Source organism: Calothrix sp. CBUCES-K 9914 (assembly GCF_059640475.1).
In genome coordinates this window covers 1-115,343 of record NZ_JBXXZH010000001.1, presented here as the reverse complement: position 1 = coordinate 115,343, position 115,343 = coordinate 1, and the positions used below count along the sequence as shown (strand labels likewise).

Annotated in this window: 83 protein-coding genes and 5 pseudogenes (1 of these 88 running past the window's edge); 45 read left to right on the top strand and 43 right to left on the bottom strand. The window is 38.6% G+C overall.

Annotation, left to right across the window (positions count from 1 at the left end; all coding sequences use genetic code 11):
• Positions 1-2,837, bottom strand: part of the annotated coding region (locus tag AC2JBO_RS00440; protein WP_496951639.1) for a beta strand repeat-containing protein (this coding region is incomplete at its 3' end). The annotated region extends 1,696 nt beyond the left edge of the window; 2,837 of its 4,533 annotated nt are in view.
• A gap of 261 nt (positions 2,838-3,098) precedes the next feature.
• On the opposite strand from AC2JBO_RS00440, the gene AC2JBO_RS00435 reads away from it, so the two are divergent.
• Positions 3,099-5,804, top strand: coding sequence for a CHAT domain-containing protein (locus AC2JBO_RS00435; protein ID WP_496951638.1), 2,706 nt, complete (start codon positions 3,099-3,101; stop codon positions 5,802-5,804).
• 75 nt (positions 5,805-5,879) lie between these two features.
• On the opposite strand, the gene AC2JBO_RS00430 is transcribed toward AC2JBO_RS00435, so the two are convergent.
• The 13 genes and pseudogenes from AC2JBO_RS00430 to AC2JBO_RS00370 all read right to left on the bottom strand — a co-directional run.
• Positions 5,880-6,743 carry a DUF928 domain-containing protein gene (locus tag AC2JBO_RS00430; protein WP_496951637.1) on the bottom strand — a complete coding sequence of 288 codons (864 nt, stop codon included), beginning with the start codon at positions 6,741-6,743 and terminating at the stop codon, positions 5,880-5,882.
• Between the two features lie 285 nt (positions 6,744-7,028).
• On the bottom strand, positions 7,029-7,355 hold the full coding sequence (locus AC2JBO_RS00425; RefSeq protein WP_496951636.1) for a hypothetical protein: 327 nt from the start codon (positions 7,353-7,355) through the stop codon (positions 7,029-7,031).
• Complete coding sequence (locus AC2JBO_RS00420) at positions 7,339-9,195, bottom strand: CHASE2 domain-containing protein (RefSeq protein WP_496951635.1); 1,857 nt, start codon at positions 9,193-9,195, stop codon at positions 7,339-7,341. Before AC2JBO_RS00420 ends, AC2JBO_RS00425 begins: the two co-directional genes overlap by 17 nt.
• A 67-nt stretch (positions 9,196-9,262) precedes the next feature.
• Positions 9,263-9,940: a DNA-binding response regulator gene (locus tag AC2JBO_RS00415; protein WP_496951634.1), complete on the bottom strand. Its 678-nt coding sequence runs from the start codon at positions 9,938-9,940 to the stop codon at positions 9,263-9,265.
• Between the two features lie 27 nt (positions 9,941-9,967).
• Positions 9,968-10,732, bottom strand: coding sequence for a hypothetical protein (locus AC2JBO_RS00410; RefSeq protein WP_496951633.1), 765 nt, complete (start codon positions 10,730-10,732; stop codon positions 9,968-9,970).
• A 250-nt stretch (positions 10,733-10,982) separates the two neighbouring features.
• Positions 10,983-11,636: a hypothetical protein gene (locus AC2JBO_RS00405; protein ID WP_496951632.1), complete on the bottom strand. Its 654-nt coding sequence runs from the start codon at positions 11,634-11,636 to the stop codon at positions 10,983-10,985.
• Between the two features lie 41 nt (positions 11,637-11,677).
• The gene (locus AC2JBO_RS00400) at positions 11,678-11,854 is read right to left on the bottom strand and encodes a hypothetical protein (protein ID WP_496951631.1); all 177 of its coding nucleotides are present in this window, start codon (positions 11,852-11,854) and stop codon (positions 11,678-11,680) included.
• Between the two features lie 235 nt (positions 11,855-12,089).
• A complete protein-coding gene (locus AC2JBO_RS00395; protein ID WP_496951630.1) occupies positions 12,090-13,553 on the bottom strand; it encodes a cellulase family glycosylhydrolase in 1,464 nt (487 codons plus the stop codon).
• Positions 13,554-13,611: 58 nt separating this feature from the next.
• Positions 13,612-14,487 carry a calcium-binding protein gene (locus tag AC2JBO_RS00390; RefSeq protein ID WP_496951629.1) on the bottom strand — a complete coding sequence of 292 codons (876 nt, stop codon included), beginning with the start codon at positions 14,485-14,487 and terminating at the stop codon, positions 13,612-13,614.
• Between the two features lie 135 nt (positions 14,488-14,622).
• On the bottom strand, positions 14,623-15,111 hold the full coding sequence (locus AC2JBO_RS00385) for a hypothetical protein (RefSeq protein ID WP_496951628.1): 489 nt from the start codon (positions 15,109-15,111) through the stop codon (positions 14,623-14,625).
• A gap of 315 nt (positions 15,112-15,426) precedes the next feature.
• On the bottom strand, positions 15,427-15,957 hold the full coding sequence (locus AC2JBO_RS00380) for a hypothetical protein (RefSeq protein WP_496951627.1): 531 nt from the start codon (positions 15,955-15,957) through the stop codon (positions 15,427-15,429).
• Complete coding sequence (locus tag AC2JBO_RS00375) at positions 15,954-16,457, bottom strand: DUF4365 domain-containing protein (RefSeq protein WP_496951626.1); 504 nt, start codon at positions 16,455-16,457, stop codon at positions 15,954-15,956. Before AC2JBO_RS00375 ends, AC2JBO_RS00380 begins: the two co-directional genes overlap by 4 nt.
• Positions 16,458-16,505: 48 nt before the next feature.
• A pseudogene (locus AC2JBO_RS00370) lies at positions 16,506-16,628 on the bottom strand (thioredoxin domain-containing protein); the annotation flags it as partial.
• Between the two features lie 114 nt (positions 16,629-16,742).
• On the opposite strand from AC2JBO_RS00370, the gene AC2JBO_RS00365 reads away from it, so the two are divergent.
• Entirely contained in the window at positions 16,743-16,865 is a 123-nt protein-coding gene (locus AC2JBO_RS00365; protein WP_496951625.1) for a hypothetical protein, read from the top strand.
• A 153-nt stretch (positions 16,866-17,018) separates the two neighbouring features.
• Positions 17,019-19,067 carry a S9 family peptidase gene (locus AC2JBO_RS00360; RefSeq protein ID WP_496951624.1) on the top strand — a complete coding sequence of 683 codons (2,049 nt, stop codon included), beginning with the start codon at positions 17,019-17,021 and terminating at the stop codon, positions 19,065-19,067.
• Between the two features lie 153 nt (positions 19,068-19,220).
• Here the strand turns inward: AC2JBO_RS00360 and AC2JBO_RS00355 are convergent, their stop codons facing one another.
• Positions 19,221-19,925: a hypothetical protein gene (locus tag AC2JBO_RS00355; protein WP_496951623.1), complete on the bottom strand. Its 705-nt coding sequence runs from the start codon at positions 19,923-19,925 to the stop codon at positions 19,221-19,223.
• Between the two features lie 313 nt (positions 19,926-20,238).
• On the opposite strand from AC2JBO_RS00355, the gene AC2JBO_RS00350 reads away from it, so the two are divergent.
• Entirely contained in the window at positions 20,239-21,690 is a 1,452-nt protein-coding gene (locus AC2JBO_RS00350; protein WP_496951622.1) for a RecQ family ATP-dependent DNA helicase, read from the top strand.
• Positions 21,691-22,407: 717 nt separating this feature from the next.
• Here the strand turns inward: AC2JBO_RS00350 and pheS are convergent.
• Positions 22,408-23,409, bottom strand: coding sequence for a phenylalanine--tRNA ligase subunit alpha (gene pheS, locus AC2JBO_RS00345; protein ID WP_496951642.1), 1,002 nt, complete (start codon positions 23,407-23,409; stop codon positions 22,408-22,410).
• A 388-nt stretch (positions 23,410-23,797) separates the two neighbouring features.
• On the opposite strand from pheS, the gene surE reads away from it, so the two are divergent.
• The 7 genes from surE to AC2JBO_RS00310 all read left to right on the top strand — a co-directional run bounded on the left by surE (position 23,798) and on the right by AC2JBO_RS00310 (position 32,667).
• Positions 23,798-24,613: a 5'/3'-nucleotidase SurE gene (gene surE / locus AC2JBO_RS00340; protein WP_496951621.1), complete on the top strand. Its 816-nt coding sequence runs from the start codon at positions 23,798-23,800 to the stop codon at positions 24,611-24,613.
• A gap of 277 nt (positions 24,614-24,890) precedes the next feature.
• The gene (locus AC2JBO_RS00335) at positions 24,891-25,781 is read left to right on the top strand and encodes an MBL fold metallo-hydrolase (RefSeq protein ID WP_496951620.1); all 891 of its coding nucleotides are present in this window, start codon (positions 24,891-24,893) and stop codon (positions 25,779-25,781) included.
• Positions 25,782-25,930: 149 nt separating this feature from the next.
• Positions 25,931-27,007 (top strand): bifunctional riboflavin kinase/FAD synthetase, encoded by a 1,077-nt coding sequence (locus AC2JBO_RS00330; RefSeq protein ID WP_496951619.1) that lies wholly within the window; start codon positions 25,931-25,933, stop codon positions 27,005-27,007.
• Between the two features lie 112 nt (positions 27,008-27,119).
• Positions 27,120-28,028, top strand: a complete 909-nt coding sequence (locus AC2JBO_RS00325) for an AAA family ATPase (protein WP_496951618.1) — start codon at positions 27,120-27,122, stop codon at positions 28,026-28,028.
• Between the two features lie 576 nt (positions 28,029-28,604).
• The gene (locus AC2JBO_RS00320) at positions 28,605-29,147 is read left to right on the top strand and encodes a cytochrome C (protein WP_496951617.1); all 543 of its coding nucleotides are present in this window, start codon (positions 28,605-28,607) and stop codon (positions 29,145-29,147) included.
• A 237-nt stretch (positions 29,148-29,384) separates the two neighbouring features.
• Complete coding sequence (secA, locus tag AC2JBO_RS00315; RefSeq protein WP_496951616.1) at positions 29,385-32,174, top strand: preprotein translocase subunit SecA; 2,790 nt, start codon at positions 29,385-29,387, stop codon at positions 32,172-32,174.
• A gap of 163 nt (positions 32,175-32,337) precedes the next feature.
• Positions 32,338-32,667, top strand: a complete 330-nt coding sequence (locus AC2JBO_RS00310; RefSeq protein ID WP_496951615.1) for a low molecular weight protein tyrosine phosphatase family protein — start codon at positions 32,338-32,340, stop codon at positions 32,665-32,667.
• A 278-nt stretch (positions 32,668-32,945) separates the two neighbouring features.
• Here the strand turns inward: AC2JBO_RS00310 and AC2JBO_RS00305 are convergent, their stop codons facing one another.
• A complete protein-coding gene (locus AC2JBO_RS00305; protein WP_496951614.1) occupies positions 32,946-33,263 on the bottom strand; it encodes a hypothetical protein in 318 nt (105 codons plus the stop codon).
• A gap of 482 nt (positions 33,264-33,745) precedes the next feature.
• On the opposite strand from AC2JBO_RS00305, the gene AC2JBO_RS00300 reads away from it, so the two are divergent.
• On the top strand, positions 33,746-34,537 hold the full coding sequence (locus tag AC2JBO_RS00300; RefSeq protein WP_496951613.1) for a PEP-CTERM sorting domain-containing protein: 792 nt from the start codon (positions 33,746-33,748) through the stop codon (positions 34,535-34,537).
• A 299-nt stretch (positions 34,538-34,836) separates the two neighbouring features.
• Here AC2JBO_RS00300 and AC2JBO_RS00295 read toward each other — a convergent pair whose 3' ends face one another.
• Positions 34,837-35,007: a hypothetical protein gene (locus AC2JBO_RS00295; RefSeq protein WP_496951612.1), complete on the bottom strand. Its 171-nt coding sequence runs from the start codon at positions 35,005-35,007 to the stop codon at positions 34,837-34,839.
• A 136-nt stretch (positions 35,008-35,143) separates the two neighbouring features.
• On the opposite strand from AC2JBO_RS00295, the gene AC2JBO_RS00290 reads away from it, so the two are divergent.
• The 3 genes from AC2JBO_RS00290 (at position 35,144) to AC2JBO_RS00280 (ending at position 41,165) form a co-directional block, all read left to right on the top strand.
• Positions 35,144-37,195: an HsdM family class I SAM-dependent methyltransferase gene (locus AC2JBO_RS00290; RefSeq protein ID WP_496951611.1), complete on the top strand. Its 2,052-nt coding sequence runs from the start codon at positions 35,144-35,146 to the stop codon at positions 37,193-37,195.
• Positions 37,196-37,540: 345 nt separating this feature from the next.
• Complete coding sequence (locus AC2JBO_RS00285; RefSeq protein ID WP_496951610.1) at positions 37,541-38,542, top strand: ATP-binding protein; 1,002 nt, start codon at positions 37,541-37,543, stop codon at positions 38,540-38,542.
• 28 nt (positions 38,543-38,570) lie between these two features.
• Positions 38,571-41,165: a S8 family peptidase gene (locus AC2JBO_RS00280; protein ID WP_496951609.1), complete on the top strand. Its 2,595-nt coding sequence runs from the start codon at positions 38,571-38,573 to the stop codon at positions 41,163-41,165.
• Positions 41,166-41,564: 399 nt separating this feature from the next.
• Here AC2JBO_RS00280 and AC2JBO_RS00275 read toward each other — a convergent pair whose 3' ends face one another.
• A complete protein-coding gene (locus AC2JBO_RS00275; protein ID WP_496951608.1) occupies positions 41,565-42,590 on the bottom strand; it encodes a tRNA-dihydrouridine synthase family protein in 1,026 nt (341 codons plus the stop codon).
• 115 nt (positions 42,591-42,705) lie between these two features.
• Positions 42,706-42,921 (bottom strand): hypothetical protein, encoded by a 216-nt coding sequence (locus AC2JBO_RS00270; RefSeq protein ID WP_496951607.1) that lies wholly within the window; start codon positions 42,919-42,921, stop codon positions 42,706-42,708.
• A gap of 198 nt (positions 42,922-43,119) precedes the next feature.
• Here AC2JBO_RS00270 and AC2JBO_RS00265 point away from each other — a divergent pair, with 198 nt between their 5' ends.
• On the top strand, positions 43,120-43,365 hold the full coding sequence (locus tag AC2JBO_RS00265; RefSeq protein ID WP_496951606.1) for a hypothetical protein: 246 nt from the start codon (positions 43,120-43,122) through the stop codon (positions 43,363-43,365).
• Between the two features lie 48 nt (positions 43,366-43,413).
• Entirely contained in the window at positions 43,414-45,690 is a 2,277-nt protein-coding gene (locus AC2JBO_RS00260) for an FdhF/YdeP family oxidoreductase (RefSeq protein ID WP_496951605.1), read from the top strand.
• A gap of 124 nt (positions 45,691-45,814) precedes the next feature.
• On the opposite strand, the gene AC2JBO_RS00255 is transcribed toward AC2JBO_RS00260, so the two are convergent.
• Together AC2JBO_RS00255 and AC2JBO_RS00250 are read right to left on the bottom strand one after the other, a co-directional pair.
• Entirely contained in the window at positions 45,815-46,213 is a 399-nt protein-coding gene (locus tag AC2JBO_RS00255) for a helix-turn-helix domain-containing protein (RefSeq protein ID WP_496951604.1), read from the bottom strand.
• Complete coding sequence (locus tag AC2JBO_RS00250) at positions 46,185-46,457, bottom strand: BrnT family toxin (protein ID WP_496951603.1); 273 nt, start codon at positions 46,455-46,457, stop codon at positions 46,185-46,187. Before AC2JBO_RS00250 ends, AC2JBO_RS00255 begins: the two co-directional genes overlap by 29 nt.
• A 538-nt stretch (positions 46,458-46,995) precedes the next feature.
• On the opposite strand from AC2JBO_RS00250, the gene AC2JBO_RS00245 reads away from it, so the two are divergent.
• Complete coding sequence (locus AC2JBO_RS00245) at positions 46,996-47,385, top strand: phosphotransferase family protein (RefSeq protein ID WP_496951602.1); 390 nt, start codon at positions 46,996-46,998, stop codon at positions 47,383-47,385.
• Positions 47,386-47,668: 283 nt separating this feature from the next.
• Here AC2JBO_RS00245 and AC2JBO_RS00240 read toward each other — a convergent pair whose 3' ends face one another.
• Positions 47,669-49,654: a hypothetical protein gene (locus AC2JBO_RS00240; RefSeq protein ID WP_496951601.1), complete on the bottom strand. Its 1,986-nt coding sequence runs from the start codon at positions 49,652-49,654 to the stop codon at positions 47,669-47,671.
• A gap of 260 nt (positions 49,655-49,914) precedes the next feature.
• Positions 49,915-51,843, bottom strand: coding sequence for a DUF3858 domain-containing protein (locus tag AC2JBO_RS00235; protein WP_496951600.1), 1,929 nt, complete (start codon positions 51,841-51,843; stop codon positions 49,915-49,917).
• A gap of 159 nt (positions 51,844-52,002) precedes the next feature.
• On the opposite strand from AC2JBO_RS00235, the gene AC2JBO_RS00230 reads away from it, so the two are divergent.
• The 8 genes from AC2JBO_RS00230 to AC2JBO_RS00195 all read left to right on the top strand — a co-directional run bounded on the left by AC2JBO_RS00230 (position 52,003) and on the right by AC2JBO_RS00195 (position 69,506).
• Positions 52,003-52,761 (top strand): RNA methyltransferase, encoded by a 759-nt coding sequence (locus AC2JBO_RS00230; protein WP_496951599.1) that lies wholly within the window; start codon positions 52,003-52,005, stop codon positions 52,759-52,761.
• A gap of 289 nt (positions 52,762-53,050) precedes the next feature.
• On the top strand, positions 53,051-54,706 hold the full coding sequence (locus AC2JBO_RS00225; RefSeq protein ID WP_496951598.1) for a serine hydrolase: 1,656 nt from the start codon (positions 53,051-53,053) through the stop codon (positions 54,704-54,706).
• A 1,016-nt stretch (positions 54,707-55,722) separates the two neighbouring features.
• Positions 55,723-56,826 (top strand): response regulator, encoded by a 1,104-nt coding sequence (locus AC2JBO_RS00220; protein WP_496951597.1) that lies wholly within the window; start codon positions 55,723-55,725, stop codon positions 56,824-56,826.
• Positions 56,813-59,287 (top strand): ATP-binding protein, encoded by a 2,475-nt coding sequence (locus AC2JBO_RS00215; RefSeq protein ID WP_496951596.1) that lies wholly within the window; start codon positions 56,813-56,815, stop codon positions 59,285-59,287. Before AC2JBO_RS00220 ends, AC2JBO_RS00215 begins: the two co-directional genes overlap by 14 nt.
• Before the next feature lie 2 nt (positions 59,288-59,289).
• The gene (locus tag AC2JBO_RS00210; RefSeq protein WP_496951595.1) at positions 59,290-59,676 is read left to right on the top strand and encodes a response regulator; all 387 of its coding nucleotides are present in this window, start codon (positions 59,290-59,292) and stop codon (positions 59,674-59,676) included.
• Between the two features lie 1,124 nt (positions 59,677-60,800).
• Positions 60,801-60,938 (top strand): hypothetical protein, encoded by a 138-nt coding sequence (locus tag AC2JBO_RS00205; protein ID WP_496951594.1) that lies wholly within the window; start codon positions 60,801-60,803, stop codon positions 60,936-60,938.
• 193 nt (positions 60,939-61,131) lie between these two features.
• Positions 61,132-62,922 (top strand): ABC transporter ATP-binding protein, encoded by a 1,791-nt coding sequence (locus AC2JBO_RS00200; RefSeq protein ID WP_496951593.1) that lies wholly within the window; start codon positions 61,132-61,134, stop codon positions 62,920-62,922.
• A gap of 53 nt (positions 62,923-62,975) precedes the next feature.
• Positions 62,976-69,506 (top strand): amino acid adenylation domain-containing protein, encoded by a 6,531-nt coding sequence (locus AC2JBO_RS00195; RefSeq protein ID WP_496951641.1) that lies wholly within the window; start codon positions 62,976-62,978, stop codon positions 69,504-69,506.
• Between the two features lie 278 nt (positions 69,507-69,784).
• On the opposite strand, the gene AC2JBO_RS00190 is transcribed toward AC2JBO_RS00195, so the two are convergent.
• From AC2JBO_RS00190 to AC2JBO_RS00180, 3 genes are all read right to left on the bottom strand, one after another.
• Positions 69,785-70,540 (bottom strand): transposase, encoded by a 756-nt coding sequence (locus tag AC2JBO_RS00190; protein ID WP_496951592.1) that lies wholly within the window; start codon positions 70,538-70,540, stop codon positions 69,785-69,787.
• A gap of 901 nt (positions 70,541-71,441) precedes the next feature.
• Positions 71,442-72,596, bottom strand: coding sequence for an iron-containing alcohol dehydrogenase (locus AC2JBO_RS00185; protein ID WP_496951591.1), 1,155 nt, complete (start codon positions 72,594-72,596; stop codon positions 71,442-71,444).
• Positions 72,597-72,663: 67 nt separating this feature from the next.
• Entirely contained in the window at positions 72,664-73,941 is a 1,278-nt protein-coding gene (locus AC2JBO_RS00180) for a diaminopimelate decarboxylase (RefSeq protein ID WP_496951590.1), read from the bottom strand.
• A gap of 383 nt (positions 73,942-74,324) precedes the next feature.
• Here AC2JBO_RS00180 and AC2JBO_RS00175 point away from each other — a divergent pair, with 383 nt between their 5' ends.
• Positions 74,325-74,423: a SpvB/TcaC N-terminal domain-containing protein gene (locus tag AC2JBO_RS00175; RefSeq protein ID WP_496951640.1), complete on the top strand. Its 99-nt coding sequence runs from the start codon at positions 74,325-74,327 to the stop codon at positions 74,421-74,423.
• Positions 74,424-75,010: 587 nt separating this feature from the next.
• Positions 75,011-75,421 (top strand): annotated as a pseudogene (locus AC2JBO_RS00170) (ISLre2-like element ISCst1 family transposase); the annotation flags it as partial.
• Positions 75,422-75,666: 245 nt separating this feature from the next.
• On the opposite strand, the gene AC2JBO_RS00165 reads toward AC2JBO_RS00170, so the two are convergent.
• Together AC2JBO_RS00165 and AC2JBO_RS00160 are read right to left on the bottom strand one after the other, a co-directional pair.
• A complete protein-coding gene (locus tag AC2JBO_RS00165; protein ID WP_496951589.1) occupies positions 75,667-77,139 on the bottom strand; it encodes a DUF6765 family protein in 1,473 nt (490 codons plus the stop codon).
• A gap of 706 nt (positions 77,140-77,845) precedes the next feature.
• Complete coding sequence (locus AC2JBO_RS00160) at positions 77,846-78,739, bottom strand: phosphatidylinositol-specific phospholipase C (protein ID WP_496951588.1); 894 nt, start codon at positions 78,737-78,739, stop codon at positions 77,846-77,848.
• 858 nt (positions 78,740-79,597) lie between these two features.
• Between AC2JBO_RS00160 and AC2JBO_RS00155 the strand changes: the two genes are divergently transcribed.
• The 6 genes from AC2JBO_RS00155 (at position 79,598) to AC2JBO_RS00130 (ending at position 84,959) form a co-directional block, all read left to right on the top strand.
• Complete coding sequence (locus AC2JBO_RS00155; protein WP_496951587.1) at positions 79,598-79,828, top strand: hypothetical protein; 231 nt, start codon at positions 79,598-79,600, stop codon at positions 79,826-79,828.
• Positions 79,829-80,404: 576 nt separating this feature from the next.
• Entirely contained in the window at positions 80,405-81,211 is an 807-nt protein-coding gene (locus AC2JBO_RS00150; protein WP_496951586.1) for an RNA polymerase sigma factor, read from the top strand.
• Complete coding sequence (locus AC2JBO_RS00145) at positions 81,151-82,749, top strand: tetratricopeptide repeat protein (RefSeq protein ID WP_496951585.1); 1,599 nt, start codon at positions 81,151-81,153, stop codon at positions 82,747-82,749. The genes AC2JBO_RS00150 and AC2JBO_RS00145 overlap by 61 nt, the downstream gene beginning before the upstream one ends.
• Positions 82,750-83,068: 319 nt before the next feature.
• Positions 83,069-83,998, top strand: coding sequence for a lipase family protein (locus AC2JBO_RS00140; protein WP_496951584.1), 930 nt, complete (start codon positions 83,069-83,071; stop codon positions 83,996-83,998).
• Positions 83,999-84,366: 368 nt separating this feature from the next.
• The gene (locus tag AC2JBO_RS00135) at positions 84,367-84,690 is read left to right on the top strand and encodes a hypothetical protein (protein ID WP_496951583.1); all 324 of its coding nucleotides are present in this window, start codon (positions 84,367-84,369) and stop codon (positions 84,688-84,690) included.
• A gap of 47 nt (positions 84,691-84,737) precedes the next feature.
• On the top strand, positions 84,738-84,959 hold the full coding sequence (locus tag AC2JBO_RS00130) for a hypothetical protein (RefSeq protein WP_496951582.1): 222 nt from the start codon (positions 84,738-84,740) through the stop codon (positions 84,957-84,959).
• Between the two features lie 1,284 nt (positions 84,960-86,243).
• Here the strand turns inward: AC2JBO_RS00130 and AC2JBO_RS00125 are convergent.
• A complete protein-coding gene (locus AC2JBO_RS00125; protein WP_496951581.1) occupies positions 86,244-87,089 on the bottom strand; it encodes an RNA polymerase sigma factor in 846 nt (281 codons plus the stop codon).
• Between the two features lie 374 nt (positions 87,090-87,463).
• Here AC2JBO_RS00125 and AC2JBO_RS00120 point away from each other — a divergent pair, with 374 nt between their 5' ends.
• Positions 87,464-88,654, top strand: coding sequence for a response regulator (locus tag AC2JBO_RS00120; protein WP_496951580.1), 1,191 nt, complete (start codon positions 87,464-87,466; stop codon positions 88,652-88,654).
• Positions 88,655-88,691: 37 nt separating this feature from the next.
• On the opposite strand, the gene AC2JBO_RS00115 is transcribed toward AC2JBO_RS00120, so the two are convergent.
• From AC2JBO_RS00115 to AC2JBO_RS00105, 3 genes are all read right to left on the bottom strand, one after another.
• A complete protein-coding gene (locus tag AC2JBO_RS00115; protein WP_496951579.1) occupies positions 88,692-94,766 on the bottom strand; it encodes a hybrid sensor histidine kinase/response regulator in 6,075 nt (2,024 codons plus the stop codon).
• Between the two features lie 289 nt (positions 94,767-95,055).
• Positions 95,056-95,391: a XisI protein gene (locus AC2JBO_RS00110; RefSeq protein WP_496951578.1), complete on the bottom strand. Its 336-nt coding sequence runs from the start codon at positions 95,389-95,391 to the stop codon at positions 95,056-95,058.
• A complete protein-coding gene (locus AC2JBO_RS00105) occupies positions 95,379-95,792 on the bottom strand; it encodes a XisH family protein (protein WP_496951577.1) in 414 nt (137 codons plus the stop codon). The genes AC2JBO_RS00110 and AC2JBO_RS00105 overlap by 13 nt, the downstream gene beginning before the upstream one ends.
• A 154-nt stretch (positions 95,793-95,946) precedes the next feature.
• Between AC2JBO_RS00105 and AC2JBO_RS00100 the strand changes: the two are divergent.
• A pseudogene (locus tag AC2JBO_RS00100) lies at positions 95,947-96,556 on the top strand (Uma2 family endonuclease).
• Between the two features lie 72 nt (positions 96,557-96,628).
• Here the strand turns inward: AC2JBO_RS00100 and dprA are convergent.
• Entirely contained in the window at positions 96,629-97,750 is a 1,122-nt protein-coding gene (gene dprA / locus AC2JBO_RS00095; RefSeq protein ID WP_496951576.1) for a DNA-processing protein DprA, read from the bottom strand.
• 141 nt (positions 97,751-97,891) lie between these two features.
• Between dprA and AC2JBO_RS00090 the strand changes: the two genes are divergently transcribed.
• The 3 genes from AC2JBO_RS00090 (at position 97,892) to AC2JBO_RS00080 (ending at position 99,381) form a co-directional block, all read left to right on the top strand.
• The gene (locus AC2JBO_RS00090; protein ID WP_496951575.1) at positions 97,892-98,230 is read left to right on the top strand and encodes a PIN domain-containing protein; all 339 of its coding nucleotides are present in this window, start codon (positions 97,892-97,894) and stop codon (positions 98,228-98,230) included.
• A gap of 364 nt (positions 98,231-98,594) precedes the next feature.
• Complete coding sequence (locus AC2JBO_RS00085; protein ID WP_496951574.1) at positions 98,595-98,927, top strand: hypothetical protein; 333 nt, start codon at positions 98,595-98,597, stop codon at positions 98,925-98,927.
• Entirely contained in the window at positions 98,890-99,381 is a 492-nt protein-coding gene (locus AC2JBO_RS00080) for an AAA family ATPase (RefSeq protein ID WP_496951573.1), read from the top strand. The genes AC2JBO_RS00085 and AC2JBO_RS00080 overlap by 38 nt, the downstream gene beginning before the upstream one ends.
• 37 nt (positions 99,382-99,418) lie before the next feature.
• Here AC2JBO_RS00080 and AC2JBO_RS00075 read toward each other — a convergent pair whose 3' ends face one another.
• Positions 99,419-100,192 (bottom strand): anti-sigma factor, encoded by a 774-nt coding sequence (locus AC2JBO_RS00075; RefSeq protein ID WP_496951572.1) that lies wholly within the window; start codon positions 100,190-100,192, stop codon positions 99,419-99,421.
• A 6-nt stretch (positions 100,193-100,198) separates the two neighbouring features.
• Positions 100,199-100,768 (bottom strand): sigma-70 family RNA polymerase sigma factor, encoded by a 570-nt coding sequence (locus tag AC2JBO_RS00070; RefSeq protein WP_496951571.1) that lies wholly within the window; start codon positions 100,766-100,768, stop codon positions 100,199-100,201.
• Between the two features lie 468 nt (positions 100,769-101,236).
• Between AC2JBO_RS00070 and AC2JBO_RS00065 the strand changes: the two genes are divergently transcribed.
• The 5 genes from AC2JBO_RS00065 (at position 101,237) to AC2JBO_RS00045 (ending at position 103,971) form a co-directional block, all read left to right on the top strand.
• Positions 101,237-101,584: a hypothetical protein gene (locus tag AC2JBO_RS00065; protein WP_496951570.1), complete on the top strand. Its 348-nt coding sequence runs from the start codon at positions 101,237-101,239 to the stop codon at positions 101,582-101,584.
• A gap of 10 nt (positions 101,585-101,594) precedes the next feature.
• The gene (locus tag AC2JBO_RS00060) at positions 101,595-101,879 is read left to right on the top strand and encodes a peptidase (protein ID WP_496951569.1); all 285 of its coding nucleotides are present in this window, start codon (positions 101,595-101,597) and stop codon (positions 101,877-101,879) included.
• Between the two features lie 36 nt (positions 101,880-101,915).
• Positions 101,916-102,311: a cupredoxin domain-containing protein gene (locus AC2JBO_RS00055; protein ID WP_496951568.1), complete on the top strand. Its 396-nt coding sequence runs from the start codon at positions 101,916-101,918 to the stop codon at positions 102,309-102,311.
• A gap of 43 nt (positions 102,312-102,354) precedes the next feature.
• The gene (locus AC2JBO_RS00050; RefSeq protein WP_496951567.1) at positions 102,355-103,266 is read left to right on the top strand and encodes a metallophosphoesterase family protein; all 912 of its coding nucleotides are present in this window, start codon (positions 102,355-102,357) and stop codon (positions 103,264-103,266) included.
• 429 nt (positions 103,267-103,695) lie between these two features.
• Positions 103,696-103,971, top strand: coding sequence for a hypothetical protein (locus tag AC2JBO_RS00045; RefSeq protein ID WP_496951566.1), 276 nt, complete (start codon positions 103,696-103,698; stop codon positions 103,969-103,971).
• 265 nt (positions 103,972-104,236) lie between these two features.
• Here the strand turns inward: AC2JBO_RS00045 and AC2JBO_RS00040 are convergent.
• Positions 104,237-104,419: pseudogene (locus AC2JBO_RS00040) on the bottom strand (Uma2 family endonuclease); the annotation flags it as partial.
• 164 nt (positions 104,420-104,583) lie between these two features.
• Here AC2JBO_RS00040 and AC2JBO_RS00035 point away from each other — a divergent pair.
• A complete protein-coding gene (locus tag AC2JBO_RS00035; RefSeq protein WP_496951565.1) occupies positions 104,584-105,693 on the top strand; it encodes a C1 family peptidase in 1,110 nt (369 codons plus the stop codon).
• Positions 105,694-105,825: 132 nt separating this feature from the next.
• On the opposite strand, the pseudogene AC2JBO_RS00030 reads toward AC2JBO_RS00035, so the two are convergent.
• The 6 genes and pseudogenes from AC2JBO_RS00030 to AC2JBO_RS00005 form a co-directional block, all read right to left on the bottom strand.
• Positions 105,826-106,017 (bottom strand): annotated as a pseudogene (locus tag AC2JBO_RS00030) (TetR/AcrR family transcriptional regulator); the annotation flags it as partial.
• Between the two features lie 239 nt (positions 106,018-106,256).
• On the bottom strand, positions 106,257-106,556 hold the full coding sequence (locus AC2JBO_RS00025; RefSeq protein ID WP_496951564.1) for a hypothetical protein: 300 nt from the start codon (positions 106,554-106,556) through the stop codon (positions 106,257-106,259).
• Entirely contained in the window at positions 106,510-106,965 is a 456-nt protein-coding gene (locus AC2JBO_RS00020) for a cyclic-phosphate processing receiver domain-containing protein (protein WP_496951563.1), read from the bottom strand. The genes AC2JBO_RS00025 and AC2JBO_RS00020 overlap by 47 nt, the downstream gene beginning before the upstream one ends.
• Positions 106,922-107,524 carry a hypothetical protein gene (locus AC2JBO_RS00015; RefSeq protein WP_496951562.1) on the bottom strand — a complete coding sequence of 201 codons (603 nt, stop codon included), beginning with the start codon at positions 107,522-107,524 and terminating at the stop codon, positions 106,922-106,924. The genes AC2JBO_RS00020 and AC2JBO_RS00015 overlap by 44 nt, the downstream gene beginning before the upstream one ends.
• A 1-nt stretch (position 107,525) precedes the next feature.
• On the bottom strand, positions 107,526-108,290 hold the full coding sequence (locus AC2JBO_RS00010; protein WP_496951561.1) for a hypothetical protein: 765 nt from the start codon (positions 108,288-108,290) through the stop codon (positions 107,526-107,528).
• 624 nt (positions 108,291-108,914) lie between these two features.
• Positions 108,915-114,812: an AAA family ATPase gene (locus tag AC2JBO_RS00005; protein WP_496951560.1), complete on the bottom strand. Its 5,898-nt coding sequence runs from the start codon at positions 114,810-114,812 to the stop codon at positions 108,915-108,917.
• Between the last annotated feature and the right edge of the window lie 531 nt (positions 114,813-115,343).

Below are 115,343 nucleotides of genomic sequence, written 5' to 3'. Positions count from 1 at the left end.
ATATTCAAAGAACCAGTAGTAATATTAATGCTCCCAGCATTGCCTCTTGCTCCAGCTTGAACAGCATTAACAATACGACTAGGATTTCCATTATTATTCTTGCTACTATCAAAGCTAATAAAATCGCGAGCATTAATAGTTATATTTCCTGAATTTCCTATTCCATTTGTAATAGACTGAATCTCTGAACCATCACTAACTTCAAGCGAACCAGTATTAATAGTAACATTACCTGCATTGCCTTCGGCACCAGATTCTACTCCAGTAACAATCCCGTTTCTACCAGATAGTGGTCTCGCAAAAATAATTTTATCCCTAACGTTGATATCTACATTACCACCATTACCCTGACCAGCAGGTAAATCTGTTTTTGCATTTACACCTGTTGATAATAAAGCGCTGTTAGTTAAAGAAAGAGAACCAGCTTCAATTTTAATATTGCCACCATTACCAACTCCACCAGCTTCAACATTACTGAAAATATCACCATTGTTAAAATTGACTAAATCTTTTGCTTGTATAAATAAGTTACCAGCATTTCCTATTCCTTGTGTAGCTGTATCTATTTTTGCAGTATCTAATAACGAGAATGAACCCGCATTAATAGTAATATTTCCGCTACGTCCTTCTGCCCCTGTACCTAACTTAGTAAAAATTGCGCTAGGAAATGTATCTCTAGCTCCTGATATATTAACAGCATCACGAACGTTAATATTGACATCACCTCCATTCCCTTTACCACCAGGTAAGTCAGCAGTTTTTCCATCTATTCCCGTCAATATCTGAGAACTATTAGTTAAAGAAAGAGAACCTGATGTAATATTAATATGACCACCATTACCAACAGACCCTTCTGCTACACTACTAAATATATTACTATTATCTAAAAAAGCAAAATCTTTAACTAGAATAGAAATATTACCAGCATTTCCTTGACCAAATGTACCAGAATTAATTTGTGCTTCATCTGTTAAAGACAAAGAGCTAGAAGTGATTGTAATATTGCCTCCACGTCCTTCTGCCCCACGACCTAATACACTACGAATACCGCTAGGTATGCCATCTTTGGCACCAGAAATATTAATTGCTCCACGGACGTTTACATTAACATTTCCAGCGTTACCTTTTCCTGCTGCATTTTCATCATTTTGGCGCCGAACTAATGTTTGAATTTGCGTACCATCAGTAATTGATAGTGAACCAGCCTCAATATTTATATTACCGCCATTTCCTACGGCGCCTGCTTCCACGTTGCCAAATATTCTGCTTGTATCTGCTAAAGAAATAGTAGAACCAGCTTTAAAATTAATACTACCACCATTTCCTACAGCATCAGCTTCTACACTACTAAGAATGCTTGCACCTAATATAGAGATATTATTACCAGCTTCAAGACTGATATTACCACCATTTCCTACGGCGCCTGCTTCTACATTACTATCTAAACTAGAACTACCAGTCAGAGAGATAGCATCATTAATTTTGAGTAATATATTGCCAGCATTACCATTCCCAAAAGTGCTGACATCTAAGAGACTTCCATCAGTTATGGAAAGCGAATTAGCAATAATGCTTATGTTACCTCCATTTCCTCTTGCCCTCGATTGTACACTACTACCAATCAAGCCATCATTTACAAGCACTTTATCTGCTGCAAGTATAGATATATTTCCCGCATTCCCAGTACCAAATGTATCAACGCTCAATGTTGCATCCTTACTTACAATCAATGAACCTGTAATGATATTTATATTACCACTTTTACCAATAGCTTCCTCATTCAAAACATTACTAATACGAGAATTCTCATCAGTTAAAGTAACTGTTCCCGTCGCATTTATTTGTATATCACCCGACTTACTCGTGGGACTACCCAATTTCTTATCAATACCCGCTCTAACAAAACTTCCTCCACTAACATTCACATTCTTTGCAGTAAAAGCAATATCTCCACCACCGGAACCACGAACATTAATTTCTGCTCCATTAGTGACGGATATATTACCCCGTTCCATACCTTCAGGAATGTTAAAACTCAAACTATCACCAGCTACATTAAACCCTACAGTACCAGGCGCCGCTAAACTCCCAAGCTCTATTCTTCCGTTATACGCGCGCAGTCCACCACCTTCTATATTGATATCACCACCCAAAAACAACAAACTCTTACCATCCGGCACACGCAACCCGGTGATATTATCACCAACTAGATTTTTTTCCGCAGGTGCAACAGAACGATTGGTAATATTACCTCTAGATATTTGATTAAATAAAAAAGCGGAAGGATTGATTGTCAGCACATCAGCAGGTTGACCACCACTCGCATTGTATACTCCGCGTTCGCCAAACTGAATTCCGTTTGCCGTCGTCGCTAAAAACGAACCACCAACATCTAACCTCGCATTTTGCCCGAACAGAACTCCATTCGGATTCATTAAATATAGATTTGCTGTGGAAGGTGTGAAGTTATTTGCTTGATGTACACCCAGAGTTCCAAAGATTTGTGAAGGGTTAGTTCCTGTTACTCGTGCAAAAATATTTTGGATATTGGCATTGGGAGTCAGAAAATAAGCTCCTCGGTTTTCGCTGATGTTAAACTCTCTGAGACTATGAAACAAATTCTGCCCACGTTCGGCGCCACCTATTATTGCATCGTTCGTGGCGCCGTTGAAGTTGAAAATAACTCTCGAAGACTCAGTTGCTCCTAGTGTTTCGTCGGGTACAATGTTACTTTGGGCAAAACTAGAACTGATAGACGTAGTGAAAGCACTTACGCATCCAAGTAAAAGAGATGTAGTCAAACGCCAAATAATACTGCCCAAACCAACATTTTTCACTTCGAGTCTCCCCTGGTGTTGAAAAGTTCAATGTTTCGGAACAATTGATTTACTAATGGGCGCCTGTCTACACTTATCCAAGCAAGACAAACCGAGAGTAATAATCAATATGTCTTTAAAAATACCATGAGAATGTTTCCACACAAAAGTAATCTATACTACATTCATATATCACCCTAATAGTGGTATGGTTTTGTCTATATATAAATTTAAAATCCTCCCTTAGTCTGGTTTTCGTTTAAAAACCTTTAGAATCAGCCAATGAAACACCTATCTCGCAAGCATCAATTACTGATATCCCTTTGCTGCATTAGCCTTACGGTATGTTTGTGGTTAGGTAATGTTACATCTAGTACTATTCAAATTCAAATCGGTAAAGCTACAAATGCACAAAACAGTACATCAAGTCAATGGGTACAAGAAGGTGTCAAAAAATATCAAGCAAACCAATACCTTGATGCAATTGAAGATTGGAACAAAGCTCTAGATATTGAAAAAAATAATAGTAATCCTCAAAATAAAGCAATCATTTTAGAAAACTTAGCCAGAGCATACCAGCAAGTAGGGCAAACAGAAAACGCAATAAAACACTGGGAAAATGTAGTACAAACGCAGCAACAGTTGAGAGATGTAACAAAACTTGGACGCGCGCTTACCGAACTAGCACAGGTATACACTAGTTACGGGCAACCCAAAAAAGCGATAGAGCTTTTGTGTAATCCCGATAAGAGCAATAACTGTCAAACTGGTTCAGCGGTGCAAATTGCTAAACATAATACAGATATTGAGGGAGAAGTCGCTGCATTGGGAAGTTTAGGAGATGCTTATCAGTTATTGGAAGGTTGCGAAGAAAAAAGAAAATGTCGGGCAATACAAAGTCTTAAAGACAGCCTTAATAAAATTAAGCAAAACAACAAAAATAATAATAATCAAAATTATGAAATTTATGTATTGAATAGCTTAGGTAATATTTATACTAATCGTGCATCATTGAGTTACCGTCGTGCTTTTTTTATTGAAAAGCAGGAGTTTAATAATTTTCCTAATAGAAAACCTGATTTACAAAACAATGAACTTGATTCACAAAAAAAGAGGACAGAAGCAAAAGAAGATGATACAATTGCATTAAATAATTTTCAAGACAGCTATAATATTGCTCAAAAATTAGACGAAAAAGCCGCAAAAGTCAAAATTTTACTCAATGAAATTCCTATTTATTACCGTACAAATCAAGGAGACAAAGCGAAGCAAGCATGGAAAAAAGTTAGAGAATTATCAAATTCTTTACCCAAAAATAGTCAAATAGTTTATACATATATTGACTTAGCGGATAAATTGCAGTCAACAGTAGATAATAAAGGTGTACCATTAAATCTTAATAAATGTTTGCAAACATTAAACAACTCTCCTGAAGATTTTAATGAAGCTCAAATACTACTCAAGGAAGCTGTAAAAATTGCTCATAAAATTAAAGATAGTCGTGCAGAGTCTTTTGCACTTGGCAAATTGGGTAAATTATTTGAGTGCAGTAATAAATATGATGCAGCGTTAGCATATACTCAAGAAGCTAGAAAAGTAATAGAACAAAACTTAGCAGCGAAAGATAGCTTATTTATTTGGGAATGGCAAGCAGCACGAATTTTAAAACAGCAAAATAAGATGAATGAAGCGATTATTGCTTATCAAAATTCTATACACACTTTAGAAAAAGTTCGCCAAAACACACTGAATGAGAATCGAAACTTTCAATTTGACTTTCAAAACGAAGTTGAACCAATTTATCGCGAATTAATTGCACTACAGTTAAATATAGAAGTTGGAGAAAAAGAAAATAAATTAAATAATCAAAATTTAGTAGATGCGTTAGAGACAATCGACTCGTTTAAAATAGCAGAATTACAAAATTATTTTGGTAGCGATTGTATAATTACTGTTTCTAATGAAAACAAAAAAGACAAAAAAAATAGGTTTAAAAATAAAATATTGTCTTTAACCAATGATAAAAAAACGGCTATTATTAGTTCGATTATCTTAGAAGATAAAATCGCGATTATTCTAACTTTACCTAATGGAGAATTAAAAATTAAATTGGGAGATAGAGAAACTATTCAGAAACAAGTAATTGAGTATAGTAACGGGTTAAAAGAAGATGCTGAAGATAAATATCGTATACCAGCACAGCTTCTTTATAATCAGATTATCCGCGAATTTGAGCAAAGCTTAACACCTTCTATAAATACGCTTGTATTTGTGCAAGATGGAATTTTTCAGAGTGTCCCAATGGCAGCTTTGCATGATGGCAAGAATTTTTTAGTTCAAAAATATGCAGTAGTAAACACACCTACTCTCTTACTGACAGATGATAAGGACTTTGAACGAAAAAACTTGCAAGTATTAGCATTAGGTTTAACTGTTAAAAAGAAACCATTTCCACAGTTAAAAAGTGTAGAAACAGAATTACAAGCTATTCCAAATCGTATAGAACTTAAAAATGAAAAATTTACACGTGAAAATATTGAAAAAGAATTAAGTAGGCAGATATATTCTGTAATTCATATTGCTACTCATGGAAAGTTTGGTATAGAGCCAAAAGATACATTTTTAGTTACATGGGATAATGACAATTTTACTATTAACGAACTAGATAGAATAATTCGCAAGACTACAACAAAACAGAATAGAATTGATTTACTTACTCTTACTGCTTGCAACACTGCTGTAGGAGAATCATTAGGATTGGCAGGAGTTGCCATACAAGCAGGAGCAAAAAGTATCCTAGCATCATTATGGTCAATTAATGATCAAAGCACATCAAAGTTAGTTCAAGCTTTTTATACAGGTTGGAAAGACCCTGAACTAACTAAAGCAATAGCATTACAAAAAGCTCAAATTGCACTAATTAAAAATTCTATATATCAACATCCTTATTTTTGGGCGCCATTTGTACTAGTAGGCAATTGGCAATAAAGGTTAATCCTAAGAAACCGAATTTCTAATAAGAAGCTCGGTTTCTGTTCGAGATGCAAGATAAAATATTACTTACTAATACTTTTCTAACTCATTAATTATTCCTTTTAATCGCTGCTGTAATTCTTTATTGGCATTTTCATTGTCATTTTCATTGGCATCTTCATAAACATCTTCTTCTATTAATGTACTAAGTAACAATCGTTGATAATCTCGTGTTGATTTATCTTGTGACGCGCGCAAAGTTTGCATAAATGCATCATACCATATACCATCACTTGCATAAATTTTTGCTTTGTCTAATGGATTACTACGCGATTTAATTGTGTTTTTTAATTCAGGTGATAGCTCATCTAATGTAAATTGAGATTCGTCTTGATATGAGTCTGAAATATCAGACGAATTACAGTAAATTTTTACTCGCCAAGTATACTGTTCGTTGTAGAATAGTTTAGAAGTTTTAGGTAGTGTATACTCATTAATTCCCTTTTTGCTCAGTATTTCACCCATACTTGTTGAGTAAAAGGGTTCTTGTTCTTCATTTCGATATACAAAAATTCTTATTAGGTAAGTTCCTGAGTCAGGTACATACCAAGCTAAAGTAGGATTTTCTGATGTCATTAGACCCAAATGCTTCTTAGTCCCTAAAGTTGTCAACTGTATTTGTGAATTCGTTTCCTCACAAGAACCAGAACCACGTTTTGCAGTAATTGTTGTTTGACTTGTAATTTTTTTAGCATTTGTACGTTTTTTGTAACCCTCTGTTACATTTAGTTTTTTCGGTTGTTTAGTAGTGTTATTTTGACTAATCAAAGATTGATTATTAGTTATATAGTAAGCGCTTACTGGATTCAAAATACTAAAAAACAGTATTAACGAATAAAACAAAGAGATGTATTTATTTTTTAGATTCCCATAGGAAATTTTCTGCTTGTTCATAGTTTTAACCCAAATATTATCTTATTTATAGAATACGAGGTTTTACTTAGAAAAACTACAAACATAAATGTCTGTTTATATGCAGAAAAATGCACTAGTACATTATGTCTAAATATTTTATACTCTGTATCGTAAGCAAAAAAAAATCATGTAGAGACTTTACATGTAAGGTCTCTACATTATAGGTTCTAATTATTTTCCATATTACCAGATAAGTTCACAAATGGTGCCACTGATAATTGGTAATGATAAAAAACAGGAATTTTTAATTAAATTATTTTAAATTTATCTTTTGAGTATAAGCGTTACTCCTGTATAACTTTTAATAGCTTTGCTTGCTTGCGGTAATTTTTTATATTTCTGCCTAATTCTTCTAACACTTGGTCTTTTTGGTTGTTTACTAGTGTTATTTTGACTCATGAAAAATTGATTATTAGGTACAGAATGAGCGCTTACTGGGGCTACAAAGCTAAAAAATAGTATAAATGAATATAGTAAAGGTATGTATTTGTTTTTCCAACTTTTATAAAAAGTTTTCTGATTATTCATAGTTTTCGTATGTGGTAATATTATAAGTCCTAATTGTTTTATATATTTACCAGATAAATTCACAAACAGTACCTTTTGGACTATGGGAGTATCTACGGAAGTCTCCCCGAAGGTTGTTTGCTAATTTATGAGTTAATTTTGTTCCCAAAGACTGAGATGGAGATGTCTCGTGCATTCCTATTCCATTATCTATAACTCGAATTACTTGCTTCCCATTTTCTTGTTTACAAACAATATGCAAGCGTGTGGCGCCTTTGGCATGTTTACCAACGTTAAGTAATGCTTCCTCAAAAAATCTACATAACCCCCGCTTATCTTCTGTATTCAGCTTAGAATCATCAAGTGGGTCGAAGTTAATAATTTTAACTTGAATACTTTTAAAATAGGGAAAATCTTTTTCTAAAGTATGTATATAAACATTTTGTAACAATTCCCGTAGTGGTTGACGTAAATTGATTTTCATATCATTTCCCAATACCAAAACATTCTCTTCATCTAGTACATGTGATTTATCGTCATCACAAATATCTCGTATTTCTTTATTTAAATATTCTAATTTTAATAATAAAGACTCAGATATATTATCTTTCTCTCTAAGAAGTAACTGTAGAGTTTGTAGTGGTTCGTTATGAATTCTCGTAAAAATACGTTGTTTAACTAATTCTTTTTCTTTAAGTCTTGACTCGCGTTCTTTAATATCTTGGTAGTAACGGTAAAATAATGTAGCTGTTAATCCTCCGCCATTTAGCCACAAAATTATTAAACTTGGAACAACAGGAACCCACCAACCAAGAATAATTAATCCATAGCAAAATAAAAGTAAGAAACCGCTACTAGTCAGTAAAACAACCATTATTTTCCAGGGTGAACGTAAAAATCTTCCAAGACTTATTCCTACTATCCCCCAACTAAAAATCCATATATACTCCCAACCATCAGACCAAACGTTGAGTAATGGCCTTCTATCTAATACCGCACTAATAATTTGACTTATAGCATGGGCTTGGGCTTCTACACCATATAATAGTGCTGGATTTATCCCTCCAACTGCGGATGAGTTGACAATATCTTTAGCACTTAAAGCAGTGATACCCACTAATACAATACGATTTTTAAAAAATCCAGGTTTCACTTTTCCACTTTCAACTTCACCAGCGGAGATAAAACGAAAGGGTTGATTTCCACTGCGATAGTTCAATAATATTTGATTTTCGCCTTCATCTGCATTAATATATCCTCCAAAATTACGTTGAAAGCGCGTTAGTTCTAGGGAACCAAAACGAGCAGCAAGTGGGTCTTTGTTTCCTGGTTCTAGTCTAATATTTTGGTCATGAATTTGTAAATAATGTGCTGCTAATAATAAAGAAAGAGATAAGCGAGGTTCTGCTGACCCATAAGAAATATCTAAAATACTGCGTCGTAAGTAACCATCGTCATCAAGTATCGCATCTGCGAAACCAACCATTTCTGGAGCTATTTTTGGTGGTGGTGCTATCGTATAGCCATCACGGTCTTTTAAGACTTTTTCAACTGCGAATACATCTTGATTGTTTTTATCACTAAAAATCGCATTTAATTGCTTATCTCCGGGTTTAACAGGAACATTCCGAATGATATCAAGACCAATTAAAGCCGGTTCATAGGAACGAATCTTTTTTAATAAATTAGCAATGTTACCATCTGGAATTGGGTAAGTTTTGGCTTTTTCAATATCCTTCTCAGTAATGCCAACAATTACGATTCTTTCATCTACTGGTTCTGGAGGACGTAACCGTAAGAAATTGTCTAACATTACTAATTCAAAAAATTGTAATGAACCTGTTAGACGTGCGATGATAACAGCAAGAAATATTAGTAAACCTGGCAGTAAACCAACTTGCCAAACAGCTAATTCTGATTTCACTTTATTCCAAAATGGATGCATAATTATTAACTTAAAAATATTTTATTTTTAATGAAGAATTCATTTATTAATCAATTAATCCTTCTTCTCTAGCTCGTATACCTGTTTGAATCCGGAGATTTATTCTTTTTTCTGGACAATCATAAATACTCAATGCATCCTGAATATTTGACCAATGGCGCCGTACTGTTCTCTCACTTATATTCATCTCCTCGGCTATTGCTTTGTCTTGCAATCCATGATTAAAAGCAAAATTCAATACTCTTAACCAGTCTTCTTTAATTTCCAACCCTGAACGCATTTCTTTAGGTGTATAAGTGACATCATTAAGTGCCCAGTCTACCCTAGTTAACATTTCTTGTGTTGTGAGCTTTTTTTCTGCGACTATAAACCCGGCACCATGTTCATGAATTGCGAATTTTAATTTCACCAAAGGACGGAAATCAGCACTTTGTACGACAATAGGTAACTTGGGATAGCGCTCCATCACCGTCTTAATTAAATTAATTCCTACCTCTGAACGTGCGTTTCCTCCATCTTTATCTGGTATAGAAATATCAACTACAAATAAATTGGGCTTAACATTATCTAACTTTTCTAAAGCTTCCCATGCGTTTTTAGCTGTATGCATATCCACTTTTGGGTAGTGCTGCTCTAAAACCTGGACAGTTGAGCCTAAAATTAACTCATGGTCATCAACTACTAAAATCTTTAATATTTCTTGGTTAGATAAAGTTTGACTCATGGTAAATACTCCAAGTGAAAAGTAGGTTTATGACTTATGACAATTTACATCGCTTCTCCAATTGAAACGACATATTAATATTGCATCTTTTTGATGATAATAAAATTTTCCAGAAATTAAAATAGCAAAAACTCTATTGATATAATTTAACTCTCTTATTCGTCTGAATTTGTTGACAACAAGAGTATCTTGATAATTAAATTTGACTGTTACTTCATTTAAATCTCCTTGCTTGGCTAAACAAACTTGTATTTGCTGCGGTATTTTATCTTGCAATAAAATAACTTGGAACAATCGATTTAGTACCGATAACAAGACTCGACTGTGTATAGGAGACTCGTTATCCCAGTCAACAGGTAGTTTCATCATCCAACTTGCTGCTGTCACTTTTATCTTCCAAGTAGAAACCAAGTACTGAATCGCCAATGGTAGACTATCGTTGACATAAGCAGGGGATAGGTGATTAATCAACTCCGTAACTGCATCATATATCTTTTCGATGCTATTTAAGTATTTTTCCTTAACTTTGCCAGAATTTGACGTGAGATTTCCATTTGATAGTTCTATACTCCGGCGAAGGAAAAAAGACTCTTGTAACAAGCCATTTTTAGCAAACTCCGCTTCTTCGTTGAATTCTATAGATTGCCTCTCATACCACCACTGCAATGCATTTTTTGTACGATAACGTGAACCCAGAAGCATTGCTATTGGTATAAAAGTAGTTAAGATTACAATCTGCTCAACAGAAATCATTGTTTGAATGTAAATAATAAATAAATTGTCATAGACCACACAACTATATACGTTGATGATTCAATATAGAGTAATACTTTTAACAATGTAAGAGTTCTCTGTGTCAAAGTATAGGCAGAAAGTACTTAAAAGTGTGGCACTTTTATGCCATCAGCCAAAATCTGATAATATTATTGTATTACTGACAATCCTGACCCTGATATAATCGCTAGCATTAGTACAGATTTACGCTGGTAAGTGGCGCCGGATTTAAATTTAAGTTTAGATTATGGAATTCCCCGATAAAATATCATCTTAGCGGAAGACGTAGCATATGAATTAATGCAACACCTGTAATTCCCCCATATGTGATTCCCATTATCACCCCAGTCAGAACTAAATTAAAAAAAGTTCCTGTACCCAAACTTATATATCCCAATAATACACCTATAGCAGAAGCAAAAGCGTTTGCATTAACCCACAAAGTTATTTGCTTGATACTTGCTTGCAATCTTTCTATCATTGCCAAACCCTGAGCAAAACCCATCAAAATCCCCATACAAATTCCCAGCCAAAATAATTTTATAAATATAAATAAAGTCCCTACCCCTTCAGTATTTAACAACAATTCTAAAATAATTACCGTACTTAGCAGCAATAACAATATCCACCCTAAAAATGCTGCAATTGTTGTTCCGGCTAACCAGAATATGAAATTACGAATATACCGACGCAAAACCCAATATCGTGCAATTCCTAATATAACCCCTCTAATTAATCCAACTAAAATCAATATATGATTAGAATTTCCATTCTCACCAAATTTAACCGAATGAATCATAATTGAAATTATCGTAAAACTCAGAATCTCTGCCACTACATTCACAATTATCCATTTTTCCCATAAAATTAATGTATGTCTGCAGATCAAATTTCGAGGTGTGGGTTTCAGAGCTTGCATCATAATCTCCATCACAAAGCTAATAATTCATGTTATGCAGTATTTCAATCGATACGTACTGTTGCAAATAAAGCGGTGCCACTTCCATCAGCACTAACACCTACACAACTTCCGCACATACCTTCATCACCACTAGCAGATTTAGTATTTAACAAAAATGGAACAAATGTGATAGCAAAAACAGCAGTCATTGTCGCCACAGACTTAAAAAAGTGTTGCATAATAGCCTCTATTCAACTCAGTTGTAAATTTTTTCAGATGTTTAAGCCGTCAGTGTTTTTACTGACACTTTCAGATTAAAATAACAGCCAAGTAAATAAAATAACCAAAGCGACCACTTTACTGGCACGAAAAGTTGCCAACAATGGCACAAAAGTGTAATAGACCCTAAATAAGTCGGCGCCAAACACAAATACAGTAGAGACGCGATTAAATCGCGTCTCTACAATGTGCTGATTATTTCACGATAAATGTCGCGCCATCACTAAGTTGAGAACTACCGTCACTGAAATTTGCAGTTATCCACCATTCTGCACTGGCTCGTGCAAAACGCACCCCAGGACTGACTGTACAAGTACTGTTGCTAGTACAATTAGCTTGTGTAGGAGTAAAATCGCGATTAATTTTACCTGCTACATTAGGGTTGCTATACTCGTTAACCCAAAGTTTGTAACTGGTAGCTCCAGGTACTGCTTGCCAAGAAAAACTTGGCGTATTTGTTGTAATTTCACCTTTAGGCGAGATAAGTACTGGCTTTGTCACACTCACAAGCTGCTTAAAAGTTTGACCAGAAGGTTTAATTTGACCGTTAATGTCAAAAAGTCCAAACCTACCCTCACGGTCATCTTTTGCATATCGGTCAACAAGTTGATACCAACAAGCAACAGGAACAAAATTCCAAGTGTTAATTAAGGCGATAGAAGAGCGCAGATGGTCAGCTTGGTCGTTTGGAAATTTAGAGCCATTCCATCCAGTTGTGCTACTGAAACCAAATTCAGTAAACCAAATTGGCTTATCATCGCTTTTGGCTAACATAGCTTGTCTAACTCGCTCAACACCAATTTTGAAGCACCACAATTTAGAATTTTCAACTCCTGCTGGACATTCATTTGGTCCATAACTCCTACCACTAGAATCACCAGGATAAACACCAGTGTAAGGATGCATTGACAGCGCATCAAAGTAACCCTTAATGCCAGCCTTATACATTTCGTTTACATAATCAACATCCCCAGCAGCAATGGCGCCTGCTAATACTGTAGCCTTGGGGTCAACACTTTTGATTTTAGTGTAAGATGCTTTTACTAAATTTGTGTATTGCGATGCACCTTGAAGATCAATAAACAAATTGCTCAAATCATTGATTGTAAAAGGACGAGAGCCAAGTGGTTTCCAATTAGCTTTAAGATTAGGCTCATTCCAAATTTCCCAAGCATAAACCCGACCACGATAACGCTGTACAAGTTTAGCAATAGCGTTTGCATAATCATTGTAATTGATTGGTGGGTATAGCAAGTAATCGGTGTAATTTGAGTCGTTGCATCTTTTATTTGGTGCAGATGAAGCCCAACACGGTGTCTGTCCTAATTCAATAATCAGCTTAATTCCCGCATTTTCGGCAGCAGACACATCTGCGTCTAATTCATCCCAGAACCATTGCGGAGTTATTCCTGCTTGTTGCGGTTCCATTAAATGCCAAGTTACTGGTAAACGAACAACTTTTGCTTCTACTTGTTGCACTTGACTAATTCGCTCTGGCAAATTACGTCCTACCTGTCTGGCAATATTAAACTCATGTACTCCATATAGCTTACTACTACTTTGTTGTGCGCTAATCGGTCGAAAAAATATAATTTGAGAGAAAAATAATATCAATTGCAAAACAACCACTAACATTAAAATTGATATGAATTTTCGCATGAGCAATCTCCTTATTTTTCTTGAAGTTCATACTCTTACTTTTCCACACTACCAAAATTTAGGCGCCTAAAAATATACCCAAACTCTGACCAGAAGCTAGCTTAAAAGTACCAGTGGGTAAACCTGCGGTAAAAGTAGTGCGAACATCTGCAACCAAATCAAAACCAGACCCCCTCGCAACAAACAAATCAAACCCAGCAGCATCTCGTCTAGCAAAATAAGTTTCACCAACCCCCAACCGAATCACATCTCCACCAGATAAATCCGAGATTTGAGCATAATCACCATTACCAAAACCATAGTAAGACCCACTGCCGTCGCCTAGAACAAATGCATCATTATTATCTCCACCAACCAAAACATCAAACTCACCCTTACCGCGCGAAAATTGATTAGTCCCCAACAAAATATCATCACCAGCATCACCAACCACCAAATCATTGCCAGCAGAACCAATCAATAAATCATTGCCACCACCACCAAAAAGAGAATCATTGCCAGCAAAACCATCAATCGTATTATTAAAATTATTGCCTACAACCTTATCACTATTACCAGTAGCCAAAACGTTAGTAAAATTTACCACTTGAAAATTCAGCGAACCAATTCCTGGAACATTGTTAACAGTCAACCGATTTTGGCTTAAATCAATATTTAAAGAAGCTCCTTCCGCACCACTCGAAGCATTGATTGTATTTCCTAAAACATTAGGAGCAATAATTCTTTCAACATCCAATAATTGGTCAGTTCCGAAACTACTTTTACCAATACCACCACGAGGAAAAAGTGAGATAGCTTGCCCAAAATTACTGTAATCAACAGTATCAAAACCGCTACCACCATTAATTAAATCATTTCCAGCAGAAGAAACAAAAGTATCATTACCTACAGAACCAAATAATCTGTCATTATTTTTAGTACCAAAAATCGTCATTGATTTTTCTCCAATTTAATTACTTTTCAAAAACAAATATCTTTGTGCAGTAGGTTGGGTAGAGGAACGGAACCCAACAGCCAACTCCTCATTAATGTTGGGTTACGCAAAGCCTGCACCCAACCTACAATTTGCTTAAAACCTATAACCAACACCAACTTTCCAAAGTGTTCCACCCCCATTAGTGAAATAAGTTCCATCACCATAGAGGACAACATTTTGGTTAATAGCTCCCTCGGCGCCTGCTTGCACCACAGCGCCAGTGCCCAAAGAAACCGAAGAATTGCTATCACTTATCGAAACCGCAGAACCACCAATACCTGCATAAATATTTGCGTTTTTACCAATACCAAAATCATAAGTAACAGTCGGTACAACCAAAGTTGCACATAAACCACTATCACAAGCACCCGTAACAGTAGTTCGTATCGAAACAGGATTTAAATCAATACGTCCTGTTACAGATGCTGCGGCGCCACTTCCATCAGCACTAACACCAACACCTATATAACTTCCGCGCATTCCTTCATCCGCACTAGCAGACTCAGTATTTAATAAAACTGGTACAGATGTAGCAGCACAAACAGCAGCCATCGTCACCACAGACTTCAAAAAGTGTTGCATAATAACCTCTATTAACGCGCGTTCTTAATTTTTTTCAGATGAGTGTAAATAGGAAATCAAACATCTGTATAATTACTTTTCAGCTTTAGAACTTGATGTTTGAGCCGTCAGTGTTTTTACCGACACTTTGAGAATAAAACAGCAAGCAAGTAGATAAAAGAACCAAAGTGACCACTTTACTGGCATGAAGAGTTACCAGTAAATGGCACAAAACTGTAATAGACCCATCCGAAAATAAAATTTGCGGTTTCCAGTGGGATTCCTTAATTCCAGCTACATATCCTTCAATAGTTTTAGGCGATAGGAAAGGAATTGTCATTCCCCAAGATCATCAAGAATAAATTGACGGGGATTTTTCAGAATAAAAGTACCATTTTCTTTAATTAACTCACCTGTGCAGTAAACAGGAAGACGTTCTTGATAAGCTTTAAGTGCAAGAATATAGTCGTGATCTGCTAACTCAGTATGAATAGGGCGTAACTTATCAACAACGACACCAAGTAGCGTAACTTCTCCACCAAGGTATCCAGCATGTGGAGTTGCAATATGAGTAATAACTCCCTGAATAGTAGTATTAGGCAAGTTTGTAACTAAGGCGCCTAATATTTCAAACTGTGAACGGTTTTCTGCAAGAGCAAGAGTTTCTACAACTTCTGCCATGCGTCTATTAAAATCTACAACTTCTGGTTTGAGGGGAAGTAAAATTTCAAAATCGTCTAAAGTCCATATACTAGCTTTGTCACCACGGAGTTGCTGTTGCTGCCAACCATGTGCAGCTAAGTACATTTTTACTTGTTGAGGGTCAAGATATTGAAATTTTCCTATATCCGGGAATATTGCTGTCATAATACTTCTTGGGCAGCTATACGTTCCATTATAGTTCTGAGTGCATTGGGACTAAATATATTTTGGCGTGGAATTTCGATAGTAATGGTTGCTTGGTCGTCAAGCAGTGGTTGTCCTCGTAGTGATAACCAATACGCACAACGTTTGATACATAAAGATTCTTCGGTTTGAGACAACCAGTCATCTACATCTGTTGGTAGCAAGACAACTATCAACAGTTGTGGCACAAAAGGGTCTTGTTCACGAAGTTCGTTATAATTCTTAGCTTTTAACCTATATTTAATAAGCTCATCTTTAAGACTATCTTGAGATGTCGATTTAATTTGTACATCGAATCTAGGTAAACGTTTTGAATTAATTTTTCCCGGTACGGTTATCGTAGCGTCTATACCACTATCATCTAACCTACGTGTAGCAGTTTGGAGAGAGTAACCCACACTACTTGTAACAGCATTAATATAAGCAAGACTAAAGTCTTCTTTTTGAGTGTTAAGAGTCATTCTCAAAAAATTAAATTGTATTAATATAGTAGTTCCAATATTACTCAATTAGAATATTAACTTAAAATCGATCATATCAACTCTCTGACCGCTCTTAAATATCATCAGCGTTGGAATGCTGCGTACACCATACTGAGAGGCAACATTGGGATTTTCATCTGTATTTATTTTAATGGCTCTTGCGTACTTAACTCCCAAAAAATCAATAAACAGTAACAATAAGTTAAAATTGAGCAAACATTGACAACAACGAAAGTCATAGTATAATATTTTTTATATTTTATTATGGCTTCACGACGTGTTGCAGAGAAGTTAGGAGAGAAGCTAGAAGGTACTGCTGAGGTTTTGGGAAAAGAAACTGTTATTTATGCAATTAGTCGCGAGGAGTGGGAAAATAAATGCTCATAATTATTTTGATCCCCCCTAACCCCCCTTAATAAGGGGGGAATAAGAGAAAATGTTAAATTGTGCTTATTTTTGTAAAAATATTCTATCAAATCTTAGCCCCCCCTTATTAAGGGGGGGTTGGGGGGGATCAATATCACCAAGCTCAAAAACAAAATGTCAGAATACCTTAAAATCGAAGAATTAATTGCACATCCAAAGCTGTTTAATCCAAATATTAACTTTGATGGCACAAAAATTGCTTACGTCAAGCGTCAAGTTGACTGGGATAGTAACGCTTATCAATGGCATGTTTGGATTTATGAAAATGGTAAACATTATCCATTAACGCGCGGTAAAAACGAAAGTTATCAACCTAAATGGGCGCCAAGTGGAGGTAAGGATTCTAACTTACATTCTAACACTCTGGCTTATTTAGCAAAGCCAAATGAAAGGGATAGGAAAAGACAAATTTTTATTAAGTCTGAAGGTGATGTTACGGGTGTTCAAGTTTCTTATGCTGCTGAGGATATCACCGCTTTTCAATGGGCGCCATCTGGATCAGGATTTTTCTTTGTCGCACGTGATGTTGAAGCAAAACCTATTAAAAAACGTCGTGAGCTTTATGGTGATATTGAATATGTAAATCGTGAATACCGCTATAATTGTCTTTATTATTTAGATTTAAATACAGGTTTACAAAAAACAACTGCCATTAATACATTACCAAAGGATTTACGCGAAGGCAATAACAACGAAGAAGCGAACGGTAAAAAGACTGAGGAAAAAGATGAACTGTCTATACAGTTTACTGCCTTGAAAAATCTCCATGTTTATGAATTTGATGTTGCGCCTTGTGGTAATAAAGTGGCCGTACTTGCTGCACCCTCTCCAATTTTAGCAGAACAAGACAAAACCGAAGTTTATATTTTACATATTCAGTCTAAGGAAGTTAAAAAACTTGACGTTCCTTTTGTTGGTATTAAACGGAATATTTTATTTTCTCCGGATAGTACTTGTGTTTGCTTCACATATTTACGTACAGGTAAATGGTTTGATGATAAGCGTATAGCGGTTTATAATTTAAATTCTGGTGAAATAACTCAACTGTCTCAAGAAACTACAGGTATTGCTGAATGTATTTACCCTCTGCGCTGGACAACTAAAGGAATTTTGATTTGGTGGCAAGAAAAAACCAGCAGTACAATTGGTTTTCTCCAACTTAATGGCGAAGTAACTCCACTTGTAGCAGATACAAATTCAGATATCACTTCCTTTATACAAATTGCAACAATTTCTTTGGATGGTACACACTTCGCTGATATTAGAGGTGATGCAAAACATTGTTTCGAGCTTTACTATAATAACTCGCGCGTCACAAATCAATCCAATGTACTACTACAAAACAGACCGTTTGCTCAAAAAGAAGTTATTTGCTGGACAAGTTTAGATGGAACAAAAATCGAAGGAGTTCTTTGTAAACCTGTTGATTTTGACCCAAACAAAAAGTATCCTTTATTGCTAAGAGTACATGGTGGACCAAAAGCAACATCGCTGGCAATTGCTTTAGATGATAATACTTATCCAATTGAAAGTTTTGTAGAGAAAGGTTTTCTTGTGCTGTTACCAAACTACCGAGGTAGTAATGGTTATGGGGAAAAATTCCGAAGCTTGAATTACCAAGATTTAGGAACTGGTGATTATGCGGATGTTATATCTGGTGTTGATTATTTAATTGCTCAAGGTTTTGTTGATGGTGATAAAGTCGGAGTCATGGGTTGGAGTCAAGGTGGATATATTTCAGCATTTTGTGCCACCTATAGCAACCGTTTTAAAGCTACTTCTGTAGGCGCCGGAATTAGTAATTGGGTTACGTATTATGTTAGTACAGATATTCACCCATTTACACACTATTATTTAGGTGATACTCCTTGGAATGATATGGAAGTTTACCGAAAAGCTTCCCCAATGACTTATATACAACAAGCATGTACACCAACCTTAATTCAACATGGTGATGCTGATAAACGTGTACCAGTTTCCAATGCTTATGAATTATATCGAGGTTTGTGCGATGTCGGTATTGAAACCGAACTTGTGATTTTTAAGGGTATGGGACACGGTGTGAATAAACCAGGTATCGCGCGCGCGCTGATGAAACAAAATTTAATTTGGTTTAGTCATCACATTTTAGGAGAGAGTATAAACGATTTTTACTGTTTGTAGGTTGGGTGGTGGCAACGGATTATAACGGATGTAACGGATGGTTGATTTGTAGGGTGCGTGACGCTACCAGTTACTGCGCTTCGTTTCAAAATGTTAGTAGCGTCACGCACCCTACTCTTGTATGTAACGAGTAACTCATCCGTTACATCCGTTTTATCCGTTGCGAGTTTTAGAATTATTTGCGACTGCAAGACGAACATCATAATCAGCACTTTGAGCTAATTTTTCTAATAAAACTTCTGAAGCATTGGAGTTTTGTGCAACAGCAAGCTCGAATAACCAGTAATGATTCTCCGGATTTTGGATAGCGCAGATTTTTTCTAAAATATGAGTAGGAGTATTAGAATTCATCGAAATTCCTCGAATTACCGCAGCATCTGTACTTGATAGAGTTTTAGATTCTGCTAGTTCGAGCATTTTATTAATAGTCCTCTCTAAGACACGAGTAGGAGTATTAGAGTTTTCTGCAAGTTGACGTTGTGTCTCTATATATATGTCTTGTGCTAGCTGTTCAAGGATATTTATTGGTGTGTTGGAATTACCCGCAACTTGTGAACGAACATCACCAGATTGATCGAAAGCTAGTTGACTAAGGGTTTCAACTGGAGTATTTGGATTTGCCGCTAGATAAAAGCGTATCTGTTCTTGTGCATCGCTAGCTAAAGAAGCTAACGCTGTTTTTGGGGTCTTGTAATGTGTTGCTACCGCGCGACGCACGTAAAAGTCTTCATGAGTTGCCAAATTCAAGAGCGTTTCCGAATCTGTATCCGAGTTGTTGGCTTTTTCACGACTTGTAAATTTATCCTGGGTCGATGCGCTGATGACGGAAAATTCATTTATATTTGCAGCAGTTTTCATATGCAATTGTGAATAATTACCTCTAGTTATAGAGTTCCCGCAAAATGCTGCAAAATTAACGCCAATTTTGTTTTCTGTAAAAAATTATCGTATGTCTTCTACCTAAAGTAGTAAATTATACGATAAGGATAATCATCAAGTATGATTTTTGCTTATTTAACAATGTATATAGCTATTTAAGCTTGAATGATAAAGACAACATTTTATACAAGTTACGCATAAATACTGATGAAACGATGATATAGGCACATATATATTTATGATTACGTTGAAAATAAGTGTGCAAGGAGACGGGAGCATCTACTCCCAAAATATGAATCGACTTTCTACTCCATCTTGGCATGAAGTCCGTGCAGCATTTCAGAATATCTGGGGTTATGAAGATTTTAGACAACCACAGGGAGAAATAATTCGTTGTTTACTCGCGCGAAATGATGCAATAATAATTATGCCAACAGGTGGCGGAAAGTCGATTTGTTTCCAATTGCCTGCATTACTTCAAGCTGGTTTAACCTTAGTTGTTTCTCCATTAGTTGCGCTGATGGAAAACCAGGTACAAGAATTACACTCGAAGAAATTATCTGCTGCCTTATTACACAGCGAGTTGTCACCAGTTCAACGGCGCCAAACGTTAAAAGCTTTGGAGCAACAAAAATTAAGGTTATTATACTTATCTCCAGAAACTTTACTAAGTCCACCCGTTTGGGAAATATTAATTAAACCAGAAATTGATATAACGGCAATTATACTCGATGAAGCTCACTGTCTAACACAATGGGGAGATACATTCCGTCCAGCGTACAGAAGATTGGGTGCAGTTCGTCAAGCTTTAATCAAATCGAAAGCAGTAGGAACTCAAATAAGTATAGCCGCATTTACTGCCACCGCTGATCCCCTGGCTCAAGAGACAATACAAAAAGCTTTAGGATTACAACAGCCAGAAATATTTCGACTCAATCAATATCGTTCTAACCTTAATCCGAATGTTCGCATTGCATGGACACCAAGAGGTCGTAAGCAACAATTATTAAAATTTATCAAGAATAGACCAAACCAGGCAGGATTAATTTATGTTCGTAAACGTCGTGATAGCGAAGAGTTAGCAGCTTGGCTTGAAGAATTGGGTTACAATACAGCAGCTTATCATGCCGGGTTAAATGCCGAAGAACGTCGCGCGATTGAAAGTAGTTGGTTAAATGATAAAATACCATTCGTAATTTGCACCTCAGCTTTTGGGATGGGAGTAAATAAGTCAAACGTGCGCTGGGTAGTTCATTTTCATGCACCATTAATGCTGTCAGAGTATGTACAAGAAATTGGTCGCGCGGGAAGGGATGGAAAACCATCTGAAGTATTAACGTTAGTTAGCGAACCGACTGGGTGGTTAGACCCAGAAGACAAACAAAGACAGAATTTTTTCGAGAAAATGATGTTTGAACAGCAACAAAACGCACAACAGCTAATCAAAAAGCTACCAAAACAAGGCGAAATTACTGCAGTAATGAAACAATTTCCTAATAGTGCCGTTGCATTATCGCTTCTTCACTCTAATGGTCAACTCGAATGGCTTGACCCTTTTAATTATAAAATTATTTCTGGATTCAAGCATCAAGCAAATACGCACCTTAATGCTTCTAAACAAATGTACCAATATTTGTATAGTAGGCAATGCCGCTGGCAGTCTTTACTAAAAGCATTTGGTTTTAGTAAAGAATTTGAAAATTGGCGTTGTGGACACTGTGATAATTGTGGAAGAAACTCGTAGTAAGCACGAAGAGTGCTTATATCCAGTAACAAATCACTCACTAAAAACCCATCAAAACTTTTGATATATGTCATGAAATTTAGGGAGTTGGCGCCTCTTTTTAACTCTCTTAACTCTTGTTTATTTCAATTACTGGGGCTGTTTTTACTGGTGGTTATGATTTGCATCTTCTTTTTTACTGGGGCAAAGTTTACTATATCCCCCAGTAAAAATTACCGCAATCGCGCGCTGCTGACTCGCGGCTAAATATTTATTACCTTCCAATTACAAGGTTCGAGATTTATAAACGTCATCAAAGGACAATACCAAAGCCATATCTTACGGGATAAGATTAATGTAAATATTACTACTCGTTTTTTTATTTATTACGTGTTAATTCTCCTCCGGAGACACTCCGTGAACGCAAAAATAACACTATTTTATAGAATTAATGTATATAGTTAGCATAATTTTTATACAGCTTTAGCACATACTATAAGCATAATGCTACGTCAAGCTACCAAAATTAATTCTGGGGAGTTGGCGCCGTGTAGAGACGCTCCTGAACCGGAGCGTCTCTACTCTGTAACGGGCGTGGTAAAAATAAAAACTACTTAAATTATTGTAGTTAGGTGCGTGACGCTACTAGATTGTTTGCTTCGTTTAAGAATTGTTATAGCATCACGCACCCTACTAATTAAAATCAATCATCCGTTACATCCGTTCATCATCAGTTGCCTAGAATTGTTGTAAGAAGCGGAGGTCACTGGAGTATAGGCGCCGAATGTCATCCATTTGGTGGAGTACCATTGCGAAGCGTTCAACGCCAAAACCTGCTGCAAAGCCAGAATAGACTTCAGAGTTGTAACCAACAGCAGCGAGAACGTTGGGGTCAACCATTCCACAACCCATTACTTCTAACCAGCGTCCGTTCCACTGTAAGTCTACTTCTGCACTCGGTTCGGTAAATGGAAAGTAGCTGGCACGAAAACGGATGGGCAAGTCACCAAATATTTGTTGCAAAAATTCTTTTATTGTGCCTTTCAGGTCGGTAAAAGTTAATCCTTCGTCAATTGCCAAAAGTTCAATTTGATGGAAAACTGCTGAGTGAGTAGCATCTACATCATCTTTTCGATACACTCGCCCTGGAGCAACAATCCGAATTGGTGGTTCTTCAGCTTCCATGTACCGTATTTGTACGCATGATGTTTGTGTCCTTAGCAAATTCCCATCTGGCAAGTAAAATGTATCTTGCATGTCCCGCGCGGGATGGTCGGGAGGTGTGTTAAGTGCCTCAAAGTTATAATAGTCGGTTTCCATTTCTGGACCTTGTGCGACGGTATACCCCATACCCACAAATATATCTAGTGCCCGGTCGATTATACCGTTGAGAGGATGAACGCGGCCTTGGGGACGATAAACACCAGGCATTGTTACATCCAAAGTTTCAGCTTGCAGTTGTGCCTGTATTTTAGCTGTTTCTAATGTAGTACGCTGTTTTTCGAGACTGGAAAGCAAAGCTTCTTTGACGGTATTTGCTACGGCGCCAATTTTGGGACGTTCTTCAGCACTAAGTTTGCCCATACTACCTAATAGTATCGACAATTCTCCCTTTTTCCCTAAATAGCCTACGCGCAACTCCTCTAGACGCTCAAGGGTGTCAGCTTGTGCGACTGCATTTTCGCCATCAGTACGCAGCGCATTAAGTTGAGCTTCTAAATCGCTCTCAAAGTTGCTCATCCTGTTACTATATAATACTAATTTACTGAACACAGAGGCAGTCAGCATTTAAGAGCATTTTGCTATAAATGGTGGTGCCATTGCAATACTGAGTTTACAACATCTGCCCGCATAAACAAGTTAAATCAGGGCGCCAATACAAGAGCAAAAATGGCTTTAGGGTATGACTTTAGGACGCAGTGTGTTAAAGAGCGCGTATTTATAAATTTTTTTATACATTTAAAAAATATTTGTAACAGTATATATTGGTGAAAAGAAACTATAATTTCAAGTTAAATCAAATTAAATTAGACTAATATGCATTTCTGACTCGGCAAGAACAGTTAAAAACTGATATCATTCTTAATGATATTTTGTGTCAATTATTAATCGCAAGATTACTGATTAAATGAAACTGCTAATTAGCAATGACGATGGGGTTTCAGCTTTAGGTATTCGGACTCTGGCTAACACTTTAGCTTTATCTGGTCACGAAGTAACTGTAGTTTGTCCAGACCGGGAGCGTTCGGCAACCGGACACGGACTAACTTTGCACCAACCCATTCGTGCTTCCATAGTGGAATCTTTGTTTCATCCTGAAGTTAAAGCTTGGGCTTGTGATGGAACTCCTTCAGATTGCGTCAAATTAGCGCTGTGGGCTTTGCTGGATGCACCACCTGATTTAGTTCTCTCTGGAATTAATCAAGGCGCCAACGTTGGGACGGAAATTTTGTATTCTGGGACGGTGAGTGCGGCTATGGAAGGTTTGATTGAGGGTATTCCTAGTATTGCTTTAAGCTTGACTAGCCACACAAACAGAGAATTTCAACCCGCAGCAGATTTTGCGTGCATGTTGGTAGGGCAACTGGCAAAAAATCCTTTACCTGACTTAATGCTTTTAAACGTAAATGTCCCTGCGGTTGCATGGTCTGAAATTGCTGGCGCCGTAGTTACACGTCAAGGTGTGCGGCGTTATATTGATGTTTTCGATAAGCGTACTGACCCGCGTGGTAAAACTTATTACTGGTTAACAGGGGAAGTTCAAGAAGATATTGAGCCTCCGATTGGTTTAAATTTGCCTCAAAATATACCAATCGATGTACATGTTATACGTGAAAACTACATCAGTATAACCCCTTTACAATATAACCTTACGTACTCTCAAGCATTAACTCATCTATCGAAACGGGAATGGGGGCTTGAGAGTAAAAAGCAAACAGACTAGTAATCTATGTCAATGCATGATGACAAAATATAGGCTATAAAGTAGAAGCAGTTACAAAAATCACGCTATGACGCGGGCATTACCTAAAACACTAAAAGCTTAAATAGGACTTTAGAATCTTACAAAATGACACGAAAGTCTTGTGAAATCAGGTGTGTAGCATGTATAGAGTGAATTACCCATACTGCCATTTGCTTTTTTATAGCGTATAAACTAAACAAAACCAAACCGATAAGGTTTTTAATCGCCCACTCAGTATTAAGCTTTGACCTTACTCATGTCTAGGATAGAAAAACAATTTAAAGTAATTTTTTGGGGCGTTCGCGGCAGTATCCCCTGTCCGGGACTAAACACCGTGCGTTATGGCGGTAACACTCCTTGTGTTGAAATGCAAGTAGGCGGTAAGCGTTTAGTTTTTGATGGCGGTACGGGGTTGCATGTTTTGGGGCAGTCATTATTGCGCCAAATGCCAACGAGCGCGCATATCTTTTTTACTCACTCCCATTGGGATCACATGCAGGGGTTTCCATTTTTCACCCCAGGATTTGTCAGGGGTAATCATTTTCGTATCTATGGCGCCATTGCACCCGACGGTTCTACTGTTGAGCAACGTCTGAACGACCAAATGCTGCATCCTAATTTCCCTGTACCCTTACAAATTATGCAGGCGGATTTGGATTTTTATGATGTGGCGCCAGGGGAGCCGATTAAAATTGATGATATCGAAATCGAAACTGCACCATTGAACCATCCTGGTGAAGCTGTTGGCTATCGCGTCAACTGGTGTGGAGGCGCCGCAGCTTATATTACCGACACCGAACATTTTTCTGACCACCTTGACGAAAATGTTTTGTGGTTATCACGAAATGCTGATATTTTAATTTACGATTCAACATATACAGACGAAGAATATCACTCTCCAAAATCCCCAAAAATTGGCTGGGGTCACTCAACATGGCAAGAAGCAGTAAAAATTGCTGAAGCCGCCAACGTCAAAACTTTGGTGATTTTCCACCATGACCCAGCACACGACGATGATTTCCTTGACTTAGTTGGTAGACAAGCAGCACAGAAGTTTAATGGCGCCATTATGGCAAAAGAAGGAATGGTGCTGGATGTACCCATAAGAGTCCCATTGTCAGAAACTTTTCCTGTTAGCCATATTTAATAGGAATATCAACAACCGGAGAAATTCTAGATTTTAGATTAGATTGGTGAAAGAGAGAGAGCTGTCTTAAGTCAATGGTCAATTAGTGGTTAGACACTCAGACTTTTGACTTTTCAAAGCGAGTAAACCGTTCATCCCAGTACCAAAAAGTGCTAAATCTGTCTCCAAATGGGTGTTCTGTGTGGGTTACTAATCGAGTTGAACAAGCTCTAACGCCTACTGCTGTCGCACTTGGCAAGTTTGATGGTGTACATCGCGGACATCAGCAGGTGATTAAACCCATCTCCGGAACTAGGGAGATGGAACTAAACTTGAGCGAAGCTTCTGTAGAGGGAGAAAAAGCAATTCTCACTACCCATGAACACCTGAAAAATCCCAAAAAGCATATTCACTCCACTGTTGTCACCTTTAACCCACATCCTGATGAGTTTTTTAGTGGAAAACCTCGTGCATTGCTGACACCTCTTGATGAAAAAGTTCACTCTTTACTTCATCTGGGTGTCGAACAGTTAGTACTGTTACCTTTTGACCGCGAGTTGTGTTCGTTGAGTCCGGACGAGTTCGTTGAGAAAATCTTGGTGCAACAACTTCAAGCAACTCAAATTAGTGTTGGGCAAGATTTTCGTTTTGGCTCTAAGCGTAGTGGGACCGCATATGATTTACAAATTATTGCCGCTAGATACAATATTCCCGTGACGATTGTTTCCTTGGAAACAGATACTATAAAACAAAATTTGGCGCCAAATATACCCGTGGACATGACCCGCATTTCAACCTCATTAATTCGCTCCATTCTTTCCGAGGGAGATGCACAGAGAGCTTCCCAACTACTTGGAAGACCATATACGCTGTATGGTAATGTTATCAAAGGTCAACAACTCGGTCGTACCATCGGTTTTCCCACCGCAAACCTTGAACTGCCAAAAGATAAATTTTTACCTAGTAATGGTGTCTACGCTGTTCGTGTATTCGAGGTAACTGGTACACCTGCAAAGAACGAATTTCTTGCTTTTGGCGTAATGAATATTGGCAACCGTCCTACAATCAATGGTACAAATACGACAATAGAAGTACACTTGTTTGATTGGTCAGGGAATTTGTATAGCAAAAAATTAGCAGTTGAGCTAGAGAAATTTTTGCGACCTGAAACTAAATTTGCTTCCCTTGAAGAATTAAAAAACCAAATTCAACTTGACTGCTCTGCGGCTAAAGTTTTTTTTGAGTGATGAGTTAATAAGCGTTAATTTATGGGAACACTCTATATAGGACTCAAGAAGTAAAGTCAGGGTGCGGGTATATATATCCGTGCCCTTTTATCTATTGCGCGAAAGGTAGGGCATGAGAGAAAAAATTGACGCATTAACACAAAACTTAGCAAAAACTGTCGTTGGCAAAGCTGAATCTATCCGTTTGGTTTTAGTTGCTTTGCTTTCTGGAGGTCACGCGCTACTCGAAGATGTCCCAGGTGTAGGTAAAACATTGCTCGCAAAATCACTTGCTCGTTCTATTGACGGTAAGTTTCAGAGACTGCAATGCACTCCAGACCTTTTACCAACCGATATAACAGGAACTAATATTTGGAACCCAAAAAGCGGCGAATTTAGTTTTTTATCTGGGCCTGTTTTTGCGAATGTCTTACTAGCAGACGAAATAAATAGAGCGACACCTCGAACTCAGTCTGCATTGCTCGAAGTAATGGAAGAACAGCAAGTAACTGTTGATGGTGTATCGCGTCCAGTCCCCTCACCTTTTTTTGTTATTGCTACACAAAACCCTATTGAGTACCAAGGCACTTTTCCGCTTCCTGAAGCTCAAATGGACAGATTTATGTTGTCATTAAGTTTGGGTTATCCCTCAGAAAACGAGGAGCTTGAGATGTTGCAACGTGCGTCTAATGGTGTAATAGTTGACACATTAGAACCTTGTATTACTTTGGAAGAGGTTGCACAACTACGTCGTCTTTGTACAAACGTTAAAGTTGATACTTCTTTGCGACAGTATATTCTCGACTTAGCGCGAGCAACACGTATTGATGAAGAAATTACTCTTGGTGTCAGTCCTCGTGGAACTGTGGCTTTACAACGGGCTACTCAGGCTCTCGCTTTTTTACTTGGGCGCGACTATGCTATTCCAGATGACATTAAATTATTGGCGCCTAATGTTCTATGTCATCGGATAATTCCAGTTGGTGGGCGCCGAGCTAAAAGTGTTATGGAACGTATATTACGCTCAGTACCAATACCTTAATTTTTGCAACGGATGTAACAGATGTAACGGATGATTTACTGGTTACAAACGCTCATCTATTTGTTCAAAGTTAACCATCCGTTATATCCGTTCATCATGGGTTGCTAATGTTCTTAACCCAGTAAATTGAATGAGATGAAGCACTGGCGCCATTTGAGTACTACTTGTTGACTTGAAAAAACTGCTTTAAATTACAACATGACTTCAAATTACCAAATTTGGTACTACTGGTTAACGTCAACCAGTAGTACTGCTGGCTAGATACGGAGCATCCGTTACATCCGTCTATCATCCGTTGCCAAAAGATGTTAGTAGTAGTTCGTGTCATTAATTTTGGGGTGTTGTAGCATAGGCGTGCCGCCTGTGCGCGCGGTCAGGCGAGACGCCGTGAGCCGACCAAATTAATTGACACAGGCCAGTAGTTATCTTAAAAACTATGTGATGGCAACAAAACAGTTAACATAAGACTCTGAATGTATAGTGCGTGTATGCAAGTTATATTTTTAGTGAGTTTAAAATTTATTCGCTTTTGTTCATTAAAACTATATAGTACAAAAATATAGTCAATAATATAAAATGTCTAATCTAGTTAAACGCAAAAATAAAGAAAAGAAGCTAAAACGTAACCCTCTTGGTTTACTTTTAATTGTTTTGGCTTGGAGTCTCGCAATGGGATGGTTACTTGCTTTAGCCACAAATGTACAAGGCGCCACTCCAAAAGATGCAACAACGTCATCAATTGGTACTATAGATGTAGTACCAGCGCAATTTAAACTTGGGCAAGAACTTTACCTTGAAAACTGCTCAACTTGTCACATTGCTCTACCTCCAGGTGTTTTTCCAACCCAAACTTGGAAAAACCTTCTCGAAGACAATGAGCATTACGGTTCACAACTTCAACCACTAGTTGACCCACCCAGGATGCTAGTGTGGCGATATCTTTCTACTTTTTCGCGTCCTATACTCCAAGACGAGCAAATACCCTATCGTTTAACTAGTTCACGCTATTTCAAAGCTTTACATCCTCAAGTTAAACTTCCAACCCCTGTGCAAGCTAGTGGTTGTGTAACATGTCATCCAGGAGCGAATAATTATAACTTTCGTACCTTGACGCCATAGTGGGAGTAAGGAGGGATATCGCTACTTGTCCATATCGGAGTTCCTGACAAGCTTTGGAGACAACCTAAGTTAATATTAAAACAGTAGCTATATAATTGGCCTGCCAAAACCGTCTATATAATGAAGAACGTTACTTATGTAACCGATGATAATCATTAAATTCGGTTATGTGAAATGTCTATAATCAATAAGCCTTTCATTAATTATTCCCATTCCTTGTTTAGTTAGATAACCGCCATGCTAAAAACCTTGTTGGGCGACCCCAACGCTCGTAAACTTAAAAAATATCAACCTTACATTACTGATATTAATCTGTTTGAGGAAGAAATCAAGTCCCTTTCGGATGAGCAATTGAGGGAGAAAACTACAGAATTTAGACAGCGCTTGGCAAAAGGCGAAAATCTTGATGATATTCTGCCAGAAGCTTTTGCAACTGTACGAGAAGCTGGACGACGTGTGTTGGGGTTGCGCCACTTTGATGTACAGATGTTAGGTGGTATCATTTTACATACAGGGCAAATCGCTGAAATGAAGACTGGTGAGGGTAAAACCCTTGTCGCGACATTGCCCAGTTATTTAAATGCACTAACTGGTAAAGGCGTACACGTTATTACAGTTAACGACTACCTAGCTCGTCGAGATGCTGAGTGGATGGGTCAGGTACATCGTTTCTTGGGTTTGAGCGTTGGTCTTATTCAACAAAGTATGACTCCGCAGGAACGTAAGAAGAATTACGACTGCGATATTACTTATGTAACAAATAGTGAAATTGGTTTTGACTATCTGCGCGATAATATGGCGACAGATATCAAAGATGTTGTGCAGCGTCCCTTCAATTACTGTGTTATTGACGAAGTTGACTCAATTTTAGTTGACGAAGCGCGTACACCGCTAATTATATCAGGACAAGTCGAACGACCAACCGAAAAATACCTCAGAGCCGCATCTATTGCCAATGCACTCAGAAAAGATGACCATTATGAGGTTGATGAGAAAGCACGTAACGTGTTGCTGACAGATGAAGGGTTTGCGGAAGCTGAAAAATTACTCGAAGTTACTGACTTATTTGACCCAGAAGACCCTTGGGCACATTTTGTATTTAATGCAATTAAAGCTAAAGAATTATTTTTAATAGATGTTAACTATATTACCCGTGGTGGTGAAGTAGTTATCGTTGATGAATTTACTGGTCGGGTTATGCCTGGGCGCCGCTGGAGTGATGGTTTACACCAAGCGATTGAGGCAAAAGAACACTTAGAAATTCAGCCAGAAACTCAAACTCTTGCAACAATTACCTATCAAAACCTGTTTCTTTTATACCCTAAATTAGGTGGAATGACGGGTACAGCGAAAACAGAAGAAGCTGAGTTTGAGAAAATCTACAAGCTTGAGGTTACGATAATTCCCACCAACCGCACGAGAATGCGGAAAGATTTATCAGATATGGTCTTTAAGACCGAAAATGGTAAGTGGAACGCAATAGCTTCCGAGTGTGCGGAAATGCACCAGCTTGGTAGACCTGTATTGGTAGGTACTACGAGTGTAGAAAAATCTGAGTATCTTAGCCAACTGTTGCGGCAAAGGGAAATACCTCACGAGTTATTGAACGCGCGTCCAGAGAACGTGGAGCGTGAAGCGGAAATTGTCGCGCAAGCAGGACGCAGTGGGGCAGTTACTATTGCGACCAACATGGCAGGACGTGGGACTGACATTATCTTGGGTGGTAATGCTGAGTATATGGCGCGTCTAAAAGTGCGTGAGTATTTTATGCCACGTCTTGTTCAACCAGAAGATGAAGATAGTTTTGGTATTCAACGCGCGTCAGGTTTGCCTAGCGGTCATGGTGGTGGTGGTCAGGGTTTTGTACCTGGTAAAAAGGTTAAAACTTGGCGTGCTTCTCCAGAAATTTTCCCCACTCAAATTGGAAAAGAGACTGAGAATTTATTAAAACAAGCGGTAGAGTTTGCCGCACGCGAGTATGGTGAGCGCTCTTTACCCGAACTTGAGGCTGAAGAAAGAATTGCTGTTGCCGCAGAAAAGGCGCCTACAGATGACCCAGTTATTCAAAAACTGCGTGATGCTTATAACCGTATTCGACACGAGTATGAAGAGTTTACCAAAACTGAGCATGATCAAGTTGTTGAATTAGGTGGGTTACACGTAATTGGTACAGAACGTCACGAATCGCGACGTATCGATAATCAATTACGGGGACGCGCGGGACGACAAGGAGACCCTGGAAGCGCAAGATTTTTCCTCAGCTTAGAGGATAACTTAATGCGGATTTTCGGCGGCGAGAAAGTTGCTTCTTTGATGAACATGTTCAACGTCGAAGAAGACATGCCTATCGAGTCGGGGATGTTAACTCGCAGTTTGGAAGGCGCCCAAAAGAAAGTCGAAACATATTATTACGACATTCGGAAACAAGTATTTGAGTACGACGAGGTGATGAACAACCAACGTCGTGCTATTTACGCTGAACGGCGCCGTGTATTAGAAGGGCAAGATTTGAAGGAACAAGTAATTAAGTATGCTGAGAAAACGATGGATGACATCGTTGACTACTACATTAATATTGACTTGCCTTCGGAAGAGTGGGAACTTGATAAATTGGTTGAGAAAGTCAAAGAGTTTGTTTACCTGCTGGCTGATTTACAATCTGAACAGTTGTTTGATATGTCAATGGGTGAAATTAAAGCTTTCCTCCATGAACAAGTTCGTATTGCCTACGATATGAAAGAAGCGCAAGTTGATCAAATTCAAGCTGGTTTGATGCGTCAAGCCGAACGCTTCTTTATTTTGCAGCGTATTGATACCCTATGGCGCGAACACCTTCAAGCAATGGATGCTTTACGCGAGTCAGTAGGTTTACGAGGTTATGGACAGAAAGACCCATTAATCGAATACAAGAGTGAGGGTTACGAGTTATTCTTGGATATGATGACAAATATCCGTAGAGACGTTGTGTACTCGCTGTTTATGTTCCAACCACAACCTCAACCTGCTATGCAATCTGAAATGGTATAAGTAAGTTCGTCACTGACGACCATACGACTAATTTTTAGCAATAACAAATTAACAATTTATAGGGGTGCAACAAGTATGTTGTACCCTTTTGTAGCATAAGTGTCTTGGCTGGGCATGACGTGTATTTTTTAACCACAGAGACTTCTAGCGCACAGAGGAAATCTTGAAAAAACTTTTATTTATATGTAGTCAAAATAAATTGCGAAGCCCAACCGCAGAAGCAATATTCTCTGAATACGAGGAACTAGATGTAGAATCTGCTGGCTTAAACAATGGCGCCGAAGTTCCTGTATCAATTGAAGCTATAGAACATGCTGATATTATATTCGTAATGGAAAAAGCGCACCGAAACAAGCTCTCAAAAAAATTCAAGCCATATTTAAAAGGCAAGCGAATTATTTGTCTGGATATACCAGATGAATATGATTACATGGATGATGATTTGATTAATTTACTCAAAATCAAGGTTCTTCCTTTACTTGGAACATTTTAAGGCGCCGGATGCTAATAAGTTGTTGTGCTAGGGCGTACTGAGACTGATATTTTGAATTATTTTAATTATGTGGTAGTATTTTCACTTAGTTTTTGAAAAAAATTTTACTTACATGAAGGTACGCTACTGGGCACCTTCAAGTGAAACTGCACTTCGGAAACTTCTTATGTGGGCACCTGCAAACTTGGTTGTAGTAGTAAATACAGGCGCCTTTAACAATTCAAAATGCATTCATGTGCGTAGCAAATATGAGCTTTATGGAGTGGCGCCAATGAAAATTAAGGTTTGGGTTGGGTTGGTGGTTTGGGATTTCCATTAATATAATCGCGGCAGGCTTTGGTATCAACAGGTTGCCCTTTTTTCGGATTGCAGGGATTTGGTTTTTTATCTGCTCCCGTACCACTACCATGAGGACTGGTTTTAATGGGTTTTTTCCAAGGGCACGGAATAATTTTGCCTTTATGATCACGGCATGGAACATGTTGAGATACACCATCAACTTGTGTGGTTAGCGATTGTTGTTGTGCCATTGCAGCAGGGGAAAATAGCACAGTTGCCAAAAGTGTCATGTTCATTAATTTCTGAATAGTATGCATTGCAGCAAATTCCTTGTTTTAGTTGTGTACTCCTAAATATGATGGACTTCCCTGGTTTATGCACATCGGTAATTAAACACTTAATTTTTTAGTTAGGAATGGCGCCAACAAACGTTCTAAGGGCGCCGCTTATCATTAAGAACAAATATACTGATTATTTTTTAAGTAGCAGAGGCATCTTGACTAGAAAAATTTTTAAATCACCTAACTAATGATTCGCGACGTATCGAAAAAATAATGAATAAAGACGCCGTTATACAAAGTTAGGTTATGAAGGTTAATAACTCGCACGGTATTTTGAGATTTTCCTTGAGTTCCCGTAATTTGACGGCGGCGCCTATATAAAACAATAGTTATAAAGGGTTGGAATCGCGATAAGAAGCATAGATATAAAGTAATAGTAAAAATAGTTAATTCTAATGATGGGTGATTTAAAGTATCAATAAAATAAGCGGATGTATATATCTTGAACCGTTGTTTATATGAAAAAATCAATACTAACTTCTGGTCTAAGTTTGTTTTTTGGCTTGCTGGCAAGTGAGCAGGTTTTAGCTGCTGATTTTATATTTAATCCAACAGTTACTTTTGAAGTCATAGATGGCGGTTTTTCAGGAAATTTCGACGGATTGGGTGATGAGGTTTTTCCTGGTAATTTTGATACTGTAGTTTTAGGTTCCACAGGAGAAGCAGCAGAATTTGCTGAATTTAATATTAGTGGGTTTTCCATTCCAGCATCAGAATCTATTACAAGTGCGGCTTTTCAAGCAACTGGTCTACCAAATCAAGTATTTGGCTTGGGTGCTACAGGTACTAGACCAACTAGTTTAGTAGCCCGTGGATATGTTGGAAATGGATTAGTTGATGCATCTGATTTTCAGGCTGGAACTATCTTAGATAGTGCTAATGTTTCACCCGACTTTGTACAAGAAACCTACAATTTTGATGCGACTGCATTTATTCAAAATTTAGTTAGCAATAAAGATTCCTTTGCAGGTTTCGGTATCCGCGCGCAAAACACTATTGGAGGATTACTACTAGACCGTGGTACTAATTCTTTTAATAGTCCACGACTAGTAATCAAAACTGCATCGATTTCAACTAGTATCCCTGAACCATCTACAACTTTGGGCTTCTTAGCTTTTAGTGCTTTAGGTGTAGGCTCATTGCTAAAGCGGCAAAAAACGTACAAAGAGGCTATATCTAGGGGCATCAAAAGCGATGCTAAAATCAATCACGCGCATTTCAATTCGATTCAGAAGAAAACTGGAAATTGACATTTGGGTTAAGTTAACGTCGGGTTAAGGGACGGGGCACTTTTGGCGCCAAAGTAAGTCAAATCTTAAATTAGTGGTATATTATTTAACGCAAAAATGCAATTTTCGTATTTATACTGAGAAAAATACGGCTTTTTATCTTGCCATAAAGTATATAACTTTACTAATTGAATAATTATGTCTGGCGCCGTCATAATGTGAAAAATGTATATAAAACCCAAAACGCAGTAGAGACATTACACTGTAACGTCTCTACGTGTATTTAATCAAAACTCAAAGCGCAATTCACGCTATGCTTATTATTCCAAAGCTTCTTCAGATGGGGGAATTTCATTAAGCCGAAGCTGAAATTCCTCTACAGAAGCTATAGTTACTGATTGTTCGTGAAGTTTTTTTAACACATTTATATCCTCTATTGCTTCGAGACGCTCACTAACCTCTGCTGGTATATCACCAAAGCGTATTCTCAAAACCCTGTTATAATAATCACGCTAAAACACATTTAACAAGTTAGGTGTAATGATGTTACATATCTTGTGTATTTTCGCGCTTCCCCTGTCAAAATGAGTAATAGTGAATTTTTACCTTTGAGCTAAAGACTGCTGCATGACCGTTGACAACATCCTCCAATACGAATCAAATATCTGGGCAACTGCCGATTTACTGCGGGGTTGTGGCATTAAGGAGTCGGAGTGGCCATCCTATATGATGCCGTTTTTTGCACTGGTGATGATTGAAAGTCGCTTGGTGAGGATGTTTGATGAGTTAAAAGCGGAAATTGGCGCCCAGGCATTGGCAGATATTGCACCATCCGATTTAATTGAGCTAATTAAGGATAAGGGACAGGGGTATAACGTTTATATTTTCGAGAGGAACCAAACCCTAAAGGATATCTGTAAAAATGATAAATCCTTTGACGTGGACTTTGAAGCATACCTGCGGGGTTTTGATGGAGAAACAAGAGACCTGTTGGGGGTCGATGCGACGGAGGGGGAGAAGTTTCTCGATATTAAAGGGGTAATTACAAAGCTCAAGGCAAAAAAAGCGCTGTTGGGTTATACGAAAGAATGGAGCAGTATTAATCTGAAACCGTTTGATAACTCAGCAATTACGACGCTGGAAGAACATATTAAGCGACGTTGGGCTGATATTTCGGCGGAGACAGCAGGGGAACAGTACACACCAGATGATGTAATTGGGCTGATTGCGGAGATTATTGCTTCTAAGATTGAAGAGTCGGATAAGCTATTAAAAATTTATGACTGCACCTGTGGCGGTGGTAACTTATTGTTTGGTGTGGAAGATAGAATTAATGAAAGGTCTAAGCGACTAACCCAAACTTTTGGGCAAGACTGGAATGATGCACTGTATGCATTGGCAAAAATTGAAAGTCGGTTTCGTGTGGATTCTAAAATAGAGCATGGAAATACACTTACGGATGATAAGTTTTATAACGATGAATTTGATGTAGTAATCGCGAATCCCCCCTATGGGGTGAGTTGGAAGGGTTATCAAAAGGACATTGATAACGACAAAACTCAACGATTTAAGTATCTGCCATCTATTTCTGATGGTCAGTTGTTGTTTATGCAACACCTGATATCGAAGCTGAATGCAAATGCGATGGGTGTTGTGGTTCACAATGGTTCGACGTTATTTAGTGGAGATGCGGGTTCGGCAGAGAGTAATATTCGCAAATGGATGCTGGATATGGATTTTGTAGAAGCCATAATTCAGTTACCGACCGATGAGTTTTTTAACACGGGCATTTACACATATCTTTGGGTATTGAATAAGCATAAATCGCCAAAATGTCAAGATAAGGTAATGTTGATTAATGCGAGTGAGAAGTTTAAACCACTGAAGAAAAATAAAGGCTCGAAGCGCAAAGAAGTAGATGAAATTAGCCGTTTGGAGATTGTAGAAACCTTAACAAAGTTTGTGGACAATGATTATGCGCGCGTATTTGATAAAGAATTTTTCTATTTTAATAAGCAGGCAATTATGCTCACGAATGTAGATGAGCAGGGTAAAACTTTTGCAAGTCGCTTAAAAGAGGGCAAAACTAGTTTGAAACTGGCGCCGTTGAAACTCGACAATGGAGAAAGAACATTAACAGAATTTACCCTTATAAATTACGACTCGCAACGTTTTAGTTCGTTATTAGAGGCATTTGAGCAAGATATTAAGCCGTTTATTAGTGGGTTGGACTATAAGGAGCAACCGTTAAAGGTGTTGACAGATAAGGGTTTGTATTGGTTTGATGCTGACAGGGAAACGCTTGTTAAAGAGACATTGGATAAACAGGAAGCTTTGGGGTGCGGCAAAATAGTGGTGAAAGCAGCGTTTAAGAAGGGGACGAAAAGCCAAGCAGAAAGGATTGAAATTACGGTGGAGTTGGCGCCGGATTATCAGAAAGATTATGAGATTATTCCTTTCCATCGGGATGAGGTGGAAAATAAGACTGCTATTGAGGCGTTTATAGCAAAGTATATTACCAAGCCGTTTGAGTATTTGGAAAATGTAGTAGGAGTGGAGATTAATTTTAATAAGGTGTTTTATAAGCCAGAAAAGTTGAGGAGTGTAGAGGAGATTTTGGGGGAAATTGCAACGCTTGACAATCAATTGAAAGAGCTTGAGGAAGGGTTAGCATTATGAAGTAGGGTGCGTGACGCCATGAAAAAACTTCAACGTAGCGACGATACTTGTAGCGTCACGCACCAACTGACACAATTTGTGGACAATAGCAAAAGAACATTAACAGAATTACAATTACAGATTACAATTCGCAACGTTTTGGCTCGCTAATTGAGGCATTTGAGCAAGACATGAGCCGTACTACTGGCACCTGTTACTTTAGGCTTTTTTTCAAGCTATATTTGGAATAGTGAATTTAATTTTACGTAAAATTGCTTTTAGATGTATGATTGCACTATATTCTTTTTCGCAAAAGTCATTTAATGATACAATGATACTATAAAATTATTTAGGATGAGAGGCGTTATGAAGGCAGAGCTTCTCAAAAGACTGTTTAGAGCGATTGCTAGCTCAGACCAAGACGCGATTGATAAACTCACAAACTTGGTAATAGAGGAAGAGCGTAGCAAAGGACATACACTCTTGGCAGATCAATTAGAGAATATTACCAAAAAGAGCCAAAAAGAAAAATCATCTTCAAATGGCAAGCAAACATTATCTCCACCAGAGAACTTAAAAGCTTTAGACGAGCTACCTACCAGCAAAAGGCTTAATATACCCTTAGTAAGTGCCGTACCGAGAGAGAAACTACGGCATTATATGATATTGCCGCAAAATATTGAGAAACGTTTCCGTCGTATTGAACGTGAGTATGCAGCTAGAGATAGGTTAGCTCATTATGGATTACATTATCGGCAAAAAATTCTATTATACGGTTCTCCTGGCTGTGGCAAGACATTGGGGGCTGAACGTTTAGCTTGGAATACGGGTTTACCCCTCATCAAGGTTAGATTTGATGCAATGGTATCATCTTTTTTAGGTGAGACAGCCAGTAATCTAAGGCTTGTGTTTGAAGAAGCATCGAAAAAACCATGCCTATTGTTTCTTGATGAGTGTGATTCAATTGCTAAATCAAGAGAGGATTTTCAAGAAGTAGGTGAAATTAAGCGGGTCGTTAACACATTTTTACAAATTTTAGATGAGTATGAACCTTCATCTGGGCTTTTAGTCGCCGCAACTAATCTGAATAAAACTCTTGATATAGCTCTTTGGAGACGATTTGATGACTTGATAGAGGTTCCCAAACCAGGAGAAAAAGAGCTAGAATTTATACTAAAAGAAACATTATCAGCTCTTGAAGTCGGCGCCGTAAACTGGTCTAATATTATTAAATTAATGGATGGTTTCTCTGCTGCTCAAGTTGTTAGGGTTGCACAAGATGCTGCGAAACGAGCAATCCTAGAGCGAGAGGAGCTTGTAATTCAGGAACACTTAGAAGAAGCTATTGCAGAAATCAAAGTTACCTGAAGATAATTTGGTTTTTTTGGAGAGCTAAATGGTTAAACGCCCCGAACGATTACCACATATTCAACTTAAGTTGATAACAGAAGGAAGTGCTAAACCTTTTACATCGGTAGGCAGAAAACAAAATCCCCAAACGGCTGCAAATCTAGGTAATCGCCAGGGACATGGAAAACGGTTGAAGAGTTCTCTAGACTCTTTAATCATTGATTGGCAGTACACCCAAGAACAACGAGAGAGAGAAAAAAAACCTTCGCTTTCCGAAAAATCGAAGCCAATTATATTACAGATTGACCCTACAGCTTTTGATTCGGATGATTTAAGAAAGTATAGTATTGAAGTGATTGCCGAATTAGAAAATGGGTATATTATTGGTGCTTCAGCTAATGACCCAGAGTTTAGCGAGTTACAAAAAAAGATAGAACTATTTATTCAGGAACAAAAAGGTGGCAACAAAATCTCAGAAATTTGGGATATTATTGACGGTAGCCGACGACCTGAGTATATCCTCTCACCAGAATTGCTAAATGAATGGGAGCAAATTATAGATGAACAGATATATACTATTGATTTAGGCATTTCCTGCATTGGTACTAAGTCACGGTTTCCTGATTTTCCAGAGCAGAAGCCTGATGAAAATAATGAAAAATACTCTAACAGAGTTAATAAATGGATAAATAAACGTGATGCCACATATGATGAATGGGACGATTTAGCTTTTGAGAGGCAGCAAGAATTAACAACTTTTGTTGAAGTATATAATGGAAGAATTACAAGTTCTTTTGTAGAGGCAGAGATTCCGAATGGAGCTAAACTACCCGACAGCTTTTCATGTAGAATTCAAATTTCTGGTAAAGGCTTAAAAGATTTAGTTTTTAACTTTCCCTATATATTTGACGTTAGTGAACCCGATGAGTTTGCTGAAATAATTATAGAAAAAACTTCATCTGATGAGAATATTCCGACATTTAGTCTAGAAGAGCCAGATTATAATGCTCCTAAAGTATGTGTTATAGATAGTGGTATTCAAGAACGGCATTCTCTTTTAAAAGCAGCTGTTGACTCAACAAATTCAAGGTCTTGGATACCGGGAGAAACCAATGTAACAGCTGATTACGTTAGTAATGGGGGACATGGTACTAGAGTCGCTGGCGCCATAATTTACCCTAACAGTATACCTCGAACTGGCAGTGAAAAAGCTATTTGCTGGATTCAGAACGCAAGAATTCTTGATGCTAACTGCAAACTTCCTCAACAGCTATTCCCCCCCAATTTGCTTGGCGAAATTGTAGAAGTTTATCACAAACAAACAGGAACAAGAATTTTTAACCATTCTGTAACTGGTGCAGTTCCTTGCCAAACTCAATACATGAGTGCTTGGGCATCGACTATTGATAATCTTACATGGGAACAAGACATTCTTTTTATTGTAGCAGCAGGTAATTTACCATTAAGTGGGAAAATAGGCTCTACCAGATTATCGATTAAAGATCATTTTGCAGCAAATCGGCAATATCCAGATTATCTTCTAGAAAAATCTTGTAGAATCGCTAACCCAGCACAAAGTTTTCAAGCATTAACCGTTGGCTCAGTTTCCTCAATTTCTTACAAAGTATCACCGTATTCTTCCATATCGCAGAAAGATCAACCCTCAGCTTTTTCATGTTCAGGCTTAGGAATTTGGTCTACGATTAAGCCTGAAGTTGTTGAGTATGGTGGCGATTTTGTCAAAAATCAAGGTACACCACCGGACATTACTTGCCCTAAAGAAGTTTGCCCCGAATTAGTACGCTCAACTTTGAAGGGTGGTCCAGCGATTGCTTCTGATAATGTTGGAACATCCTTTGCTACACCAAAGGTTAGCCATATTGCTGCGTGTCTTGCTGCTGAGTTAAGGGATGAAAGTTGTCTTTTATATCGTGCATTAATAGTACAATCAGCCCAATGGCCAGAATGGGCTATGTCTTCTAATGTAAACAAACTGCAAGTTCTGCGCCAAATAGGTTATGGCATTCCCAACGTAAACCGTGCTTTAGGTAACTTTCCTAATCGCGTTACATTAATTACAAGAGGAGAACGGCGCCTTAAAGCTAGGCAAGCTCATGTTTACCAAGTTAAATTGCCAGAAGAATTACGTTCTCCAGGTGAGGAACTTGAGATTTTAATAGAAGTTACTTTATCTTACAAAGCACAACCACGCCGAACACGGAGAAATCGCAGAAAGTACCTTTCAACTTGGCTCGATTGGGATTGTAGCGGTAAGGGAGAAGACCCAGAACGTTTTCTAGCAAGGATTTTGAAGGAGTATGATGCACCTGATGACGCAGATAAGGGAGATGGTATTTTTAAATGGATGCTTGGTAAACAAAATAATCATGGAATAGTTAGGGATGTGTCTAGAAGCGCTGGAACTATTCAAAAAGATTGGACTTATGTAAAGTCATTTGAACTGACAGAAGCGTTTTGTATTGCAGTGGTAGGACATGAAGGTTGGAATAATGATCCTGATGCAACAGTTCCATATTCTTTGGCTATTAGCTTTGAAAGTACCCAAGCAAATATTCCTATTTACACCTCTTTTGTCGAAGCTCAAGTGAAACTAGAAATTCCAACACGGGTAGAAATATAGATTGGTTTGATTAATGCTTTCTGCTTGACACTGGAACATGGTGGAGAAACTAAGCGCAGAACGGGAGATGGGTGGAGTAAATGTACTATTTGGAAAGGGATAAAGGAATTGGAGAGCGTTCAAGCAACCTTCAACAAGGATGTTAGATAGAAAAATTTTATATAACGCTAAAGGCATAGACTGAAAAATTCTATATAATCATTCGGTGAAGAGCGATTATACGGAAAGTTTTTGTATAATATTTTGAGTATAGGTATCGTAAAGCAAAGATTTCTTAATCCTATAGTACATCTTATTGCTCAGTTGGCGCAAGCTTAAACTTTGGATAAGCCAGCACTCAAATTAACTCAGTATAGAAAATTTATTTGATGAATGGATGTAACGGAAATTGTGATTTTATTAAGTAAACAGTCCTAAATACGGCGCCAGAGCTAAAGTTTTGGTACTATCGGTAAGGAGAACTCTATCACAGAGGTTAAATAGTTCTAGCTCGGTTTTTGCTTGTCGCATCAACCGCAAGAAATTCCCTTCAGCGTCAACCAATAGGGCTATATAATTGAGGAACATTTTGAGGTAGCCTAGACGCGATTGTACTGGAAAGTTATCTTTATTAGGGGTTTGCCATAAACGTTCGATATAGTTGCGTACCTCTACTAAAGGAACGGGTGTTATTGGCTCTGACCGTAAAGCTTGCCGAATTTGATTAAAAATCCAAGGATTTCCTATTGCCCAGCGTCCTACCATTACACCATAAGCGCGCGTTTCAGAGAGTACTTCGAGGGCAGTTGTGGCAGAGTGAATATTACCATTAGCAAGCACTGGACAATCAACCCGTTTAACCGCAGCGGCAATCAAATCATATTTTACTGCCCCGTGGTACATGTCTTTTACTGTGCGACCGTGCAAAGAAAGCAAATCAATGTTGTGGCGATTGATTATATCTAATATTTCATAAAAGGTATCTGTATTTTCAAAACCTACACGCATTTTGACTGTCAAAGGTTTATCGGTGACAGCTTGCCGCAGTTCTCCCAAAATCTTATCTACTTTTTCTGGTTCGCGCAGTAATCCACCTCCAACATTTTTGCGATATATTCTAGGCGCCGGACATCCCATATTTAAATCAACTCCAGCTATATTATAGGTGCATAGTTCCTTTGCTGTTCTTACTAAATCTGGAATGCTTTCGCCAATCATTTGAGCAAAAACGGGGCGACCCGTATCGTTTTCGGTAATTGATGCCAAAATGGTACGATTCAGGCGTGAGGTATCATTAACACGGAAATATTCTGTGAAAAAGTAGTCAGGACTGCCGTATTGGGCAATGACCTTCATAAACCAGAGGTTTGTTACATCCTGCATGGGGGCAAGAGCGGTGAGGGGTAGGTTGTTCTGGAGTGTTTGGGGGAGCAGTACCTGGGACATACAAATCAACATCGACAAAGCACTACTTTATCAAAAAAAATCAACAGAAAACAGTTTGCTGGCGCCTGTAATATTATGCCCAGTTAGGTAACAAATATTTATGATGCGTAAATTTTCAAAAATCAAACCGGATTTGTAGATGATAGCCTTTTGAGGAAAAGTATATGCCTTTAACCCAGTTTCTACGAGGTTTGGCGCCATAGTGTTTGAGTATTGTTTCTGATAATGAAGGTGCAATTATCCATAGCTTTGAAGATTCTTCATCTGAGTAAGCTTTATCATTACGCTTTAATTCACGTATATGTTCTGCTCGTACAGCAAATAATATCATGTCCGGCTAATTACCCATAATTCCCGACAATGTAGAGACGCGTTCACGGAGTGTACCGCAGGTAAATTTCGCGTCTCTACAAGGATTTTATTATGGTTACGTTCCCGGACATGATATAACTTATTTGTGCAGCTTTCGATATCGCCTTCAATAGTTGGTTGGTTTCGGTAGGGTTCTAGTAGACACGGTGTTGCTGCAATGCGACGCAGTAAACCGACAGATTTAGGTATCTGTGCTGCCTTAACCGTTGGTGAAAAATATATGTCGATCAGAGTTGGTTCACCTGGAACTTCCTCACTAATTTTGATTTCGCCATATCTCCTAAGAAACACATCCCCGGAGCGCCAAACTTCGGGGCTTCGTTCGTATAGCCAACCCTTTAGGGTATATGGGCATCGGGCATCGTGTATCGTGTATCGGGCATCGGGTATCGGCGCCCTTTGAGCAACTTTATAATTAAGAACATAACGTTATAAGATGCAGGTAAGCCCCATGAGTCAGGATAAGAACCAAAACGTCCAGCAGTTTCCTCCGTTTAGTGATAAGAATGAAGAGGTGCCAGATATCGGGGGTGGTTTACCTGTTATTGAATACTGGGCAGAGCATACAATTTCACCTGAAGGACCAAAACTTTGGAAAACTTTACTTCATCATAGTGCTTGTCTTTCTTGCTCTTGGGGAACGGGAGGACAAAAAGGTGGTTTTACCAACGAAGATGGAGAAAAGCTTCAGCGCTGTATGAAAAGTGTTGAGGCTATTTCGTCGGAAATTAAACCCGGTATAAAGCCACAATTTTTTGAAACTAGCAGCATTACGGAGCTACAAAAACTCACTTCAATGGAAGCTGATAGACTGGGAAGGTTGAGTTTTCCTATGATTTTACGCGCGGGTAAATCGCACTATGAGCGCATTTCTTGGTCGGAAATTTATCAAATAGCTGAAGCTGGTTTTCGTAAAACGCCAGAAAGAGTAGCTTCTTATAGTTCGGGTCGGTCTTCTAACGAAGCGGCTTTTTTACTGCAATTAATGATGCGGTCGCTTGGTTCTAATAATTTAGCTGATTGTTCAGATTTGTGTCACGCTCCTTCGACTTATGCTCTTCAGCAGATGTTTGGCACAAAAACATCTATCGTAAGTTTGGAAAGTTTAAAGGAAGCTGACTGTGTTGTGTTAGCTGGGGCAAATTCTGCTTACAACCATCCACGCTTTATGAACGAGTTAATCAAATTGCGAGAGCGTGGTGGAAAGATTATTGTAATCAATCCTATCATGGAAATAGGGTTGGTGAAATTTGGTTCTCCTGCTTTCCCTATTAAATCTCTAATACCTGGTTCTGATATTGCTTCGCTGTATCTCCAACTAATTCCTGGTAGTGATTCTGTATTATTCACTGGAATTCAAAAAGCACTCATTGAACAAGGAAATATCAAAACAGAGTTTCTTCAAGCTTACACAGAGGGATGGGAGGCAGTAGTTGAGAATGCTGGCTCTATTTCTTGGGAAACTATTACAGAAACATGTGGAGTCTCACGAGCAGAAATTGAGGCAGCCGCAGCTATAATTAGTAATGCCAAAGGTGTTGTGTTTGGTTGGGCAATGGGTATCACCCAACATGAAAATGGTGTAGATAACGTTTATAGTATCGGCAACACTGCATTAATTACTGGAAATATTGGAAGAGAAGGAGCGGGTGTGATGCCCGTGCGTGGACACTCAAACGTCCAAGGTTTCGGCTCAATGGGTGTAACAACCCACAAAATCAAAAAAGGTCTTCAAGATGCTTTAGAAAAACTTTTAGGACGTTCGCTAAGTGGCGTTAAAGGGTATGATACTCGTTCGCTAATTGAAGCTGCTGATGACCACAAGGTAGATACACTCATCTGTTTGGGTGGAAATTTGTATGGCGCCAATCCAGATTCAACTCAGGCAAAACGCGCGTTAGGTAATATTGAGACTATAATATACCTGGCTACAAAACCTAACCTAGGACATTTTCACGGGTTAGCGAAACAAAATACAATTGTTATTCCCGTACTAAACAGGTTTGAGAATCCTTATAAAACAACTGTTGAATCAGGCAATAACTTTGTACGTTTGAATGATGAAGGCGAAACTCATCTTAAAGACGCTGATTTAATTCCCGAAATAGAATTTTTGACAGAGTTAGCTCATAGAATTCACGGTGAATATCCAGTTGACTGGCGCCAGCTACGAGATACAAAATTCATTCGTAAACTCATCGCGCAAACCGTTCCCGGATTTGAGAAAATGGCAACGATTGACGAAACCAAAGAAGAGTTTACTATTGGTGGACGCATAATTACTACACCTCACTTTCCAACTGAAAACGGTAAAGCGTCTATGTTTGTCACACCAATACCACAATTAACACTTCCTGACCGAAAAGATTTTGGTGCCTCAGAACAAACCCAAGGAATTGTAGTAGCGTTAATAACAGCGCGTAGCTATGCTCAACATAATACAGTAGTTTATCAAATAGAAGACAAGTATCGAGGAATGCCACATCGTAACTGTATCTTAATGAATCGAAGCGATTTAGAAAAGGCTGGATTAAAAGAACATCAGAAAGTAACTGTTGAGGGAAACGCAGGTAAATTAGAAAATGTGGAAATTATTCATGGAGCAGTACGTCCGGGAGCTGCGCTGATGTTTTACCCAGAAGTTAACGTGATTTTTAACGCGCGGGTTGAAAAAAGAGCAGGAACTCCAGCATATAAAAGAGTTCCTGTATTTGTGTATGCAAATTAAATCGAGGTTTGAATTGAAAATCAGGATTTTGGATATCTACATATATATTATAGAGAAATCGCGCACGAATTTTTCGAGCGATTCCGCCAGTTTGCAACTGGCGCCTTTTTTAGGTTAAGAATTCTCAACCTTCCAGAGCCTGCATAACAATATGTGGAACTTTCTCAATAACACGGAGATACGACCGCGTTGCCGTATCAGGATATTTAGCCCCTTGTTCCCAATCCCGTAATGTGCCTAAAGGAACATGAAACTTCATTGCGAACTGCTCCTGTGTCATATGAAGCTTCTGCCGAATTTCCTTAAGGTCAGGAATACGCCTGAATTTTTTAAGCTCTTCGTCCGTCAGAGGGGGATTGTCAAGGTCTGCCACGGCAGACGCTTCAATTTCTTCCTCGGTCATTGCACGCAATTGTTCCCAATCGGTTTTATCACTCAATTGGCGTTTTGAGCCATCAGGCATAACCTGAACAACACGACCATCGTCCAGGCGCTCAACGGTGATAGTATCTTTCTCGCTCATTTTTTGTTGCCCTCCTTGCTGAAATAATTCGCCGTCTCTGCTCTCTGTCCGTGTGGATAACCACAATGATTAATTCGCCTTCAATCAGCCCTATTGTTTTCGTCCGTACCTCGCCATACTCTGGCTTTGTGCTGTCTTCATCAATGCGGTTCGGGTCATCAAAAACCGCCGTTGCCGCGACAAAGCTGATTCGGTGTTTGATGAGGTTGGCCTCTGCTTTTGCTTCGTCCCATTCAAATTGCATTTGCCTCCCTCCTTAAACCAAGGGTACTGCAAAGCAGTAGTTTTGTCAAAATAAGGTCTTGGATATCTATGATTTGTCACAATACCCCAATCGTGAAAGAATAAAACTAGTGGTTTGTGTCATTAAATTTTGTAGGTTAGGCGTCTCGCCTGACCGCACGCACAGGCGGGACGCCTAACCTACAACGCCCCAAAACTATTGACACAAACCACTAGTAGTTCATGTCATTAATTTTGGTGTGATATATTTTTTACCACAGAGACACAGAGTTACAGAGACAAGAGTTAAGAGAGTTCAAGTCAGGCGCCTACACCCCAGAATTAATGACACAGACCACTAGTGGTTCATGTCATAAGTTCTGGTCGGCTCACGGCGTCTCGCCTGACCTCACGCACAGGCGGGACGCCTATGCTACAACGCCCCAAAACTATTGACACAAACTACTAGGCAATGTCAAAAGGAGTAGTAAAATAATTAATCAATTTATAGGAGCAGTAAAAAACGAAGCAATGTTCATAGGGTTTTCAGCCCTTGCATTTTGTGGCGCCATCAAAAAACTTGGGTACACGAATTATTTGCACCTGTAGTTACAGGAAAGCTTGATTTCAATTATACACCTGTACTCATCGATGGTGATAAAGCTGTATATCATATACTTTTTGACAAAGAAGCCGGAACTATTAGCGGTCTTATCGACTTTGGTACAGCAGGTTTAGGAGACTCCGCTTGTGATATTGCCGTACAACTAGGAAATTATGGTGAGAGCATTGTAAGGCGAATGGAAAGTAATTACCCAATGTTAAGAAATGTAATCGACCGCGCGCGCTTTTGGGCAGGAACCCTTAAACTTCAATGGGCAGTAGCTGGATTAAAGTACAAAAATACTTCACTATCTTTAGCACATATTGGTTTAGCTAGAGAATGTTGATCACCCATAATGTAGAGACGTTACATGTGACGTCTCTACAAGGATTTTATTGCGGTTACGAAATTAGATATGATATCAGTTAAGATTTAATTCTTTGAAGGTATTATATTCTTCTAGACTGTAAATATTTTGTGCTACCCAATTATAAATAGCGCGCACAGCTGATGTTTTACCCTGAAGTTAATGTCATTTTTAACGCGCGGGTTGAAGAAAGAGCAGGAACTCCAGCATATAAAAGAGTTCCTGTATTTGTGTATGCAAATTAAATTAATCAGTCTAAGTCTTAAAACTTGCCAGGGTTGTCATCAAGTGCTAGTAAGAAATTAATCAGGTCTGTTTGCTGTTGCGTGCTAAACCCAGTTTGATTGTCTACATAGAACTCATGACCTGTACCATCCAGGTTAGCGCGCTCTGGACTCAAAGCTGGGTTCAATTTGTTAGCTGCCACAACTTGACTACGAAGTTGCTGATCCAATAACGCGCGTAAACTGCTAGCAGGATCAGCTGGCAAACCTTGGCTTAGAGTACCACTTAATCCTAAACCACTAGGGTCAGCAACCTGAAATCTGCCATTCCCAAAAACCTTCAGGCTTCCTTCTCGCACTGCTACACCACCATCATGTAAATAAGGCGCGCTGAAATACAAGCCTCTAAGGGTCGTTGTTTTATAACCACCATTCGGTAATATACCCTTAGGTAATGTTGTAGAACTAACAGAGATATCCTCCGTTGGCACGTCCAGTACTTGGGCGTTAGCAGACACAGGAACGGTAGTGTCAAAAGTGTATAACTTGGGTTCTACTAACAAGTTACTCAGTCCTAAACGAGATTTCGCGCGGGCTGAATTAGTACCAATTTCTTCAATGGGATGAATTGTGTTGTCGGTAAAGAAGGGAGGGATATGGCAAGTTGCACAATTGGCTTTCTCAAATACTTTTGCTCCTCGCTGCACTGAACCACTTTTTAAGGCTTTGAAGTTTTCTTGTGTACGGTTTGGTGGTGGTACTAAGCTATTTTGGAAAGCAGACATGGCATTATTCGCAAAAAAGAATTTGCCACTGGCTATGTCATTTGGATTGTCACTATTGGGACTAAAAAATAACCCGTTGTATGTAACCAAACTAGGTCTCAAATTCGGGTAATTACTGGCGCCGGGAGCAGAAACTTGATCTTCCAATTCAGCAAAGGGAATACCTAATTCTTGCTGCTTCTGTCGCAGCCATACTGAAGGTTTTACTCCATCCGGTAAACGTAATCTTGGATCGGCAGCATTCTGAAGAAATGTACCAATATATACTTCTGGATCAATCTTCTGGGCTTCTTGACTTAATTGAGTAGCTACTAACAGATTAATTTCCGAGGAGTGAACTGCATTGTTGAATACACTGAGTCCAGCAAATGGCCCAACAGCAAATTGTCCATCAGATGAATAAGGATGATTCTTAAACGTGAAACCACTGGGAATTTGGGTGGTATTGTTAATGCTATCCGTTGAACTCTCGAAATTACCGAAAGGTACATCCAAAACGGCATCATCAAAGGCTTTTTCAAACTTTTCAGGGTCAGGCAATTTTACAGATTGACCTTTGCTGTCAATAATAGTCTTACCATTACCTTGGTATTGTGGGTCTAGGGGGTTAAAGTTCAACCGTGCAAACCCGGCAGATGTATTTGGCGACAACGCGGTTAACAAGGAAATGACAAGTTCACCATTTGGAACTCCTGCCAATCGTTTACCTTCATTGGAAATACTCGCATGACAAGCTGCACAGCTAATGCCTATTGTGCGAGTTTTCTCATCAGTTATAAATCCTAGAGGAAAAGTTCCTCCCTTTTCTACTTTTAGACCCGTATTTAAGCGAGTTCCGGCAGGAAAAGTTCGACTACCTAAGACGATATCCTTCTGAAGGGTAATTTGTAAGTTTTTTGTAGCTTGACCACCTAACTGTGCAATTGCTGTTGTGATTTCTGGCAAGATGGTGGCAAAACCTTGGGAAAAACCAAATACCGCTTGCAGACCAAAGTTATCACCTATCTTTCGATTGAAGTATATATCTTCTCCTTTGTCGATTAATTCCTGAGTAATTTGAACTGCTCCTACCTTTTGATCGTCCACTAGATCATTAACCAGTTTACCAAAATAGTCATAAGAGCCTAATGGTTGAGTTGGGGCAGGTTGTAAAAGTTTAAATTCATTCCTAGGGAACGTTGCTACTACTAGCTGATTTTCCATTAAACTATTTGATACTAAGATACCAGCGAAAGTCATGATAAACACGCAAATTAACAAGGATATCTTGGCTTTTTTCGCTAATAATCCCCTAAATAAACTATTTTTCGCGTTGTTCTTCTGGGGTTCCATATTAAGATGTTTTGAAATAGTTTTGCCTTTTTATACCACAATCAACAGTGATTATACGTTAAAGACATAAAAATTTATTTAATTTATTTATTTTAGAGACGCGATTAATCGCGTCTCTACGTAGATATAATTTTTACACAGAGAACCACGAGAGTTGAGAGTTAATATTACGACTGATCTAAAACCATAACGTTACGAACATCTGTGATTGGTTTCTGAATTAATTCTTTGAAGGCATTATATTCCTCTGGACTGTAAATACTTTGTTTTATCACTAAATTGCGTTTGACGACAATAAAACTATTTTCCATTTCATACCTACTTGTGTATTTACCCGCAGAATTTGAGAATGTTATATTTTCGGGTAAATGGCTAACTTTATAATTGGTAGGAAGAATGATTTTATATTCCCAACTCACATTTGAGGCGCCTATTACTAACGGGTATAATCGTTTTCCTGGTGTAATGTAATTGCGAAGAGATTGGGGATTGTAAAAACTAATACCATTAGGTGTAGTGAAATATATCTGCTTGCCAACATTAACAGCCAAAGGACTATTCCATTTAGCTTTTATTTGTACAGGTTGATCTAGATTACTCAAATCACTTTTTTCAATTACCCCTGTTCCACCTTCGGGTGTCGAAGATAACATTTGATTTGCAATTTGCTCTGGTGTATCGGCGTTAAAATAACTCCGCATACTGCCACTTATATTGCCATAGGATTTCATTTCAGCTTCACCATCAATGCTACCATCAGAAGAAATTTTAATTGTATTAGTTGCCATATACCGATTTTGATCAGCTGTACTTTTTGGAGTATATGCAATTTGACCCTTGTCACTGGCAATCACAACAAATTTACCACTGAGTGAAGTATCTAGTTCACCGAACGAAGCATCATGAGCGGTTGGATTGGCAAATATTTGATATGCTGGCAGATATATCATTGCATGGTTAAACTGTGGTGGCGCCGGTAATGGTAATTTTTCATAAGCATCTCCCCAGTCAACTAGTACTGCGTAAGCATCGATACCTTTAGCTTTTAATAAAGCTTGCATTAAAACTACATGGTCTTTGCAGTCACCATATCCATTTTGCAGCACATCGCTAGAAGAATTTGGAATATACCCAGCAGCTTCGTTAAGATATATTTTTTCGTACTGAATATTTTCTGCTACCCAATTATAAATAGTGCGCGCAGCTTCGATGCCTTGTTTTTTGCCTGTAATTTTATTCGCCAACGCAGTAATATCAGGTGTGACTAAGATTTTACCGCTTGCTTGTTTTGAATAGATGGCGCCAATTTTCTCCCAGTTATCTAAGCTGCTAAATATAAACAACGGGTTGACATCAACAGAACTTACCATATCTTGTTCCCGCTGGCGCCGATGTTGATTTTTGATGGTAGCGGTAATTATTCTACGACTACCTTTAATTTCATCAGTAACATTATATCCTCCACGCTGCTGCCACCGTAGTTTTAAATTTACTGGTAGCGAAATTCGCACCGTGTTGTTTAGCGTTGGTGCGTCAAATAATGGTGTGTCATAGTCATAAAAACTAATTACAGGAGGTTTTTTCTGCGTCATCTTCCATTTAACAAAGATTTTACTACCTATTGTTAATTTTGGAAATACAACTGACATTGTTACGCTCTTGTTAGAATCTGTCTTATTTTGTAACTGTCCAGATGTGTCGGTTAAGACATTTTCGTTATAAACTTTTATTTTTGTACCGTCTGGTTGAATTACATATGCCTCTAGTAAGGAAAGCGACTGCGAATCTGGGTAATAATTGTAAGAAGCCCTTTGGTTGCTCTCTATCCCTGAACGAGTTAATAACGTCGTTTGTGAGGAGATAGTTTGTGTATACGTATAGTCAGCGTTGACTTCGTAGCTGTTTTCATAGTTGTCGAGACGGTAGTTGTCTACAACCGATGTCATGAGGCTAGTATTTGTAGACTGCCGTTGATTTTGATTTACGTTATTGATGGTATGCTTTTCTTTAGATGCACTAGCATGAACTTGTACTATGTTAGGTATCACACAATATAGAGTTAAAGTAGATGCGAGTAAATTTTTAAGTGTCTGCATGGTAATTTTTTTACACTAAATAACACTATTTCTTTGATTAGAATTAAATCGACTCAGTAGTCATGGTATTATAACTTACGCAAAAAACGATAAGTAAAGCTTTCTTGACATGAATCGATCTATCCAACCCCTTTAAAAAGGTAAATAAAAAAATCGAACATGACCATAACTGGGATAAAAATTATATTAGTAGAACCTGCAGGAGCATTAAATGTTGGTTCAACCGCGCGTGTGATGAAAAATTTTGGTTTGACTCAACTCGTTTTAGTCAACCCGCAGTGTGACCCTAATGGAAGAGAGGCAAAACTAATGGCGGTTCGAGCTTCAGATATATTAGAATCAGCAATCATTGTAAACTCTTTACCCGAAGCTTTAATTGGATGCAAGCGCGCGATAGCGACGACAGGTGTTGAGCATGACTGGAACCCACCTCTAGAAACACCGCGCACATGCTTACCTTGGTTACTCGAAGAGTCAGCACAACCTAGCGCTTTGATTTTTGGTCGTGAAGACCGAGGGTTAAGTAACCAAGAACTAAATTATGCCCAGCGATTTATTTTTATTCCTTCGACTGAAGAATATTCATCACTAAATTTAGCGATGGCTGTTGGTGTTTGCTGCTACGAACTATCACAACAAGCTTCATTATCTTTACCCCTAACAGATGTAACAGAAAATATACCTTATTCAAATCAACTGGCGCCTTTGGAGCTTGTCGAATCGTATTATCAACAGTTAGAATTACTACTGCTTCGTATTGGTTATCTTTTTCCTCATACTGCTAATAGCCGTATGGAGAAATTCCGGCAACTGTACAATCGGGCGCAATTGCAAAATAGTGAATTAGCTATGTTGAGAGGAATTTTACGTCAGGTACAATGGGCACTTGACAACAAAGGTCATAGTAATAATTCGTAAATTATACCTATGGTTTGCAACACCTCTCACCCCAAATTAAATAATATGGCTTAGACTAAACAGACAGAGTATTGAGTGCTGAGTGCTGAGTACTGAGTGCTGAGTACTGAGTGCTGAGTATTGAGTGCTGAGTGCTGAGTACTGAGTGCTGAGTGCTGAGTATTGAGTGCTGAGTGCTGAGTGCTGAGTGCTGAGTGCTGAGTAGGTGGGTAAAAGTGTAAACTTCTTTACATGTTTTTTGGTTTGGGGTCGGTAATTTAAATAGTGAGCGTGGTTATAAGGAGTAACGGTGTCAGATTCGAGTTTTAGATTAACACCTTCGTCACGGCGCCAAAACGTTGGTCGTCGTGTGTCGCGTCCAGTTCAACCGGGACAGAATCAACCCAAAGTCGCGAAAAAACCTCAACCAGGACGTGCGAAAGTTAAGCCTGCTGTTAAACCTGTTAAGCCGACTGCTAAATCGACCGTACCCACTACAGCAGTATCTGTATCACGTAAAAGTATAGTTAAAAGCACTGTTAAACCAGTCAAAGTATCTGGTATTAACACTCAAATACCTCCCTATAATCCTAAAACCGCCAAGGTAAAATCTGTACGAGTTCGCAAACAACCTATCCCTCGAAAGACAGTTGTTGCCCGTCGGACGCGCTTAAAACCGATGGCACGAAATATCTTATATGGACTCAGGCTACTAATTGTTGGAGTTGGTATTGGCGCCATTGTCGGTACTGTACTCTCAGTTTTAGACCCGGCAACACGGTTAAACAGTACTTCAACACCAACACCGACAACACAACCAACCGCACAACAAACTCAAACACCTACTACTTCTGATACCTTACAGTTATCACAAGAAATATCTAATTTAAAATCTTCAATCCAAAATATCGCTGCTCTTAACCCAAATTTAACTCCAGGTGTGTTCCTCGTTGACCTAGATAACGGAAGTTATGTTGATTTTAATGGCGGCGCCATGTTCGCCAGTGCTAGTACAATCAAAATTCCGATTCTCATTGCCTTTTTTCAAGATGTTGATGCAGGTAAAATTAGCATTGAGGAAACTCTAACAACGAGTAAGTCTACTATTGTTGGTGGTTCCGGAGACATGCAAAATAGACCAGTAGGCACCAAATACGCCATACTTGAAGTTGCTGAGAAGATGATTACTATTAGCGACAATACAGCAACTAACATGCTGATTGAGCGTATGGGAGGAGCAGAAAAATTGAATCAGCGCTTCCGTGATTGGGGACTTAGCACAACTTCGCTTCGTAATATATTACCAGACATTCAAGGAACAAATACAACTTCGCCGAAAGAATTGGGAAGTTTAATCGCGATGATTACAAAAGGTAATATAGTTAGTCCTCAATCGCGTACACGTATTCTTGATATTATGCGGCGTACCGTCAAAGATACTTTACTGCCTTCTGGTTTAGGACAAGGAGCAACGATTGCTCATAAAACTGGTGAAATCGGCGCCCTTTTAGCAGATGCTGGTTTAGTAGAGTTGCCCTCTGGAAAGCGGTATATTGCTGCTGTGATGGTACAACGTCCCCGCAATGATGCTAGCGCTGAAAAGTTGATCACTAATATTTCGCGCGCTACATATCAGCAGTTTGCCCAAGTTGGTTCGGCGCCTGTTAATAGTGTAAATCCTCCTGTAAATCCTCCTGTAAATCCGTCATTTGGAAACACAGTTCCCGTTAATCCAATTCAAGCTCCTGTGATTACTCAACCGCTTCCAAACACACTTCCAAACACATATCCAAACACAAATTATAATCCAATTCCTTCAACTGGTTATCAACCACCACTGATGAACCCAATGCCTAACTCGACATATGTAACACCACCTATGCCTAATATGGGGAGTAGTGTTCCTTCAACTTCTTATCAGGCGCCTGGAGTGAACCAACAGTATTATTATCCTTATCAGCGATAATTTTATTAACTGGTCAATCACCGTTACATATCAATTAACTATTTATGTAATTTTTATGAATCTTATGTAGTATTTGTAACTTTATAAATAAAATGTTAAGAAAAAACTAAACAGTTACACCTGACTTTAGAATTAGTCATAAGTTAGAGAAACCGCCTGCTCTAGCCGAGTCAGGCAGTAGAGTTTGATGTATTCCAATTTAAGAATATCAAATAATCACATAGTTTAAAAATTTAAATAATCTAAATTTTTGCGAATTATACTTAATTATCCTATGGGTAATCTGAAATACTTAGTTAGTTTTTATACTTGCTTATTTGCTTGGTGCAACGCTCCGACTTTCAACGTGAACTATAGTACTATGTTTGGCGGGTTCTGAAACCCCCACTCTTGCGTTACCGTCAAATTTAGTTTTTTAGTTAACTGAAGGAGCAAACGTAGCTAAATATTCATGTTTTGAAGTTTATATTGATGAAATTGGCAACGGATGATGAACAGATGTAACGGATAGGTGGTTTTAAATTACTAGTAGTCTGTGTCAATAGTTTTGGAGTGTTGAAAAAACGAACCGCAAAGTACGCAAAGGTCGCAAAGAAAGAATTAAGAAGAAAGAAATCTTCAAAACTTATGAGATGAACTAATAGTGGTTCGTGTTAATTGTTACTAAACTTTGTTTGATAGCAATAACTCATCCGTTACATCCGTTGTATCCTTTGCAAAGTAACCCATCATATTTAATTCCCACTCACGTCCCATAATAGACAAAACAAATCGTAAAGAAAAAGTTATATTGGCAATAGTAAACACTAGAAACTTAATTACGAAACAATAATAAAAATTACATATAGTAAACTTCAGTGACTATTGATTCCTAAACTTGACGATAATAATCTTTTAACAAAATCTGTGTGAGGTCATTTTTTGACAAAAACGTGCGTCAACCATAGTATCTGTACAATATCACAAATAAATTCTGTCAAAGCAAGAGCGTTGAAGTAATACAGAGGTTTAATTCAATGCGGATTTTAATAGTAGAAGATGACGAGTGTATAGCTAAAACACTGTTGAGTGTCCTTGGCAACCAACACTACACAGTTGATGTGGCTAGCGATGGTTTACTAGGTTGGGAGTTAATCGAAACTTGCAAGTATGATTTGATACTACTTGATGTCATGCTACCCAAGCTGGATGGAATCAAAATTTGTCAGAGGTTGCGCTCTAAAAACTACCAAACACCTATTTTACTACTGACGGCAAAAAACTCAAATACAGATAAAGTAGAGGGACTTGAAGCAGGAGCTGATGATTATGTGGTTAAACCATTTGAATTTTCTGAACTACTAGCACGTATTCGTGTTTTGCTACGGCGCCGAAATTCACCCATTCAAACGGTACTACGTTGGGAAAACTTGTGTTTATATCCAGATAGCTATGAAGTTACCTATAATGGTAATTTACTTACCTTAACCCCCAAAGAGTACCGTTTACTAGAACTGTTTCTACGTAATAAGTATCAAGTTTTTAGCCGAAGTGATATTATTGACCACCTTTGGTCTATCGAAGAGGCGCCAAAAGAAGATACAGTAACAGCGCATATTAAAGGTTTGCGACAAAAACTAGGCCTTGCAGGCGCCACAAATGATTGTATAGAAACAGTATATGGCATTGGTTATCGTTTAAAAGAAACTGGTTTCGATGACAAAAAACAATCTTTGAAGGTGCAGCAGAAAAAAAAGAGTCAAAAACAACAAATGAAGACCGCATTAACCGAATTATGGCAAAGTTTGAAATCGAAAACAAACGAACGTTTAGCCGTTTTACAACAAACAGCCACAGCATTAACTTTAGATGAATTGGCAGAAGAACAAAAACAGCAAGCACAACGAACAGCGCATAAGTTAGCAGGAATATTAGGTGTATTTGGTCTTGAAGAAGGTTCACGTCTCGCGAAACAAATAGAGCAGATGTTTCAGTTAGGAATGCAACAAGACCAAAGCACAGTAATTAACCTTTGCCACTTAGTAGAACTTCTCCAACAAGAACTCAATAAACCAGTCTTTGAAGAATTTGACAAAGCAGTTTTGAATTTTGTAGAGGAGGAAGATAGTGTTAAACCATAAACACCCACTGACTTCAGAGTCAATAAACCCTGTAGACTCACTCGAAGTATTGCTACATAAGTTAATGAACCGTGTTCGCCAATATGCAGAATTATCAGACATTTTGTCTGTAACCGTTAACGAAGTACGAGTTTTTCTACAGACTGACCGGGTTAAGGTATACAAATTTGATGCTTCGGGTAGCGGTGAAGTTGTCGCTGAGTCTGTTAATGACCGTTTACCATCACTATTAGGACAACATTTCCCAGCAGAAGATATTCCACTAGAAGCGCGCGAAATGTTTGAAAAAGTTCGTCAGCGTACAATTGTTGATGTAGCTGCACAAACTATTGGGTTAAGTCGATTTGTATACCCTGAGAGTGATAATAATGATATTTGGTTTCGGCACGTAGACCCCTGTCATGTGGAATATTTGATGTCAATGGGTGTACATTCTTCGGTAGTTGTGCCAATTTTACACCGTCAGCAGTTGTGGGGGTTATTAGTTTCTCATCACAGTGTGCCACGCGATGTTACCGAAAGAGAATTACAGGTATTGCAACTTGTAGCAGACCAACTATCGATTGCGGTGGGACAGTCAACCTTACTTCAACAAACTCGAATTTTAGCACAACAAGAAGCTACAATTAATCGTGTTGCTAAACTGTTACATTCAATGACTGAAATGCAGTTGCAACAAGCTTTAGAGTTAGCTGTGTCAGGTTTACAAGCTAGTGGTGGTAGAGTTTATATTGCGCCGCAAAAACCAAACGAAGAAGCACAAACATATAGTTGTGGGTCTGGTTGTATATTAAATGAAGATTATTGCGATTGGTTAGCTACTCAATCAACATTACCCGAACAGAGTCATGTTTGGGTAATTAATGATTTGTTTGTATCAGCGTTGCCAGAATATTTAGCGAATGATTTTAATAAAGCTGAAGTTCGTAGCTTATTAGTTGTTCGTTTGGAGTACCATACTTCAATTGTGGGTTATTTAAGTTTTTTCCGTCGCTCTATTGATACACAAACTTTATGGGCACGGCGCCGAGACCCTCTGGACGAGCGACATTTACGTCCGGTAAAATCGTTTGAAGTATGGCAAGAGTTAAATATTGCTCAAGTTAACGCTTGGACGGCGCCGGAAATTGATTTAGCAAACTCCTTGGGTAGTCACTTTGCAATGGCTATACAACAATATCAATTATATCAAAAAGTACATACAGTTAATTTTCATTTACACAAAGATATTGAACAAAGAAAGTTATTTGAAACTAAAATTTCTGCTTTAAATGCGGAGTTAGAAACACGAGTATTTGAGCGTACTGCTGAGTTACAGCAAGCTAACACCGAATTAAAACACGAAATCAAAGAACGTCAACAAGCACAAGCTTCTTTAGAGCGTTTAAGTCGGTATAACGAGTTAATTTTAAACTCAGCAGGTGAGGGAATTTATGGTTTAGATGCCAACGCAAAACTCACTTTTATCAATTCTGCTGGTGCCAGGATGTTGGGTTATCAAGTCGAAGAATTAATTAGTTTAAGTAAAAATTTTCCACATTTCGTTTTAAAACACTCGAAGTCTGATGGTACTGCCTATAAATGGTCAGAGAACCCAATACGCACGACTTTAGAATATGGCAAAGTCCAAAACATCAGTGATGATATATACTATCGTCGAGATGGGACAAAACTTCCTGTTGAGTATATTTCAACACCAATCGAAGAACAAGGTCAAATTATCGGCGCCGTAGTTATTTTCAAAGATATAACCGAACGGCAAATAATCGAGCACATGAAAGATGAGTTTGTTTCTGTAGTTAGTCACGAACTGCGAACTCCTTTAACTTCGATATGCAGCGCTTTAGGTTTACTATCACATAATTCGCTCGATAGCCAACCAGTTAAAAAACAGCGAATGTTAGAAATTGCCTTTGAAAATACAAACCGTTTGGTGCGTCTTATCAATGATATCCTTGATATCGAGCGCATCAACTCCGGCAAAGTTACAATGCATTTTCAAATTTGTAATGCTGCTGACCTAATGACTCAAGCTGTTGATGAAATGCGCGCGATGGCAGAAAAAGCCGAAATTACTCTTTGTGTGGCGCCACTTGATGCTCAACTTTGGGCAGACCCAGATAGAATAGTTCAAACGCTTACAAATTTAATTAGCAACGCAATTAAATTTTCACCTCTTGGTAGCACTGTTTGGTTAAGCGCAGAAATACAAATGACTCCTCATGTACTTTTTAAAGTAAAAGATGAAGGTTGGGGAATTCCGTCCGATAAATTAGAAACTGTCTTTGACCGCTTTCAACAGGTCGATGCTTCAAATTCTCGTAACCAAGGTGGAACAGGTTTAGGACTTGCGATATGTCGAAGTATTGTACAGCAACATGGAGGCAGCATTTGGGCAGAAAGTGTATTAGACAAAGGTAGTACATTTTACTTGATTTTACCTTTATTGGGAGGAACATAATTATGAGTAAGCGTGTATTAATAATAGATGATGAGCAGGGTATTCGAGAAACAACTCAGGTGTGCTTAGAAATAACCGGAGATTGGGAAGTTTTTACTGCTAGTTCGGGTAAAGAAGGATTAATATTAGCAGCATCCGAAAAGCCAGATGTAATTCTTTTGGATGTAATGATGCCAGATATGGATGGGTTAACTACATTAAAAAAAATACAATCAAACACAGAAATTCAGCATATACCTGTAGTTTTCTTAACGGCAAAAGCTCAACCTGCGGAACAGCGTCAATTTAGTCAGTTAAAATTGGCAGCGTTAATTACTAAACCTTATGACCCATTTACTTTATCCGACCAACTTACAGAGATAGTTTTACGAGGAATTCATAAAACTTGACGGAAGATGTCAGCAAGAAAAAAGGAATCCCAATAGGAAATTCCCTTAAATTTTGTTCCAAGATATACTGTGCAGTAGAAACACTCGACATTTCCAAAGGGTTAATTTTGCTCCTAGTTAGAGTTAAGAGATATCCCTTGCCGTCCCGGTGTCTAAATTTCTCCTTGTAAACATTGATAAGTAAAGGTGAGAATAAATTCAAATACTAGTCGATTAAGCTTTGTTAGTAATATTTTTGTGTGTGCAGAAGTGCTTAGATATCGCATCTCTACATCTTTAAAGTTACCACATAATGCTTAATCAAGTAGTATTAAAATAGATTGAAACCTCCTCAGCAATTAGCAGTTTTAGGTACAGAGTAGTTTTAATAACCCCAAAGAAGCAATTAAAAAACTTAGTACATAAGGGGAGTGCAAGGTTACTAACTGCTGAAAGTGATTCAATGTATTACAAGGTTCAAAAAACTTAACCGTCCGTTGTTACGGTAAAATTTTGACCGTTAGCAAGTGTTATGGTTGCTATCTACACATGATAATACTTACTCTTACTTAAATGGTAGTCGGAAAAGTCGGATATTAAAGTCGGATCGAGTCGGATGTTTGTATAAAATATTAACCAGGTGTCGTGCAGGACTCAAAATTGCGACTTATTTGATATTAGTAGTATTAGCACCCTTTACCCCTGAAAATTACTATTATTTATGATGGACAATCTGAAATTCACCCTATAAAATTATTTACGTACCTATACGCAATAACAACTATGCTCACGAAACGATAAATGCCACGTTGAAGCTGAATGCATTATGCAACATAAGTTATAACTATAGGACTACTACTTGATTTTTGAACAAAATTAAGTATGCACTAAAGTACTAAAATATTGATAATAGTACGTTACGCAGTCACTAAGGCGCCCTACTTATCTACGTATCTTTTCAAAAATCAAACCGGATTCCTATATCTGGATGACAGTTTTTGGGAGCAAGCTAAATCTATTTTAAAGTTATTAAATACACTAAGTATTTATAGTAACGATTATCAATAGATTATGTTTTTATGTCCGGATTAACGCGTGTGGGTACGTAACGATAGATACATAAAGTTTGTGGGTAGAGGAGTGAGATGAAAAAGATTAAGCATTTAACCCATGTAGGGTTAGTTTTGTTGGCTGCAATTCAAACATTACCAACTTTTGCGTCAGAAGCTAAAAAAAATTCTGAAATTTCTGTAGAAACTAAGTACCTGCATATAAATAAGTAGTTTTACGGTTGTCAGATCATTGCTGACATTGGCTATAGTTTTATGGTACTTGTTATTTTTGAAAAAAGTAATTATAAATATTTTAATTCTTACAAAATTTTAGTTAATATTTATTTTACTGAAAACTAATGACTTATTAAGATAAGTTATTTTTATAATCAATAAATAATTATTCTTATCACTATGAATTATTATGAATATTATTTGGTATTTAAAAGAATTAAATAAATATATATTTCGATACAAAATGTTAGTTATTTTCGTCTTGAGTGGTCAGATTTTTGAGGCTGCATTTGACTCAGGTATGAAAATAAGTTTAAAATTTATTATTGATGCAGCTGTTGTTCCCCAAAATTACCGCCTTTTACTTTTAATGCTACTGCTATTGGGCGGCGGAGCAATTGTATTTTCAGTCGCCGGTTTATTGGGAGATTTTTTTGCGGCACGTTTCAGTATTTTGGTAATCAACGATATTCGTCGCGTAATGTTCGAGCGGCTCCAGGGTCTTTCGATAGAGTTTTTTAGACGACGTTTAGCTGGAGATATTGTCAACTGCTTTGTAGCAGATATAGAAAAGGTAGAAAGTAGTCTTCTCGTTGGTATACCAATTACTGTTTTTTGCTTATTTCACCTTCTTTTTTCTGTAAGTTTCTTGTTCTTCCTTAACTGGCAATTAGCGATTATGAGTTGCATCGGTTTGACTTTTTGTTTAGCTGCACCATCAAAAATTGCTCGGATAGCCACAAACGAAGGTTATCATTTACGGCAAAAAGAGGGAATTATTGCTAGTCTGGTTGAAGAAAATATTATCTCGCAATCAGTTGTAAAAATATTTGGTCTGGAAAGACGAATGTTAAATACTTTTTCTGGACAATTGGACAATTTGAAGCAAACTTACATTAAGGCAAAATTTCTGTCTTACTTAGTGCAAAGATTTCCCTATGTAGCTTTTGTCCTTTTGCAGCTTGCCATTTTTGGTGTTAGCGCCATGCTAGCCTACCGCAATTGGATTACGGTAGGAACACTTGTTTCGTATGTATTTTTATTATCAGGTTTGAATTTCATTATCATCAATCTTACTTTTGCACTGCCTTATTTAATAAGCGCGGTGGCAGGAATGCAACGTCTTAACGATATTTTGGCAGAAGTTCCTCAAGTACAAGATGCATCGGATGCAGTTGCCTTGCCTACTTTTTCTCATAAAATTAGCTTTGAGGATGTAACTTTTAACTATTCTCAAAATAGAGGAGGAATTAATAACCTGTCTTTGAATATTTACAAAGGAAACTTTATAGTTTTTGTTGGTCTTTCAGGCGCAGGTAAAAGCACTATTGTTAATTTGCTAACGCGATTTTACGACCCACAAGAGGGACGTATTCTCTTTGATGGGGTAGATTTACGCTCCTGCACTCAACATTCACTGCGTTCTCAAATTGGACTGGTTTCTCAGGATATAATTTTGTTTAACTGTTCTGTGCGGGAAAATATCCGCATGGGTTATCTGGAAGCTAGTGATGAACAAGTGGAAGCCGCAGCCAAAGCTGCTGAAATTCATGATTTTATTCTTACCTTACCCCAAGGTTATGACACATCCGTGGGAGAGCGTGGGGGGTGGGTATCAGGAGGACAACGGCAGAGAATCGCCTTAGCAAGGGCGTTGGTGAGAAACCCAGCAATTCTGATTCTGGATGAAGCCACATCTGCATTAGACCCTATTACCGAAGCAGGTATCTTCGCTACGTTATCGCGTATTGCCACTGAACGCACGCTGATTGTTATTACTCATCGCATTAGTCAAGCATTGCGTGCAGACCTAATTTTTGTGTTGGATTCAGGAAGAATTGTTGCTGCTGGTAGTCATACTGATTTAATTCAGCAAGGAGGACTATATGCCACACTCTGGCACGAAGCAAGGCAAAAAAACGGGTTATGGGATTCTCCTGCGGAGAAGTTCGCTCACGCTTCCCCTTCTACAGAGAATTAAATAACTTATACATGTGTCAATCTGATTACAAGTAAATGAAGAGATTTCTACTTATATTAAATGCAATGATTGAACCTAACAATAATTCAAAAATTCTTGCTACAAATCCAGAACAGCAAATTTCTGCTAAAGAGCTTTTAACAGAGACGGAGCGCCATAAGTTATTAGTCGAGTGGAATAACACAGCTAGTGATTACCCACGAGATAAGTGTATTCATCAGTTATTTGAAGAACAAGTAGAACAGACACCCTCTTCAGTGGCAGTAGTGTTTGAAGATAAACAGCTGACCTATCGAGAACTAAACGCAAGAGCAAACCAACTGGCACATTACCTGCAAAGCTTAGGAGTGGGGTCAGAAGTTTTAGTGGGAATTTGCGTAGAGCGCTCCCTAGAAATAGTGGTGGGACTGCTAGGTATCCTCAAAGCAGGTAGTGCTTACGTCCCCCTTGACCCAGCGTATCCATCTGAGCGCTTGACCTTCATGCTCGAGGATACCCAAACCTCGGTGTTGCTTACTCAGGCACGGTTAGTTGAATCTCTTTCTTCACAGTCTTCGCGTTTCGTCTGCCTAGACACTGATTGGGAGGTAATTGCTCAACACAGCCAATCCAACCCCCAAAGGAGAGTAACGACGAACAACCTAGCCTATATAATCTACACTTCGGGTTCTACAGGCAGGCCCAAGGGGGTGGCTATGAGCCATTGCTCTCTATGTAATCTGCTTTTTTGGCAATTAGAAAGCTCAACAGCTTCCGTAGGGTCAAAGACTTTGCAATTTGCTCCACTAAGCTTCGATGTGTCCTTTCAAGAAATCTTCTCTACTTGGTGTTCGGGCGGAACGCTTGTTTTAATCTCAGAATCACTACGACGAGATGCGGTAGGTTTATTACATTTTCTTAGCGAAAAAGCTATTGAAAGACTGTTTCTTCCTTTTGTAGGCTTACAGCTGCTAGCCGAGGTCGCTGATGGTCAGCAAGTCGTTCCCACAAGTCTACGTGAGATTATTACTGCAGGCGAACAATTGAAGATAACCAGACAAATCGCCAATTGGTTTACTAAGCTAAAAAGTTGCACATTACACAACCACTACGGGCCGTCAGAGAGCCATGTTGTCACGGCTTTCACCTTAACAGGTTCACCTTCTTCTTGGCCTGCACTTCCGCCCATTGGTCGCCCCATCGCCAATACCCAAATCTATTTACTGGACGCCCAACTAAAACTAGTTCCTTGTGGAGTTCCTGGATATTTATACATCGGCGGAATCGCTTTAGCACAGGGATACCTCAACCGCCCCGATTTAACTGATGAACGGTTTATTCCCAACCCTTTTAGCGACAAACCAGGCGATCGCCTGTACAAAACAGGTGATTTAGCCCGCTATTTGGAGGACGGCAATATTGAATACTTGGGGCGTACCGACGATCAAGTCAAGATTCGTGGCTACCGCATCGAACTGGGTGAAATCGAGGCAGCCCTGTGGCTGTATCCTGACGTGCGCTCGGTCACGGTTACAGTTTGGGAGGATGCACTGGATAACAAGCGCTTGGTGGCCTATGTGATTCCCAATCAGGAGTCAGCACCCCCCACAGTGAACGATCTGCGCCGCTTCCTAAAGGAAAAACTGCCCGACTATATGGTGCCTGACCGCTTCGTGTTTCTGAAGACCTTGCCATTAACCCCCAGTGGTAAAGTGAACCGCAAGGCGCTACCGATACCCGACACCACGAGGTTTGATGCGAAAGCAGATTGTGTGCCACCTCGCAATCCTATCGAGGAAGTGCTGGCAGGAATTTGGTCAGAACTTCTTGGTATTGAGAGCGTCGGCGTTCATGACAACTTTTTAGAAATGGGCGGGCATTCACTGCTAGCTACCCAGGTAATATCCCGCGTGCGTCAAACCTTTCAGATAGAATTGCCCTTACGCTCTTTGTTTGACACTCCTACCATAGCCGAACTGGCCAAGCGCATTGAGACAGGTCATCAGGAAAAGCTACCCTTGCAAGCTTCCCTAATTCAACCCGTTGCCAGAAACCAAAACTTACCTCTCTCATGGGGTCAGCAGCAGCTGTGGTTCTTCGCACAATTATCACCTAATACGCCTGTCTATAATGAACCCTTGACAATTCACTTTTCGGGTGCTATCGATGTAGATGCACTCTCAAAAGCCCTTAACGAAATTGTCAAGCGTCATAAAAGCTTGAGAACGCGCTTCATTACGGTAGATGGACAGCCAGTGCAGGTGATTACTCCCCTTGATACTTTTAATCTAGCAGTGGTAGATCTCAGAAAATTTCCAAAACAGCAGCGGGAAGGCGAAGCTTGTAGGTTGGCAACCGAGGAGACTAAACAACCCTTCGATCTTACTTCATGCCCACTGCTGCGGGCTAAATTAATGCAGCTTGCAGACGCTGACTACAGGTTATTTTTGACCTTTCACCACATCATCATTGATGGTGTTTCGCTTTACAATGTCTTCCTTCCAGAACTAGCGAGACTCTACGAAGCTTTTTCTTGTGGCAAACCCTCTTCGCTTGCAGAACTGCCTGTACAGTACGCCGACTTTGTTGTTTGGCAGAGGCAGATGCTTACTGGAGAGATTTTGTCAAGCCAGCTTGACTACTGGAAGCAGCAGCTTGCTAATTTGCCGATATTACAACTGCCATTAGATCGTCCGCGTCCTGCCAAACAAACGTTTCGAGGTACAAGACAGCGTTTTTCCCTATCCAAAGACTTGACTGAGGCACTAAAGGCACTCTCGCGTCAGGAAGGGGTTACACTCTATATGACGCTGCTAGCAGCGTTCAAAACTTTGCTCTACCGCTATTCTGGGCAGGAAGACATTGTTGTGGGGACTTTCAGTGCAAACCGCAACAGACCAGAGATCGAGGGGCTGATTGGGTATTTCCTCAACACCTTGGTGTTACGTACTAATGTGTCTGGTACCCCTAGTTTTCGAGAGCTACTTTTACGGGTGCGTCAAGTAACCTTGGGAGCTTACGCCCATGAAGACTTGCCCTTTGAAAAGTTGGTACAGACACTGCAACCTGAACGAAATCTCAGCCTAAACCCTCTATTTCAAGTAGCATTTGCTCCTCAACCCTCAATGCCGTCTTTGAATTCGGACTGGACTATAAATAAGCTGGATATTCATACAGATACAGCCAAGTTTGATTTGAGCGTCGATGTAGAGGAAAGGCCAGAGGGCATTATTGGTCGTTTTGAGTACAACGCTGATTTGTTTAATGCGAACACTATCTCCCGAATGATAGGGCATTTTCAAACCTTGCTTCTTGCAATCGTAGCCAATCCAAAGCAACAAATTTCGGAATTGCCACTGTTGACAGAAACCGAACGCCATCAGTTACTCTTTGAGTGGAACAATACCCAGGTAGAGTATCCCTTTGATAAATGTATTCACCAGTTGTTTGAGGAACAGGTAGAACAATCACCTGACTCAGTGGCAGTAGTATTTGAAGGCGAACAGCTGACCTATCGAGAATTGAACGCAAGAGCTAACCAGTTGGCACACTACCTGCAATCGCTGCATGTAGGTCTAGAAGTTTTGGTGGGTATTTGTGTGGAGCGCTCCATAGAGATGATTGTGGCGCTGCTGGGCGTACTCAAAGCGGGCGGTGCTTATGTCCCCATCGACCCTGCCTATCCTAAAGAGCGCATCGCCTATATGCTCGATGATTCAGGGCTGCCAGTTTTACTAACTCAACAAAAACTGGCAGCCTCGTTACCAGAGCATCAAGCGCAGGTGGTCTGCTTGGATGCTGATTGGAAAGAAATCTCTGTGATGCCCGAACTCCCTCCCATTAGTGATGTGACCTCAGAGAACTTAGCTTATGTAATTTACACTTCTGGTTCTACCGGAAAGCCCAAAGGAGTTCTAATTCCCCAATCGGGGCTGCTAAATTTAGTTTTCTGGCATCAACGCGCCTTTAATCTCACATCATCAGACCGAACTACTCAGCTAGCTGGAACTGCATTTGATGCTTCCGTCTGGGAAGTGTGGCCAACTTTAGCATCGGGAGCAAGCATTTATTTAATCGAGCCAGATATTCTTCTATCTCCAGAAAAGCTGCGCGACTGGATAGTTTCCAAAGAAATAACAATTACTTTTGTCCCCACCCCAATAGCAGAAAAGCTGCTGTCTCTGCAATGGCCGTCTAACGGAGCTTTGCAAATCATGCTGACGGGTGGAGATAAGCTTCATCAGTATCCATCCGCTTCAATCCCGTTCAAAGTAGTCAATAACTACGGGCCGACTGAGAACACGGTGGTCACGACTTCTGGATTAGTCGTCCTTGATGACACAGATAATATATTGCTTCACATCGGTCGTCCGATTGACAACACCCAAGTTTATCTTCTCGACCCATATCTCCAACCTGTTCCTATAGGCATTCCTGGGGAACTGCACATTGCTAGCGTCTCCTTAGCGCAAGGATATCTCAACCGTCCTGATTTAACTGAAGCGAAATTTATTCCTAATCCCTTTAGCAATAAATCAGGTTCTCGCCTTTACAAAACTGGCGATAATGCTCGTTATCTTCCAGATGGCAACATCGATTTTCTTGGTCGCATTGACAATCAGGTAAAAATTCGCGGCTTCCGCATTGAACTGAGCGAGGTTGAGGCAGCAATCGCACAGCACCCTGGCATACGAGAAACTGTAGTCGCGGCACGGGAAGATATCCCTGGCAACAAGCGCCTCGTAGCTTATGTAGTTCCCAAGGGAGAAGCCGTGCAGGAGACAGTACTCCCCACAGTCAATGAATTGCGTTCTTTCCTCAAAACTAAGCTGCCAGGTTACATGGTTCCTGGAGCCTTTGTCTTTTTATCAGCCATACCCCTAACTCCCAACGGCAAAATAGACCGTCGCGCTCTACCCGCGCTAGATAACTCCCTCCAAGAACTGGAAAACAATTTTGTTGCACCTAGCACCCTCACTGAAGAAACCCTAGCAGCTATTTGGGCAAAAGTTTTGGGACTGCAACAAGTAGGTATTCACGACAACTTCTTTGAATTGGGCGGACATTCTCTTGTAGCCACCTCTGTTATTTCTCGCATCCAAGAAGCCTTTAAGATTGAACTTCCCCTGCGCCATCTATTTGAAGCACCTACCATTGCTTCCTTGAGCCAGGTGATAGAAACTGCTCGTTTTAAGGGATTCATTGAGCAATCCTCTAGCGGGATAACACTTGGCGCCCTACCCCCTCTTTTACCCACAATGCGAGATACGCATATACCCCTATCTTTTGCACAAGAGTATATATGGTATGTACAGCAATTAAATCCCGACAGTTGCTTCTGTAACAGTAGTGTTTCTTTACGTTTCAATGGCGTGCTTTCTCCAGAGGCAGTAGAGAAGAGCATCAATGAAATTATCCGCCGTCACGACATTTTGCGTACTACCTTTACCGTCAAAGAAGGTCAACCTGTGCAGGTCATCACCCCATCTTTGACCCTACTATTAAAGATAGTAGACTTACAAGACCTACCTGCTGCTGAACAAGAAGCTTCTGCTCAAAGAATTGTTGCTGAAGAATTCCAGCACCACTTTGACCTGGCTAATAGTCCCCTAATCAAGACAACCTTGCTGCAATTGACTCCCCTAGAACATTGGTTGTTAATATCGATGCACCACATCATCACAGATGCCTGCTCAATCGGCATCTTTCTTCAGGAGTTAGAAACCCTAATAAGCGCTTTCTCTCTTGACTTATCTAGCTCAAAAGCAGCCACTGCACTAACACCACTACCCGAAGTACCACTTCAGTACGCGGACTTTACCCTCTGGGAGCGAAAGCGGTTGAACGAAGAGGTACTAGAAAAGCAACTGTGTTATTGGCTTCAAAAACTGACTGATAGTCCACAAGCACTGGATGTCCCACCTTCTCAGCAACTACAACCTACTACCAACAGCAGACAAGCATCTTTCTATTCTCTAGTTCTGCCAAAAAGTCTTGTTGTATCAATCGAAACCCTAAGTCGTTCTCAAAGAGTTACTACCTTTGTCGTCATCCTTACTGCTCTAAAGATACTCTTGTTCAAATGGAGCAAACAAACTGAAATTCTTGTAGTGGCTACAACTGGCAATCGCAGTACACCAGAAATCGAAAGAATGCTCGGTTGTTTTATTAACGAAATTATTTTGCGATCATTTCTCTCTAACTCTCAAACAGGACTTACTCTTTTAGAGCAGGTAAAAGAAACAGTCAATGAAGCCATTAATTATAAAGAGGTTCCTTTACAAAAAGTTATTGAAGCTGTCAGAATCAAAAGAGAACTTACCTTCTCGGCAAGCGTTACTATGGAGCCTCCAATACAAGGACTTGATAGGATTTCAAAGTGGGAAATTGTACCCGTTCAGCCTAAATGCGAACTGTGGGATGAGCAGATTCCTCTAGAACTTTATGTTTCTTCCCCGACTGAAGATTCTCAAACCATAGAAATTTCTCTGTTGTACAGTGCAAAGTTGTTCACCTGTGAGACAATAGAACGCCTGTTTAGTTACTATCAGGAAATCTTACAGAAGCTTGTTGAAAACTCCGAAACTAAGCTTTCTGAATTTTAATGAGGTAAGGACAACTGATTTGAAGAGGCGATTAATATTATGTCCGGTAGTTTACCCATAATTAAACTGTTACGCTGCAACCTGACTGTTTGACAGATTTATGTGGAAGGCAGTGAAATTAAGGTCTACACTCCAAGGAATAGATGCGAGAAAACCATATCCCGTAACTTATATCTTGGCGAGCTTTATTGGAAGCAAAACAAGGTTCGGGGTCTTTTGGTAACAAAGGAATAGGGGTTAACAATTGTCGTCCTTTGTGAATAACACCTTTAAGCCAATTAATACCAATGCGCGAGATAGCTTAAACCACGATTCCAATGAGGGTCAACACTTGAACGCAGACTGGCAACTTGTACAGCCATGCCCTGCGCTGTGCTATAAAGTAAAGTTAAAGCCGCAATTAAATACAAACGTTCGAGTGATTTCGCGTTTCTCAGGCGTGAATCCTCCAATTCAAACGCACCTGATTTACTGTCAAGGAATAGTTCTTCCACACGAAACCTCAGAGCATACTCATGCAATATTTTTAAAGTTGGAGGTTCCGAAGTGATAACAGCCCAATGCTCAGATACCCCTTCTGGATAAGCGACTACCAGGTTACAACGAATCAAACCGTCTTGCCATAATCCAACATTACGATAAAAAGCCGCTTCGCCTTTTTTCGGATAAATTGAAGATGCTTCTATCAGATGGCGCCTGATTCCATGTAACTTTGTGTCACAAGTTATACGTATGCAGTAATACCAATTACTTGCTTGCAACCAACTCAAAAAATCATGATTGGCAAAGCCTCGATCTGCTAGCATCATCACATTGGGGTGATGGCGCAGTAACCATCTGGCTTTACGCAGCATCGGTTCGTATTCTTTAAATGCGACTGTCGCACTACTATGTTCCAATACACGCCATAATAAAGGAATTGCCCGACCACAACATACTACTGAGATATGAATCATACAGAAACGATTCCACAGCACAGTTGTATCAATAGCTAAATATAATCGATGGTTCTGCCAATCTTTTAGTGCTGCCATCGCCAATGGTAGATACAATTTATCTACGCAAACTTAAGCTGCTTTCTACAGCTTGAATTTTCGATTAAAAATCGCCAATGGTAGATACAATTTATCTACGCAAACCCTATACTATTTTCAAGAAATCTACGCCCTTCGGGTTCGCCAGTTTGCCACGCACGGAAACCGAGACGTGGCAACTGGACTCACCACCTGCGTTCATAACTTTGGGCTTGTTCTGCTGTGACTTGAACAAGTTTTTGGACACTTTGGAACAAGAAATTGGACAACTCGAAGCCTGAAATAGGCTATTCCAGCGTGAACACTTTCCAAGCGTTCATCTGAATTTGGAATAAGAAAGTGGACAGTCGTTCATTTTTGTCACAAGAAGATGGACAATTGAACATTGAGTAAAATCATATTTTGCTCGAATCATCCATAATTCAAATGCGTGGAACTGTTGTATGAACTTATGTATCTTTTTTGGACTAAGAAGTTGGACACGGTGTCCATTTTCTTGTTCAAGTCACATCTGCGTTACTTTGCACATAAGGGTGCCCGCCGAGATAACGGCAAAAAGGGACACGTTGTAAATAAATATTGCAGAGTATGCCTTATTGATTTACAAATTTGTCCAAAAATGATAAAGGGGAAATTTTTTAATCGCACGTAAAAACCAAGCGGACATCCCAAATTATCCCTTACTCTCGCCCATGTTTGACCCAAATTAGGAATGTTTTTATCTGGGGGTTTAGCTAGAGCTTAAGGTTGAAACAACCATGTATCAAGGGTTTTGTCAGTTCGGTTCATATAACTTCACAACGTGTCTCATTTTACCGTTATCTCGGTCAACACCCTTTTACTCACAATGGTTGTCTGACTCATTCTTTGTCTTCCTAAAAGAGCCGCACCCATTTGATATTTAGACACTCAAGGCGAGAATTTGCTGAACGTCTTCAATTTTAATATCCCCTCTTTCACCCAAAGCAACTAAACCACGCTCTCCAAAATGCTTAACGATAGCAGCGATATCACCTGAACTAATTCCATAAACCGATAAATGAGTTGGAACACCTACTGACTCAAAGAAATTTTTAGTTCTAGAGATGGCTTCTGTGATACGCTGTTGGACATCACCATCTATAATTCCCCAGACTCGTTCTGCATACTGCAACAGTTTTTCCCGCTTGGCAGACTGCTGAAATGCCAGCAGACTAGGCAAAATTATTGCCAAAGTCTGACCATGATCTATGCCATGTAATGCTGTCAATTCATGAGCGATAGTATGTGTTGCCCAATCCTGTGGGACTCCTGTACTAATAAGTCCATTCAGTGCCATTGTTGCACACCACATTACATTTGCTCGTGCATCATAATCTGTAGGATTAGAAAGTGTCTTTGGTCCCTCTTCAATGAGGGTTTTGAGAATGGATTCTGCCATTCGGTCTTGTAACGGAGCATTAACTGGATAAGTCAAGTACTGCTCAATCACATGGGTGAAAGCATCAACAATTCCGTTTCCAATTTGCCTTGGCGGTAGTGAGAAAGTGGTTGCTGGATCGAGAACTGAAAAACGTGGAAGCACTAAGGAACTGGTGAAATAGAGTTTTTCTCGCGTTTCCCACCTAGTTATTACCGAGCCGTCGTTCATTTCCGAACCAGTGGCGGGTAGAGTGAGTACCGTACCAATTGGCACAGCAGTACTAACTAGTGCTTGCTTTGCCAAAATATCCCAGGGGTCACCTACAAAAGGAACCGCAGCTGCGATGAATTTAGTGCCATCGAGAACAGAGCCGCCTCCTACAGCTAGTAGAAAATTAATATCTTCAAATCGAACCATTTCAACAGCTTTGAGGAGCGTCTCTAGACTGGGATTAGGCTCAATCCCTCCGAACTCTAAGACTTTACGTCGAGCTAAAGCAGACTTAACTTGTTCGTAAACACCATTTGTCTTAATGCTACCCCCACCGTATGTCATCAGAATTTTGGCATCGGCAGGGATTTCAGTTGTAATGTTGGCAATCTGACCTTTGCCAAAGAAGATTTTAACTGGGTTGTGGAAGACAAAGTTTTCCATGAAAGTTACCCGTATATTTAGGTAGTAAATTAACAAAGAACTTCAAAATAAACAAAGTAATTCAACTTTACTTCTTATAAATAAGGTACTCTGTAAAGTTCCCTCGCATACAGTGATTAGAACTCACAGAAGAACCGTAACCACCAGCATTGAGAAAGGCAAGGTAGTTACCTTCTCGGAGGGGAGGAAGATAGACATTCTCTGCAAACATATCGATAGCTTCATTAATATTGCCTGCAATAGAGACTTGCATCCAATCCGAACGTGAATTTATATCCCTTCCCTGTAGAACTACTGGAACTACTTCAAGAGAACGTTGATAAAATGCAGGCTCTGGATTGAGGTTGCAGCCACCATTCACGTAAACAAAAGTTTTATCTTGTTTGCGCTCAATCGTAGTGACTTGTAATAAAAGAACCCCAGCATCTTTTACGATGTAGTCACCTGGCTCAACAAAAATTTCTATGTTTCTAAATCCAAAATACTTAGCAATTAATCTTGCCCATAATTCAAGCTCAAGGGGAGAATCGTCCTTGACTAAAGGAACTCCAAGCCCACCACCAAGGTTAACATACTTAAGGTTTTCAATCTGGTCAACAAACCAGCTAATCTCATTAAGCAGCATTTCAAACACAGAAAGTTGATTATTCAAAAAGCCAGAACCTGATTGACAGTGAATTCCTATAACATTTAATTCATACTTGGCAGCAAGTTGCAGTGCTTCGAGAAAAGAGTCCTTATAGATGCCAAATTTTGTTGTCTTGTCTCCTGAAAATTGTAGTTGTGGATTATTACTATAGCTTAATCCTATATTCGTGTTAATACGGATGCCGATTTTGCATCCAGGAGCTAAACGTCCCAGGCGGCGAATCTGGCTTAAAGAGTCGCAGTTAATAAAAATGCCAGGATGCCTTGCAAGGACTGCTAAGTCTTCATCAGAAACCGATGTCCCGGTGTAACTTATTTCTTCTTCTAAAAAGCCAACTTGCCTTCCTAAAAGAAGTTCATTCGGAGAACAGCAATCAATGCCAGTCAACCCAAGACTTCGTATATAAGTCAGCAGTGCAGAGTTGCGGTTAGCCTTGATGGCGTAAAAGATGCGGTGGCCTAAGGAAGCAGATTCGAGCGCCGAGTGTATCCTCCCGATATTCTGCTTGATGCGAGAGCTGTTGTAAACATAGCATGGTGACCCAGCTGAACAGGCTAAGGAGTGAAGGTTTTGCTCTTCTAAAAAGAGATGACCCTCAACGTAACGTAGATCCTCTCGTTGCCACCACCACTGTTGAAAAACTTTTTGCTCTGATGCGCTCCAGTGGGGTTGTATATGAGAACGGGTTGTAATCATTTTTGAATACTCTTTTTTCTAGAAGGCAATTTTCCAAGCTTTTTGATCATTAACGGCATCAATGCCCTAACTCAAGTGTTGCAAACACTGCCGATGCTATCAACATTTTATTGAGTATTAATAGTTACTAAAACAGCATTATTACTGAGCTTTGTATAAAATATAATACCTAATATTCAATGATGGCAGGTAGGCTCTGGTTGGACGATTTTCAGTAAAAGTACTAAGCTATACAACAACTTGCCAGATTAAACTGGCATATTGAAGGCTGATGGCGCTGACAACTCTGTTGAACTAGCACTAACTGCCCTAAGTTAACATTTAAGTTCTCTAATCAGACATCTTATGGTATTGCACCGAGGTGGCTGTAAAAACCTAATAAAATCATTGTTTATCGTCCGCGAGTCGAAGAATTGTTTACCAAAATCGAACGCTGGATTAACCAGCAAACGGGTGACTCGTATTGGCGGATGATTCAGTAAAGATTAATGTAACGAGTATTTTTGGCAAAACAGATAAGGCGAGAATCTTGTCATCAACAAAAGATATTAAGTATTTTTATTGACTGCCATTCCTAAGTAATTTTGTAATATATTATACGACATTCTGAAGTGCGGAATGTGGGATATAAGTACGTGGACAAAAATAATTACATGTTTGTTTCTAGGCACCGACTTGGGATTCAAGTCCTATTTTGTGTAATTAATTTTGTCTGACTACTTAAAAACTTCTTCTCAGTACAAAATTCTATTTAATACAAGATGAGTAGTATTAATACTTAATCATTCTCAATATAAAATTATTTAACTATATAAACAAAAAATATTTAATTACATCAATCTAGAAAACTAATATATAAATACTAAACAGTCACCGAAAAGAGAAGGTATGGCTACGCCATACCGAGCGTGCGGACACCTATTGATAAAAATTATAAGCCTAAAAATACGATGGTTATTAGCTTATATGATTCTTATAGCCATTGCTTTCTTAAAATGTAGATACAAAAGGTAGGATTACCGAGTAGCAATAGTTTAATAACTCGGGTTGTGCCGATTAATGACAAAATATATATATATATTTTACTTTAAATTTAAGCAAATTCTTGCAAGATTTTCAAGATTCGGTAACGAAACTTTTAGAATTGAATGATGTTAAGGGATGGGATGGTCGGATTTTAAAAGCTCGTGAAAAAGAAATTAGAGAGGCTGCACTCGCACGAGCTGGGCAATATATTGCGATATTATTGCATAATCTTTTTTAGTATCAAGAAGCTTTAGATGCGGCACTGATTCAAACTCAAGATTGGTGGCAGTTTAAAACACAAAAACATGGTTATCGTTGAAGAAAAATCTTAACAGTTGGAAATGTTTTGGTAACTCTCTTTTTACCATATGTAGCTACAATGAACGAAATTCGGAGAGCCAAAAGAAAGGAGAAGAATAAATCGGATAATCAAGGTTTTTATCCATTTTTAAAGCTAATTTCTTAGTAACCTCTTTCTAAAATTTCAGAATAATCACGACTTGAAGGTAATAAAGATAACTAAGTAAGTCGGCACCATGTGAGGAATGCTCAAAAAAATTACAACTCTTTGAGCAGACCTGACTTTAGCCGTTTATGAGAAGGCAACATTAATCTGCTAAAGTGACAAACAATCTGTTAATTAACCGACATTTGTCCTTTGATTTTTATACCTATAAGTTTTGCTTATAAGTACTGTTGTTAAATCAAAATCTCTGAAATCTGATTGGAGAGAGGTCCTAGTTGTATAGACCAACTATCTTCAAACAAATTATCGGGTCCTATTTTATGAGTTTTAGTCCAATTTTTCACAAAATGGAATTGATAGTCAGCTGCAATTTGAAAAAGGTACAGATCGCTGGCAAGGTTAATGTAGAAAGTACCGTAGCGACTACTTCCAAAAGGATCAAGTAAGCATGAGATATAGTCAATCTGACCACTCAACACTGTTTTTTCATCAGGTTCTTTTTTAGGATCGATTAGATCGATGGGGGCTTGAATCTGCACCTTATCCATTTCTTCTATCCATTTATTAGCAGAGTAGACGCGGGGGCAATTATTTTTATCTGCAATCTCAACTGGCGAAGAAATTGCCTTTTGTGCGGCGGCTAGTTCACTCTTTTCATTTTCGGGCTGAAACTTACTGCCATTTGCTTGAGAAAATAAGCTACATAACTCAAGAAATGCATAGTTGTATTCAGTGGGATTATCACGCTCTAATGCGTGCGCGCTTATTGGAATCCAGAAAGGTTTATAACGATATTTAACGAAGCTATAATCAGGAAAATGTCCCATCCATCCATGCCCTATACAGACCTCAGCTGGAGCGGATTCCAAATTTCCGTTGAGAAACGAAATTTTAGACGAAAGAAAGTTAAAAGACGAAAGGGCGACTTTTTTCCATTTCTGGCTAGTATCTTGATATTCAATGTTTCGTATCTTTTGTCGTATCTTTTGGCGGAAATAATTTAAACCAGAATTTTCCCTGTCCTGAATGTTCCAATAGGTGTTTATTTCATGATTAACACCACACCAATCCTGATGAGCCCAAGTATCTGCTATCACATGAGCCCTAACCCCTAATAAAAGCAATCCAAAACGTTTCAGAATATGTTCTTTATTTTCCTTTTCTAATAAAACTTTTCCGCCAGCAGATCTTACAATAATTTTTTCCAAACGTGTTGAATCATTGAGACAGTGAATTGTATCTTTGATCAATGCTCGTGACAAAGCACTTTGTGGTCGATTGAGTAACTTTCCAATGTTTGAATCAATTGAGTTAGTATCTATTTCCCGTACCTGATGGTTGGGTAATAACTCTGCAACATCTTTCCCATGTACATCGATCTTTTTAGGTGTGTTGGGGGGATCATTATAATTTCCAGGTAAAAAATGAAATGATGACCATAAGCCACTGCTTCCACTGACTCCGGTGCTTAATGTACCTTGAAATGTGTAACGAGGAGTTTCTACTTTAGCAATAACATTATAATCATGTTTGTCTGAACATTTTTGCGTATTGCTTACGATATGCCAATATCCGGCATATTTTTCATTGCTCAAAAAATCAATAAAATTAGAGGCTTTAGCAATAATTGTTGCTTCCTTTTGACTATAATTACCGCCGACTCTTGCCGCATAGTAAGTGCCATAATAGTGAAAATCTTGATCCATGATATTTTCCTTTTTGTAACAAGTTACTTCTGCTTTTGTACTTACACCTCTAAAGACGATTTCAGTCGTCAATCTCTGAATTTATTGATTTAGAAGCTTTCTTCCTAATTCGTTCCATTAAGTGGGTACGCAAAAATATTTATACGTTGCGACACGCTCAAACCCTTGGGGTATACTGTGGACAACATATATTTAATTTTGCGTAACTACTTAGCAATACCTTCGCCAATTAGCCCTCTTTTGTCACTTTGGGAAAACCCAATCCCTGAAAGTTTTTTAGGGCTTGAGATAGAGCTAATTTGAAGAAGTTTGACCCAAAAGAAACTTTCCCTTCATCATCCATAACAAACTTTATAGTTCTTTCCTGAAGGGGTGACAATCTAGCTTCAAAGCCTTATGCAGCAAGGGTTATAGAAGAGTGACCGCTAAAAAGATAAAAGTAAATTTAGAACCAAGTCCAACGAAAAATAAGACTTTTGTACGAAGTGTATTGATAATAGAATCAATAAAGCCCGAAAATGGTGTTTATCTTTTTATGGCACGCGCGCTTAAAACCATTGCTGTATCTTAGGTTCAGAGGTTTTCGTCACCCCCCAGAGTTCTTTCACCAATTTGATGGGAGAAAGCACTTCTTGAAAAGCTTACCCTACAATAGTTTCAGCCTTAGCATACAATTAGCCCGTTTTGGTACAGTGACGTTTACTAGTCAGGCTCTAGATTTAGCAAACTTTGGAGCTTTCAGTGATTGATTAAACGAAATTATTTGGTTAATCAAATTTGGTTCAATATCGGGAAAATCCATTAATATTGTTCCTAGCCTTGACTCCAAATCTCTTTGCTTTAAGATACCGGATAGCCAAGGATTAATGTCCTTCGCGATCGCCTTTGGAGATCTAATACCAGCAGCACTTGTGTAATTTATATACCAAGAATCTGATGCTCCTGTTTTAGCTGTTTCGAGATGAGCCTTTATCCATTTCTTTTTATCACTGACACTCAGACTAATTGGCTTAATATTGTATTGGTCTTGTATTTGCAACTTACCGCAACTAAATGTTTTATCGTCTTCCCAATACGTTGCATCAATACCCTTAACGGATTTTGATGAAAAACGACGAATTAACACAATTTTACCCCTAACTTTCCCAAGTGTAGGTATTTCAGATTCCAAATACCATAAGCTGGGAGCATCACTTACATACTTATCAAAAGTTTTCTCATAAGTATCTTCATTGTTATTAGGTTGAGAATCATGTTCTTTTTTTAGCAAAATGATAATACATTCATTTTTGTTGCATTGTAAGAAATCCTTACAATCACTAACCACATTATTCAAGTATAGCTCCTGAAAAACTTGACCATGATGAATTGCAAGCGACTCATGGATATGTCTACCACGTATATCAAGAAAACGAACACCAGCATTGAGCTGCTCTTTTAATAAAAGATTTTGACATTTAGCATTTGTCAGTCCTACTTTTAGTTTTCCTTTATGAATTGCACAACTATTGTGTGTTCCGGGAATTGAAATTTGAGAAAGCTTCAAAGTATCTGGTAATTCACTCATCCATCCAGATAATGACATCCCTTTATTCATCATACATTCTTCCTAAAAAACAAAAAAATACAAGTAATCCTCGTGTCGATAGGTTACTAAGGTGTTCATATTCCTTTTAACTTTTAACAACCATCAGTTATTACTCACGGTTCGCCCATTTAAAATCGAGTTAGAAAAAAGCCGAACGATTTAACCAGAGTTTTAGACTCCAACGAAAGCTTACTGCTCCAGCTTGAGTTATGCGAGAGCATAAAATAGAGTTTTTAGAGTGACATGCTCGTTTGAGGAAAATTATAAAAATAACCAAAACCCTTATGTCATCTAGATTTATATGTTTTTTAGCAATTTCTCTAACTCTGAAAAAAATGAGCGAACCGGGAGTTATTAGTTTCATTACTGGGTTTAAGTCCCGCACCATTTGGTGAAAAGTTTTGGTGGTTGCTTTAAATTCGCCACTATACACCTGATAACTGTTCACTGTTTTAGGGCATAAAAATTCTATTTAGAACACCGTAAGCCTAGGTTTTCAAATGTGAAGTACTCCAGAACTAGTAAAGATATGGAGTTACTTGCTAAGTAATAGCTTATATCATATAAATTATATTTGTATACGTAAATATACTGAATTTGTTGATATCTTTTAGCAGTGAATTGCTTTTCTTGGTCACCAAGATAGGGTTTGTTTAACAACAGAACGAAAAGTCAATAGACCGAAATGGTTTTATTCCTCTGCGCTTCTTCTCATCTTTCCGGTAAATTAGACATCTCCTACAAAGAATGTAGAGACGGTGAGGAAGGCAGGAGGCAGAAGACAGAAAGTTGCAATACGGTGTGGACGCTTGCGAATTGGCCGCGATCGCTTGGATGTGCGACAAAGAACGGTTAGCACGTTAGCGCGGGGTGGATAGGCAGGAACTTGCTACACAACAAGTTTTGTTTGCCAAGCAACAACAGGGAACCATAACACCATTAGAGTTTCAAACTCTGGTTTTGAGTCAGCTTGATGGAACCGTAAGAATCGAAGGCGCTTTCCCAGGTATCAATACTGCGACGTTTAACCCAGCAACCCAATCAGGCACTATTTGGTCAAATACTACCGCTACTGTAAGATGCTGCGGCTTTGGCAATTAATGTAGCGTTTTCAGGACGCTTGCACTAATTTTGCAACATAGGGATGCTCCCTAGCTGACTGTATACAATTATCTTTTGTTTGTTAAATTTAGACGCATCATAAGTGATATGACTCATTGAGAAAATATATGCAAAATCAATTTGTCATAAATAAGTAAATATACTCTAGCTAAATAAATATATATTTACTAAACTTCAGTATATTTACTGAAACATCAAGCAGCTTGATTGATTTAAGCTAATTAACTAAAGGGGAATGAGTCTTAATTAATTTGTTAACACATACCCCAATCGCCAAAATTAATTTATTAACGAAAAATTATCTACGTAGATAACGCTGAGGCAGAAATTGTTCTGGTAAGCTTTCTATCGATTGATGATGATAAAATTCGAGTCATTATTTGCTCTCAAGTAAATGGCACATATTTAAAACAATAAAGTAAATTCATAAATTATTTTTTAGTTAGTAGTACATCAGTTGAACGCATAACCGCACTTGGTTTGAATTCTGAGAATCTAATCAAAACTCGTTTTAGACAGATGCAAACAAATACCAAGAAAATGAACTCGTTTCCCATGAACAAGCATCATGTAACTTTGTTAGAAGAGCAGCTACTATTAAAACGCCTTTCTCAAGGGCATTGCAGCGCTTTTTGGCAATTATGGAAACACCACCAAGACTATTTACATTGTCGTTGCCTAACTTGGATGGGAGGTAACAAGAATGATGCAGAAGATGCATTTAGTCAAGCAACTCTCAAAGCCTGGGATAAATTACCAAAGTATACTGAAAAAATTACAAACCTCAGAGCTTGGCTTACCCGGCTAACTCATAATCTCTGTGTGGATATACTTCGAGAACCTCGTACAAGGGCAATAGCAACGGAGAGTATTGAAGAAATAGCTACAAGAGGAAATGAAGCAGTTAGCTGTAGTTTTGATCCTGAACTAGCAATTTTAAATGACGAGTTAAGATGTTACATTGACCGTGCTGTAGATTCTCTTTCTCCCAAATTACGCACTCCTTTTATCCTGCATTACTACCAGCAGATTTCGTACAAAGATATTGCCCAACAACTTGCACTTTCTGTAGATAACGTTTACAAGCGCATCCAAATTGCGCGAGATATTCTACGTCTTCGTATGAAAAGGTATTTGTCAGGGTTAGATGATTCTGTGTTAGATTCCTCCGAGTCATCTTGCAAAAAGCAGAAGGCTATGGTGTGGGATTTCCAATTCGATGAAACTATGATATGCAATCCTCAAACACCTATGGCTATGGGGAGTATAGATGAGACGATTAACTATCAGGTGACAGCAACATGCCTAGAAACACTACCTCATGCATGGTATCATTTACCCAGTCTTCTGGGGTGGAATTGAATATTAACCTAGTCTTGAAGGATAAGTCAACCCGACATGAGCAAAAACTGAAAACATTAAGTAAGTATGTGCAGCAGTATTCTTCTGGATGGAAGAAACGGTTAGAGTTGGCTAATTTGCTATGTGAGATGGGTTGCATTTCTGAGGCAGTTGGCTCATATCGCCAAGTGATTGAGCAGCAGCCCCAATTGATCGAGGTACGCCTGAAATTGGCGAAAATCTTACAGATTATAGGACAAGAGATTGAGGCAATAGCAGTTTATGAGAATGCTTTGCCTTTGGTACGCAATCAGGCAACTCGGCGGCATATAGTTGGATTGATTGCTGTTTGTAAAGATAATAGTCAGGGGGCAATTACGGCTTTTGAGTCTGCCATTGACCTAGAAAAAAGCAATGCGGCTCACTGGCTAGCTTTGGGGCAGGTTCAGATGAAGAGAGAGAATGCAGTTGCAGCTTTAGAAGCTTTTGATGAAGTTTTGTCACTCAAACCGGATGATATTGTCGCATTAATTTCTAGTTATGATTCGAGTCTGGCGGTAGGTAATGTTTGGGAAGCCCAACGGCGCCTATCTCAAGCAGTGTCTTTAGCTCCTGATGATTTCCAGGTACTCAAACGACAAGCTTTTAATCGTTGTCGGATGAGATTGGTATCGGGTGAAGAGGGCAAGCAGACTAAACGGATGATTAGTGCTGCTCTAAAACTGGCACCTAATGCAGCGGATGCTCACGATTTGCTGACGTATTATCACATTTACCGAGGGGAGTGGGCGAAAGGGGTAGGAGTGTTGCAACAGTTTACTGAGTCACACCCGAATAATCCTAGCGGTTGGTATTACTATGGGCGGTGCTTGTTCCATACGGGAGATTGTCAGAGGGCAGCTGTTGTGATGCTTAAAGCTTACCGTTTGTACCCTACCGATTGTGAAATCTATCACGCGTTATGCAAGATTTTACCTGTTACTTCTCCCTCAGAATTTCAGTTTGCAGAAGGGAGGGGAAATACTGCTGTTGCTGCAATAGTAGAGGAGATCCTAGAGCGTTTTCCTGAACGCTGGAGTGTTTGGGCGACAGCGGGGCAGGTGCTGGTGAAATATTTTCAGGAGATTGAACAGGGGTGTAGTATCTCTGTGCGGGGAACAGAACTTCAGCCCCAGTTGGCAGATGCCTGGTTTCGTCATGGGCGGGTGTTGGTGCTGGCTCTTAAACACTCAGAAGCATTAGAGGCGTTGCAGCAAGGATGGCACTTGTTACCAAAAGACGGAGGTTATTTGCAATCAATGTCTGCTGCGGTGTGGCTGGGAGAGTGTTATCGGTTGCTAGGTGATGATGGGGCGAGTCGGCGGTGGTGGGAAGAGGCTTGTCAGTTAGCTCAGGAACTAATGGATTTTGACCCAGCAATGGCTTTTTACTGGCAAGGGAGAGCGCTGTTGGGATTGGGGGATGGGGCGGGTGTAATACAGGCTTATCGAAGTGCTTTGAGCCAACAGTTGCTCTATCCTTTTCGTGGGGAGGTTGAGGAAGCTTTGAAACGGTTGTAACTTAGCGTGCGAAAGGCTTCTCGTGCTTTAGCTTGGGTTCGTGGGGTGCATTGAACTAGGAAAAGAAACATCTAACTCAAAAAATTCAGAAATTGATTACTGAAATTGTCTTTAGAATGAAGAGCAGAAAAAATACTGGCGAAAGTTGAAAATGCAAACTAAAAGCACTTTAAAGGGCGCATTTTTATAAATAAGCGATTACTTTTTGTGCCTGACTTCCATAAGAAATCAATTCGCTTCTCTAAGTTTGTATCAACCTTGATAGCAGACGAGTACGAAAACAACATGACAGCAGTGTAAACAACAGGGAGTAAATTATATGACCCAGGCATCCAGTATAAAGCAGCCGTTAAAATACGCTGAGTACAAAGAATTTAATTTAGACAAGGCAAAACTATGCAGAGAATTAGTATGTCACGCTTGTAAACTCAACGAGCAAGTAAAACGGGAAGGCAAGGGAAGAGAGTCAGCATTGCAAATACCAGAGGAAATACAGGGAAGCAAATTTTTGTGGGGACATGCACCATTCGCAGGCAATCTGGGAGCAGAAATATACAACTATTTCTATGGGAAGGATGCAATAAGCGCTCTATTTGGGTATGTTTACAAAGACAAGAAAGGAAGTATTTATGTTGTATTTCGCGGAACTGACTACGGATCCGAGTGGTACAACAACTTTTATCCTGATATGGAACCCTGCAAATTGAAGGAAGGCAAGGATTTAGGAAAAGTTCATTGGGGATTCTATAGCATATATAAGACTATTAGAGAAGCTTTAATGAAAACATTGGATGAATACCAGAAGGCTAGTCCGCAGTGCAGCGAGATTTACTTTACCGGACACAGTTTAGGCGGAGCCTTGAGTACACTTGCAATGTTAGATGTGATGAATAATTTTGTTATGCCAATGAGTCCACAGCAGCGACCTAAGATGGTGCAATACGCGTTTGGGTCACCTAAAGTAGGAAACAAACAATTTGCTGAGGCATTTAATTCTGAGGACGTGAGCATAAAATGCTTTCAAATAATTAACACTGTAGATATAGTGCCATCAATACCAATTGACAATTTGATGAGTATTGCAACACTTGGACACATTTTTTTAAACCCTTTAACTTCGGTAACGCACTTCTTGAATCGTCAAACATATGAAAATCACGGAGAATTGGTGAAATTTACTATTGATTGTGGAGATAAAAATAAAAACCACGACCTATGGCACACTTACCGTGAACCTTTAGAATCATAATATCCTTGCCTTTCTCATTAGTTATCTACTTCTAAACGTGGATTCAATAACTTGCAACTCTTTATGTAGTAAGATGGCAAGTTTATTACATCATAAAAATAGTGCTGTAATTTATGCTAATACATCCTAAAAAAATATTTTTTTGCAGCTTATTCAATCCACGTTTTTTAGTACATTTCACACTTAAATTCTCTATGCACCGGAGTTCAATGAAAAATAAAGTTGTTGTTTTGAGTGATATTTATATTGGTGATAATACTTCAACTGTTTGGTATTAAAAAGATGTTCATGAACCATATTTAATCACTGTTATTGATTGGATTATTAATAATGCTAAATCAATTAAATAACTAATTTTTCTAGGTGATGTGGTTGATTTTTGGACTTATCCACCAGATCGAGAACCACCGAGTTTTGATGAAATAATCAATGCTAATCCCAATCTTTTTAGTCCGAATGGAAAGCTAAGTCAAGTTTTAACCGCTCTTGAAGGTAATGTAACTTATGTTCGTGGTAATCACGATATGACTATTATCAAAGAAGACTTAGGCAAAATTAAAAATCCTCAAGGTTACAAAATCAAATTATCTGAGGATATTTATTACCTATTAGTAATAGCAAAAAAGTTGTTTGTACTCACGGGCATTTATACACCATATTCAATGCCCCATATACCAGTTCAAGCAGCCTAATAGCACCGCTACCTTTAGGTCAATTTATAACTCGCGCCGTTGCCTTTATGCGACAGCAGCAACTTAAGCCTGGTCAAAGTGTAGCCGATTTAAATGACTCAGGAGATCCAAGTAGCTTTTCGATGGTAGCTGGATTTTCAAAAATAATTTCAGATGTTATTCCAGATCCAATTAAAATCTTGACTGGAAACAATCAACGGGGAGCATCCACTTTCGGCAGATCGACTTTTTTAGACCAACCATATAGTAAGGTTTCTGGCGCCGAATAATTATGGGCAAAATATTCCTGTCAAGGAAGCGAAATAAACTTAACTTATAAATGTCCAACAGCCAGCAGTTGGATGACTTTTTCCTCAATGAACAATAAATGCTCTGAAGTCGATTTCTATACAAAGAGTACTAATAGTGATTGGGGCGAACTTAACAAAGTTAAAACGTTAGGTCATCCCTTTTTTGTGAAGTTTGTCTTGTAAAAATAATCCTCGTAAAATAATTGATGCTTTAACTTCAACTTAGAAAAAATCACCAGAACACTGACTGGACAGTTTTACAATAACAAGGGACTTATAATGGTGACCCAAAAGGCATTAAAAAAGCGTTGGCTACATTGAGCGATTGTTCTTCACCTTTGCTTTCTACAAAAGCTAGATTTGATTACGCAACATACAATTGGGTAAGCAAGCAAGAAAATGTAGCATCAAAATGCGGTGATAATTTGCTGGTATTACTAAATAATTTTGTAGATAATGCCCTTGTCAGTCACTCTATTACTATAACTAAACAACGTTTATTGTTAAGTAGATAGGTACAAATTGCCATTGTATCTTTCGCAACCGGAGGTTCATTTAAATTTTGCAAATTCGTGGTAGAAGGAATTTTGAATTTAGTTCTCCCATTTTGTAACTGCTATTGGAAGCAATTCAATTTTGTTAAATCAGATCAAACTAAAAGCAATTACTAATCGTTGTATTGAAAAAATAAGTAAAATTTAGTACATTAATTTCAAAGGTCTGTACACTGAATTTATCCTTTATGTGCCAAGCTTACCAATGGAAGGTAACATAGTAAACTAGAGTGTTGACTTTGAGTGTTTTTGGACTATAATTTTTCATGCATAATCTGTGTCTTCTGGTGCCAACGCTCAAAGCTTGTACAAAACTGACTTTGACGCTTTACTTTTAAACACAAAACTTGTATGAACAATTTTTGCGTAATTTATAACAAAGTCAACACTCATTCCTATTCTGACTTTTCATGGGATGTGGAAAATGCCATTTTGAAGGTTTCTTTAACCTTGATTATTACGTTAGCCTTTCTCATTAATATAAAGCTATTGAGAATTAGTCTGTGGAAAAAGGTTCTTCCGTAAATAGCGTGCTAAATTTTAATTAAACTCGATTACTTTGCTTTGATATCAAGGCTTACAGGCACTTATTAGTCTTAAATTTGGAATCTGACATAAAAGGCAGATAAATAATGCTGTTATACTTGTCCAGCAAGGAGTTCAAGCTTATTTTTAAACAAATTTAGCACGCTAAATACGCAAGAGCCATTCAATTCCACCCCAGAGAACTGGGTGAGTGATACCATGCATAGGGCAGCGTTTCTAGGCATGTTGCTGTCACCTCATAGTTAATCGTCTCATTTATACTGCCCATAGCCATAGCTGCTTGAGGATTGCATATCATAGTTTCGTCTGGTTGGAAATCGTACACCACAGCCTTCTGCTTTTTGCGAAAAGACTTAGAAGAATCTAACACAGAATCATCCAGCCCTGACAAATACCTTCTCAAACGCTTTTGTAAAATTTTTCGCGCGATTTCGATGCGCTTATAAACATTATCTAACGAGACTCCAAGTTTTTGGGCAATATCTTTATATGTAATATAATGATAGTAATGCAGAACAAAAGGAGTGAGTAGTTTGGGAGAAAGAGAATTTACAGCACGGTCAATATATAATCTTAACTCATCATCTAAAATTGCTACTTCAGGATTAAAGCAGCAGCTAACCGCTTCGTTTCCGATTGCAGCGATTTCCTCAATACTTTCTATTGCGATTGCCCTTCTGCTATGCTCTCGAAGTATATCCACACAGAGATTATGAGTTAGCCGGGTAAGCCAAGCTCTAAGATTCGTAATTTTTTCGGCATACTCAGGTAATTTATCCCAGACTTTGAGAGTTACTTGACTAAATGCATCTTCAGCATTCTGTTTGTTACCTCCCATCCAAGTTAGGCAACGACAATATAAATAGTCTTGGTGGTGTTGCCACAATTGCCAAAAAGCGCTGCTATGCCCTTGAGAAAAGCGTTTTAATAGTAGCTGCTCTTCTAACAAAGTTACAGTTTGAAGCTTGTTTACGGAGAGCGAGTCAATTTTCTTGGTAATTGATTGCATGTGATTTAAATAACTCAGTACATTAAAAACGCGCGCTCACAATCAGAATGTACAGCTAGTGCATCAGCTAATGGTAAAAGCAATTTAATATAAACAAGGTTCAAAAAACTTGACCGTCTATTATGACGGTGAAATTTGGACTATTAGCAAGAAGCTATAGTCGCTAAGTATATATAATATTACTGACTCTTACTTAAATGGTAGTCGGAAAAGTCGGATATTTAAGTCGGATCGAGTCGGATATTTGCATAAAATACAAGCTGGCGCCGTGCAGAACGCAAAATTAATACTTATTTCCCCCTTAAAGAAGAAGATTCCTAAGAACCGCGCTTTCCACAAGGCATGATGTAGCTTATAATACGAAAGGATTTTTGGTGCAAACTACAAAATCCTTAAAAAATGGTATAGAACCACCCATGAGTTTTGAAAAAGCACTCCAACTGTTAGAAGCTTCCCTAGAAGCCAAGACACGGAAACATCTGACACTTGTAGAAAAAGAAATCTTAGAAGCTGCTTGGAACGACGAACCATATAACAAAGTTGCCGACAACTTACACTTGAGTGTGGGGTATATTAAAGACTTAGCTTATGAATTATGGCAACGGCTTTCAGACTTACTTGGTCAGAAAATAGCTAAGAATAACTTTCGCTACTTGGTCTTAGAACTAATCAGCACACAAATTACCTTAGAGGAAAGCCAAGAAAGCGACGGTCAATATTCAAACTGTAAAGGCAATATATTAATCGTTGATGACCTAATCGAAAACCTCAAGGTTCTCACAGAAATATTAACTAAACAAGGTTACAAAATTCGCAGCGTTACAAACGGTCAGATGGCGTTAAGGACAGTCAGCCATAACCCACCCGATGTTATTTTGCTTGATATTAATATGCCTGATATGAATGGCTACCAAGTCTGTAAAGCTTTAAAAGCTGATGCTGAAACCGCAGAAATACCAATTATTTTTTTAAGCGCGTTAGACGAAGTTATTGATAAAGTTAATGCCTTTCAAGTCGGGGGAGTGGATTATATCACAAAACCTTTTGAGACACAAGAAGTAATTGCGCGAATTCAAAGTCAACTAACTATCCAGCAACAAAAACACCAATTGCGTCTTGAAATTGAGCAACATCGACAAACCACAGAAATTCTCTATCAATCCCGCGCGCTTCTTGCTAGTGTATTAAACAGTTCGAGGGATGGAATAGCAGCGATGCAGACGGTAAGGAATGTTACCACAGGGGAGATAGAAGACTTTCGCTATTTGGTAGTTAATCCCGCATTTGCTAAATTAGTTGGCAAACGAGAGGATTTAATGGGTAAGTCTATGCAGAAAACACTACTTAATCAACTTATTCCTAGATTATTTAATTTATTGGTGGAGGTAGTGGAAACAGGAGAACCATTAGAGCAAGAATTTTATTGGAATAATAATATTGATGAATTGTGCTACTTGATTATCATTAAGTTGGGGGACGGGTGTTCAATTACAATACGCCAAATTAAAGACATTCAACAGGATAATTATCAGTTTCAACAAATATCTATAGCGAATCAAACCTAATTATTTAGTTAAATCGAATCAGTTCAATCGAATAAGTTCAATCGAATAAACTTAAAATCTTTTCAAACCGATATTTATCAACCCAGTCTTTAAGAGTCATGATTTCATTAACATAAGATGTAGGTATCTTGTTAAGCAAACGAGAAACTAATTCCGCATCTGCATCAAGCGCAGCGTTATGCAATTCAAAAATCCACTCATTTGGCATTTCTGCTAGTAAAGCTGGTAAATTTAACTCTGATGGTGGGACATTAGAAAGTCGGGAAGATGGCTCTATATCTTGGTATGTATATATTACTCCAAGATGTTTTGCCATCATACCAAGAACAATTTGTTCTGAGAATGGTTTTCGCAAAAAATCATCGCAACCTGCCGAAAAAACTGCTGCTTTTTCTTCTACAAATGTGCTAGCTGTAATGGCAATTATTATAGTATTTTTATTCGTATTTTCATTCATACTTTTAATCTGTCTAGTTGCTTCATAACCGTCCATTACGGGCATTTGCATATCCATCCAAATTAGGTGAGGCACCCATGACTTCCAAATTTCAATTGCTTCTTGACCGTTCGTAGTTTCTTGTACTACAAAACCAAGAGGTTGAAGCATTTTAACTAATAACTGACGATTGTGTTCATTATCATCCACTACTAGTATACGATATTCGGGTTGGTTGGGAGCGAGAGAAAGAATATAACGATTTTGAGCTTGGTCATCAACTTTATTTTTTACAACGCCTACTTTAATATCAAATTTAAAAGTTGTGCCTTTTGACATAATTTTGTCATTGCTAATTTCTTTTACTGGAGTTCCTGGTCTAAAAAATTTGGTGCCACTAATAACGTTTATTTCACCTCCCATTAAGCGAATAAATTGACGACTAATAGTTAATCCTAATCCCGTTCCTTGCTGTAATTGTTGTCCTGACGTGGTTTGCACGAATGGTTGAAATAGTTGCTCAAATTCTGATGGAGCAATTCCAACACCCGTGTCTATTATTTCAAAAGCAATAAAGCATGTTTCATCTGGCGCCTCTACAAATTCATATTTGTTATCTGCGTTTCCAACTCGCACTTTTACTAACACACTTCCTTTATCTGTAAACTTTATTGCATTACTGACAAAATTAATTAGCACTTGTCGCAATTTTACTTCATCCGTGCGAATATACTGAGGAACATCAGCAGCACATTCAAATTGTAGATGTACATCTTTATCTTTTGCTTTCAACCGAAACATATCTTCTATATTTGCCAGTAAGCTTTTAAGATTAAAGTTACTTTCGGATAGTGTCATCCGTCCTGCTTCAATTTTAGAAAGGTCAAGCACCTGGTTGATGAGAGTTAGTAAATGCTCTCCACTACGATGAATAATATTGAGGTTTTCTTGTTGTTTTTCTGCTAGGTTTTGGTCTTTAACCATTAGTTGAGAAAATCCTAAAATTGCATTCAGAGGAGTGCGTAGTTCGTGACTCATGTTAGCGATAAAAATGCTTTTAGCTTGGTTAGCTGTTTCTGCTAACTCTTTAGCTTTTGCAAGTTCGACTTCTATAATTTTTCTTGAAGCAATTTCTGACTCTAACTGTGTATTAGCTTGCGCTAGTTTCAATGTACGTTCATCTACCTTAAGTTCTAAGGTTTGATTGTAGTTTGCGATTAATGTATAAAGTTTAGCATTAGAAAGGGCAATGGCTGATTGAGTAGATAGTAGTTGTATAGTTTCTAATCTTTCTGATGTAAATACGTGAGTCGCTAAATTATTTTCTAAATAAAAAACGCCAATTAGTTGTGTCTGATTCACAACAGGATAGCACAGAATCGACTTAGGCTTATTGAATTGAATGTATAAGTCGTTAAGAATTTTGAATTGGAAACTTTGGGTTTGTTCGACTGCATTGTCTAAAACTATACTTTCTTTAGTGCGCGCGACATAATATATAATTGACGTAGGTAAACAATTTTCAATTGGCATAGATTGCAACACCGTAATCTGCTCATTTTCTACATTCCCAGATGCTTCTATTTTTAACTCACCATTAGATTCTAAAATTAAGTAACCTGTTTGCGCTCCAGCATTTTCAATTAAGATTTTCATTAAGGTGGAAAGCAGTTTATCTAACTCAATTTCGCTAGTAATTGCACTTGCTGCTTTCATTAATGTTTCAATATCTAAAGCTTGCTCTAAATTTTTGCCAGTTGACCGATTTGGCAAACTGCTGTATAAATTAATACGGTTATTAGCTGTTGAAGATTTTTTAAAAAATTGTGGATAAGACTCCTCTAAATTTTTAACTTTAGCTATTGCACCCCACATTTCATAACAATAACGAGCTTCATAAAAATAAATTTGGGCAATCTTATTTTTTCCCCATCCAAGATAAAACTTGGCAGCAAGTTCATTGGCTAAAGCTTCTTCGTTGATATATTCATTTTCTTTAGCTAACTTTATCGTTAGCTCGTAGTATTCTATTGCCTTAAGATTCTTACTTAAAACTCGATAGCATTCTGCCTCTACCAAATAAAATTTATGGAGGTGAGTCATTGGGGCAAAACGTGCCCATTTCTTAAGTTTTTTTTGATTGGCTTTTACTCGATAAAGAATTTGTTTTTGTTTTAAAGGGTTGGCGCCAGTATAAATAGCAAGATGAATCAAAGAATCGTAGAAATGAAACAAAGGTATTGTGCCAATTGCACTTTCAGTATATTGTTCGGCTAACTGAATATTTTCAATAGCTTGTTGATAGTCTTGAAATAGATAACAGAGAACTAACTTATAAAAATACAGAGAGCGACAAAGATTTTGAGCATTTGCCTCTAAATGTAAAGGTAACATTTTGGTTTCGTCATAGCTTTCACCAATTAAAAGGCAATTATTAACAGACCGTCCGAGCAAATTTAATATAACTTGCCGATTAAGTTGGTTATAATAAAAAGATGTTTGTTGGTTGAGTTGGCTGAGGGTGTGACTATAAGTTGCCATCTCTTGCTCAACTATCGCCAACTCTTTACCCGATACATAGGAGTAATAACAATATACGCAAGCTGAATAACTTGCATATTCTAAATCTCCAGTTTCTAGTCCAATTAAATAAGCATCCCGTAAAGGACTTAAAGTTTCTTTTATATGCTCTTTCCAATGTCTAATAAAGTAATTAAAAATTAATATTATTTTAGCTTTAAATTCTTTAGAATTAAATTTATCGAGTAACAAGAGAGCAAGTTTACCAAATCGATAACCAGTATCAATATCTCCAATATTTTCTCCAGACAGAATTAATCCGTAAGCAGCATAAGCATAAGACGATGTAGAAGCGTTTCCATATTTGACTGATAAATTGACCTGTTTTAATATAATCAACGGCAGTAGTTCGGGTGTAGCAAAATGTGCAGCAGGACCGATACTTGATAATATACGCATTGCTGCCAACTTATAAGAGTTAGTCATTACTGGTAGGTCTATTAAGTCCTCAATTCGTTTCCCTACAAAACTTAATTTTATTTTTATTAGTTCAAAAACAATATTTAATTTTGTTGGTTGTTTAGGAAAAATAATATCTAACATTTTTAATACAGAGAGTGCAGTTTCTATGGCTAATAAAGGATTATTTTGCACTGTATAAGATTGAATTTTGACTTCGTAGACCTTCACTTTATCCAGCAAAGAATTAGCTTTTTCTAGCACAATTAAAATTAATTTATTCATTTCTTCAAAGTTGCCATTTAAGCTTGCCGTTTCGGCTGCTTCCACAAACAGTGCTAGAGTTAAGTCATATTGAGACACCCAGCTATCTGACTTCATACAATTTATGCCAATTTGAAAATAATTCCAAGCTGGTTTCCAGGCGCCTGAAGCTTTCGCTTTTTTACCAGCGGTAAGATTTAATTGAGCTAAAAGCGTGCGGTATGTTGGGGTAATTAATGCAATACCAAAGTTAAGTTGATTGACAATATCAAAAATTCTTTGTTGGAGTAGATGTTGTGGAGTATTTTGCAATAAAAGTTGACCAATTCTCCAATGAACAGCTTGTTTATGTTCTGGGATAATTAGGGAGTAAGCAGCTTGCTGTATGCGGTCATGAGCAAATTTATAATTAACTTTTAAATTATTTGTCTCTCGGTCGGTTTTCAAAAACTTGTAATCATCTCCAACAGGTAATATCAATCCTGTTTGGATGACATTCCACAATTCATTCGCCGTTTCGTTTTGAGTTTTTTCATTGATAATTGCCAGCGTTTCTAAATCGAATTGGTTGCCAATACAAGCGGCTAACCGCAAAAGTTTTTGCGCTAATTCTGATAAGTTTTTAATTTCTCCTGAAATTAATTCAACAACGTTATCACTGATATTCCTTGTTATAATTTGTTCTAAATCCCAAGACCAAATACCAGTACTTCGCTCAAATCTCAATAATTTTTCTGTATAAAGTGATTTCAATAGCTCTTTTACAAAAAAGGGATTACCCTGTGTTTTCTCCCAAACCAACTCAGCTAATTTTTGTGTCGAGATGTTTTTAGTTTTTAGTGTATCTCCGATAAATTCATTAACATGATGTATATTTAGCGGTGTAAGATAAATATGATTAACCACTACCCCCTTCATCTCAGATAAAGTTAGCATTAAGGGGTGAGATATACTAACTTCGTTATCTCGATAAGCTCCAATCAAAAACAGATATTGAGTATTAATATGAGTTATTATTAGCTGAAGCAATTGCAGCGTAGCACTATCTGTCCATTGTAGGTCATCCAAAAATAGAACGAGAGGATGCTCCTTTTGACAAAAGACCTGGATAAAATTTTGAAAAACCAAATTAAACCGATTTTGTGCTTCTATTGGAGATAACTCAGGTACGGGTTGCTGCTTACCAATAATTAGTTCAATTTCTGGGATGACATCAATAATAATTTGTGCATTTCCTCCTAATACTGCTAAAATCTTCTGCTGGCATTGTTGTAATTGAGACTCTGTTTCCGTAAGTAACTGTCTCACTAATTCTTGAAATGCAGCAATTAAAGCTTGATAGGGTGTATCGCGGTTAAGCTGGTCAAATTTACCCGCAATAAAGTATCCACGTTTTTCAGTAATTAGCTTATACAGTTCCTGAACTAAAACTGATTTTCCAATTCCAGCATATCCAGAAATTAGCATGAGTTCAGTTTGCCCTTGACTGACTCGCTCAAAACCAGAAAACAAAGACTGAATCTCTGCTTCTCTACCGTAAATTTTTTGAGAAATTTGTAATTTATTCTCAATATCTTGGCGCCCCAAAGTAAAAGTTTGAGTTTCTGCCTTTTGATATTGTACTAGACAAGTTTCTAAATCTGCTTTAATTCCCCAAGCGCTCTGATATCGCTCATCCGCAGTTTTTGCCATTAACTTCATGACAATTTCTGAGATATTTTTTGTAATTTTTGAATTAACTCGATGAGGAGGTATTGGTTGTTTGGCAATATGGCAATGTACAAGTTCAAGTGCATCAACGGATTTAAAAGGTAGTTCGTTAGTTAGCAATTCATAAAAAGTGGCGCCGAGAGAATAGAAATCAGTGCGATAGTCAAGCGTTTGATTCATTCTACCTGTTTGTTCTGGAGACATGTAAGCTAATGTCCCTTCTAAAACATTAGGACTTTTGAAGGTAGGATTTTCTTTTGATAAAATACTAGACAAACCAAAATCAATAATTTTTAATTGTCCCGTTTGAGGATTCAAGACAATATTCGATGGATTAATATCTTTATGAATAATATTTTTTTGATGTATTTTACCTAAAGCGTCAGTAATTTTAATAGCAATGTGTAAAAATTCAGACAAAGAAAACGGACGCTTTTCCAGCAGTATTTTTAAGGAATCTCCACCAAAATCCTCCAACAATATAAACTGTGTATTTTGGTATTTCCTTAATTCATAGGCTTTAATCGTTTCCTCTAAATTAAGATAGCAAGTAATTTCATACTCCTGCTGATAGCGATAAAGTTCGGCAAGCGTAGGATAATCCTCTTTAAGGAGTTTTAAAATTAACGGTTGCTGACTTTCCTTGAAGGCGCCTCGATACACGAAGGTATTAGGACTTTCGTAGATTTGGCTGACAATTGTGATATCTGGCAGTAAAATCATATAAGCCTAAGATTTTTACCAAACTACACTTAATTGTACCCTAATTATCCTAATGTCAATATACCTAATGGCATATCAACAACAAGTCGTCGAGTTGTAAGCCACTGACGACCGAGTAAAACTTCAGGTAAACCTTGACTGACAATTCAATACTCTTTAACACTTTTATTTTATTTCACTAGTTTACCATGAAGCAATAACTATGGATGAGTGTCGCACTTTAATAGAGGATTATTAATTGCGCCACACACCTTGCGGTTTATATGTTTCAGGCATCTAATATTTACAGCTAATTCACTGCAAACCCAGTATATTGTCTTACCAAAGGTTCATGAAATGCTAAAACAATATCTGACTTTGGGACTCCCAAGTTTACCAGTTCATCAGCAATCCCGATTTCTGTTCCATCATGCTGTATCCAAATTTTATCACCTTTAATATCCAGATGTAAAACACAACCGTACATTGGTCGTCGATTCTTCCAACCCGTATTAACAACTTGATAATGGTCGCGCTCAACATCAAAAACTAGCTCAGTTTCAGCTTCATCATCTGATTTGCTTAGACTTGCATACTCACTCAACAATTGTTTAATATAAGTGCGATAGCGTTCTAGTTTCTCCATTCTAAAATTACCTCGACTACTGGATCATAAATAATTAATAGAATTTGAAAACGGCTAATAATGGTTTGTGCAAATGGAAGCATAAAAAATTTGCGATATACACCAACGGGAACTGCTAAATATAAAATACGTTCAGGCTGCCGTTCCTCTAAGGCTACTCGGTAGTTAATAAATTGCCCCACCGCAGTATGAAATTCAGAAATATTGGACGTGCCGATAAAACTTTTGATTTCAACCGCTATTTTTTCCTCTCCCCGCTCTGCTGCTATGAGTTTTTCTGCTCCCAAGTCGATTTCCATATCAGCTCCACCCGCCTTAATCCTTAACGGGTCATCCGTAATTAGCCAATCCTCCTTTTCTAAACCCTTCCTAACTGCATAATGGAAAACATCTCTAGCCATTGAATCAGTAACTTGATTGTCTAAATAAATTATGCCTACTACTTCAAAGTATAGCAAGCCTGAAAAACTCTACTGGCGCCCATACAGCGTTGTAGAATATATTAGTTAATAGGTAAGCATTTTTTTTGTAACCACTATTATATAAGAGGTCAAGATGGTACAGACACCCGTCAGTCCTAAAAACCAAACCTTGACAATTGAGTTACCATCATCAATTGGGTTGTACGTTACCCAAGAACAGTTTACAGCCTTAGCAGCAGTAAACCGAGATTTGAAACTGGAAAAAACCGCACAAGGAGAGTTAATCGTGAACCCACCAACAGGTTGGGAAACTGGGGAACGCAATCGAAGTCTTACCGGACAACTAGACCGCTGGTACGAAGAAAACGAAGATTTGGGTAAAGCTTTTGACTCCTCTACTGGCTTTATTTTACCCAATGGCGCCACTCGTTCTCCCGATGCTTCTTGGGTCAGTCAACAACGGTGGGATACACTGACTCCAGAACAAAAAGGGACTTTTGCTAATATCTGCCCTGACGAGCGTTGTTGAGTTACGATCTGGCTCAGATGGACTTGAGCCTTTGCAAACAAAGATGAAAGAGTACATTGATAATGGCGCCCTCTTGGGTTGGTTGCTCAATCCGCAGCAGCGACAAGTGGAAATTTACCGACCGGGATTAGAGGTTGAGGTGTTGGATAACCCTACTCAGTTATCCGGTGAGGATGTGTTACCAGGTTTTGTTTTGAATATGCACCGAGTCTAGGGCAAGTAATAGATTATATGATAATAATATGTAGCGCTATTGCGGCTAGGCATAGATTTAGAGAATTGTGAATTAACACCTTTGATAGCGCATCCCTGGTAACTGTGCAATTAAACCCATTAACTCAAGTTGTAATAGCGCACTTGACACTAAACCCGGCGCCATACCAGTTTGTTGAATAATGACATCAAAAGCAGTAGAGTCCATAGAAACTGTTTCGATAACCTTTTGAAGTTCTGGTTCTAATTGAGGTAAAGCTGTTTGTACAGGTTTTGCTGGTATGGAATCAAATTGTGGTATCGCTCCTAGCATTTTAATTAACTCATCCAGTTCGCTTGAAATTGGTGTGGCGCCTTGTGTAATCAGGTTTAAACAACCTTGAGAATTATAATCATCTACTCTACCCGGCAGTGCATATACATCACGTCCAAACTCGTTCGCGTAGTCTGCTGTAATTAACGCACCAGATTTAATAGGCGCCTCAAGTACCAAAACCGCGCGACACAACCCAGCAATAATGCGGTTGCGACGAGGAAAATGTGTGCGGTCGGGTGGAGTTTTGCTTTTAAATTCGCTGACAACCATTCCTTGCTTTAATATTTGCTGGTAAAGTTTTTGATTTTTGGCAGGGTAGACAACATCAACACCTGTACCAAAAACAGCAATAGTGCGTCCGTCCGCTTTCAATGCAGCAATATGACTTTCACTATCAATTCCCTCTGCCATACCCGAAACAACTGTAAACCCATTTTTTGCAAGCGCAGTACTAATTTGCCTAGTCCAGCGAATACCATACTCACTCGGTTGTCGTGTCCCCACAATTCCAATAAGTCCTTTTTGCCCCAAGTTCTCTTCTAGTTCAACGGCGCCGCGATAGTACAAAATAGGTGGAGGACTCGCAGTTTCCATGAGTAAACGCGGGTACTCATCATCAACAGGTGTCCAGAAATAAGGATTTTCTTCAAGGTGTTTTGCGAGGAACTCTTCTGGATGAATAGTTTTATTGAAACTAGCTCGCTCTTTGCCGACTTTTTGTATCGTATTAAAACCAAAACCTTCCACGGCGCCTAGTTCACTTGACTTTACTTCCCATGCAGCTTGTAAAGACCCAAACTGCTGATGCAACCGTTGTAATAATATCGGGCCGACACCTGATAATTGTGACCAAGCTAGCCAATACGCGCGTTCTGACAACTTCCCATCCTCAATGACTATATATAGTATTCCCAGGCGCCTGTTTTGGATTTAAAGCTTACGATGAAACGTAACTATTTCTTAACTTGATGCTAAGTTGTACACACTTGTTAAAATAAGACAGCTTACAGCCTGTTGAGCATGAGTGAAACTGTTTACATCGAAACCAGCATTCTTGGTTATCTCACTGCCAGATCAACCAAAAATCTGATTATTGCTGGAAATATTGAGATTACAAGAGACTGGTGGGAATTACGCAGAAGTGCTTTTACTCTCTACATGTCACAAGTTGTTTTGGACGAGGTATCACAAGGTGATGCGGAAATAGCACCTCAACGGTTAGAGGTAGCTCGTGGAATCCCATTACTTGAAGTGACGGAAGCAGTTGAGAACTTAGCTGCTCAGTTTCTGGCGAGAAGTAATCTCCCAAGCAAAGCCTCTGAGTCGCGCTGTTCACATTGCATTGGCAACGGTCAATAAGCTCGATTACCTGTTAAGATGAAACTGCAAACACATTGCCAACGCTCAAATTCAAAAAAAGTTGTTGGGAATTTTTAACATTAGTTCCTGAAAAACAGGCGCCGGATGTAGTGCAACATACATAACAGACATAAAAGGCTCAGTCTTAAGGGTTGGAAGGTAAAGTACTTGCAGTTTCCAAAAGTATATGTAAGTACTCCTTGTTAACAGGTGTCCAGAAAAGAAAATTTTTTACAGTCTATAAAACAAGGTTGAGTACTCAGGAGATGATAGAAAGTTAGAAAGTGACATTTTTGAAGAAGCAGAATATACTGGCAACACCTCAACATTAAATTCTGTCTTTACAGTAAGTTTATTACATGCTTTGGAGGAAATAAATAATAATATTAATAGAGAAATTGCTCTCAAAAAATCTATTCAGCGTACAGAAGAATGGATGCGTGAGCAAGCACTAAAGGGTACTAACCAAGGAGCAGAGAATGCCCACACTATTTATGAAGAAATTATTAGTGTAATTATTTTATCATCAAATACTATAGTTCAAGATGAGTTGTCAAATTTATCATACAAAACCTTAATATCAGATATTGAATATTATGAAAGCAAAAGCCAAGATTTTGCTCGTTTTGGTTTAATGGCACCCTTAATTACAAAAAAGATTGCTAATATATTGCAATCTCATTCATTCTCAAGCTAATCATTCAATTATATCAAGTATTTTAAAACCTTATATTGATAGTATAGAAGCTCGCTTCGATGCTCTTGAGGATACGTGCAAAATTTTAACTATATTTGAAAATACAATTAATGATTTATTTTTTACTGATAAATCCATTAGGTTAAATGTTAGAGAAGGAATAAAAATTTTTACAGACAAAGGAGAGGAATTATCTTCAGAACTTTTGTCATCTGGGGAAAAGCAATTATTACTACTTTTTTGTAATACTCTCATCGTGCGCGATAAAGCAACAATATTTATCATTGATGAGCCAGAAATATCGCTAAATATTAAATGGCAGCGTCAGCTTATTCGCTCGCTACTAGACCTTACCAAAGGGAGTCAAGTACAGTTTATATTAGCAACCCACTCTATTGAATTATTGTCTCAGTATAACAATCATGTGATTAAGCTTCAAGCAGTGGGTGAATAATTAGAATCGCAGTTGATTGTTCGCGTTATAACGGAGGTTAAAGTTTGCTGCCATTATCAAAGGTAAAAGCACTCTTCATAATTGCTGGTCCTAGTGGATACCGATAATTAGAAGATGTCTCTAGCGTTACAAGCATTTCTGATACTCCTGCATCATAGAAATCAGCTGGCATCGCAAATTTTTCGATAATTTTCCCCTTTGCAGTAGCACTAATTTGTCCGCATGGGATTTTTTCGCCGTCAACAACTGCCCAAAGTCGGTAAACACTTCCAGTAGGTGGAGAGGGAAGATTTTGAATTGCAATGACACCTGTTTGGTGTTCTAGATTCAGTACAAAACTGCCAGAGGCATTTTTTGCTATATTCACACCCTTCATCGAAAACAGGCGGGTTTCTTTTTGTTGCAACAGTGTTTTAATATTATTGGCTATTTGGTTTTCTTGACGCAGGTGGTAATTATCTATTCCCAAATACAAAATTAAAATTGCCGCGACACTGCCGATGATTTGGCGCCAGGGTAAATTATAGGGAAGCGCGCGAACTGGACGACGTTGGGACGCTGAGAGATTTTTAGTCTCGTAGTCCTTTATATTACTAAGGATAGCTGCACGTAAATGTGGTGGTGGTTCAACAGCATTTAAACCATAAAGCACTTCATCTAATACTTGCTGTAACTGCTCTACTTCCAGTGCCAAGGATGGATTTTCTATAAGCATCTTCTGAAGCTCAAGATTTTCTTCAGGAGTTAGTTCACCCACAACATAACCTGCTATTAACTGTTGTATATATTGAGAATTTTCTGGTGCAGTCATAAGTAACTAATCAATAGCATTAAGTAGTATTTGTTTTAGTTTCAGCAGTCCTTGGCGCGTCCAAGTTTTTACTGTTCCTAGTGGTACGTCTAGTTGTTGAGCAATTTTCGACTGGCTAAGTTCAGCATCATAAGCCATCTCTATTACCTGACGTTGGTTGTCCGGTAGTTGGGTAAGGGCAGAGCGAACGGCAAGAGAACGTTCTGTTAACGAAGCTTGCTCAACCGGAGTTGGAGAAAGGGTTTCGGCGGTCACTGTTTGCCCAAAGCGCTGTATGAGATTAAGAATGCGACTCCTGCCTCGAATTTTATCTATTGCCCTTGAGCGCGTCATTGCTATTAAATAACGGAGGAAATGACTGTGGTTGGTATTAATAGTCGCATTGCACCACAAAGCCAGAAAAATCTCCTGCGTTAAATCCTCCGCTTCCTGCGGGTTTTGCAATACTTTCAGTGCAATTCCGTAGACGACCTGACCATAACGGTCATAGAGAGTACCTAGCGCCCCAGGCTGTTTTGCTTTTAGGGCGTTGAGCAACTCTGTATCTGTCTGGTGCAGGGGAGAATGTGACTCCATGCTGAGTGTGAATATACCTAGGTAGATATCAAGTTATACCATTGCGTTAGTAATGGCAGAAGTTTTACTTCTATTTATATAACGCTTGACGGAGGCAATTGGATTTTAGATTTTTAGAAGTCGGCGAAAATCATCTATGTAACGAAATGTAACGAGATTTGAGAAGGCAGAGGGTTTTTATGGAATATCCACAAACTTAAATCCAAATTCTTAGTTCGTTCGTTATAGGAATAGAAGCAAACAATAACCCATACAATTATTTATTCCGTTAATGCTTGCTTGTAGAGATACGATATGGACAGGGCTTGCGATGCCCATTCCACAAGATAGACCACAAGATGGAGATTGTGTCTCTACTGAAACAGTCTTTTTGACTTGCAAATCATCCGCATGAAAACAAATTGAGTAGGTTTTTGCCTACTTGGTTTGATTGTCTTATCCAAACAACTCTATTAACGAGGTAAAAATATGCAACGTTACATTCTCCCAATTTTATCAGCTTTATTAATATCTCCTGTACTAGCAAACACTGCTACTGCACAAACCCCAATGACATATAACCCAGTCGTGACAAACAGTGGCGCCAGTCAAATTAATCCTTTCAATCTAGCTTTTATGGCTGAACGCGGTTACTTACAAAATGTAGGTATCAAGGGTGGGAACACTTTGTTAAACGCGCATAAGTCGGGAACGCTGACAGCTAAAAATATTGTTCAAGCTGCGGTGAAAGCAAAGCTACTATCAGAGCAAACTCTATCTGACCAAGGATATTTAAGCGCACTCGAATCACAACTACAATCCTTAGAAGAAGATTAGGAATTTGATAATGAAATTAGTTTTCCGCAAATATCACCGACAGATTGCACTCACAGTGTGCTTACCACTAACTATTACCGCAGTTACAGGTATTGGCATGACAGTCGCCGATGAGTGGTTGCATCAAGCCGAATTAGTTGCATTTCTACTCCAAATTCATACGTTCCAATTTTTAGGACTATCAGCAATTTTACCCATACTTAACGGATTGGGACTACTGACTTTAATTGCAACTGGACTAAATATGATGGGTTTATTTTCGAGGAGCCAAAAGTCAAAACAAATCAAAAAGTAAATAAGTCACAAATTGCATCTGTGTTCATGACGCTATATGAAATATATCTCTTACTTGCTTCAAGGACTTGCTTCTACAATTCTGGTAATTTTGCTTTCTTTAACATCCTGTACCCCTAACCGACAATCTATAACACCTACACCCCAACCGCAAGAAATTACCACCAATACCGCAAATCCTACTGTCAAAATCGTTAATTTCAAATATCTACCAGCAGATATTAAAATAAATGCTGGTCAATCCGTACAGTTCGTTAACCAAGACGAAGAACCACACACTGTTACCTCCAAAGATGGCGCCTTTGATTCAAAGGGACTAGATAACGCCCAAGTTTGGAAACACACCTTTACGCAACCAGGAACCTTTCCTTACTTGTGTTCAATTCATCCCTATATGAAAGGAACAATTACTGTTGATACCAGTAAAAAGTAAAAAGGCACTCTTAAACAACTTTTACTTCAAATAGGAAAACAAAATGAGACGTAGAAAGTTTATTGAACACGTTGGCTGGACTGGTCTTGGTATACTGTGGGTAGTGGGAGAAAATGGTTTACTTGCATCCTGTTCCGTTAGAGATTTGCAAGGTCAGAAATTAGCAAATTCTGCACCCTTATCATTCGTGCAAATCAGCGACACACATTTAGGTTTCAATAAGGAAGCAAACCCTCACGTTACTACCACTCTGCAACAAACTATCAACGCTATAAATTCACTACCCACTCCACCAGCGTTCATTGTTCATACTGGAGACATTACGCACCTTTCCAAACCGGAGGAATTCGACACAGCAAAACAATTTCTTTCCCAATTAAAAGCACCACTGTTTACCCTTCCTGGTGAACATGACACGATAGGAGACAGGGGGAAAGCTTATGGAGAAGCATTCAGCCAAAAGGACAAAAGAGAAGGTATGCAAATATGGGACTATAATGGTGTGCATTTGATTTCCCTGACCAATGTAATAGAATTTGGGGAAACTGGTACTGGAAAACTTGGTCAAGCGCAACTGGACTTACTAGAAAAAGACCTTGCAGCGCAGAAACAAAACACGCCAATAGTTATTTTTACCCATATTCCTTTGTATAATCTTTATCCTCAATGGGGTTGGTCAACCGCCGACTCAGGCAAAGTACTCTCGTCATTATCTCGCTTTTCTTCTGTTACTGTTCTCAGTGGTCACATTCATCAAGTAATTCAACATAGTGAAGGTAACATTCGATTTAGTACGGCTGCATCTCTTGCTTATCCTTTGCCGGCGCCTGGAAAAGCTGAAAAACCAGGGCCAGTCACTTTACCAGAAAAAGATTTACTGGCAGTGTTAGGTTTCCGCACACTAGAATTTGTACCTGGTAATTATGTTAAAAATGACCAGCATTCTCTAGCTTAAAGTCTTCCAAATCAAAAAACAGCTGTAGGATGGGTCCCGCCCGTCCTATATCCAATGCGTTCCCGTTGATACCTACCTTCCAATAGGTAGGGATTAATTTTTTGGAAGCCCAATATCATAAACAGGCGCCGACAAAATGGATTGAACAACTAAATTATTTGACAAGTCATGCTAATATGTCTATACTATGATGATATCAATTAAAGCTTAATGCTTGCTTAAAACTTACGATACTCTTACAATCATGAATCGGTGCGTGACGCTACAAGTTTTATATCTACGTTGAAATTTCCTTATAGCGTCACGCACCCTACGGTTTTTATTTGCCCGGAGCGCAAGTCCTGTTGCTTTTAAATTTTGATAAGTGTATACGAATAGTTTTGAAGGGGTAAGAAAAGTATAGATAAGAATCACAAGGAGAAGCCAGTAATGAGTTATAATACAGCTGTAAATGAAATATATCAGCGAGTAATGGCGCATACTGCTTTTTATTATGATGGTGTGCCAACTACAGGATTTATAGAAGCGGCAGATATTTGCAAAAATAACCAATATTTAGAAAAGCGCATTAAGTATAGTGCTGTAATTGATACTCAGCAAATTAACGCTATAGCAATCTATGAATTATCTGGTTCGCCTTGTATTTATTTTACTCAGTTAAATGAACCTAACTTGATGAAGCTGTCTTTAATCTTTATGGTTTAGATGATAAAGAAAGCATTTTATTTGAAGATACTACGCAAATCACGATTGACTGGTATATGAATCGTGAAAAATCTATAGCGTTAAGAAAACCATTGCCAGTTGAGACGCCTATCCTACGAGTTTTTCAATGATATCGGCTGCTTGGGTTACTCTCCCAGTGCAGCTGATGGCTTTTTGTAATTTGACTACGTTCTGCTTGTACTAGTTTTGCGTCAGTTCTTTATTCTTGAGGCTCCCCTGGCTAAAGCCGAGGCAGCAACCACCCGATCTGTTTTGGTTTGACTACTGAGTTTATTGCAGGCGCCAACTCGGTTTGAATAACGCTGTGTTCTCCTTGAGGCATTAGTTTTTGAATTATGTACCCGTCAATATATTCGCTAGCCGGTTCTGTCTCCGGCAGTTTCAAAAATTCTTCTAATGTAAGGACTTGAGCAAGGGACTGTAACATTTAAGGCTTCTTCCAAGAACTTTAGGGCGCCACTTCTCTACTATTTTACTAGAAAATGTTTGTAGTATTGATGCCCGTCCACTCATCAAAACAATAAGCTTTACAATCCAATTTCGATAAGTTATACAGGTATTGTAAGTGAGTTGACTGTAAAAATAATCACCATGATATTAAAATATACTGCTGGCTATATTCCAGGTAAAAAATCAGAGGGTGCAAAACTTCATCAAATAGGACGTTTCCGGAGTAAGCAGTTGCCACCCAAAGTTGACCTGCGTAAATATATGACCGACGTAGAAGAGCAGGTTGGTAATAGTTGTGTTGCTAATGCTTTTGTTGGTGCTTATGAATACCTTGCAAAACGGGCTTTAGGCGAATCTAGTGATGTAAGCCGTTTGTTTGTTTACTATAACGCGCGGTCGCTGCATAATAGCGAAAACGAAGACAAAGGGACGCAAATGGAACTAGCAATTGATGCTTTGTGCAAGTATGGAGCGTGTTCAGAAGAACTTTGGGCTAATGAGGAAGAGCTAATATTAGAACAACCAGATGATTTAGCCTACGAACACGCAGCTAACTTCACAATTGAAGAAGCTGAGTTCGTTGAAACTGACCTTGACACATGGCGCCATACTTTAGCAGAAGGATATCCAATTGCCTTTGCTCTCAATACATTTAATTCTTTTGATGAAGCTACAAAAAATCAGGGGCGAGTACCAATGCCTAAGTCATCTGATAATGTGCGGAAAACCCACGGATGGCACGCAATGCTGTGTGTTGGCTACTCAGATAAAGACAAAATGTTTATAGTACGCAACTCATGGGGTTCAGAGTGGGGAGATGAAGGATACTGTTATATTCCCTACGATTATGTAATTCACAAAGAGTATAACGGAGACGATTCGTGGATTATTAAATCTGTTAGCGATTTAGATTTTAGTGCCGAGGTTTGGCAAGAAGATGAGTCAGTTTTTGCAGACGAAGGTTCTTTGTTGCTATTTGATTTTTATGTCACAACTTCTGACCCAGAGGGTTTTGCAACCGATTTAGAAAATCTATGTCAAAATTATGTAGAAAGCGAGGAAGAATATTACTTTGACTACGAATATGAAGAACAAGATGATGAAAGCTTTGTTCTTAATATTCTTAACTTTGACCTGACAATTGATGATGCAAGCGAATTCCTTGAGGAGTTAGATGCGCTTTGCGATGAGTACGCTATTGATGGTGACTACGACTACTGTATTGATGGCGAGGACTGCGAAGAGGAATAGAAAAATTGGCAACGGATGATGAACGGATGTAACGGATGGTTATTTGTTAAAAACAAAATCTAATTATTTAAAGCAGCTTATCCGTTACATCTGTTGTATCCGTTGCAAAGTGTGTCATCCATGTATATACAATTATTTCAACTCTTGACCTCGTGCTAAAAGTTCAATTATTTCGCTGCGAGTCAGGTTATTAGCCTTTGCGATGGCATCTAAGTTTTCCCAAGCAGTATCGGTAAGTCGTATTGAGCGTAAGCGTTTCGGTTCTTTATAATCTGGTTCAAACTTACCTGTAGCAGAACGTTTGCGTCGTGAAGATTTGTCCTTATTCAATACCTTCGCCAAAAATATGATTGGCAAAAAGACTTTTGCCGTCAACGTTTCCAGTCAAACAAAATATTGAATCTGTCTGTTATACGTTGACCTCAGAGTCTTTATATACCAAGGTTTTGAATTTAAAAACCCGGTGTGGAATAACGGGACGGAGTTTTTAACTAGTCTGGGAATTATAGCGCTCCTGCACTCTGATACGAAAAAGCCTTAATTCTAGAAGCGTTGATGCTACGTTACGACTCCCAAATCTGGCGAAGGTATTGCTTATTAGCAGAATATTTATTTTCATCTAACTGAACGTTGGCAGTAATTAAGTTAACTAAGTTATCAATCAGTCTTTGAGGCTCTATTGGCATAATATCCCCACTTTGGAGCATATGTTTAATCATCACAACATAAAATAAGGCGCCTAAGAATATACGTGCTGTTGCCTCTGGGTCGGTTAATTGTAATTCTGGATGAAACTGCAAATACTGAGTAATATTATTAACAAATATTTTTTGAGGGTTTCGTCGAATTGTTTGACCAATCAAAGTCAACCCCAAGTTCGTCAATTTTAGTTCTAAGGTTTTTAAAAGTATTATTTGAGCGAATCATTTTTGATACTGGGTAACTTATAGCATTGGGTAAAATATCCAATATTTGCTTTACCCCTTTAGGATTAAGTGAATGAACAATAATCTTGGCTTGTATATTTCTAGAAGGCTTTATTGACCGAGCAACGTCTGCGCCAGTTAATTCGCCACGTAAATTGTAGTCGAGAGATATAATATCAAAGTCATAGGCATTAATTAGTGTTATGGCACGATTTCCAGTATTAGCTAATATCCAAGCATGAGAGCGATACAGAGAAGTTAAAACCTTTTGACGTTCTTCAGTATCTTCTATAATTAAAACTCTAAGCGGCACTGTAGAGTGGGTCTGATGATTTTGTTGGGTCAATGTATTCTCCGAGTGCAATTGAAAAACAACTAGCTACTTTATCAAGGGTCACATCTTGCCGTAGAAGTAAATAGTCACTATCAAAATCATCTACTAGGTAAATGCAGTAGAATAGTTCGCTTTCATTATCAAAGAGATAAGAAACCGCTACTTGTTTAGCTTCTGAGGACTCAAAATTTTCTTGAAGAGTCCAAATACGAATATCACGACATATTTTACCAATACAATTTTTTAATTGAGGTGGAACTAGAGAAAGCTTTGAGAGTTGGTATAGTTTTGTAAAATCGTCATTTTCAAGAGTCATTGGTAACACTACAATCGATAGTTGTTCTCCGTAAATATCAAGTCCATAAGTAAGATTCCCTTCAAAATGCAACTGCAATGCACCCGAATTATAAGAGAAGTACTCAGCTTCGGTAAAATGCCCACCTTCAAGAAAAGATGGGAGATCAATTCCAAAAAAACGGTCAATTTCTACTAAGCGACGACCAATACATAAGCCAAGTAAATCTTTTTGTTTTAATGGCAATAAAGTTAATAGTTCAGTATCTGTCAACATATTATTTCTCTTCCTTCTTATCTTTTAATATTTTTTTAAATCTCTCAACAATATTCTGGACATCTCCTTTTGGACCTTGTTTACGAAAGCCGAAGCTTGTTGGGTCGTTTAAAAATACTGTACCATCACTTTTTCTAATAAGAAATTGAAAATCACCTACGTTTGCTCCTGCATTTTTTAATTTTTGATAAATATCTTCTAAATCATCTATTGTTTTTTGAGTAACGAACTCAGTGTATTCAGGCGGACTTAGAGGTTTTCTAGTTCTCCCGATGATTGATTTACTACCTACAGCATCCTCAATTTTCTCCAAAAGTAAACCATATTCGCCATTTGCAAGCTGAACTCTCTTAATATAAACGGTCGGAACATCTAAAGTTTCTAATTCTATCATAGCTTTTGCTTCGTTTGGTAAACGACCGCCCCCTTGCTTAAATATTAAATTTGTATCTTCAACTACGTTATACAGTGTACTCGTGTAACCTCCTTTCTCACCTGGCTGGCTAAATATTGTACCTTTTGTTACAGATTGTGGTAGTTCGCGTTTAGCTCGAAAAACTTGCGCTAGCTTACTAATTCGAGCAATAGCCTCTTCTAGTGAGCTTTCAATAGCTTCTTGAATAATCATATTGACTATTGAATCTTCTCTAGACAGAAGGTCATTTAGGTCAACCCAAACCTCGGGAGGCAGTTTCTTGACATTCTCTAAGGTTTTCTCAGAGCAAGTACCTATATATAATATATTTTGTGGGGAAATTTCTTCCAACTCTTTGTTCCTATTTAATCTTTGAGTGCTTCATCAGAAATATTTATGCCATATTTTGATGCTCATACTCAAATAGCATTTTGAGCACCATGCTAGCAAACTATTTAGGGCTTGCTGAAAAAGTCACTAGCGAGGCAATCCAGAAGCTACAGAGCTTAAAAATAGTTGGTTTCGGAGCGCGCGTTTCAGATTTATACCGATTTAATATGAAGCTGCAAATAACTAAATCCCCCCAACCCCCCGCGTGGAAGGCAGGGCTGATTCATTCTAAAAAGAATAATCCACTATTACCCTTTGTGAACTTTCGTGGTCTTTGTGGTTCATCAAAGAAATAAACCACTTTTGTCACGCTCGTACACAAAGATAAAGACAGAAGTTAAGAGTAATCTCGTAGCAAGTTCAAACTTAATTTGATTTACTTCCAAGAATGAAACAGCCCTGCCGCGTGGAAGGGGGGCTAAGAATAATAATGTGCATCCTCATATAAAAATGGTATAAGCTATTGCAGATGGCGATCGCAATTTGTAAAAACTCTTCTAGAGACGTTACCTGTAACCTCATCCTCACAATTGCTAGATTTAGTATTCCCAGATTTTTGAAATTATTTACTAAACGAGCCAAAAATTATCCCGGAATTTCAATAATAAATTCTGTACCCTCACCCAGAACTGAGTTGCAAATCAACTTTCCGCCGTGAGTTAATTCGACAATTTGCTGTGCTATCGCCAATCCCAACCCTGTGCCTTTACCCACGGCTTTTGTAGTAAATAAATGGTCAAATATTTTTTCTACGACCTCTTCGCTCATTCCCTTAGCATTATCTACAATAGCAATTTTAACATAATTATTCTCTGTTGAAGTTGTAATTAGAATTCGGTTGGGATTGGCTTTTATTTCTTCAAAGTTGCGGGCATAATTTGATTCTTCTAAGGCATCAATAGCATTTGCTAGAATATTCATAAATACCTGATTTAATTGCCCAGGAAAACATTCAATTTGAGGTAAATTGCCATATTCAGTTATCACTTCAATAGCTGGACGTTGTTCGTTAGCTTTTAGACGATGCTTGAGAATTAAAATCGTGCTATCAATGCCTTCGTGGATGTTAAAAGGTACTTTGTAATCTTGATCTGCACGTGAGAAAGTGCGGAGACTAGTACTGATATTTTTCAGGCGGTCGCACGCCATTGTCATCGAATCAAGCATTTTTGGTAAGTCTTCTAAGCTATATTCCAAGTCAATTGTTTCAGCATGAGCGATAATTTTATCAGTCGGTGATGAGAGACATTCTTGATATAATTTTAAGTGTTCCACAATATCAGCAACAGTGGGTTTAGCTTGTTTGATACTGGCAGAAATAAAGCCCAAAGGATTATTCATTTCGTGAGCAACACCAGCAACTAAGTTACCCAAAGCAGACATTTTTTCACTTTGAATCATTTGTAATTGAGCTTGTTGTAAATTCTGTAATGCTTGTGCTAATTCTTGTGATTTTTGCTGTAAAGCAAGTTCAGCTGTTTTGCGATCGCTAATATCTCGCATTGCAACTACTGCACCAACTTTGTTACCCGAAGAATCGACGATCGCTTGTCCACTGGCTAACAAAATTCTCTTCAAACCATGCTTGGGTACAATTACCATTTCGGCATTTTCGACTATTTCCCCTTGTAAGGCACGAAACAAAGGAATTTCCGTGGTTGATAAGGGTGTTTGCCCATCAGGTTGATAAAGTGAGAAGTGTTCTGCCCATTGTTCCGGTGGTAATGATTCTACTGGTAAGCCATAAAATTCACGAGTTGCTTTGTTAAATAAGGTCAAGTTACCACTAGCATCACAAACAACAATCCCATCAGTAATATTATGGATGATGGCATTCAAAAACTCCCGTTCTTTGGCTAGAGATGCTTCAGTCTGTTTTAATTGTGCCAGTGATGCTTGTAATAACTGGGATTTTTGCTGTTCTCGCTGATAAAGTTGGGCATTTTCTAGGGAAATGGCAGCTTGAGAGCAGAGAAGGTTGAGCAGTTTGACGCGATCGCTACTAAATGCTCCAGTTGCGATCTGGTTTTCTAAGTACAATACCCCCAGCAACTTCCCTTGATGTAAAATCGGGCTACATAAAATACTCTTGGGTTGTTGTTGCTGAATGTAGGGGTCATTGATAAATTGCGGATGCACCGTGGCATCAACAATCACCATTGGCTGTAAGCTGCGTTTAACAGTATTAATTAACCCAACTGGCACGTCAATAGATTCTTCAACTGGATGTGGATTAGTCAGCATTGAAGAAAAATCAACTTTGGTATTTTGATTGTGATTTTGCCCCAACAAAGCTAATCCCCGCACCAGTAAATTACCTGATTCAGCAAGCATTAACACGCACTTATCAGCCCCTGCATTTTCGATGACGATAGAAAGCAATGATGAAAGTAGTTTTTCCAGTTCGATTTCGCTTGAAATAGTTTGGGAAGCTTTGAGGATGGTGGCTAAATCTAAAGCCACAGAGATGCTACTACTACTAGAAGTGGCGCCACTGGTTCCGGTAACACTTCCTAATGTGAAGAGAGTTTCGGTAGTTGAGAGGGGAGAACGGGTTTGTTGAAGAATGAGAGCCAGCAGTTGTGGGTAGCGTTTTTCTAGATCAGCGACTTTGGCTTTGGCGCCCCAGCGAGCATAGCCATAATAAGCTTCAATCATGTATTCCCGAGCAATGCGCTGTTTACCCCATTCCAGGTAGAACTTGGCTGCCAGTTCGTTGGCAAGGCTCTCTTCATGGAGATACTCGTTGGCTTTGGCCAGGGAGATCGCGCGATCGTAATGTTCGCTGGCTTCTGCTTTTTGCCCCAATACTCGACAGCGTTCTGCGGCAATTAACGCACAGCGGTGAGCCTGATTACTGGGCGCATGAACTGCCCAATGGGTCAATTTTTCCAAATTAATACCAACTTGCTCTAGAATAACTGCCTTGTCTGCATCCGTAGCATCTGGATAAACCACTAACTGCACTAATGCGTTGTAGAAGTAGAACAGTGGAACATGCAGCAGTCCAGTTGCTGCACTTAAATACTGCTGGATCAACCGAGCATTTTCCATCGCCTGGTCATACCGCCCAAACAGGTAGGAGAGAAAAAGTTTACAAAAAGAAATTTGGAACAGCGCCAGTGATTGATTGGCTTCTAAATGGCGCTGGATCGATATTGCTTCATCATAGTGTTCGCTGAACAGTCGATCGGGTTCAGCCGTCGGCTCCAGTAGATTGAGGACAGTTTGATAGTAAATACTTTGAAGACCAAAATAGAAATTTTGGCGAAGTTGCTGCATCACCTGGCGATGTTCTGTCATCGCTTGCAGCAGAGAAGTGAGTTCTTGCCCACTGAAGTAGGCTGTGTAGCCATAGCATAACAGGCTGAGGGCGGCATACTCCCGATCGCCCGTTTCCAGCCCTTTGGTATAGGCTTGCAAGTAGCCTGAGAGAGTATCTTTTGTCAGTTCTTTCCAATAACTGAGGTGCGCGTGAAATCCGAGAAGGGTTTTTGCATGAAGCCTGGAGGCATGAAGCTGCTCCAGCAGATTCACCCCCAGTAATCCAAAGCGGTAGCCTGTCTCAACGTCATTCAATTGAGAGCAATGTATCAACCCATACATCACATAGCTGTAAGTTGATTCTGGTGCATTCCCATGTTGTACAGATAAATTCACTTGAGCCAGGGTGATCAGAGGAACTAGACCTGGAGCCACCTGATAGGCAACCGAAATGATGTGACAAAGAATCACCATCGCCGCTTTGGGTTGGGCTGCTGTCATCTGCGGGAGTTCCAGTAAAGATTCGATTTCTCTACCTGTGAGCAAGGTTTGAGTCTGCTCAAAGGCTTGTTGAATATCCGCTGGCGTGGGTTGCTTTGGCAGTTGCACCCCCAAATGGTTCAGCACTTCCCTTGCCAGTTGCATCGCTTTATCAAGTTGGTTTTGGGCAATGCAGGTTTGAATTTTCGTGACGTAGACCCCGGAGCGATCCAGCCAAGACTGGGTATGATTCAGCACCACTTGCGCCAATGGCTCAACTTGTTCAAAATTGGTGTTCAGGCAAGCGGACTCGGCTGCTCCCTCGTACAAAGCCAGGGTGAGATCGTAATGGCGTTGCCAACAATCGCTCGGTAACAGAGAAATCGCAGTTTGATAATAATTGAATGCGGCTCCATAGGCAGTTGCATTCTTGGCTTTTTGTCCAGCCTTCAAGTTTAAATGCACTAGTTGCTGCTGCTCTTGCTCATCTGTAATTAGGGATGCACCTTTATTGAGGTGATTAGCGATCGCAAAAACGTTCTCATCCCGTTCATCGATCGCGGTAGCTTGTAGCAATAAACGTCCAATTTGCAGATGAGTCAACTGTTTTTGATCTTCAGCAATCAGAGAATAGGCAGCTTGCTGTACTCGGTCATGTAAGAATTTGTATGTCACAATTTCTTGATTTTCCGATGTACTTGCAAGGGTTTCTTGCCTCACATATTCTTGCCCCACATAAAACTTATAAACATCACCAATTGGTAAAATTAATTCTTCTTGTAATGCTTTCCACAAACTAGCAGCCGTCTCAATTTCACATTGTTGTGAAACAATCGCTAAAGTTGCTAAATCAAAAGAATTGCCAATACAAGCAGCTAACTGCAATACCTTTTGAGTTGATAGCGGTAATTTTCGCAATTGCCAATCCATAAAAGCTACCACATCATCTGTAACAGCTTGAATTTTTACTTGGGTAATGTCACATTGCCAGCAGCCAGACTCCAAGTTAAATTCAATTAATTCATCTTGATGTAATGCTTTGAGAAACTGTGTAGCAAAAAACGGATTACCTTGAGTTTTTTGATAGAGAAATACAGAAAAATTCCAAGCTAAATCTTCTGTAGATTTTAGTGTATCAGCAACTAATTGATTGACTGTGACTTGACTTAATGTTGCAAGAGTAATTGTATTAACGGCTGCTGAGTTTTTTTGGATATTGCTCAAAGTCAACATTAATGGATGTCCGGCGTTGACTTCATTATCACGGTATGCTCCAATTAATAAAAGATGATCTGTATCAGCCATCAATAGCTGCATTAATTTCAGTGATTCTGAATCAGCCCATTGTAAATCATCTAAAAACATTACTAAGGGATGTTCAGCACTAGTAAAAACTTGAGTAAATTTTTTAAACAATAAATTAAAGCGATTTTCTGCGGCATTTCCTGATAATTCTACGGCAGCTGGTTGTTCGCCAATAATTCTGATTAATTCAGGGATAACTTCAATAATTACCTGTCCATTTTCGCCGACAGCCTCTAAAATTTTCTTTTTCCATTGCTCTATTTGAACATCACTTTCTGTTAATAACTGTCCCATTAAATCTCGGAATGCTTGCACAAAGGCACTGAAAGGAATATTCCGTTGAAATTGGTCATATTTGCCTTTGATAAAATAGCCGCGTTGGCGTACAATTGGTTTATGCACTTCGTTGACGACTGCTGTTTTCCCAATCCCAGAAAAACCAGCAACGAGCATCATTTCTGTTGCACCTTGGCTGACACGTTCAAATGCTTGTAGCAGGGTTGTTACTTCGGTTTCTCTACCATACAATTTATCGGGGATGATAAAGCGATCGCACACATCCCTCTGTGCAATTTCAAAGTTATCTATAGCACCAGCAACTTGTAGCTGATGTAAACATTTTTCTAAATCAAACTTCAACCCCAATGCACTTTGATAGCGGTCTTCAGAATTTTTCGCCATCAATTTCATCACGATATCTGAAAGCACTTGGGGTATTTCTTCCCTGTTCCCTAATTCTGTAGGCATTTTGGCAATATGACAATGCACCAATTCCATTAGGTCATTTGATGAAAATGGTAATTCTCCTGCCAATAATTCGTAGAAAGTTACACCCAAGGAATAAAAATCTGTGCGGTAGTCAATTCCGCGATTCATCCTTCCTGTTTGCTCTGGAGAAATATAACCAAGTGTGCCTTCTAAGACATTGGGATTGATTAGTGTTTGCGTTTCTCGTGGTAGTAGAGATGCAATACTGAAGTCGATTAATTTAATTTGTTTGGTTTGGGGATTAATTAAAATATTGGCGGGTTTTATATCTTTATGGATAATGCGTTCGCGGTACAATAAATCTAAGGCATTGCAGAGGGCGATCCCCACCTCTAAAAACTCGTGTAGAGATTGTAAATTTCCCCGTACTCTCCATTCTTTAAGAGAAATCCCCCCAAAATCTTCCATCACTAACGCATAGCCATTTTGGTAGGGTTCTAGGCTGTAGGTTTGGATGATTACAGATGAGTGAAGGTTTTTAGCTATGGTGTACTGATTGCGAAATTGCACCAGTTCGCTGAAGCTGGGATAGGGATTTTTTAGCAGTTTAATGACTACAGGTTTGTCGTCAATCTCTCGATATCCTCGATAAACTACGGTTCTGGAACCATTGTAGAGTTCTTCACTGATCTGATATCCAGGGATACCCACTAAACAGCTAACCATATTGTCCTCATCTCACAATTTCTAAATTTAGTATTCCCACGACTAACGGCGCCTAAATCGTCCTAATATTAACTTTTATTACAATTTTTTGCTAAAAATGGTACGAACAAGTACAAAATGTGTTTTTTAACCTGCATTAATTCATTAATCTTTATACAACTTAAGGTAACAGCTTAAGTTAGCACTTTAACGCCTTTATCTTTACTAGCGTCCGAAAGTACTTGATTACATACTGTAGTCAGTAAATGCTTCAAGGCATTTTCTGATTGCAGAACATACTTGATATTACAACACAAAGCTTTCCGGAAAGTATATTTTTTAACACTTTAGTAAACCAAAAACCACAATATTCCCAGAATTTTCCAAAATTTAAGGGGGGACTCTAGCCATGACAGATACAGTTATTAATCCTGCTGAATATCCCGAAGTTACGCAACAACTCTCTGAAAACATTATTCTTACTACTTTCAATACCTTCGCCAGATTTAAGAACTGCTGGAGCAGGCACTAGCTGGGTGAATGCGCCCTAAA

Excerpts from the sequence above, each read along its gene's own strand:
- AC2JBO_RS00390 (WP_496951629.1), bottom strand. The coding sequence starts at position 14,487 with ATGACGATTTTTGGTACTAAAAATAATGACAGATTATTTGGTTCTGTA.
- AC2JBO_RS00285 (WP_496951610.1), top strand. The coding sequence starts at position 37,541 with ATGAAGGCAGAGCTTCTCAAAAGACTGTTTAGAGCGATTGCTAGCTCA.
- AC2JBO_RS00180 (WP_496951590.1), bottom strand. The coding sequence starts at position 73,941 with ATGATTACAACCCGTTCTCATATACAACCCCACTGGAGCGCATCAGAG.
- AC2JBO_RS00255 (WP_496951604.1), bottom strand. The coding sequence starts at position 46,213 with ATGAGCGAGAAAGATACTATCACCGTTGAGCGCCTGGACGATGGTCGT.
- AC2JBO_RS00235 (WP_496951600.1), bottom strand. The coding sequence starts at position 51,843 with ATGCAGACACTTAAAAATTTACTCGCATCTACTTTAACTCTATATTGT.
- AC2JBO_RS00060 (WP_496951569.1), top strand. The coding sequence starts at position 101,595 with ATGAAATTAGTTTTCCGCAAATATCACCGACAGATTGCACTCACAGTG.
- AC2JBO_RS00360 (WP_496951624.1), top strand. The coding sequence starts at position 17,019 with ATGTCAGAATACCTTAAAATCGAAGAATTAATTGCACATCCAAAGCTG.
- AC2JBO_RS00415 (WP_496951634.1), bottom strand. The coding sequence starts at position 9,940 with ATGAGTCAAACTTTATCTAACCAAGAAATATTAAAGATTTTAGTAGTT.
- AC2JBO_RS00280 (WP_496951609.1), top strand. The coding sequence starts at position 38,571 with ATGGTTAAACGCCCCGAACGATTACCACATATTCAACTTAAGTTGATA.
- AC2JBO_RS00355 (WP_496951623.1), bottom strand. The coding sequence starts at position 19,925 with ATGAAAACTGCTGCAAATATAAATGAATTTTCCGTCATCAGCGCATCG.
- AC2JBO_RS00070 (WP_496951571.1), bottom strand. The coding sequence starts at position 100,768 with ATGGAGTCACATTCTCCCCTGCACCAGACAGATACAGAGTTGCTCAAC.
- AC2JBO_RS00380 (WP_496951627.1), bottom strand. The coding sequence starts at position 15,957 with ATGACAGCAATATTCCCGGATATAGGAAAATTTCAATATCTTGACCCT.
- AC2JBO_RS00045 (WP_496951566.1), top strand. The coding sequence starts at position 103,696 with ATGAGTTATAATACAGCTGTAAATGAAATATATCAGCGAGTAATGGCG.
- AC2JBO_RS00145 (WP_496951585.1), top strand. The coding sequence starts at position 81,151 with ATGCCTAGAAACACTACCTCATGCATGGTATCATTTACCCAGTCTTCT.
- AC2JBO_RS00275 (WP_496951608.1), bottom strand. The coding sequence starts at position 42,590 with ATGTCCCAGGTACTGCTCCCCCAAACACTCCAGAACAACCTACCCCTC.
- AC2JBO_RS00305 (WP_496951614.1), bottom strand. The coding sequence starts at position 33,263 with ATGCATACTATTCAGAAATTAATGAACATGACACTTTTGGCAACTGTG.
- AC2JBO_RS00320 (WP_496951617.1), top strand. The coding sequence starts at position 28,605 with ATGTCTAATCTAGTTAAACGCAAAAATAAAGAAAAGAAGCTAAAACGT.
- AC2JBO_RS00035 (WP_496951565.1), top strand. The coding sequence starts at position 104,584 with ATGATATTAAAATATACTGCTGGCTATATTCCAGGTAAAAAATCAGAG.
- AC2JBO_RS00265 (WP_496951606.1), top strand. The coding sequence starts at position 43,120 with ATGCGACGCAGTAAACCGACAGATTTAGGTATCTGTGCTGCCTTAACC.
- AC2JBO_RS00105 (WP_496951577.1), bottom strand. The coding sequence starts at position 95,792 with ATGGCTAGAGATGTTTTCCATTATGCAGTTAGGAAGGGTTTAGAAAAG.
- AC2JBO_RS00125 (WP_496951581.1), bottom strand. The coding sequence starts at position 87,089 with ATGCAATCAATTACCAAGAAAATTGACTCGCTCTCCGTAAACAAGCTT.
- AC2JBO_RS00385 (WP_496951628.1), bottom strand. The coding sequence starts at position 15,111 with ATGCAACACTTTTTGAAGTCTGTGGTGACGATGGCTGCTGTTTGTGCT.
- AC2JBO_RS00165 (WP_496951589.1), bottom strand. The coding sequence starts at position 77,139 with ATGGATCAAGATTTTCACTATTATGGCACTTACTATGCGGCAAGAGTC.
- AC2JBO_RS00435 (WP_496951638.1), top strand. The coding sequence starts at position 3,099 with ATGAAACACCTATCTCGCAAGCATCAATTACTGATATCCCTTTGCTGC.
- AC2JBO_RS00230 (WP_496951599.1), top strand. The coding sequence starts at position 52,003 with ATGACCATAACTGGGATAAAAATTATATTAGTAGAACCTGCAGGAGCA.
- AC2JBO_RS00140 (WP_496951584.1), top strand. The coding sequence starts at position 83,069 with ATGACCCAGGCATCCAGTATAAAGCAGCCGTTAAAATACGCTGAGTAC.
- AC2JBO_RS00395 (WP_496951630.1), bottom strand. The coding sequence starts at position 13,553 with ATGCGAAAATTCATATCAATTTTAATGTTAGTGGTTGTTTTGCAATTG.
- AC2JBO_RS00325 (WP_496951618.1), top strand. The coding sequence starts at position 27,120 with ATGAGAGAAAAAATTGACGCATTAACACAAAACTTAGCAAAAACTGTC.
- AC2JBO_RS00430 (WP_496951637.1), bottom strand. The coding sequence starts at position 6,743 with ATGAACAAGCAGAAAATTTCCTATGGGAATCTAAAAAATAAATACATC.
- AC2JBO_RS00055 (WP_496951568.1), top strand. The coding sequence starts at position 101,916 with ATGAAATATATCTCTTACTTGCTTCAAGGACTTGCTTCTACAATTCTG.
- AC2JBO_RS00115 (WP_496951579.1), bottom strand. The coding sequence starts at position 94,766 with ATGATTTTACTGCCAGATATCACAATTGTCAGCCAAATCTACGAAAGT.
- AC2JBO_RS00110 (WP_496951578.1), bottom strand. The coding sequence starts at position 95,391 with ATGGAGAAACTAGAACGCTATCGCACTTATATTAAACAATTGTTGAGT.
- AC2JBO_RS00300 (WP_496951613.1), top strand. The coding sequence starts at position 33,746 with ATGAAAAAATCAATACTAACTTCTGGTCTAAGTTTGTTTTTTGGCTTG.
- AC2JBO_RS00365 (WP_496951625.1), top strand. The coding sequence starts at position 16,743 with ATGGCTTCACGACGTGTTGCAGAGAAGTTAGGAGAGAAGCTAGAAGGT.
- AC2JBO_RS00015 (WP_496951562.1), bottom strand. The coding sequence starts at position 107,524 with ATGTTGACAGATACTGAACTATTAACTTTATTGCCATTAAAACAAAAA.
- AC2JBO_RS00065 (WP_496951570.1), top strand. The coding sequence starts at position 101,237 with ATGCAACGTTACATTCTCCCAATTTTATCAGCTTTATTAATATCTCCT.
- AC2JBO_RS00185 (WP_496951591.1), bottom strand. The coding sequence starts at position 72,596 with ATGGAAAACTTTGTCTTCCACAACCCAGTTAAAATCTTCTTTGGCAAA.
- AC2JBO_RS00375 (WP_496951626.1), bottom strand. The coding sequence starts at position 16,457 with ATGACTCTTAACACTCAAAAAGAAGACTTTAGTCTTGCTTATATTAAT.
- surE (WP_496951621.1), top strand. The coding sequence starts at position 23,798 with ATGAAACTGCTAATTAGCAATGACGATGGGGTTTCAGCTTTAGGTATT.
- AC2JBO_RS00250 (WP_496951603.1), bottom strand. The coding sequence starts at position 46,457 with ATGCAATTTGAATGGGACGAAGCAAAAGCAGAGGCCAACCTCATCAAA.
- AC2JBO_RS00210 (WP_496951595.1), top strand. The coding sequence starts at position 59,290 with ATGAGTAAGCGTGTATTAATAATAGATGATGAGCAGGGTATTCGAGAA.
- pheS (WP_496951642.1), bottom strand. The coding sequence starts at position 23,409 with ATGAGCAACTTTGAGAGCGATTTAGAAGCTCAACTTAATGCGCTGCGT.
- AC2JBO_RS00220 (WP_496951597.1), top strand. The coding sequence starts at position 55,723 with ATGCGGATTTTAATAGTAGAAGATGACGAGTGTATAGCTAAAACACTG.
- secA (WP_496951616.1), top strand. The coding sequence starts at position 29,385 with ATGCTAAAAACCTTGTTGGGCGACCCCAACGCTCGTAAACTTAAAAAA.
- AC2JBO_RS00270 (WP_496951607.1), bottom strand. The coding sequence starts at position 42,921 with ATGATATTATTTGCTGTACGAGCAGAACATATACGTGAATTAAAGCGT.
- AC2JBO_RS00405 (WP_496951632.1), bottom strand. The coding sequence starts at position 11,636 with ATGATGCAAGCTCTGAAACCCACACCTCGAAATTTGATCTGCAGACAT.
- AC2JBO_RS00150 (WP_496951586.1), top strand. The coding sequence starts at position 80,405 with ATGAACAAGCATCATGTAACTTTGTTAGAAGAGCAGCTACTATTAAAA.
- AC2JBO_RS00350 (WP_496951622.1), top strand. The coding sequence starts at position 20,239 with ATGAATCGACTTTCTACTCCATCTTGGCATGAAGTCCGTGCAGCATTT.
- AC2JBO_RS00260 (WP_496951605.1), top strand. The coding sequence starts at position 43,414 with ATGAGTCAGGATAAGAACCAAAACGTCCAGCAGTTTCCTCCGTTTAGT.
- AC2JBO_RS00160 (WP_496951588.1), bottom strand. The coding sequence starts at position 78,739 with ATGATGAATAAAGGGATGTCATTATCTGGATGGATGAGTGAATTACCA.
- AC2JBO_RS00190 (WP_496951592.1), bottom strand. The coding sequence starts at position 70,540 with ATGGCAGCACTAAAAGATTGGCAGAACCATCGATTATATTTAGCTATT.
- AC2JBO_RS00400 (WP_496951631.1), bottom strand. The coding sequence starts at position 11,854 with ATGCAACACTTTTTTAAGTCTGTGGCGACAATGACTGCTGTTTTTGCT.
- AC2JBO_RS00090 (WP_496951575.1), top strand. The coding sequence starts at position 97,892 with ATGAGTGAAACTGTTTACATCGAAACCAGCATTCTTGGTTATCTCACT.
- AC2JBO_RS00290 (WP_496951611.1), top strand. The coding sequence starts at position 35,144 with ATGACCGTTGACAACATCCTCCAATACGAATCAAATATCTGGGCAACT.
- AC2JBO_RS00005 (WP_496951560.1), bottom strand. The coding sequence starts at position 114,812 with ATGGTTAGCTGTTTAGTGGGTATCCCTGGATATCAGATCAGTGAAGAA.
- AC2JBO_RS00075 (WP_496951572.1), bottom strand. The coding sequence starts at position 100,192 with ATGACTGCACCAGAAAATTCTCAATATATACAACAGTTAATAGCAGGT.
- AC2JBO_RS00240 (WP_496951601.1), bottom strand. The coding sequence starts at position 49,654 with ATGACTTTCGCTGGTATCTTAGTATCAAATAGTTTAATGGAAAATCAG.
- AC2JBO_RS00050 (WP_496951567.1), top strand. The coding sequence starts at position 102,355 with ATGAGACGTAGAAAGTTTATTGAACACGTTGGCTGGACTGGTCTTGGT.
- AC2JBO_RS00335 (WP_496951620.1), top strand. The coding sequence starts at position 24,891 with ATGTCTAGGATAGAAAAACAATTTAAAGTAATTTTTTGGGGCGTTCGC.
- AC2JBO_RS00200 (WP_496951593.1), top strand. The coding sequence starts at position 61,132 with ATGAATATTATTTGGTATTTAAAAGAATTAAATAAATATATATTTCGA.
- AC2JBO_RS00130 (WP_496951582.1), top strand. The coding sequence starts at position 84,738 with ATGCGACAGCAGCAACTTAAGCCTGGTCAAAGTGTAGCCGATTTAAAT.
- AC2JBO_RS00205 (WP_496951594.1), top strand. The coding sequence starts at position 60,801 with ATGAAAAAGATTAAGCATTTAACCCATGTAGGGTTAGTTTTGTTGGCT.